The organism is Streptomyces sp. GbtcB6, assembly GCF_019091475.1.
GTDB classification, from domain to species: Bacteria; Actinomycetota; Actinomycetes; order Streptomycetales; family Streptomycetaceae; genus Streptomyces; species Streptomyces hyaluromycini.
In genome coordinates, this window is sequence record NZ_JAGXJL010000014.1 from 113,679 (window position 1) to 229,021 (window position 115,343).

Here is a 115,343-nt window from a genome sequence, read left to right on the forward strand (position 1 = left end):
CCACACCTGGCCCATGCCGCCCTGCCCGATGAGCGTGGACAGCTCGTAGCGGCCGGCGACGACACGTCCTGTCGCCACGGTCACCTTCCGCCCTCGTAGTCGCCCTCGTGGTGCCCGTCGTGCTTGCGCAGGTAGTCGCTGAGCTCGTCGAGTTCGGCGCGTACCTGCTCGATCCGGGCGGGCGCCGGGTGCTGGGGCGGCGCGGGTATCGGAGGCTGCGCGAGCGGCGGCCGGGACATCGGGGGCACGGTGTGCGGGGGCGGGGTGTGCGGGGGCGGGGTGTGCGGGGGCTGCATGCCCAGGGGCGTCGTCCCCGTGGCGTACGGCGAGGGGGCGGGCGGGTAGCCGTACGTCTGCGCCGCGTACGCCTCGCGCTGCCGCTGGAAGTGGCGCACGTCGGCCGCGAGGTAGTAGACGATGGTGGCCAGGAGCGTGCCGAACAGCAGGGTGATCCCCAGGTAGCCGCCGGTGGTGTGCACGTCGTCGCCCGGTTCGCTGCCCAGCAGCACGAGGCTGAGGACGTCGGCCGCCGCGGCCGCCACCAGCAGGCCGGAGTCGACCGACCTGCGGGTCACCACGGCCAGCCGCAGCAGCATCGCCCATGCCAGGAAGCCGGCGCTGAACACCCCGACCGCCACGAACACCACGCGCAACAGGACCAGTACCGCGTCGTGCGGCGGCCGCTGCACCGGCTGCGCATGGCCCTGGCCTTGCATGATCGCTCCTGTGTTGCCTGAAGTTCCCTGAAAAGGGCGTACTCGACCGTCCGGCGCCGTCCGCCCGCGGACAACATCGGTCGTGTGATGGTCGCTTCGAGCATATGGCCCGGCACGGACAACCGGTCCGGGTTGTACCGAACCGTTGTCGGACCGACTGCCGGGACGCACCGGGAAAGGATCGTTCAAGGGCCAATCAGGGATCAGTCGGGCGTGACGGTCCCGTCGGTGAGGCCGTCGTACATTCCGCGCACGAGGTGCTCCCCGAGCCGGTTCGCGTGGCGCAGCGCCCGCTCGAACTCGTCGAGTGCGCGGAAGCGCGCGCCGTAGCGCCGCTGTTCCTCCAAGGGGAGCCGGGGCAGCTGGAGCCGGCGCACGTCCAGCCGGGTCGCGGTGGAGGCATAGCTGCTGGCCTGCCGGTTGTTGGCGGTGCCGCGCAGGAAGCCGGCCAGGAACCAGGGGTCGATGGCCGTGTGATCGGGGCGCAGGAGCACGAGGTTGCGCCCCAGGGCGGCACCCGACGTCGCATCGTCGATCACGCGCGCCACCGAACCGCCGCCGAGGACCGGTACGACGACGTCGCCCGACTCGGTCAGCACGGCCTCCTCTTCGCTCTCGGGAAGCGTGCCCGAGGGGGCCACCGCGGCAAGGACGTCGTGGTCGGTGAGCACGGGCACGCGCGCGTGGCCGCCGTTCCCGCCGGTGCGCAGCACCAGCGCGCCCGCGCGCGCGAGTTCGCCGACCGTGGTGAGCGGCCACCGCGCGGGCGGCGCCTGGTCGGCCGGCGGCGGGGTGAGGTCGGCGGTCAGGCGCAGGGTCACACCGAACCGTTCGCGGACCGCGGTGAGCTGTTCCGCGCCGTCGGCCCCGGCCGCCGGGGGCAGATGGCGGGCGGGGGCGAGGTCCACGTCGTCGTCGAGGAGTTCGATGACCGGCACCGAACGGGCCAGCCCCGGCCGTTCCACCGGCCCCCCAGTGCGCTCGAAGGCACGCCAGGCGTCCAGGACGGCGTCCCGTACCGCCGCCCAGTCCGGGCCGCCCCGCCCTTCGCCTGCGAACCTCCCGGTGTCCACGAGCAGCACCTCGGGCGTGGCCGGCGTCCGGTCGGGCCGGCGCAACACCCACAGGTGCAGCGGGATGCTGTACGGCGGCGCCGCCCCGACCGGGAGCGCTACGAGCGCCCTGAGCGCACCCCGGCGCAGCAGGTCGGCACGGATCCGGCGCCCGGAACGGCGGGACGCGACGGCCGGCGGCATCAGCAGCACCGCGGTGCCGCCGTCGGCGAGCCGGGCCAGGGCGTGCTGCACCCAGGCCAGTTCCGACTCGGTGCGCGCGGGGAAGCCGTACTCCCAGCGTGCGTCGTACGCCAGCTCGTCGTGGCCCCAGTTGCGCTCGTTGAACGGCGGGTGGCAGAGCACCGCGTCGGCGCGCAGCTCCGGGTAGGCGTCGGCGCGCAGGGTGTCGCCGGCGGCGCCGTGCACCCCGGCCCGGGAGTGCAGCGCGAGCCGCAGCGCGGTGAGCGCGGCGAGATCGGGGGCGCTGTCCTGGGCGTACAGCTCCTGGCCGGGGCGGACGTCCACGGCCCGCAGCAGGGCACCGGTCCCGCAGGCCGGGTCCAGCACGGTACGGGCGGGGCCGGCCAGGTCGGCCATGAGACCGGCGAGGTCGGACGGGGTGAGCGTGTACTGGCGGGGGTTGGCGTCCAGGTGCCGGCCCAGCAGGAACTCGAAGGCCTGCCGGGCCCCGGCCTCGGCGGCCAGCTCGGCGGCGCCGCGCAGGAGCGGGGCGGACGGGAGGAGTTGGGGGCCGGTGGGGGTGCGGACGGCGGGGGTGATGGGGGCGACGGTCGCGCCGGGTGTCGTCGGCGGGGTGTTCACAGGGCGGGCGTCCACTGGTGTGTTCACACCCGCTGCACTGCCGGGACTGTTCACAGTCTCGGCGCCGCCCGCGGACCGGCCGCTGTGAACCGTGCGCTCCACTGCCCCGCCGAGGCGCGCGGTCAGCACCTGCTCCAGCGCGCCCGGCAGCATCGCGGCCAGGCGCTCGTCCGAGCCGGCGCTCACGTCGAGCCAGACGGTGGGGCGTTCGTGGATCAGCAGCAGCGCACAGCCGGCGTGCACCAGCGCCGTCAGCGCGCCCTCGGGGTGCCCGGCGAGCTGCTGCCAGACCCGCTCGCGCAGCGGGACCTCGGCGAGTTTTCCCTGCTCACGCAGCCAGGACTCGACCTCGGCGAGTGCGAAGGACGGACTGGTCTCGGTGCCGCCGACCGGCTTGGGGAAGTCGGCGTGCCGGCGGCGCCAGTTGCTGACGGCGGCGCGGCCCACTCCGGCGAGCCGTGCGATACCGGCCGCGGTCACCTCCGTGGCGTTGTCCTGCACGCGGCCTCTCTCCCCTCGTCCCAGGTACCCAGGTGCCCCTGTGTGCACCGAGCATACCGATGTACACAAGATCTACCCCTTCACGGGCGTGCACGTCACGCACTACGCACTCCATGTTGACTCGGTTCACAGCCTCTGCTCTTATTGACTCGCCACTCCAACCCACCCGAGAAGGACTCCTGATGCGCCTCCCGTCCCGTGCCGTGATGCTGATAGCCGTCGCGACCCTTCCGCTGGCCCTGACCGCCTGCTCCTCCGGATCCACCGGTACGACCGCCGACTCCGGTACCGGCACGAGCGCCGCACCGGCCAAGGCGAAGGACCCCGACTCCGGTCTGCTCACGGGTACCCGGCTGAAGAAGGCGCTGGCGCCCGCCTCGGCCTTCCCGTCCGGGCTCACCCTGGAGTCCGACGGTTCCGCGGACAGCGGTGGCCGGTTCCTCTCCCCGGCCGGCCGGAAGACGGGCAAGCCGGACTGCACCAGGCTGGAGACCACGTCCTGGATCCAGGCGTCCGGCTACAAGGGCGGGGTGTCGTTCGCACAGAACGGCTACGCGAACAAGACCGAGGAAGTGGACCAGGAGATCGACGCCTTCCAGGGCACCACGGCGACCGACGTGATGAAGGCGCTGCGGACCGTGGCCGCCGAGTGCGCCACGTACACGGACACCGACGCGCACGCCAAGGTGAAGCTCACCGGCAGCTCCACGACCGGACTCGGTGACGAGGCCTACACGATGACACTGACGAGCGGCTACTGGGAGAACGGCACCACGCTGATCGCGGCCCGTTCCGGCGCCTCCGTGGTCACCGTGCTGTCCACGGCGGGCGGCGACAACGGTGCCGCGTCCGCGAAGAAGGTGACGACGACGATCCTCTCGGCGCTGAAGAAGTAGCCGAAGAAGCAGGCGACGCGTGCGGCCGGGTCCGAGCCCGGCGTCGACGCCCCACCACCGTTCCGTTCCCGTGAAGGATGCCGATGCGCCTCACGTCCCGCCCCGCCGGCCGGGCGGCCGCCGGGGAAACCGCCGTACGCGAACGGGGCGTGCCCGGAACACCGCTGCGTGCCGCGCTCGTTCTCGGCCTGCTGCTCGGGTTCTACGTGCTGGCTCTGCTCGTCCTCGTCGCGCTGGCGGTCCTGGACGTCTTCCTGGCCCGGGACGGGAGCTTCACGGTCATGGCCGTCGAGGGCTGCCTCGGCTCGCTGGCGATCGCCTGGTGCGTGGTGCGGGTCGTCCTGCTCAGCCGCGGCCCCGGGGACGGGCAGGACGAGGTGCCCGGTGTGTCACCGACGCCGCAGGAGCAGCCGGAGCTGTGGCGGCGCGTGCGGGACCTGGCCGAGCGGGTGGGCACCCGGCCGCCCACGGAGATCCGGGTGATCCCGGGGGCCAATGCCATGGTGCGGGAGGACGCCCGATGGCTCGGGCTGGTCGCGGGCGAACGGCGGCTCTTCCTCGGCGTCGCCCTGCTGATCGGCCTGCCGGACGACGAGCTGGACGCCGTGCTCGCGCACGAACTGGGCCACTACACGCACGACGACACCCGGCTGGGCGGCCTGCTCTGGGCGCTGCACGGCAGACTGCTGCACACCGCGCACACGTTGCGGCAGCGGGCCGCGCGTGAGGAGGCCGAGGAGCAGGCGAGGGCCGCCGCGCGGGCCGCCCGGCGCCGGGCGGCCCGCAAGCCGCCGCCGGTGAAGCGGGAGCCGACGCGGGGCCCGGACCACTATCTGGCCCTCGTCTTCTCCGCGTACGCCCGGCTCTGTCTGCGCCTGACCGAGGCCGTCAGCCGCCGGCAGGAGTACGCGGCCGACCTGGTGGCCGCCCGGATCGCCGGACGGGACACCACGGCCGCCGCGCTGCGCCGCATCCCCGTGCTCGACGCCGCCGACGATCTCTACCTGCGCGAGTACGCCCTGATGGGCCGGGACGCCGGACTGCTGCCGCCGGAAGGGCAGTTCCACGGCGGGCTCGCCCTCCTGCTCGCGGACCCCGCCCGCCGGGCGGACCTGGAAGCGTGGGCCCGCGGGCCGCTCCCGGAGGTGGTTCCCGAGGAGAGGTCCCCGTACGACAGCCACCCGCCCACGGCCGACCGCATCGCGGTGCTGGAGGCACTCCCCGACGACGGACGCGCCGCCACGCTCCCCCGGCGCCCCGCCCTCGCGCTGCTCCGGGAGCCGGAGCGCCTCCTCGCCCGACTGGAACGAGCCGTACTGAGCCGGGAGACGCTGTCCTGGCGGCGGGTGCCCTGGGCGGAACTGCCCGCGCAGACCCGGCGCGAGAGGTGGGCGCGGGAAGCGGGGCCGCTGCTGGGGGCCATGGCCCAGGCGGCCGGCGCGAGGGGCGCCGCCGTATCCGGAGTGACGCACCTCGACCACCTCGGTCACCTCGACCACCTCGGTCACCTCGGCCGCCTTCTGGACCTGGTCGACCACGGCCTGCTGTACGACATCGCCGGCCGGCTGCCCAGGTCGGAGCAGGCCGGCCGGAGCAGTGGCCGCGCGGCACTCGAGTTCGCCCGGACGGCCTTCCGCTCGCCCCTGCGGCAACTGGCCCTGCTCACCGCGCTGGACACCGGGCTGTGCCGGTGGGAGCTGTGCTGGTCCGGGCCCCCGGTCCGGGCGGTGGCGCCCGTACAGTTCGCCGAGGCACTGGAGGCGGCCCTGGACCACGCGGTCGCCGATCCGCCCGGCACGGGCCCCCTGCGGGCCCTGCTGTCCGGCGGCGTCCGCGCTCCGACGGCTTCCTCGGCCGACCCTTGGATCGCCCCTTCGGCCGCCTCCCGGCCCGCTCGTCCGCCCGCCCAGCCACCCGCCTCTTCCGGCGGCCTCTACCCGAAAGACCCGGTATGAACGTCCTCATCGACATAGCCGGCGCCGGCGTCCTCGCCTACTCCGCCGTCACCGTCCCGCGCAACGCCCGCAAGGCGCGGGCGCTCCGGGCGGAGGCGAAGGCCAAGGCGCCGGTCAACATCGACCCCGCCAAGTACGGGCTGGTGCCCGCCGCTCAGCTCGACAGCCGTTTCGCGGGCCCCGATCCCGAGGCCGACGCGGTCGCGCAGGCCGCCCTCGCCGGCGACTGGCGGCGGGCCGCCGCCTACCTGGCCGGGGCTGGCCGGGACTGGGACCTGCGGTGGTACCGGCTCGGCATCCTCACCCACGCCGCCGCCGAGGACGACACCTGGCTCAAGGCGTGGCGGACCGAGTACCCCGGCGATCCGGCCGCCGCCCTGGTGCACGCCGACGCGCTCGTCGTACTCGCGGGCAAGGTCCGCGGCGCGAAGCTGGCGAAGCACACCACGGCGGAGCAGTTCGAGGGCTTCCACCGGCTGCTGGCCGAGGCGCTGCCCGCCTGCCAGGAGGCCGCCTGGATGGCACCCGAGGACCCCTGTCCCTGGATAGCGCAGCTCACCATCGCCCGGGGACTCAGCTGGTCGAACGACGACTTCCGGGCGCTGTGGGCCGAGGTCGGCGCACGCGATCCGCACCACTTCGGGGCGCACATGAGCGCTTTGCAGTACTGGTGCGCCAAGTGGAGCGGTTCGCACGAGCTGATGTACGCGTTCGCCGAGCAGGCCGCGGCCTCCGCGCCGCAGGGCAGCCTGCTGTCCGTACTGCGCCTCCACGCGCTGATGGAGCACGCGTCCCGGGAGCCCAAGGCGCCGGTGTACCGCCAGCCGTTCGTGCAGGCGGCCGTGGACGCCACCCTGGACGCCGTGGAGTGGGCACCGGCCGGGCATCACCGGCTGCCGACGGTGCGGCACCTGCTGGCGGAGGCCTTGTTCCAGACGGATCGGTACGCGGAGGCCGTCGAGCAGTTCCGGGCGGTCGGCGGATACGTCGGCAGCCCGCCGTGGTCGTACTCCGCCAACCCGGTCAAGGCGTTCGTCTTCGCCCGCACCAACACCTTCGTGGCCTGGGAGAAGGCGGGCTGCCCCGCCCCTCCGCCGCGCGGCCGCGCCCTGGGGTACTGACGCACGCGGCGGGGGCGGGCCGGTTCAGCGCGCCTTGAAGCGTGACGGCGCCTTGGTCGGGTTGCCGCCCGAGGGGAGTTTCTGGCCGGGACAGGTGGCGAGGACCTTCTTCATCGCGGCCTTCTCGGCAGCGGTGACCCACAGGCCGTACTTCTTCTTCACGGCCACCTGCGCGGCGACATAGGTGCAGCGGTAGACCTTGTTCGTCGGGATCCAGGTGGCCGCGTCACCGTCACCCTTGCCCCGGTTGGCACTCGCGTCGACGGCCAGGAGGTTCAGCGGGTCGTTGGCCAGGGCTATGCGCTTGCTGGCGTCCCAGTACTTGGCGCCCTTCTGCCAGGCGTCCGAGAGGGCGACGAGGTGGTCTATGTCGACCAGGCTGCGGCCGCGCTTGTAGGTGACCTCCTTGCCGGAGTAGGGGTCCGGCTCCAGGACTCCGTAGGAGACCTTGCAGTCGCCGTCGCTGAACTTCACCTCCTTCAGGTCCCGCTTGAGTATGTCGTCCCGGGTGTCGCAGGAGTTGGAGTCCGTGTCCGCCCAGGCGGAGCCGAACCTGGCCCGGGAATAACCGGACTTCGGCGCCCTGCCCTTGACGGCCAGCGAGTCGGCGGCGGTCAGCGCCGCTCCCCCGCCGCCCGCGCCCTGGGCTCCCGGACTCCCCTTGTCCTGCAGGTCGGTACAGCCGGCCACCGCGAACACCACGACGGCAGCGGTGACCGCCGCGCCCCTCAGACGCGCCACGTGCGCCCCCTCATGCTTGCCCAGATCCGCCTTCGCACGTGCGGATTCCTGCTGGTCCAACGGTAACTGCCGCGCGGTTCGGGCCAGATAGCACCTAAAAGTGCGTATGCCATCAACTGGCCCTTATCGGCATCCGACTGACGCCCGGAGGGAAGCCCGGACCGCACACCTTCGCGCCCGCTCACTCCCCGCTGCGACCGAATGCCCCCGATGGCACGCCTCACACCTTGCCGTGCCCGAATGCCTCCGGGCCTCCCGGGGCCTTTCGGGGCCTCCGGGGGCCTTTCGAGGGGGACTTGACCTTGACGCCGGTGTCAGGGTCCGACGATCCCGGCATGAGCGAGAACATCCGCCCCCAGACCCCCCGTACCGTCGTCGTCACCGGTGCCGGCACCGGTATCGGCCGCGCCACGGCGCGCGCGTTCGCCGCCGAGGGCGCGCACGTGGTCGCCGTCGGCCGCCGGCCGGGCCCCCTCTCCGAGACCGCCGACGGGCACCCCGGGATCACCGCGCTGCCCGCGGACATCACCGCCGAGGACGGGCCCGGCGCCGTCGTACGGACGGCCTTGGAGCGCTACGGCCGTCTCGACGTGCTCGTCCACAACGCGGCGGTCGTCACCGCCGGCTCCCTGCGCACCTACACCGGCGCGGCCGTGCGGCCGCTGCTGGAGACGAACCTGATCGCTCCCGTGCTGCTCACCCAGGCCGCGCTCCCGGCGCTGGAGGAGAGCCGGGGTGTCGTGGTGAACGTGACGACGGCCGTCGGCCAGCGTGGCTGGCCGACCGGCAACTCCCTGTACGCGGCGGGAAAGGCCGCCCTCGAAGTGCTCACCCGCAGCTGGGCCGTCGAACTGGCACCGCACGGGATCCGGGTGGTCGCGGTGGCCCCGGGCGCGATCGAGACACCGATCGCCGACCACTCCGGGTACACCCCGGAGCAGCGGGCCGCCCTGCGCAAGTGGCAGCTCGACCACACCCCGCTCGGCCGGATCGGCCGTCCCGAGGAGGTCGCCTGGGCCATCACCCGGCTCGCCTCGCCACAGGCCTCGTTCGTGACCGGCGTGGTGCTGCCGGTGGACGGCGGGGCGGTCGTCTCCTGAACCCGACGTCACGGCGTCACGACGTCACGGCGTCACGACGTCACGGCGTCACGACGTCACGGCGTCACGGCGTCACGGCGTCCGAGGGTGCCCGTCAGGCCGTCTCGCCCGCCTCGCGCAGCGCAGCCGCCAGTCGCTCCCGTACCTCCGTCTGTGCCGCTATCCGTGCGTCCAGGACCGCCAGCCGGTCCCGGGCGATCCGCAGGCCCCGCGCCGACGCGCGGCCGACGGTGACCTCGCCGTCCAGGCACGGCAGGAAGGCCCGTACGTCGTCCAGGGTGAGGCCCGCCGCCAGCAGCCGGCGGATGTTGCGGACGCGTACGGTCGTACGGGCGTCGTACGCGCGATAGCCGTTGGCGGCGCGTACGGAGGTGATCAGACCCGCCTGTTCGTAATGGCGCAGGGCGCGCGGCGTCGATCCGGTCGCCCGCGCCAGCTCACCGATCCGCACGTCCCGCGCCCCCGTCACCCGTCACCCGTCACCCGTCACGACCCGAGGATCGAGGCGAGGAACTCACCGACCCAGCCCAGCAGTTCCCGGCCGACCAGCGGCTTGCCGCCCACCTTCGCGGTCTTCGGGCGGGGCACCAGCAGCTGGTGGACGGCCGGCTTGATGACGGTCCCCGGGTACAGGCGCTTGACCCGCAGCTCCTGCGACTCGCGCAACTCCACCGGTGCGAAGCGGATGTTGGTGCCCTGCAGGACGATCTCGCCGACCCCGCACGCGCGGGCGAGCATCCGCAGCCCGGCGACCAGCAGCAGGTTCTCCACCGGCTCGGGCAACTTGCCGTAGCGGTCGGTGAGTTCCTCGCGGACCGCCCTGATGTCCTCCTCCGAGTTGGCGGAGGCGATGGAACGGTAGGCCTGGAGGCGCAGCCGTTCGCCCGGCGCGTAGTCGTGCGGGACGTGTGCGTCGACGGGCAGCTCGATCTTGACCTCGAGCGGCGGCTCCTCCTCGATCTCGCCGGTCTCCAGCTGCCGCCGGTAGTCCGCGACGGCCTCGCCGACCATACGCACGTACAGGTCGAAGCCGACGCCCGCGATGTGCCCGGACTGCTCGCCGCCGAGCAGGTTTCCGGCGCCGCGGATCTCCAGGTCCTTCATCGCCACGTACATGCCGGCGCCCATCTCGGTGTGCTGGGCGATGGTCGCGAGCCGTTCGTGCGCGGTCTCGGTCAGCGGCTTCTCCGGCGGGTACAGGAAGTACGCGTACCCGCGCTCGCGGCCCCGGCCGACACGGCCGCGCAGCTGGTGCAGCTGGGAGAGGCCGAAGGTGTCGCCGCGTTCGACGATGAGCGTGTTGGCGTTGGAGATGTCGATGCCGGACTCGACGATCGTGGTCGAGACGAGGACGTCGAACTTCTTCTCCCAGAAGTCGACGACGACCTGTTCGAGGGCCGACTCCGACATCTGGCCGTGGGCGGTCGCGATGCGCGCCTCGGGGACGATCTCACGGAGCCTCGCCGCCGCGCGGTCGATGGACTCCACCCGGTTGTGGATGTAGAAGACCTGGCCCTCGCGCAGCAGTTCACGGCGGATGGCGGCGCCGATCTGCTTCTCCTCGTACGGCCCGACGAAGGTGAGCACCGGGTGGCGCTCCTCCGGGGGCGTGGTGATCGTCGACATCTCGCGGATGCCGGTGACCGCCATCTCCAGGGTGCGCGGGATCGGGGTGGCGGACATGGTCAGCACGTCGACGTTGGCGCGCAGCTTCTTCAGCTGTTCCTTGTGCTCGACGCCGAAGCGCTGCTCCTCGTCGACGATGACCAGGCCGAGGTCCTTGAACTTGGTCTCCGAGGAGAAGAGGCGATGGGTGCCGATGACGACGTCGACGGCGCCCTCCTTGAGGCCCTCCAGGGTCGACTTCGCCTCGGTGTCGGTCTGGAACCGGGAGAGCGCCTTCACGCTCACCGGGAACTGCGAGTACCGATCGGAGAACGTCCCGAAGTGCTGCTGCACCAGCAGGGTGGTGGGGACGAGGACGGCAACCTGCTTGCCGTCCTGTACGGCCTTGAAGGCGGCCCGTACGGCGATCTCGGTCTTGCCGTAGCCCACGTCGCCGCAGACCAGGCGGTCCATGGGGACGGACTTCTCCATGTCCTCCTTGACCTCGGCGATGGTGGTGAGCTGGTCGGGGGTCTCCGCGTACGGGAAGGCGTCCTCCAGTTCGCGCTGCCAGGGCGAGTCGCCGGCGAAGGCGTGGCCGGGGGCGGCCATGCGCGCGCTGTAGAGCTTGATCAGGTCGGCGGCGATCTCCTTGACGGCCTTCTTGGCGCGCGCCTTGGTCTTCGTCCAGTCCGCGCCGCCCAGGCGGTGCAGGGTGGGGGCCTCGCCGCCGACGTACTTGGTGATCTGCTCCAGCTGGTCGGTGGGGATGTACAGCCGGTCGCCGGGCTGGCCGCGCTTGGCGGGGGCGTACTCCACGACCAGGTACTCGCGGGTGGCGCCCTGGACGGTGCGCTGCACCATCTCGATGTAGCGGCCGACGCCGTGCTGCTCGTGCACGATGTAGTCGCCCGGCTCCAGGGTGAGCGGGTCGATGGTCTTGCGGCGGCGGGCCGGCATCCGGGCGCCGTCCTTGCCGGCCGCCTTCTGGCCGGACAGGTCGGTCTCGGTGAGGACGGCGAGCCTGAGCGCCGGGTCGACGAAGCCGTAGTCGATCGAGCCGCACGACACGTGCACGACCGAGGGGCTCAGCTCTCCCAGGTCGACGTCGAGGCGGGCCGCGATGCCCTCGCCGCCGAGCACCTCGACCGTGCGGGAGGCGGGACCGTGACCCTCGGTGACGAACACCGTGCGCCAGCCGTCGGCCAGCCAGCCCTTGGTGTCGGCGAGGGCCTTCGCGGTGTCGCCGCGGTAGGTCTCGGGGGCGTGCATGCCCAGCTTGAGGGTGTCGGCCGCCAGCTCCTCGTCCGCCGCGAACGGCGACACCGACCACCACATCATGTCCAGCCCGCGCGCGCGGTCACGGACGTCCGCGATCGACCACAGGGAGGCCGCGCCGACGTCGATGGGGGCCTCGCCGCCGCCCGCGGTGGCCGCCCAGGACGCCTGCAGGAACTCCTGGCTCGTGGCCACCAGGTCGGCGGCGCGCGTGCGGACCCGCTCCGGGTCGCACACGACGGCCATCGCGCCCTTGGGCAGCACGTCGAGCAGCAGTTCCATGTCGTCGACCAGGACCGGGGCGAGGGACTCCATGCCCTCGACCGCGATCCCCTCGGCGATCTTGTTGAGGAGTTCGCCGAGCTCGGGGTGCTCCTCGGCGAGGGCACGCGCGCGTGCGCGGACGTCCTCGGTCAGCAGCAGCTCGCGGCAGGGCGGTGCCCACAGGCCGTGCTCGGCGACCTCCAGGGAGCGCTGGTCGGCGACCTTGAAGTAGCGGATCTCCTCGACGTCGTCGCCCCAGAACTCGACGCGCAGGGGGTGCTCCTCGGTGGGCGGGAACACGTCCAGGATGCCGCCGCGTACGGCGAACTCGCCGCGCCTCTCGACGAGCTCCACGCGCGCGTAGGCGGCCGCGGCGAGGGCTTCGACCACCTCGTTCAGATCGGCGCTCTGCCCGGTGCGCAGCGCCACCGGCTCCAGGTCGCCGAGGCCCTTGACCTGCGGCTGGAGCACGGATCGTACGGGTGCGACGACGACGGAGACCGGGCCGGTCTCGGGGTCGTCGGAGCTGGGGTGGGCGAGGCGGCGCAGGACGGCGAGGCGGCGGCCGACGGTGTCGCTGCGGGGGCTGAGGCGCTCGTGCGGGAGCGTCTCCCAGGAGGGGTACTCCGCGACGCCCTCGGAGGGCAGGAGCGTGCGCAGGGCCGCGGCCAGGTCCTCGGCCTCGCGGCCGGTGGCGGTGACCGCGAGCACGGGGCGGCCGGCCTCGCGGGCCAGGGCGGCGACCGCGAGGGGGCGGGCCGCGGGGGGGCCGACCAGGTCGACGTGCATGCGGTTGCCGTCCGCGGCCGCCTTGATCGCTTCCGCGAGGGCGGGGTCCTTGACGACGACGTCGAGCAGACCGTGCAGGCTCATTCAGGGCGGCTTTCGTCGGGGGGTGGGCAACGCGAAGTGCCCGGCGCGGGCTGCGACCGGGGGGTCTCCAGCGTACGACTACGCGGGCGCGGGTGCCGGGGCTGTGGATAACCTCCGTCGCCCTGTGAGGTGCCGCGCGTCCCGGCGGCCGTACCAGGGGGCTCCGCCCCCTGGACCCCCGAAGCCTATGCCCACCCACCACCCGACTCGGTCGATCAAGAGGCCGGGCTCGAAAGACAAAAACGTGCCCACCACCCGACTCGGTCGATCGAGAGGCCGGGCTCGAAAGACAAAGCGAAGGACAAAGCGAAGGACAAAGGCGTGACCGCCGCGCGACGCGGTCGGTCGGGAAGCCGGGCTCGGAAAGCAGAACAAGACGTGCCCGGCACCCGACCCGGGCTCGGAGAGCGAAGACGTACTCGGCTGGCGCGACGGCGTCCGGCGCCGATGGGTCCCTTCGGGCTCCCCCGGCGCCGTTCTTGTCCACAGGTCGGGTGATGTCCCGGTTCGATCGATAAGGTGCGTGGCACTGTCACACAGAATCCGGGGGGAAACGGTGCAGAGCACAGGAGAATCGCCGGCCGAGGAGCCGACGCCGAGCACTCCCGCCGGGGTATTCCGGTTCATGGAGGCCTCGTACGCGTCCGGAAGCAATCCGCGCAGCATCCACGAAGGCTTCTCCGTCCTCGACTTCGAGCTGAGGTTCCTGGCGCTGACGGCCGCCGCGACGGTACGGGCGGCTGGACTGCCGGCCGCGTTCGTCGGCCGTTCCCCCGGCCTCGGCGAGTGGACCGGCTACCTGCGGCGCGCCCGTCAGCAACTGGACAACTGCGCGACGGCGCCGGCCGGCCGCGTGGGCCAAGCCGTCGGCAAGGTCCTGGACCTCTACGACCAGGGTGTTCCGGGTGCCCCCAGGGAACTGCGCGATCTCAAGCGGCTGCGCGACCACATCAGCCACGGGGGGCCGCTGCCGGCCGGGGAAACCGAACTGGCCACGCTGGACGAGCTGGTCCACTCCATCGCGGACGCGGTCACGGAGTCCCTGATCCCTGCCGAACTGGTACTCCACGAGGGCGACTCAGGGGAACTGCGGCCGTCGTTCGTCTGGGATGGCGACGAAGTGTCGCTCTGGCCGTTCCTCCACATGAAGCCCAGTGGCGTGTGGCATCTCTTCTCCAAGTTCACCCGCGCGCACCCCACCTTCCTCTGTTTCGGGGGTGGATCGGTGAACAGCTCTCCCTCCGACGAAGCGGTCCACTCGGCGCTGCACCCCCTTCTCAAGCCGAAGAAGACGGAGAACGGCACCCTGGAATACTTCGTCAAGGATGTCGAGCAGGATCTCGGCGGCTTCGCCGACGACGACTCCGAGCCCGTCTACGCCGATCACGACCAGGGTTTCGAGTTCTACTGGGACAAGGCGACCGGTGAGGGCACGGGAACCCAGCCCCGCCGGGACTACTTCCGGCTGGGCCCGAACAACACCCGTCAATGGCGAGCGGAGTCGGGCTGGGTCCCGTACACCGAATATCTGCGCTCCCTGGCCAACTGGCCGGTGGTCGCGACTCGTCTGCGGCAGAAGCTGGAGCAGTTGGAGCGCCAGCTGGCAGAGGAGGAGCGGGACTCCCTGGGCTGGGTCTCCCGGGAACGCGTCACCACCCGGATGGCCAAGGTCGTCGTCTCCGACATGGACGGCAGCCATGAGGAGTCGCCCCAGACCTTCGACGCGCTCATCGACGGTGTCGACCAGGACCTCCAGGCCAACCGGGGCCAGACGCAAGTGGTCTTCATCAACGGCGAGGCGGGGATCGGCAAGACGCGGGCGATGCTCGACGCGGCGAAGACCCGCACGCTGGAGGTCGAGCGGGCACTGCACGCGGGCGAATCCTCCGACCGGGCCCTGTTCCTGTACGTCCGTTCCACCGGCCAGGTACTCGACAGCCTCCGCACCGTGGTGGACAGCGCCGTCGCATCGACCCGGAACCTCACCGACAAGGGCGTCAAGGCACTGTGCCGCAACGGGTTGATGACCCTCCTCATCGACGGGTTCGACGAGCTGCTGGGCGGAGTGGGATACAGCGACGCGATCGGGTCGCTACGGCCCTGGCTGGACGAGCTCGGCGGCCGGGGCGTCGTGGTGGTGTCGGCCAGGTCCTCCTACTACATGGGCCAGTACCGCTCCAGCGTCGAACGCGCCAACGAGCAGGGCATGCCCTTCGTACGCCACCGTGTGGCAACGGTGCAACGCTGGTCGCCCCAGGACGTCACGTCGTTCCTGGACGAGTACGGAGTCCCGCGCGAGAGCCTGGACCGGCTGTCCGAGCCCGACCGGCAGCTGCTGGGGCTGCCCTTCTTCGCGCACGCGTTCGCGGAGATGACGCTCAACCCCGACGAGAGAGCGATAAAGAGCAACGCGCTCGCCGAGCGACTGCTCGACAAGTACGTGGCGCGCGAGGAGCGCAAGCTGACCGGTCAGGGGGACGCCGCCCTCCTGACCAGCGCCGAACTACGGCGCATGTTCGAATACGTCGCGGAGTTCATGGCAACCCACGAAGAACGCGAGGCGGACATCGGCGAGCTGCAGGAGGCGGCCCAGTACGCCATCGAAGACGAACTGTCCTCCCGGCGCCACCTCAAGCAGCGGCTGCCCGTACTCTGCGGACTCACGGCGGCTTCGGACGACACGTCCGCCTCACGTTTCCGTTTCCAGCACGAGCTGTTCTTCGACCAGTTCCTGGCCGGCGCCGCGAGCACCTATCTCCTGGAGGGACACACCGCCCTGTTCCAGGGGATGCTCAAGGAGTCCCCTTGGCGGTCCGCCACCGTCACGGGGGTCGTCGCCGCGGCCGGGCAGGCGCGTGTCGCCCGCGCAGTCGCTGACTTCGCGCCCCGCATCCAGCGCACGGAACAGCAGATCGAGTCCACCGTCGCGGCCACCAACCTCGGCGCCCTGTGGGGAGCCGTGATCAAGGAGACGGGCCATATGCCGAGCGCGGACATACACAACGCCGTGTTCGCGGACGAACTCGACCTGTCCAAGGTCCAGGACGTGGACACACGCATCGTCGGATGCGAGCTCGCCGGGCTGGTCCTGCCCACGTCAGGCGGCTGGACCCTGCGGCTCGACAACACCAGCGTCAAGAAGATCAGGGTGAGCGGCTCGCCGTCGGACCTCGCCGGGTTGCGCGGGGTGCGCCACTCCGATCTGGTGGAGCTGCTGCTTCCCAACAAGTTCCTGTACCGCAGGGAGCACATCCTCGACGCCCTGCGACGCTACGGAGCAGAGGTCTCCGACACAGAGGACAGGGACGACAACCTTCCGCCCGTCGAGGTGCTGGCCGCACGCCACTATCTGACGACGATGGTCCGGCGTGTGGAGAAGTCCGTCATTCTCCGCAACGACTACCAGCCGGAGGACGCCCGGCTGAAGTGGACCCAGGAATACGGCCCGGACATCTGGAAGAGGTTCGTCAACGAGCTTCTGGACACGAAGCTGGCCCACGACGACACCTTCTCGGCCAGCGGGGAGCGCAAGTTCAGGCTCCGGCTGAAGTGCAGCGCGGCCGCGATCCTCGCCAACGACGGAACGCGCCCGGGCACGGAGGAGTTCTGGAACCGGCTCGAAGCGAGCTGACTTCCCCGGCAGCCGAAGAGCCCGGCGCCGTGGAGTCCCTCAGGACTCCCCGGCGCCGGGCGTTCCCCCGCAACCCCCGTATGCGGTGGTCTTCCGGGTTGGTTCAGTCCGTCGCGATCGCGTTCAGGACGTTCATGCGGCCCGCGCGGAACGCCGGGATCAGGGCGGCGAACAGGCCCACGAAGGCCGAGCCGACGAAGACCCCGATGATCGTCGGCCAGGGGATCTCCAGGACCTTCAGGCCCTGCAGGGCGAGCAGCTTCTGGGCCGTGGCGCCCCAGCCCATGCCCAGTCCGAGGCCCAGCAGGGCGCCGAAGAGGGCGATCACCACGGACTCCATGCGGATCATGCGGCGCAGCTGGCGGCGGGAGAGGCCGATCGCCCGCATCAGGCCGATCTCCCTCGTCCGCTCGACCACCGACAGGGCCAGGGTGTTCACGACACCGAGGACCGCGACGATGATCGCCAGGGCGAGCAGGCCGTAGATCAGGTTCAGCAGCTGGCCGATCTGGTCCTTGAGCGCCTGCTTGTAGTCGGTCTGGTCGCGCACGGTGTACTGCGGGTAGTCGTGCAGCGCGGACTTGAGCGACTTGTACGCGGCGTCCTGCCGCCCGTCCTCGGCGGTGGCGAAGACCAGGTCGTCGAGCGGCATCTTGGCGGCCGGCACGTACTTGGCGAGCGTGGTGATGTTCGTGTACTTGGATCCGGCGTCGATGAGGCCGTCGCTGCTGGTGATCGCCCGGACCGTGAGGTGGGCCGTGCGGCCGTCCTTGAACTTCACGGCGATCTTCGAGCCGAGGTGGATGCCGTGCGCCTTGGCGAACTTGTCGTACACGGACATCGAGTCGGGCAGGTAGGCGTCCTTGAGGTCACCGGCGACGGTCTTGGTGCGCAGGTCGGTCGCGTACGTCGGGTCGGCCGCCGTGATGTCGGTGTCCTTGAGGGTCTTGCCGTCGGGCGTGGTGTAGTCGGCGGTGGTCGTGCGGTACTCGGTGACCCGCGCGAGTCCCGGCACGTCCTTGACGGCCTTGACCGCCTGCGGGGTGATCCGCTGGCCGCTGTCGGACTGGATGATGAAGTCCGTGCCGACGGTCTTGTCGAGCTGGTCGCTCGCGGAGGCCACCATGGAGGAGCCGACCACCGAGAGGCAGGCGACCAGCGCGAGCCCGATCATCAGGGCGGCGCCCGTGGCGCCGGTGCGGCGCGGGTTGCGCAGCGCGTTGCGTTCGGCCATGCGTCCGACCGGGCCGAACATCCGCAGCAGGACGGCGCCCAGGACCCGTACGACACCGCCCGCGAGCAGCGGGCCGATGACGACGAACCCGATGAGGGAGAGGACGATGCCGAGGCCGAGCCAGGCCGAGCCCTCCTTGGCCTGCTCCGTGGCCGAGGCCAGGTAGAGGCTGTAGCCGCCCGCGCCGGTCAGCACCAGGCCGACCAGGGCGCGTATGCGGCCCGCCCTGGCGTCGGCGGGGGCGCCCGCGTCGCGCAGCGCGGCCATCGGGGAGACCTTGCCGGCGCGGCGCGCGGGCAGGTAGGCGGCGAGGACGGTGACGACGACGCCGAGGAGCAGGCCGAACACCGGGGTCGTCCAGGCGACCGTCAGATCGCTGGTCGACAGGTGCATACCCATGGACCCCATCAGCTTCATCAAGCCGACCGCGATGCCGACGCCCGCGCCGACGCCCAGGATCGAGCCGACCACACCGAGCAGCAGGGCCTCGACGAGCACGGATCGGTTGACCTGGCCGCGGCTGGAGCCGACGGCCCGCATCAGGCCGATCTCGCGGGTGCGCTGGGCGACCAGCATCGAGAAGGTGTTGATGATCAGGAAGATGCCGACCAGGAAGGCGATCCCGGCGAAGCCGAGCATCGCGTACTTCATGACGCTCAGGAAGCTCTCGACGTCCTTCTGGTTGGCGTCGGCGGTCTCCTTGGCGGTCTGCACCTTGTAGGCGGAGCCGAGTTCGCCGATCACGTTCTTCTTCAGCTGCGGGTCGGTCACCCCGGACGCGGCCGTCACGTTGACATTGGTGAAGACGCCGGTCTGCCCGACGAGCGCCTGCTGGGCGGTCCTGGTGTCCAGGTAGAAGATCGCGGCACCGGGGTTGGTGACGGTGAAGTCGGCGATGCCAAAGATCTTCGCGGTGTGCGTGCCGACCGCGCTGATGACGGCGAGTTCGTCGCCGAGCTTCAGGTGGTGCTTGTCGGCGGTGTCGGCGTCCACCATGATCTGGCCGGAGTTCTCCGGCGCCGCACCGGAGGTGATCTTCATGGTGCGGGCGTCGTTGGAGTTCCAGCTCCCGACGATGGTCGGCGCGCCGCTGGACGGCGACATGCTGTCCTTGTCCGCGTTCACGACGGTCACGGACGTCGAGAAGACCGTCCCCTCGGCCGCCTTGACGCCGGCCGCCGCGCGGACCTTGGTGACCACCGAGGCCGGCATGACCGGCGGCCTGCCGTTGTCGGAGGTCGTCTGCCCGGTGTCGGAGGCGCCCTTGGCGCTGACCGTGACGTCGGAGGAGGTCGCCGCGAACAGCTTGTCGAACGTCGTGTTCATGGTGTCGGTGAACACCAGCGTGCCGCACACGAACGCCACCGACAGCAGGACGGCGACCGCCGACAGGGCCATGCGCCCCTTGTGCGCGAAGAAGTTGCGCATCGAGGTCTTCATGACGGTCATGACGTACGCCCCCGCGCGTCGAAGTCCTTCATGCGGTCCAGGACGGTGTCCGCGGTCGGCTTGAACATCTCGTCGACGATCCGGCCGTCGGCGAGGTAGAGCACGCGGTCCGCGTAGGAGGCGGCGACCGGGTCGTGCGTGACCATCACGATCGTCTGGCCCAGCTCGTCCACGGAGCGGCGCAGGAAGCCGAGGACCTCCGCGCCCGCGCGGGAGTCGAGGTTTCCGGTCGGCTCGTCACCGAAGATGATCTCGGGGCGGGCGGCGAGGGCGCGCGCCACGGCCACGCGCTGCTGCTGACCGCCCGAGAGCTGCGTGGGACGGTGCTTGAGCCGGTCCGCGAGCCCCACGGTGTCGACGACGCGCCCCAGCCACTCCTTGTCGGGCTTGCGGCCGGCGATGTCCATGGGGAGCGTGATGTTCTCCAGCGCGTTCAGCGTCGGCAGCAGGTTGAACGCCTGGAAGATGAAGCCGATCCGGTCCCGGCGCAGCTTCGTGAGCTTCTTGTCCTTCAGGCCGGTGATCTCGGTGTCGTCCAGGTAGATCTGACCGCTCGTCACGGTGTCGAGCCCGGCGAGGCAGTGCATCAGGGTGGACTTTCCGGACCCCGAGGGGCCCATGATCGCGGTGAACTGCCCCCGCGCGATGTCCACGTCGACATGGTCCAGGGCGACGACACGGGTCTCTCCGGCGCCGTACGCCTTGACGACCTGCCGCGCCCGCGCGGCAACGGCCGTACGCCCTCCAGTACCCCCGTGCCTGGGAATGGTCACAGCCGATGTCACGGTATGTCTCCTAAGTCGGTCAGCCAATGAGCAGCACTGTGCTGCGCCTTGCTGCGAAGTGGTTGGTACGCCGATGAGTCTGTCCGTACGCGGCCCGTCCCGCGCTGGTGCGAAGCCCCGTCTTTCCGGGGGGAAAACCCCACCCCCGCCGGTTCGGTCAACCACCCCCGGCGGCGTAAAGCCAGGTTAAGGACGAGTGGGGTGCCGTCTCGTCCTCCGGCGGTACGAACCCTCCCCGAGCCGTAGTACGGAGAACCCCCTAGGGGACGTCCACCGCCGGGTGGAGCCTTTCTCAGGGTCGCGCTCCACCCACCGGCCCAGGCAGCGTCCACCCTCCCGTCGCGTGAGGGTCAAGTGGACGCCCGCTCCGGCCAGGTGGCCGCGGACTTCCACCAGGTGGACGCGTACTCCCGCCGCGCCGGAGCGGATGGGAAGCTGTCGTACGCGACATAGATACATGAGGAACACATCGGGAGGGGATCCGGCGTGGGGAACACCAAACCCGCGATACGCACGGCGGGACGCGAGGCCGCGACGGGCCGGCGGGGGGCCGTGGTGGCCGCCCTGATGCTCGCCATGGCGCTGGCGGCGCTCGACTCCACCGTCGTCTCCACCGCCGTACCCCAGATCGTCGGCGACCTCGGCGGCTTCTCGGTCTTCTCCTGGCTCTTCTCCGGCTACCTGCTGGCCGTCACCGTGACGCTGCCGGTGTACGGCAAGCTCTCCGACACCTTCGGCCGCAAGCCGGTGCTGGTCGCGGGCGCCGCGGTGTTCCTGCTGGGGTCGCTGCTGTGCGCGGTCGCCTGGAACATGGGCGCGCTGATCGCGTTCCGGATCGTGCAGGGCCTCGGCGGCGGGGCGCTGCAGGGCACCGTGCAGACCCTCGCGGCCGACCTGTACCCGCTCGAGGAGCGCCCGAAGATCCAGTCGAAGCTGTCCACGGTGTGGGCGGTGTCGGCGGTCGCCGGACCGGGGCTCGGCGGGGTGCTGGCCGCGTACGCGGACTGGCGGTGGATCTTCCTCGTCAACCTGCCGATCGGCGTGGCCGCGCTCTGGCTGATAGTGCGTCACCTCCACGAGCCGAAGCGCGCGCCGCGCACGCCCCCGCGGGTGGACTGGGCGGGTGCGCTGGCGGTCTTCGCGTGCGGGGGCGTGCTGCTGACGGCGCTCGTGCAGGGCGGAGTGGCGTGGGCGTGGTGGTCCGCGCCGTCGTGCGCGCTGTTCGCCACCGGGTTCGCGCTGGTGGGAGTCGTGATGTGGATCGAGCGCCGGGCGGCGGAGCCGATCATCCCGGGGTGGGTGTGGCGGCGCCGTACGATCGCGGCCGTCAACCTCGCGCTCGGCGCGCTGGGCCTGCTGATGGTGGCGCCGACGGTGTTCCTGCCGACGTATGCGCAGTCGGTCCTCGGGCTCGCGCCGGTGGCCGCCGGGTTCGTACTGTCGGTCTGGACGCTGAGCTGGCCGATCTCCGCGGCCCTCAGCCAGCACGTGTACCGGCGGATCGGCTTCCGCGACACCGCGCTGCTCGGCATCGGCGCGGCCGCGCTGATCCTGTTCGCGTTCCCCTTCCTGCCCTATCCGGGGTCGGCCTGGCAGCCGACGCTGCTGATGCTCCTGCTCGGCGGCGCGCTGGGCCTGTTCCAGCTGCCGCTGATCGTGGGCGTGCAGTCGACGGTGGGCTGGGAGGAGCGGGGCACGACGACCGCGTCGGTGCTGTTCTGCCGGCAGACCGGCCAGACGATCGGGGCGTCGGTGTTCGGCGCGGTCGCCAACGGGGTGCTGGCCGCGCGGCTGGGCGGCGCGGGCGACCTCGACTCCGTCACGCGCACGCTGGACGACGGAACGGCCACCGAGGCCACCCGCCACGCCATCGCGGACGCGGTCCACGCCGTCTACTTCGGGGCGGCGTGCGCGGCGGCACTGGCGTTCCTGGTGCTCCTGTCGGTGGCACCGCGACGCTTCCCGGTCCTCAAAGACTGACTCGCGTCCCGGCGTTAACGCGGGTAACACCCGAGGTCAGACACGTTCGCGTGAAGTAAGCGCGTACCGACCGGCCAGTTGCCGAAAACGGCCGCACACCCCGGATACCTGCGAGTAACGTGCGTCCCCCGCTCCCTCCTCTCCCTGCGGTCCGCCGCCACGGACCCGAGCCATGCAAGGAGCACCGGGATGTCCTACGACCCTTCCCCGACCGAGCCGTCCCACCTCACCTACCCCTGGCAGCCGCTGCCGCCCCAGCCGCCGAGACCCCGGCACGTGCCGCACCGGGAGCCGGTCGGGCACCACAGCGACCTGCGGGTGCTGCGCGGCGCCTACCGCCTCCAGCGGCGCACCGCGACCCTCACCGCGCTCGGCTACTTCACGCTCTTCCTGGTGCTGTCGGCGTTCGCCCCGCGCGTGATGACCAGCACGGTCGCCGACGGCGTACCCGCAGGACTGCTCCTCGCACTCCTCCAGCTCCCCGTCACCTGGCTGGCGATCGCCCTCTACGAGCACACCGCGCGCCGCCACGTCGACCCGCTGGCCGACCGCATCCGCAGGACCGCCGAACTGGACGCCAGGCGCGGGGCCGCACGGTGACCGGCTTCAGCGGCTCCGCCCAGTCCATGTCCCTGGTCGCCTTCACCGTCGTCGCCACGCTCACCCTCCTGCTGTGCGTGATGACCGGCCCGGACCGCGACGACCTCGACGAGTTCTACACCGGCTACGGCTCCCTCTCCCCGCTGCGCAACGGCCTGGCCATCGCCGGCGACTACATCTCCGGGGCCGGCGTCCTCGCCACCGGCGGCGTGATCGCCCTGTGCGGCTACGACGGCGTCGTCCTCGCCCTCAGTACGGCCCTGTCGCTGATGCTGCTGATGTTCCTGCTGGCCGAACCGCTGCGCAACGCGGGCCGGTTCACCATGGGCGACGCGCTGGCCCGCCGGATGCCCGGCCGGTCGGTACGGATCGCGGCCTGCGCGGTGACCATCGCCGCCCTGCTGCCGCTGATGCTGGTCCAGCTGGCCGGCGCCGGCCAGCTGATGGCCTTCGTCCTCGGCTTCTCCAACGAGACCGTGCAGACCGGCTGTGTCATCGGCCTCGGCGCCCTGATGATCAGCTACGCGGCCATCGGCGGCATGAAGGGCACCGCCCTCATCCAGATCCTGAAGATCGTGACCCTGCTCGGCTCCGGCACCGTCGTCGCCCTGCTGATCCTGCACCGCTTCGACTGGGACCCGGGCGCCCTGCTCACCGCGGCGGCCGGCGGCAGCGGCGCCGGCCGTGCCTTCCTGCACTCGGGCCTCCAGTTCAGGGGCGGCCCGGCACCCCGCCTGGACATGATCAGTTCGGAACTGACCATCGTCCTCGGCGGCGCCTGCCTGCCGCACATCACCATGCGCATGTACACCGCCTCCAGCGCCCGCCAGGTCCGCCGGTCGATGTCCTGGGCCGTGTCGTGCGTGGCCCTGTTCGTGCCGGTCGTCAGCGTCGTCGGCTTCGGCGCCACCGCCCTGGTCGGCCGCGCCGCCATCGCCGCCGCCGACCCGCAGGGCAACACCGCCTACCTGCTGGGCTCCCGCGCGGCCTTCGGATCCGACGTCTCGACGGCGGAGACCCTGCTCTTCACCACCGTCACCACGGCGATCTTCCTGACCCTGCTCGCCTCCGTCGCCGGCATGATCCTCGCCTGCGCCAACTCCCTCGCCCACGACGTCTTCGCGACCCGCGTCCAGGACATGCCGGCCCGCCGTGAGATGACCCTGGCCCGCGTCTCCGCGCTCGCCATAGGAGTCCCCACGATCCTGCTGGCGACCCTGGTGCAGCACCACAGCCTGCAGCCCCTGATCACCCTCTCCTTCTGCCTCGGTGCCTCCGCCCTCGCCCCGGCCCTGGTCTACGGCCTCTTCTGGCGCCGCTACACCCGCGCCGGCCTGATGTGCACCCTCGTCGGCGGCACCCTCACCGTGCTGCTCCTGATGCCCGGCACGAACCTGGTCTCGGGCTCGCCGGGCGCCGCCTTCCCGCACGCCGACTTCAACTGGTTCCCCTTCACCACCACCGGCCTCGTCTCCATCCCGGCCGGCTTCTTCCTGGGCTGGCTGGGGACGGTCGCCTCCGGCCGGCGCAGGGCCGCGGAACAGCGACGGCAGTACGAGGCCGTGGAGGGGTGGATCCTCGCGGGGGCGGTACGGAGAGGGAGCTGAGCGCTCCCCGGGAAGTACCGCGGGCGTTCCGCCCGAAAGTGCCGCGATGTGTTGTCGGTCGGCTGCGGCGCCGTCGTGGCTGGTCGCGCAGTTCCCCGCGCCCCTTTCGGGGCGCTTCCGCGAGCTGCGGCGCCGTTGTGGCTGGTCGCGCCCACGCGGCGGGAGCCGCATATCGATACAGCCCCGCGCCCCTTCGGGGCGCTGCCGAGCGGTTATTCCGCCGTCGCTCGCCCCGTCAGGGACATGAGGCTGTCCCGCATGTGGTCCATGTGCGCCTGGACGTCGTCCCAGGTCTCGCCGTGCTCGCGCAGCACCCGCTCGGTCTCCCGCGCGATGCGCTCCTCCCGGACCCGGGCCTCCGCGAGGAGCTCGGTGGCACGCGCGTGTGCCTCCTCCTGGGAGCGGCGGGCCGACTCCTCGGCCTCGACCAGGGCCCGCTCCGCCTCCGCCAGGGCGGCCTCGGCGCGGGCGATGCGTTCGGCGTTGTGCGCGTCGACCGCGGCGGCGCGCGCGGCCTCCTCGCGCTCCTCCTCGGCCCAGCGTTCGGCGTGCTCCTTGACCAGTTCGGCGAGCATCCCGGTGGTGCGCTGCCGCACCTCGCGCAACGCCGAAAGGGCCTCGCCCCGCCGCTCCTTGGCCTCCAGGCGGGCGCCGATGCGGATGTCGTCCGCTTCGGCGCGCGCCGCGAGGAGCCACTGGCGGGCCCGTTCCTCGGTGTCCGCGCGGAGCGCGTCGGCCTGCTCCTGCACCGCACAGCGCGCGCTGTCGGCACGCTCCGCGGCCTCCGCGACCCCGTCCGTCAGCGCCCGCCGGGCGCCCTCGTGCAGGGCCTTCGCCTCCTCCACCACGAGCCGGAACACCCGGTGCGCGCGGTCCCCGAGCGCCTCGTACGTCTGCGGAGGAAGTTGCTCGACCTCGGCGCGCAGCCGCCCGGCCTCCGCCTCCATGTCCTTGGCGAGCACGGTGAGCCGCGCGGCACGCTCCCACGCCGCGTCCCGGCCCTCGCAGAGCTCCGCCATGAACGTGTCGACCTGATCGGGGCGGTAGCCACGCCCCCGGACGGTCACGAAGTCGTACGGCGACATCGATGCGCTGCTCACCTGGAACCCCTCTCCGCCGGACCCGCACGAAATGATGATTTCGCGGACATCTTGATGGATCGGACGTAAGTGTTCATAACGCGACACTCCGCATGCCGCTCTCGAAACACCGCACGCCACGCCGGGGGACGGCAAGCACGTCAGGGGGCGTGCACGCTCAGCCGCGCGCCCTGCGGTAGCGGGTCAGCACCAAGGCGCCCGCTCGTTCCGCCGCCAGGCACTCCAGTTCGGCGGGCGGGCCGCCGGCCGGGAACAGCGGCCGGCCGGTGCCAAGGACGGTGGGGAAGGTCAGCAGCCAGTACTCGTCGACCAGGTCGGCGGCCGCCAGAGCGTGGACGACACCGAGGCTGCCCATGACGACCACGTCCCGCTGCTCGGTCTTGACGGCGTCCAGGAGATCGCCGTCGACGAGACGGGAGTTCGCCCACGCGGACACGTCGGTCAGGGTGCGGGAGGCGACCAGCTTCGGCGCGGCGTTCAGGCGCGCGGAGGACGGGTCGTCGCGGCCCGGCCACAGCTTCGAGAAGGCCTCCCAGGTGGACCGCCCCAGCAGTACGACCCCCTCGTCCAGGGTGCGGCCCAGGCCGAACCTGTCCCCGGAGATCTCCTCCGGGCCGAACCGGAAGAGCCAGCCGCCGTACGGCGTGCCCTCGGTGCCGTCCGGGTCGGACACGATCCCGTCCAGGGTGGTGAATTGGATGACGACAACGCTCATGACGGTTGTCCCTTCGCTCGATGGTCACCGGTACATACCGGCGGCACCGGGCGGGCTCATCGCCGTCCCGGGAACTTCTTTCCCGATCGTCTCAGCCGGCGGGAGCCACAGGCGGCTGAGCCGGCGCGCACGCCGTCAGCACGCGCGGGTCCGTGAACACCACGTTGCGCGCGACCCGGCCGCCGCCGGTGACCGTGAGGACCTGCACGGAGTGCAGCCGGTGCCCGCCGCCCGGCTCCGGGGCGTACGCGACGAGCGCGGGCTGTCCGCCCGCGGTGAGGGAGCGCGTGCGCCAGCCGGTGCCACGGAGCCGGAACACCCGCTCCATGAACAGGCCGTAGTCGCCGCGGCCCCGGTACCAAAGCGGCAGCGGCGGCATCTCCAGCACCGCGTCGTCGGTGAGCAGCCGCACCAGCGCGGGCACATCGGCCGCCTCGAACGCCTGTTGGTACCTCAGGACCGCCGCCCGCACCTCGGGATCGTCCGGCTCGCTCACCTCGTCCGCCCCGCCCGCCCCCGCGAGCGCGGCGCGCGCCCGCTGAAGTGCGCTGTTCACGGCCGGGACCGAGGTCTCCAACTGGTCGGCGACCTCCGCGGCACTGAACTCCAGCACCTCGCGCAGCACCAGCACCGCCCGCTGCCGCGCGGGCAGCAGCTGGAGCGCCGCCACCAGCGCGAGCCGCAGATCGGTGCGCGCCTCCACGTCGAAGCGCGCGTCCGGGAACGGCTCCAGCCACGGCACGTCCGGCGCGGGCGTGAGCGGCGCCTCCGGGTCCGCACCAGGTGCCCCGAGCCCCGACGGCAACGGCCGCCGCACGCGCCCCTGGAGCGCCGTCAGGCACACGTTCGTCGCGATCCGGTACAGCCAGGTCCGCACGGACGCCCGCGCGGGGTCGTAGCGCTCACGCGCCTTCCAGGCCCGCAGCATGGTCTCCTGCACCAGGTCCTCGGCCTCGTGGAACGAGCCCAGCATCCGATAGCAGTACGCCACCAACTCGCCCCGGTACGGCTCGAAGTCCATCCGCCCATCATGCCCGCGCGGTACGACAGTGGGGCACGCGCGCGTGGGGGGCCGGTCCGGTCTCCCGACCCGACCGGCCCCCGTACGGCCGTCCTACCCCCGCGCTAGAGCAGCCCGTCCCACATCTGCTCCAGCAGCACCGACCACCAGCTCTCCGGCGAGCCGAGCGCCGCCGGGTCCAGGGAGGCCAGCTGGGCCTGGAAGTCGACGGTCCAGCGGCCCGCCTGCTCCTGGTTCAGGCCGAACCTGAGCCGCCACATCCGGCCCAGCAGGGCCAGACAGCGGGCGAACTCCGGCAGCCCCGTGTTCACGAACTGCGGCGGCACGGACGCCCCGCCCGGCCCCGCCTCCACGGGCACGGCCACGATGTTCGCGGTGCCGTACTGCACACAGACCGCCTTGCCGAAGTCGGTCCCCATGACGAGGTACGACGCCGCGTCCGGCGCCGGCTGCAACCCGCGCTCCTGCGCCAGCTCCGCCAGCGTCGGCACCGGACGGCCCGGCTGCGCCTGCGCCCAGAAGAACGGCCCCATGTCCAGCGGCAGCCCCGCCGCCACCAGCGTGTGCGCCACGATCGGCGGCACACCCTGCCGCGACACCGCCGCCTGCTCGAACCGGAACACGCCAGGACCGAACGCCGCCGCCAGCTCCTGCGCGATCGCCTCCGGCGGGATCGGCGGCGCCGCCTGCACCTGCGGCAACGGCGCCCGCACCGGCGCGGGCCGCGCGGGACCCGCCGCCACCTGGTGCAACTCGCCCTGATGCGCCAGCAACTGCCGCATCCCCTGCTGCCGGCTCGCGTGGTCCGTCCCGTACGGTGCGATGCTCGCCAGCCGCGCCTGCGGCCACTGCTCCCGGATCATCCGCGCACAGTAGGCACCCGGCAGCTCGCACGACTCCAGCTCCGTGTGCAGCTCCAGCACCTGGTCCGGCGGCACGTTCATCGCCCGCAGCTCGTGGAAGATCTGCCACTCCGGGTGCGGTGTGCCCGGCGCCGAACGCCGGATCAGCTGCTGTTCCGAACCGTCCTGCGCCCGGTAGCGCAGCACCGCCTGATAACCCGGCCCGACCGTCGGCTGCCCCTGCTGCGGCGGGTAGCCGTACGCCGGCGGCTGCTGCCCGGGTACGGGCTGCCCCGGCAAGGGCTGACCCGGCAAGGGCTGACCCGGCATGGGCTGCCCGGGAGGCGGCGGCATCGCACCGGCCGGCATCGGGGGCGGCATCTGTGCGGCGCCCGGCGGCATACCGGGGGCACCCGGAGCGCCCACCGGAGGCGCGGCCAGCACGGTCTCCGCATGGTGTACCGGCGCTCCGCCCGGACCAGCGGCAGCGCCCTGCGCACCGCCGGGCGCGGGAGGCGTGCCAGGGGCGCCGCTCGGGGGCTGAGGTACGCCCGGCACGGGAGGCACGCCCGGGGCGCTCGGCACACCCTGCGCACCCGGAGCGCCAGGCATACGCGGGGCGCTCGGAGGCTGCTGCGCGCCCCCGCCCATCCCGCTCGGGTCGGCCAGCATCGTGGCCGCGCGATGGACGTCGCCCGGCGGCGTGCCACCCGGAGTACCCGGCGCACCGGGCGAGTTGGGGGCGCCCGGCGGAGTCTGCACGCCCGGCACCTGCGCCGGACCTTCAGGCCCCTTGGGCCCCAACGCCGACACCATCTGCGTCGGCGCGTACCCGCCCGCCGGCGCACCCGGCGCACCCGGCGCGGGCGGCTGAGGCGTGCCCCCGGGGTGAGCGCCCGGCGCTCCCGGGGCGCCCGGCGGCGGAGGCGGCGCGCCTGCCCCGCCACGCGCCCTGCGCGGCGGAGGTGCGGCCTTGCTCGTCGCGGCGTCCGCTATGTCACTGGCGTTGGGCGCGAGAGGCCGCCCCGGAGCGGCCGGGCCCGCCGGATTCGCCGGGGGCCGGGGCGCGCCCGGAGCACCGGCCGGTGCCTGCGGATAGCCGTAGCCCGGAGCGGCCGGCGCCTGCGGATAGCCGTAAGAAGGCGCGGGCGGGGTCGCGGGCGCACCCGGGGCCGCCGGTCCCTGTGGGTAGCCGTACGGCGGGGCGTCCCGCGGAGGCTGCGGAGGCGTGCCGCCCTGCGGCGCACCACCCTGCACGCCCGGCGCACCCTGCACGCCTTGCATGCCCTGCGCACCCGGCGCACCCGGCGCACCCGGCGCACCCGGATCGTCGAGCGTCGGAGACACCGCCGTGCGGGGCAGCTGGCTGCCCCCCGCCATCAGCGCCGTCTCGGCATCTCCCAGGACACCGTCATCCACATCGCTCAGCGGCGGCGCGAACACCGTCGCGGGCAACGGGACGGAACGGTCCTCACCGGCATCGGCGTTCGTGTCGGTACCGGCCCAAGGAGTCGCACCGGCCGGCACGTTGTGCACGCCCGGCGCACTCGACGGCCCCGGCGCCCCGCCGGCCGCCGGCCAGGAAGCACCACCGCCCCCCGCCGGACCGGCTCCGCCGGCCGCCGCCGGCACCCCGGCCTGCGTCTCGGCAAGCCCAGCGGAGCCCGCACCGGAGCCGAAGCCGGCACCGGCACCGGCCGACGCCCCGTCACTCCCCGGGCGCCGATCCTGAATACCCAGCTTGTCCGCCGCCTCCTGGAGCCACTCCGGAGGGCTCAACAGGAACGACGTCTGGTTCAGGTCCACCCGGGCCGCAGGCGCCGGCACCGCGTCGGCGATCTCCGCCTCACGGCCGTACTCCTCCTCGTACCGGCGGATCACCTCGCCCACCGGCAGCGCCGGCCACAGCGTGGCCTCACCGCTGTCACGGGCGATGACCAGCCGCTGCCCGCCCGCGTCCGACCGCGGACCCTCCGCACGGTCCTCGCCCCACACCACGAACCCGAGGCCGAACTCCCGCACCCGCACCTCACGATGCTGGTAGGCCGGCACATCGCCGTTGATCCACTCTTCCGCGCGCTCCTGCGCCTGCGCGAACGTCACCATGCCGGACCTCACTCCCCCGAGCCGACCGAAGCGGCACGCGCGAAACCACCGTCGACCATCAGGTTCGCCACCGTCTCCAACTCCGGCGGCGACCCCGCCAGCCGCGACAGGAACACGTCGAAGTCCTCACCGCAGGGCAGCAGCAGACGCTCCACCCGCTCCGCCGGCGACCACCCCGGATCCACGTCACGCGCGTCGTCGTACGCACAGAACCACACCGAACCCAGCCGGTCGCCCTTCACCTTCACCGCGAGCAGACCGCCCTGCACGAAGGTGACACCCAGGTAGTCCTTGGTCAGATGGTCGCGCAGGCACTTGTTGACGTACACGAGGTCGTTCACCGCCGCCTCGTCGCGGACCGTGAAGAACGGCTGGTCCACCAGCAGTCCGAGGCCCGCGTCCAGGGCCGTGCCCACCGGCGCGCAGCCGCCCGCCGCCTTCAGGAACGAACGGTACGCACCCGGCAGCCGGTACCCGAGATCCTCCTCGACCCCCTGCACCTGCGACTCCGACACCGCCACACCCGACTTCGGCAGCCCGAAGTGCGCCGGACGCGTCTCCTGCAACGGCCGCGTCCCCCGCTTGCCGTGGTCCACCCGCGTCGTCGCCACCCCACCGTGGTGCCGCAGCAAGGCCTTCACTTCGACCGGGACCAGCTCCAGCCGCCGCGACCCCACCACGTGATGCCAGGTCCAGCCGTGCGGCGTCGCCACCGCCGGCACCGTGTCCCACAGTTCATGCCCCGAAGCCGACAGCACCGCGTTCGCGGACACGAAGTCCGTCAGCCGCAGCTCGTCGACCCCGAAACCCTCCGGCGGATCGGCGATCTCGGCCGCCGCGCGCGCGTAGGGCGAGAAGTCGGGGTAGCCACGCTCGTCGATCCGTACCCCTCTCGGGTGACGTGCCGCCCGGACCGGATCCGGGAAATGCACGACCTGCCCGGCATAGGCCGCGTTCGGCGGCGCGGCTTGCTGCCCGAGCCGACCTGTCGTCATGACGGTTGCCCCCTGCGGCACTCTGTACGAACCGACACCACACCCCTGCGGCGCGCCACGGCCCGTATCCGGCTGTCTCTCCCACGTCCCAGACGCGTCGACCGCGCCCATCGCGGTGCCGACAGCCTATGCGGTACACGAACCCCGGTCACCGGCCCTCCGGTTCAGTGACCAGCCGTCACCCCGCCGTGACAGCCTGCCCAAACCCGGGCGTGTCGCACCGCCCCAGCTTCCGCACCCGCCACGGGATTTGGCAGTCTGTGACTTTCGGGGGGATCCCCGGGAGGGGAAGACGATCATGAACGCCACACAGACAGGACCACACACCGCCATGTCCGGCGCCGCCCACGGCGCCCTCAACGGCGACCCCCGCATCGGCTGGAGCAGCAGCGAAATACCTCCCGCGCCCACCCTCCAGCACCGCCGCGACGGCATCCTGCCCACCGTCGCCGCCGCCCTCTCGGTCCGCGGCGCCACCCTCACCGGCACCGCCGCCCGCGGCGACCAGCCGCCCCCGCTGCACCCGCTGGTCCAGGAGTTCCTCGACACACTCCCCAGCGGACAACGCGACCGCTTCACCGGCCGCTGCGCCGAAGCCATCCTCATCTCACGCCACATCGGCGTTGCCGACGCCGCCCGCAGCAAACGCGCCCTGCGCAAACCCATGACCAACGGCGAAGCCCGCAAGGCCCTCAAGCAGGCCAAACTCACCGCCCGCCGCATACGCGAGGACGGCGACCCGCTGCACGGCAGCTTCGCGGCCCCCTGCCGGGCCTGCGCCGCCCTCACCGCCCACTTCGGCGTCCGCGTCGTCGACCCCACCACCACCGACGCCTGACGCACCCCACACACAGACAGACGCAGACAGACACACAGAGCACCCGCACGCGCACCCGTACACGAACCAGGACGATCGAAGGGCAGATGCACGCCGACCGCACCTCATCCCCCAGTCTCGGCTTCGCGCGACCGGGAGGATCCCCATCGCGCTTCTCCGCGCCCGTCGACGCAGCCCTGCGCGCCGCCGGCTGGCAACCCGGGCGCTGGGACATAAAGCAGGCCGAGGTCTGGGCCGACGCCCTGCGCGACCACGCCTCACCCGCCGGACACCGGCACGCCGTCTTCCCCGCCGCGGTGGAGGCCTGGGCCGAGTTCGGCGGCCTGCAGGTCAACCCCACCGGCACCGGCCGCCAGATCGCCCCCGCCACCCTCCACCTCGACCCCCTGCACGGCCTCCACCTCGCCCGCACCCTCGGCGACCTCGGCCGCGCCCTCGACACCGAGGTCTGCCCCCTCGGCGCGGAGACCGACACCCACTCCCTCCTCGCCATCGACGCCGAGGGCCGTGTCTACACCCTCGACCACACCGGCGACTGGTACCTCGGCCCCGACATCGACCAGGCCCTGACCACCCTCATCGCGGGCGTCGAACCCCAACGCCTCACCACCCAGTCGTAACCGACGGGTCAGGCCGCCGGAATCACCGCCGACACCCGAAAACCCCCGGCATCGGTCGGCCCCGACACGAACACCCCGCCCAGCCCCAGCACCCGCTCACGCATCCCCACCAGACCGTTCCCACCCGACGGCAACCCCGCCGACGCCGCCGAGGCCGGCTCCGGCGGCGGCTCGTTCTCCACCTGCATCGCGATCTCCGCCACCCGGTGCGCCAGCCGCACATGCGTCTTCGCACCCGCCGCGTGCTTGTGGACGTTCGTCAGCGCCTCCTGCACCACCCGGAACGCCGTCTGCTCGATCAACGCCGTGTACGACCGCACAGCGCCCTCGACCGACAGATCCACCACCATCCCCGCCGCCGCCGACTGCCCGATCAGCACCTCCAGCTCCGACAGCCACGGCCCCTCCTCCTCCGCCACCCGCGAAGCCGCCGCCGCGGCCGCCACCCCCACGGCCGCCAACGGCACCGAGGCCGACGCGGAAGCCGGCGCCGTACGCCGCTGAGCGGCCTCCCCCGAACGCAGCACCCCCAGCATCTCCCGCAGCTCCGTCAACGCCTGGCGCCCCATGTCCCCCACCAGCGCCGCGTTCCGCACCGCCTTCTCGGGATCCTTCCGCGCCACCGCCTGCAAGGCCGCCGCATGCACCACCATCAACGACACCCGGTGCGCGACCACGTCATGCATCTCCCGCGCGATCCGCGTCCGTTCCTCGCCCCGCGCCCACTCCGCCCGCTCCTCCGCCCGCTCCGCGAGCAGCTGAAGCTCCCGCTCCAGACTGTCCGCCCGCTCCCGCAGGCTCTCCATCAGGCGCCGCCGCGCACCCACGTACAACCCCAGCAGCACCGGCGGAGCGGTCAGCCCCAGCGAGGTCGTCACCGCCGCGAAGGGCACGAACCAGTCGCCCAGCGTCAGATCCCCCCGCGCCATGTCCTGCTTCACCCGCACGAACGTCACGATCATCGTCCCGAGCAGCGACATCCCGGCCAGCGCCACGATGATCCGCCGCGGCAGCTCCGCCGCGGCGAGGGTGTAGAGGCCGACGATGCCCATCAGGAAACCCATCTGGGCCGGCGTGATAGCGATCGCGACCAGCACCACGGCGATCGGCCACTTACGCCGCAGCACCAGTACGGAACCGGCCAGCAAACCGAACACGATCCCCGCCGACAGCGGGATCCCCGCGTCCCGCGCGAACGGAATCCCCTCCGCGGCGCACTCCAGCGCCGACACCAGTGCGAGCCCCACGTCCAGAACCGCACTACGCCACCGCGACCACCACCACGGCCCGGTCAAGGCCGTCGCGTGGTCTGCCCCCGTCGTGGTCATGCCTCCAGCCTACGGGCGCAAGGGTGGGCTTTTCCGGTGAGTTTCGTCTACTCGCCTACACCACACTCCGTAACCGAACAACACCGAAACCCCTTGATATCCCTCGAACTACTGAACCACTCACGTTCGAGCACGGAATCAGCCATTCCACCCGGACGGTATGCGACCCGCGGACCAGGGCCCGGGAGTTGCGGCTGCAGGGCTGGACGTACGACCGCGTCCACAAGACAACCCCGAAAGAGCACAACCCCAAAACGGTCCGCAAGAACGTCGGCGGAGCCCAAGGGGGTTGTCCCGTGATCAGCGTCCCGCGGAGCGCGGATCTGTACCGTCGCATCGAGGGCACCTGGTACGGCATAGTAGGGAGCGCCACTCGGCGACCTGACTAAATATCCGGTTCGGTCGCGAATATTCCCCCGTGGTGTAATTGGCAGCACTGTGGCTTTTGGTGCCATCTGTCCGGGTTCGAGTCCTGGCGGGGGAGCCATACCCGGTTCGGGCCCTGACAGCTCCGTCAGGGCCCGCTCCCATGTCCCCCACGAAACGCCCCGGTATCCTGCGGATGTCACCCCCACCCATCCAAAAAGCCGAAGGGCAACTCCGTGAGCGCCATTCGCCCGGCAGCCGTCGTCGTTCTCGCAGCGGGTGAGGGCACCCGTATGAAGTCGGCCACACCGAAGGTCCTGCATGAGATCTGTGGCCGTTCCCTGGTGGGTCATGTGCTCGCCGCCTCCCGTGAGTTGAACCCCGAGAACCTGGTCGTCGTCGTCGGGCACGCGCGCGAGCAGGTCGCCGCGCATCTCGGAGAGGTCGACGCCGCCGTCCGTACCGCCGTGCAGGAGCGGCAGAACGGCACCGGGCACGCCGTGCGGATCGCGCTGGAGGAGCTGGGCGGGGCGGTCGACGGGACCGTTGTCGTGGTCTGCGGGGACACCCCGCTGCTGACCGGGGAGACGTTGAAGCGGCTCACCGGAACGCATCACGGCGACGGCAACGCGGTGACCGTGCTGACCGCCGAGGTGCCGGACGCGACCGGTTACGGCCGTATCGTGCGCGACGCCGCCTCCGGTGCGGTGACGGCCATCGTGGAGCACAAGGACGCCTCCGAGGCGCAGCGGGCGATCCGGGAGATCAACTCCGGGGTGTTCGCGTTCGACGGCCGGCTGCTGGCGGACGCGCTGGGGAAGGTGCGGACGGACAACAGCCAGGGCGAGGAGTACCTGACCGACGTGCTCGGGATCCTGCGGGAGGCCGGGCACCGGGTGGGGGCCTCGGTGGCCGGCGACCACCGGGAGATCGCCGGGATCAACAACCGGGTGCAGCTGGCGGAGGCGCGCCGCATCCTGAACGACCGGTTGCTGGAGCGGGCGATGCTCGACGGCGTGACCGTCGTGGACCCGGCGACGACGTGGGTGGACGTGACGGTGACCTTCGAGCAGGACGCCGTCGTCCACCCGGGGACGCAGTTGCTCGGTTCGACGCATCTGGCGCAGGGTGCCGAGGTCGGGCCGAACAGCCGGCTGAAGGACACCCGGGTGGGTGCGGGGGCGCGGGTGAACAACACGGTGTCCGATTCCGCCCATGTCGGCGCGGACGCGTCTGTGGGACCGTACGCCTATCTGCGGCCGGGGACCCGGCTGGGGGCGAAGGGCAAGATCGGCACGTACGTGGAGACGAAGAACGCGTCGATCGGGGAGGGGACGAAGATTCCGCATCTCTCCTACGTGGGTGACGCGACGATCGGCGAGTACTCGAACATCGGTGCGGCGAGCGTGTTCGTGAACTACGACGGGGAAAGCAAGCACCACACCACCGTCGGGTCGCACTGCAAGACGGGTTCGGACAACATGTTTGTGGCGCCTGTCACGATCGGGGACGGTGCGTACACCGCTGCCGGATCTGTGATCACGAAGGATGTGCCGCCCGGTTCGCTGGCCGTGGCCCGCGGTCAGCAGCGGAATATCGAGGGTTGGGTGGCGCGGAAGCGTCCGGGGAGCTCGGCCGCGAAGGCTGCCGAGGCGGCTTCCCGGCGGGGCGTGAGCGAGGACTGACCGGAAACAGGTGCGCCGAAGACGTCGTACCGTGATAAGTGCACACCCGCACCTAACCAGCTGTTTCGGCCTCCCGCGCCCGGCACTCAGGGCGCTGGAGATCCAGCTGTACGGCTGAGACACCTCTGAGGAGACAGTGCTGTGACCGGGTTCAAGACGACCGGCGAGAAGAAGATGATGTTCTTCTCCGGCCGCGCCCACCCCGAGCTTGCCGAGGAGGTCGCCCACCAGCTGGGTGTCGGGGTCGTCCCGACGAAGGCCTTCGACTTCGCGAACGGCGAGATCTACGTCCGCTACCAGGAGTCGGCGCGCGGCGCCGACTGTTTCGTGATCCAGAGCCACACGGCTCCGATCAACCAGTGGATCATGGAACAACTGATCATGATCGACGCGCTGAAGCGCGCGTCGGCACGCTCCGTCACGGTGATCGTGCCCTTCTACGGTTACGCGCGGCAGGACAAGAAGCACCGTGGTCGTGAACCGATCTCCGCGCGGCTGATCGCGGATCTGATGAAGACCGCGGGCGCGGACCGGATCCTGACCGTGGATCTGCACACGGACCAGATCCAGGGCTTCTTCGACGGCCCGGTGGACCACCTGTTCGCGCTTCCGCTGCTCGCGGACTACGTCGGCGCGAAGGTGGACAAGGACAAGCTGACGATCGTGTCTCCCGACGCCGGCCGGGTTCGGGTGGCCGACCGCTGGTGCGACCGGCTCGGTGCGCCCCTCGCCATCGTGCACAAGCGGCGCGACAAGGACGTGGCGAACCAGGTGACCGTCCACGAGGTCGTGGGTGAGGTCAAGGGGCGCGTGTGTGTCCTGGTCGACGACATGATCGACACGGGTGGCACGATCTGTGCGGCGGCGGACGCGCTGTTCGCGCACGGTGCGGAGGACGTCATCGTGACGGCGACGCACGGTGTGCTGTCGGGTCCGGCGGCGGACCGGCTGAAGAACTCGCGGGTGAGCGAGTTCGTGCTGACGAACACGCTGCCGACGCCGGGCGAGCTGAGCCGGGATCTGGACAAGATCACGGTGCTGTCGATCGCGCCGACGATCGCGAGTGCGGTGCGTGAGGTGTTCGAGGACGGTTCGGTGACGAGCCTCTTCGACGAGCAGTGAGGTTTCTGCACCGGCTGAGCTGACCTCCGTCGGCTGCCGCTGAAGATCCTTTTGGGTACGGCCTCCCCTCCGAGTAGACTGCTGCAGTTGCTCGGCGAGGGAGGCCGTACCTGTTTGCGCAGGTGTCGGCGGTCCGTTATCGACGCGCTCTTCGTAGCAGGCCGTTCGTGGCCGGGTGACCACGTCCGTTTCTACCTCTACGAGGAGTGATCACCATGTCCGAGGTGAAGATCGCCGCCGAGACGCGCAGCGAGTTCGGCAAGGGTGCCGCGCGCCGTATCCGCCGTGACAGCAAGGTCCCCGGTGTCCTGTACGGCCACGGTTCGGACCCGATCCACCTGACCCTCCCGGGCCACGAGCTGCTGCTCGCGCTGCGTACGCCGAACGTCCTGATCTCCCTGGACATCGACGGCAAGTCGAACGAGCTGGCGATCCCGAAGTCCGTGGTGCGCGACCCGATCAAGGGCTTCCTGGAGCACGTCGACCTGCTGCTGGTCAAGCGCGGCGAGAAGGTCACGGTCGAGATCCCGGTGCACACCGAGGGCGAGCTGGCCGCCGGCGGCAACCTGCTGGAGCACGTGCTCAACGCGCTGCCGGTCGAGGCCGAGGCCACCCACATCCCCGAGGCCGTCATCGTCTCGATCGAGGGCCTGGAGGCCGGCGCCTCCGTCCTCGCCAAGGACATCACCCTGCCGTCCGGCGCGACCCTGGCCGTCGACGAGGACGCGGTCGTCCTCCAGGTCCTGGCCGCGCAGGCGGAGGAGGCCGCGGCGGGCGAGGGCGAGGCCGAGGAAGCCGCCGAGGCCTGAGCCGTCGGTTCAGGTGCCGTCTGCTGACCAGGCCCCCGGCGCTGATGGCTGTGCCCACCCGTTCCGCCTTGCGGAACGATTGCCCACAGCAGTGAGCCGTAAGCGGTCCGCGCAAGCGGCAAGCGGTTAAGCAACGGTCAGCCGCCGTTCCCCCGGGAGCGGCGGCTGGCGCGTATCAAGGAGACATGGACGTGACCACCCCCGCCAACGCCCCGTGGCTGATCGTCGGGCTCGGTAATCCCGGGCCCGAGTACGCGATGAACCGGCACAACGTCGGGTTCATGGTCGTGGAGTTGCTCGCCGGGCGGATCGGGGGGAAGTTCAAGCGGGCCGGGAAGGCGCAGGCGCAGGTCGTGGAGGGGCGGCTCGGGGCGCCGGGGCCCGAGAACCGGCGGGTGATCCTGGCGAAGCCGATGTCGTTCATGAATCTTTCCGGCGGTCCCGTCAACGCGCTGCGCGACTTCTACAAGGTGCCGGTCGCCAACATCGTGGCGATCCACGACGAGCTGGACATCGACTACGGCGTCCTCCGCCTGAAGCTGGGCGGCGGCGACAACGGGCACAACGGGCTGAAGTCGATGACGAAGGCGATGGGGCCGGACTATCACCGGGTGCGGTTCGGGATCGGGCGTCCTCCGGGTCGTATGCAGGTCGCCGACTTCGTGCTGAAGGACTTCTCCTCGGCCGAGCGCAAGGAACTGGACTACTTCGTGGACCGGGCCGCCGACGCGGTGGAGGCGCTGGTCATCGAGGGTCTTGAGCGGGCGCAAAGCACGTACAACTCCTGACTTGTCCCCCACGGCAGTTGACCGGCCGTAGGGACATGGCCAATGATCCCGGCCATGCCTGCTGCCTCCGCCGCTTCCTCCCGTACGGCCTCGGTCAACGCGCTGCGTGTCCTGTCGATGGGCGCGGTCGCCGTGCTGATCCTGGTCGCCGGGGTGTGGGGGTCCTGGGGCACCGCGCAGGACGTGATGCTGACGAAGGGCAAGGAGCAGGGCACCGTCAAGGTGACGGCGTGCGGTGACGACACCTGCACGGGGCCGTTCACGCCCGTCTCGGCCGGTGCGTCGAAGCGCGCGAGTGTCGTCATCGGCAAGTCGGTCGCGGTGCGCAAGGGGCAGACGTACGACGTGATCGTGAAGCCCGGCACCGAGGACGTGGTCCGGTCCGGTCCCGCCGGGATCCTGTACGCCTGGGTGCCGCTCGGCGGTGCGCTGCTGCTGGCGTCTGTGGTGGTGGCCGGGGGGCTGCGGCTGACGCGCGTGGCGTGGCTGCTGGGGGGTGCGGGGATCGCGCTGCTGACGGCGGCGTTCGGGGCGCTGCAGTGAGACGAGGGCAGTGAGACGACGGGTGCCCCCGGGGTGTACGACCCCGGGGGCACCGCCGTGTCCGAGGGCCGTCAGCCGGTGTTGCGCAGGCCGGCCGCCACGCCGTTGACCGTGAGGAGCAGCGCGCGGGCGAGCAGCGGGTCGGCCTGTTCTCCGGCTGCCGCCGCGTCGCGCTGGCGCTTGAGGAGGGTGACCTGGAGGTAGGAGATCGGGTCCAGGTAGGCGTCGCGGATGGTGAAGGTCTGCTTGAGGGCCGGGGTGGCGTCCAGCAGTTCGGCCTCACCGGTGATCTTCAGGACCTCGGCGACCGTCAGTTCGTGCTCGGCCCTGATGGTGTCGAAGACGTGCTTGAGCTCGTCGGGGACGAGGGTGTCGACGTAGTGCTGGGCGATCCGCAGGTCCGTCTTGGCGAGGGTCATCTCGACGTTGGAGACGAAGTTGCGGAAGAAGTGCCACTGTCCGTGCATCTCGTCCAGGACGGTGTCCAGACCCGCCTCGCGCAGTGCCTTCAGACCGGAACCGACGCCGAACCAGCCGGGGACGATCTGCCGGGACTGGGTCCAGCCGAACACCCAGGGGATGGCGCGCAGGCCGTCGAGCGAGACGCCGGAGCCGGGGCGGCGGGAGGGCCGGGAGCCCAGGTGCAGGTCGGCGAGCTGGTCCACCGGCGTCGACGCGAGGAAGTACGTCGGCAGGTCCGGGTCCTCCACCAGGCGGCGGTAGGCCGCGTGGGCGGCGTCCGACACCGCGTCCATCGCGGCGTCCCAGCGGGCCAGGGCCTCCCCCGACTGGCGGGGGGCCGTGTGCAGGGCGGAGGCCTGCAGGGTCGCCGCGACCGTCAGTTCCAGGTTCTCCCTGGCCAGGGACGGGATCAGGTACTTGTCGGAGATGACCTCGCCCTGCTCGGTCACCTTGATCTCGCCCTCCAGGGTGCCCCAGGGCTGGGCGAGGATCGCGTCGTGGGAGGGGCCGCCGCCACGGCCGACGGTGCCGCCGCGGCCGTGGAAGAGACGCAGCCGGACGCCGTAGCGGTGGGCGACGTCGCGCAGCCGGCGCTGGGCGCGGTGGATCTCCCACTGGGAGGTGGTGATGCCGCCGAACTTGGAGGAGTCGGAGTAGCCGAGCATGACCTCCTGGACGTCCCCGCGCAGTGCCACCAGGCGGCGGTACGACGGGTCGGAGAGCATGTCCTCAAGGATGGTGTCGGCGGCCTTGAGCTCGTCGGTGGTCTCCAGGAGCGGCACGATGCCGACCTTCGCCCAGCCGGCGTGCAGGTCGACCAGGCCCGCCTCGCGGGCGAGGACCGCGGCGGCGAAGACGTCGTCGGCGCCCTGGCACATGGAGATGATGTACGACTCGACGACCTCGGGGCCGAAGATCTCCAGGGCCTTCTTCACGGTCTCGAAGACGCCCAGGGTCTTCGCGCCGGCCGCGTCCACGGGTGCCGGGGTCGGGGCCAGCGGCCTTCGCGACCTGAGCTCCTTGGCGAGGAGCTTGGCGCGGTACTCGCGGGGCATGTCGGCGTAGCGCCAGGACTCCTCGCCGAGCCGGTCGAAGAGCTGGCCGAGGGCGTGGTGGTGGGCGTCGGCGTGTTCGCGGACGTCCATGGTGGCGAGCTGGAGGCCGAACGCGGCGAGGGTGCGGATCGTCCGGGCCAGGCGGCCGTCGGCGAACAGGCCGCCGCGGTGCTCGCGCAGGGAGGCCTGGATCAGGCGCAGGTCGCCGAGGAGTTCGGCGGTGCCGAGGTAGTCGCGGCCGGGCTCGTGCGGGGTGCCGGTGGCCAGGCGCTGCTTGGTGTTGGTCAGCTTCTGCCGGATGCAGGTGGCCTTGAGGCGGTAGGGCTCCTCGGCGTTGAGGCGCTTGTAGCGGGGGCTGATCCCGGGCAGCAGCTCCAGGTCGGCCTTCAGGGACTCCAGGAGTTCCTCGGTGGCGCCGGTGTAGCGGATGGAGTTGGAGAGGAAGCCGCGGAGTTCGTCGATCATCTCCAGGGCGTCGTTGATGCCGTGCTCGTGCTGGAGGATGAGGACGTCCCAGGTGACCTGGGGGGTGACGTTGGGGTTGCCGTCGCGGTCGCCGCCGATCCAGGTGCCGAAGGTGAGCGGCCGGGTGTCGTCGGGCAGCTTCACCCCGACCCGCTCCAGCTCCGCCGTCAGGTCCTCCAGGACGTCTCCGACCGCGTCTGCGTGCAGTTCGTCCAGGTAGTAGATGGCGTTGCGGGCCTCGTCGGCGGGCTCCGGGCGTACGACGCGCAGCTCGTCCGTCTGCCACACCAGGTCGATGTTCTCGGCGAGGCGGATGTCGGTACGGCGGCGGTCGGACTCGATGACCGGGGTGTCCAGGAGCGCGGCGATGCGCCGGAGCTTGTTGAGGACCGAACGGCGTGCGGCCTCGGTGGGGTGTGCCGTGAACACCGGGCGGACGTTGAGGTTCTGCACGGTCTGGCGCAGGTGCTCGGGGTCGGCGTCCTTCAGCCGGTCGGCGGTGCGGGCGAGGAGGCCGCCCTCGGCGGCGCGGCGGGCGCGCAGCTCGCGGCCGCGGTGCACCTGCTCGGTGACGTTGGCAAGATGGAAGTAGGTGGAGAAGGCCCGGACCAGCTTGGCGGCGGTCTCCAGTTCGATGCCGCGCAGCAGGTCGGCGGCGGCCTCGCCGTCCTCGCGGGTGAGGCGGCGGACCTTCTCGACGAGTTCCAGCAGCTCGGGGCCCTCCTGGCGGACGAGGGTCTCGCCGAGGAGGTCACCCAGCCGGCGGATGTCGGCGCGCAGCTCACTGGTGGTCGTGGTGGTCTGGTCGTCGGCACTGCTCACAGGTGCGGCTCCTTGCAGTGTTGAAGCTCGTCTGGAGGGAACCCGTCAGTCGGCCGGACGGCAGGCGGGGCCTGGCCGCATAGGGGCCGGACATCAGGGAAGGAAACAGAGCGGACCGCGCTGTCCGACCGACTCCAAGGATAGGTGTCCATGAGGACGCGCAGGTTCTGGGGCTCTTGCCGCGAGACGCCTCACTGCCATACTTACGTCGCCGTAGGTTACGGAACCGTAGGGAAGTACCTCTATCGTCCCGCTCGGTCGCCGCGGATCGGCGTCTCTCTCAACCCTCGACCCCACAGGGGACGCGCATGACCTCGTCTAGTTCCAATGTGATCGAAGACCCCCGGAAGGCGGCCGACGCCGCGCTCCCGGCCGCCACCCTGGGGGGCGAGCGGAAGGGTTCGCTGGAGCAGATCACCCTGTTGCTGTTCATCGTGGTGCCGTTCCTCGCGCTGCTGGCGGCGGTGCCACTGGCGTGGGGATGGGGCGTGAGCTGGCTCGACCTGGGCCTGATGGTGTTCTTCTACTATCTGGGCTGTCACGGCGTGACGATCGGTTACCACCGTTACTTCACCCACGGTTCCTTCAAGGCGAAACGGCCGCTCAGGATCGCGCTGGCGATCGCGGGGTCGCTGGCGGTGGAGGGGCCCCTGGTGCGCTGGGTGGCCGACCACCGCAAGCACCACAAGTTCTCCGACGCGGAGGGCGACCCGCATTCGCCGTGGCGGTACGGCGAGACCGTGCCGGCGCTGATCAAGGGCCTGTGGTGGGCGCACATCGCCTGGATGTTCGACGAGGAGCGGACTCCGCAGGAGAAGTACGCACCGGATCTGATCAAGGACCCGGCGATCCGGGCGATCTCGCGGCAGTTCATCTACTGGACGGTGCTGTCGCTGGCGCTGCCGCCGCTGATCGGCGGTCTGGTGACGATGTCCTGGTGGGGCGCGTTCACCGCGTTCTTCTGGGGTTCACTCGTGCGGGTGGCCCTGCTCCATCATGTGACGTGGTCGATCAACTCGATCTGCCACGCGGTCGGCAAGCGGCCGTTCAAGTCGCGTGACCGTTCGGGCAACGTCTGGTGGCTGGCGGTGCTGTCCTGCGGCGAGTCCTGGCACAACCTGCACCACGCCGACCCGACCTCGGCGCGGCACGGGGTGGAGCGCGGGCAGCTGGACTCGTCGGCGCGGATCATCCGCTGGTGCGAGCAGCTGGGGTGGGCGTACGACGTGCGCTGGCCGTCACGCTCACGTATCGATTCGCGCCGTGACACCGGGGAAGGCGGCTCCCGACAGGGGGCGGAGGCCGCGAAGGCGGCATGATTGACGCCGTGGCGACCGACTCCAGCACCCCCAGTCCCGAAAAGCAGCGGCGGGCGCGTCGTACCCGTATGACCGGGGCGGAGCGTCGCCAGCAGCTGTTGGAGATCGGTCGCACCCTCTTCGCGGCGAAGGGTTTCGAAGGCACCTCGGTGGAGGAGATCGCGGCGAAGGCCGGGGTCTCCAAGCCGGTGGTGTACGAGCACTTCGGCGGCAAGGAGGGGCTGTACGCGGTGGTGGTCGACCGGGAGATGCGGCGGTTGCTGGACATGGTGACCAGTTCCCTCACCGCCGGTCATCCGCGGGAGCTGCTGGAGCAGGCCGCGTTCGCCCTCCTCGACTACATCGAGGAGTACACGGACGGCTTCCGGATCCTGGTCCGGGACTCCCCCATCCCCCAGTCGACGGGTTCCTTCGCGTCCCTCATCTCGGACATCGCCACCCAGGTGGAGGACATCCTGGGCCGCGAGTTCAAGTCCCGCGGCTTCGATCCCAAGCTGGCCCCGCTGTACGCGCAGGCGCTGGTGGGCATGGTCGCGCTGACCGGCCAGTGGTGGCTGGACGTGCGCCGTCCGAAGAAGGCGGAGGTCGCCGCCCACCTGGTGAACCTGTCCTGGCACGGCCTGGACGGCCTGGAGCAGAAGCCGCACCTGATAGGGCGCCGCAAGGCGTAGGACCGCCTCACGCGCCGTCTCACGCCGTGGCGGGCTCCAGGAACTCCAGCCGGTTGCCGACGGGGTCCGCGGAGTAGAAGCGACGGTGGCCGGGGAGGTCGTCGTCCCAGGTGACGGGGGCGCCGTGGGCGGTCAGCCGGGCGGCGTACGCGTCGATGTCCGTGACCCGCAGGCCCGGGTGGGCCTTCTTCGCCGGATGACAGTGACATTCTCCGCCTCCGGCGGGGGCGTTCTCGACGCCCAGGTGGAGCCGGACGGTGCCGGCCTCGAACCAGCAGCCGCCGCGCGCCGCGAGCACCGGCGGCTTGGCCACCTCGGTCATGCCGAGGGCGTCCCCGTAGTACGCCCGCAGCGCGTCCTCCGAGCCGGGCGGGGCGGCGAGCTGGACGTGGTCGACGGCGGCGAGCATCAGCCCTCCTTGCGGGCGACGGCGAACAGCCGGCGGAACGGCAGGACCGTGCCGTACGGGGCGCTCGGGTAGGCCTCGCGCAGCAGGTCGCGGTACTCGGCGACGAAGGCGTCCCGGGCCTCGGGGTCGTCGCCGAGGACGGTGAGGGCGGGGCGCAGCCCGGTGCCCTTGACCCAGTCCAGGACGGGGTCCTCGCCCTCCAGGACGTGCAGGTAGGTGGTCTCCCAGACGTCGGTGGCGCAGCCGAGGCGGGCGAGCCGGTCGAGGTAGGCGACGGGCGGGTGGACGGAGTCCTCGTGGCGCAGGACGTCGGCGAGCCGGGCCTTCCAGCGGGGCGTGGCGGCGAGCTCGCGCATCAGGGCGTGCAGGGGCGCGTCGATGTTGTTCGGCACCTGGAAGGCGAAGCTGCCGCCGGGAACGAGCGCGTCCAGCCAGCCGGCGAAGCGGTCGAGGTGGCCGGGGACCCAGTGGAGCGCCGCGTTCGACACGATCAGGTCGTACGACCGTTCGGGCGCCCAGGTGCGCAGGTCGGCGTGGGCGAAGTCGAGGCGGCCGCCGCCGGGGGTGGGTCCCGCGTGGTCGACCTGGGCCTTGTCGAGCATCGCGGTCGAGTTGTCGTAGCCGGTGATGTGCGCGCTGGGCCAGCGGTCGGCGAGGACAGCGGTCACGTTGCCGGGGCCGCAGCCGAGGTCCGCGACGGCCGGGGGTTCGCCGGGGAGGTCGGGGATGCGGGCCAGAAGGTCGGTGAAGGGGCGGGCGCGGTGGCCGGCGTGGCGGAGGTACTGGGTGGGGTCCCAGGAGGGCGTCGTCATGCCGACCACTTTCCCCGCGAAGATCTCTTGATGTCAAGAGACTCGACATCAAGAGACTTCATGTCGACACAACCACTACACTGATCGCCATGGAGGACGAGGTCGATCGGCTGGTCGCTGCGTGGCGCCGGGAGCGCCCGGACCTCGACGTGGAACCGCTCGAGGTGCTCAGCCGGGTGAGCCGGCTGGCGCGGCACCTGGACCGGGCACGTCGGCTGGCCTTCGCCGAGCACAGCCTGGAGCCCTGGGAGTTCGACGTGCTGACCGCGCTGAGGCGCGCGGGCACGCCGTACCAGCTCTCCCCCGGGCAGCTGCTGACGCAGACCCTGGTCACCTCGGGGACGATGACCAACCGGATCGACCGGCTGGCCAAGAAGAGCCTGGTGGAACGGCTGCCGGACCCCAGCGACCGGCGGGGCGTGCTGGTACGCCTGACCACCGAGGGCCAGGACCGCGCGGACCAGGCCCTGGCCGGCCTCCTCGACCAGGAGCGGGCTATCCTCGGCGAGCTCTCCCCCACCCAGCGATCCGAACTCGCCGGACTGCTACGCCAGTTGACCGCCCCGTTCGACAACATCCCCGGCTAGGCGCTCCGCTGGAAGTACCGCGGTAGGCCGTCGGTCGGCTGCGGCGCCGTTGTGGCTGGTCGCGCCCACGCGGCGGAGCCGCATATTGATACAGCCCCGCGCCCCTACGGGGCGCTGGTCAGGCGCTGCTGCTCTCCTCCGGCATGATCCGCCCGGCGGGCCCCAGGTCCACCGGCCCCACCCCGGCCCGGCGTGCGAGTGCGACCGCGGCCAGGGTGGAGTGGACGCCCAGTTTGCCGAGGACGTTCTGCATGTGGGTGCGGACGGTGTGCGGGGACAGGAAGAGGCGCTCGGCGACGGCCTTGCGCCCCAGGCCCGCCACCATGCACCGGAGCACTTCCCGCTCTCTCGGCGTGAGGGACTCCACGAGCCGCTCGCTCTCGGTGCGGTGCTTGCGCGCGGCCGTCAACTCCCGCAGCACCCCGGTCAGCAGGGCGGGCGGCAGATGCGTCTCGTCGCGCAGCACGCCCCGGATGACGTTCAGCAGCCGGGACAGCGAGCAGTCCTTGGCGACCCAGCCGGAGGCGCCGGCCTGCAGGGCCAGGGCCGCGCGCCGCGGGTCGTCCTTCTCGGCGAGGACGACGACCCGGACGGCGGGCTGGGCCGAGCGGACGCCGGCGACCAGCGATATGCCGTCGACCAGCCCCTCCTCGTTGGCCTCCTGCACCGGCACGGCCGCCCGGCCACCGGGCAGTTGACCGCCCAGGTCGGCGTCGACGAGCAGCACGTCGTAGCGGCGGCCCTCGGCGACCGCGCGCTCCAGGCAGCGCAGCGCGGCCGGACCGCTGCCGGCCGCGGACACGTCGACGTCGGGCTCGGCAGCCAGTGCGGCGGCCAGTGACTCGGCGAAGATGCGGTGGTCGTCGACGACCAGGACTCGGATACGAACCACGAAACCCCCTTCCCCAGTGCTCTTCACGAGCTGGGGATACCCCAAGGTCCGGAGAACGACAAACCATGCGGACACGACACCCGCGGAGGGACGGAACCGCACGGCCGCCGCCGTGCCTGAACTGCTACCCCCACCGCGGGCGTCGTATCCGACTTGTCTCGCCCCCTGATCAGTACCGGCCCCCACCGGTACTGCTCATCAGAGTACGGGCGGTCGCCGGGAGCGGAAGGCAATTTGCAGAACTGCCCGGCCGACGCGTTTATGGTGTGCCGCATGTTTCGTATTGAGGCGGAAGTCGACAAGGAACGACGCGATCTGCTCCGCGCCCGGCTGCTGGCCACCAACACGGCGGCCTCTCCCGTCCTGGCGGCCCTGCGCGGCACACCGGCCGAACGCGAGGTCCCGCTGCACCTGTGGGCGACGGACGAGGGTTCGGGCGACCTGGCCGGCGGTCTTGTCGGGCACAGCTGGGCGTCCTGGCTGCACGTCACCTACCTCTGGGTGGACGCCCGCCATCGCGGCACCGGCCTCGGCGGCGGCCTGCTCGCGGAGGCCGAGCGCATCGCCCGCGCGGACCGCGGCTGCACCGCCGCCCGCCTGGAGACCTGGGACTTCCAGGCCCCGGAGTTCTACAAGAAGCAGGGGTACGAGGTGGTGTGCGTGATCCCCGACTATCCGCCGGGGATCACGGAGTACACGCTGACGAAGCGGCTGGGCTGAGCCTCAGCCCTGCTCCCGCCGGGCGCCCGCCGACGGCACCGCCTCGAACACCCGCGGGGCCTTGAAACCGGCCGCCGCGAAGGCCTCCTCGACCGCCTTGGTGATCGTGTCGACGTCGGCCGCCTCGGCGAGGACGATCGCCGAGCCGCCGAAGCCGCCGCCGGTCATCCGGGCGCCCAGCGCACCGGCCGCGTTCGCCGCCTCCACGACCAGGTCCAGCTCGGGGCAGGAGACCTGGAAGTCGTCGCGGAGAGAGGCGTGGCCCTCGGTGAGGACCGGGCCGATGGCGCGGTTGTCGCCCGCTTCGAGGAGGGCGACGACGCGCTCGACGCGGTGGTCCTCGGTGACGACGTGCCGGACCAGGCGCCGTACCTCTTCCTCGTCACCGAGGCGTTCGAGCGCGGGCTCCAGGTCGGCGTAGGCGATGTCCCGCAGCGCGTCCACGCCGAGCAGGGCCGCACCCTTCTCGCAGCCCGCGCGGCGCTTGCCGTACTCGCCGCCGCTGTGCGCGTGCTTGACCTGGGTGTCGACGACCAGCAGGCGCATGCCCTCGGCCGCGAGGTCGAAGGGGATCTGCTTCTGCGAGAGGTCGCGGGTGTCCAGGAACAGGGCGTGGCCGGCCTCGCAGCAGGCGGACGCCGTCTGGTCCATGATGCCGGTCGGCGCCCCGACGTAGACGTTCTCCGCGCGCTGGCACAGGCGGGCCAGCTGCCAGCGCTGCAGGCCCAGTTCGTAGAGGTCGTTGAGCGCGAGGGCGATCACCACCTCCAGGGCCGCGGAGGAGGACAGGCCGGCGCCGGTCGGCACAGTGGAGGCGAGGTGGACATCGGCGCCGGTGACCGGGTGGCCGGCCTCGCGCAGCGCCCAGACCACACCCGCCGGGTACGCCGTCCACTCCTGGTCGGTGCCGGGTTCCAGGGCGTCGAGGGAGAGCTCGACGATCCCGCCCTCGACGTCCGAGGAGTGCAGCCGCAGCACGCCGTCGGTGCGGCGGGCGACGGCGGCCGTCGCCACGTGCGGCAGCGCGAACGGCATCACGAAGCCGTCGTTGTAGTCGGTGTGCTCGCCGATCAGGTTGACCCGGCCCGGTGCCGCCCAGACGCCGTCGGGAGCCGTCCCGTACAGCTCCTCGAAGGCGGCTCCGACCTGTGCTGCTGCCCCCACTACTGCTCCCTTGCGATGTGCTGTGCGAACTCCCAGGCGTCCGCGACGATCCCCGCGAGGTCCGCGCGGGTCGGGTTCCAGCCCAGCTTCTCGCGGGCGGTGGCCGCCGAGGCGACCAGGACCGCCGGGTCGCCGCCCCGGCGCGGGGCCACGACCTCGGGGATCGGGTGGCCGGTGACCTGCCGGACCGTCTCGATGACCTCGCGGACCGAGAAGCCCTCGCCGTTGCCGAGGTTGCAGATCAGGTGCTCGCCGGGGCGTGCGGCCGTCAGGGCCAGCAGGTGGGCGTCGGCCAGGTCGGCGACGTGGATGTAGTCGCGGATGCAGGTGCCGTCGGGCGTCGGGTAGTCGTCGCCGAAGACGGAGATGGCCTCGCGCCTGCCCTGGGCGACCTGGAGGACCAGCGGGATCAGGTGCGACTCGGGGTTGTGGCGCTCGCCCTGCGCGCCGTACGCCCCGGCCACGTTGAAGTAGCGCAGGGAGACCGCGCCCAGGCCGTGCGCGGCGGCCTCGCCGGTGATCATGTGGTCGACGGCGAGCTTGGTGGCGCCGTACGGGTTGGTCGGCTGGGTGGGGGCGGTCTCGACGATCGGGACCTGCTCCGGCTCGCCGTAGGTGGCCGCCGTGGAGGAGAAGACGAGCTTGCGGACGCCGGCCTCGCGCATCGCGGCGAGCAGCGCCATGGTGCCGCCGACGTTGTTGTCCCAGTACTTCTCGGGCTTCACGACCGACTCGCCGACCTGGGAGAACGCGGCGAAGTGCAGCACCGCCTCGTAGGAGGAGTCCAGCCACTTGGCGGCGTCGCGGATGTCGCCCTCGACGAAGGCGGCGCCCGCGGGGACGCCCTCGCGGAAGCCCGTGGAGAGGTTGTCGAGGACGGTGACCTCGTGGCCCGCCTCCAGCAGGTGCTGGGCGACCACGCTGCCGACGTAACCCGCCCCGCCCGTCACCAGGTACTTCATCAACTCGCTACCTCTCGCAGTCGCTCGGCCGCGCGCTCCGGCGGCACGTCGTTGATGAACACGCTCATGCCCGACTCGGAACCCGCGAGAAACTTCAGCTTGCCGGACGTTCGGCGGATGGTGAAAAGCTCCAGGTGCAGCGCGAAGTCGTCGCGCGTGACACCCTCGAACTCCTCCAGCGTCCCGAACGGCGCCTGGTGCCAGGCGGCGATGTAGGGCGTGGGAGGCTCACCCTCACCGAAGATACGGTCGAAGCGCCTCAAGAGTTCCAGATAAACCTGGGGGAACTCTGAGCGTGCCGCCTCGTCGAGCCCGAGCAGGTCGGGGACACGGCGCTTCGGGTACAGGTGGACCTCGTAGGGCCAGTGTGCCGCGTACGGCACGAAGGCGACCCAGTGTTCACTCTCAAGGACGACCCGCTCGTCGGCGAGTTCACGCGCCAGCACGGCGTCGAAGAGGTTCTCTCCGCCGGTGGCCTCCTTGTGGGCGGCGAGTGAGCGCAGCATCAGGGCGGTGCGCGGGGTGGTGAAGGGGTACGCGTAGATCTGGCCGTGCGGGTGACCGAGCGTCACGCCGATCTCCTCGCCGCGGTTCTCGAAGCAGAACACCTGCTCGACGGAGGGGAGATGCGACAGCTCCGACGTCCGGTCGGTCCACGCGTCCAGGACCAGGCCCGCCTGCTCCTCGGTGAGGCTCGCGAAGGACGCGTCGTGGTCCGAGGTGAAGCAGACCACCTCACAGCGCCCGGAGTCGCCGGCCAGCGAGGGGAAACGGTTCTCGAAGACCACGACGTCGTACGACGAGTCCGGGATCTCGCTCAGCCGGTCGCCCTTGGTCGGGCACAGCGGGCACTGGTCGGCCGGCGGGTGGTAGGTGCGGCCCTGCCGGTGCGAGGCGATGGCCACCTGGTCGCCGAGGAGCGGATCCCTCCGGATCTCGGAGGTGGTGTGCGTCCGCTCCAGCGGACGGCGGTCCACCGCGTCCCGCACGGTGTCGTCGCGCAGGTCGTAGTAGATGAGTTCGCGACCGTCGGCCAGCCGGGTCGAGGTCTTCTTCACTGCGGACTCCCATTGATCGAGCCAGCCAACCATCAAACAGAACCGAACACACCAAAACACAACTCACCACCCCAGTCAACATCGCAATCAATCAAGGTGAGACAACGAAAGTGTTGAATTACTGGGTGCAGAACCCCACAGATGCCCCCGTATCCCCCACACACCTCGCGGCGGACCTCACCACGGACCTCGCGGCGGGGCTGCGGCTCCCCACCAACGGCCTGGACTACACGATCCTCGCGATCTACTTCGTCGTCGTCCTGGGCATCGGCTTCGCGGCCCGCCGCTCGGTGAAGACCAGCCTCGACTTCTTCCTCTCCGGGCGGTCGCTGCCCGCCTGGATCACCGGTCTCGCGTTCATCTCGGCGAACCTGGCCGCCACCGAGATCCTCGGCATGGCCGCCAACAGCGCGCAGTACGGCGCGTACACCGTGCACTGGTACTGGATCGGCGCCATTCCGGCCATGGTCTTCCTGGGCCTGGTGATGATGCCCTTCTACTACGGCAGCAAGGTCCGCTCGGTCCCCGAGATGCTGCTGCTCCGCTTCGACAGAGCCGCGCACCTGCTGAGTTCGATCCTGTTCGCCTTCGCGGCCATTCTGATCGCCGGTGTGAACCTGTACGCCCTGGCGATCGTCGTGGAGGCGCTGCTCGGCTGGCCGCAGTGGGTGGCGATCGTGGTCGCCGGCGCGTTCGTGCTGGCGTACATCACCCTCGGTGGTCTCTCCTCCGCCATCTACAACGAGGTACTGCAGTTCTTCGTGATCCTCGCCGCCCTCATCCCGCTGTCCGTGCTCGGCCTGAAGAAGGTCGGCGGCTGGGACGGCCTGGTCGACAAGCTCACCGCCACCCACGGCCGCAACTTCACGACCGCCTGGGGCGGCACCGGCATCGGCTCCGTCAACCCGCTCGGCGCGAACTGGCTGACCATCGTCGTCGGCCTCGGCTTCGTGCTCTCCTTCGGCTACTGGACGACGAACTTCGCCGAGGTGCAGCGCGCCCTGTCGGCGAAGAACCTCTCCGCCGCGCAGCGCACGCCGCTGATCGCCGCCTACCCGAAGATCTTCATCGTCTTCCTGGTGATGATCCCGGGCCTGGTCGCCGCCGCGCTGGTGCCGGGCATCGGCAGGCCCGGCTCGGACCTCCAGTACAACGACGCGATCCCGTATCTGATGTCACAGCTGCTGCCCAACGGCGTGCTCGGCATCGCGGTCACCGGACTGCTGGCCGCCTTCATGGCCGGCATGGCGGCCAACGTCTCGTCCTTCAACACCGTCTTCACGACGGACATCTGGGCGAAGTACGTGGTCAGAGGCCGTGAGGACGGCTACTACGTGCGCTTCGGACGCCTCATCACGGCGATCGGCGTCTGCGCGTCCATCGGTACGGCGTTCCTGGCGTCGTCGTTCTCGAACATCATGAGCTACCTCCAGACGCTGTTCTCCTTCTTCAACGTGCCGATGTTCGTCGTCTTCATCGTCGGCATGTTCTGGAAGCGGGCCTCGGCGAAATCCGGCTTCTGGGGGCTGCTCGCGGGCACCGTGACCGCGATGGTCAACTACTTCGTCCTCTACAAGAAGGGCATCATCGGCATCCCCACCGACCAGGGCGCCAACTTCGTCTCCGCGATCGCCGGCTTCGTCGCCGGCGCGGTGGTGATGGTGATCGTGTCCCTGTTCACCGCGCCCAAGCCGGAGGCGGAGCTCGCGGGCCTCGTCTACGGCACGCGCTCCCCCGGCATGACGGAGGCGCCCGCGCCCGGCGACGAGGCCTGGTACCGGCGGCCGGCACTGCTGGGCTGGGGCGCGGTGATCCTGGCCGCCCTCTGCTATGTGCCGTTCTCGTTCTGATCGCCGTCGCTGCAGAATGGAGAGACCATGACCGACGACTCCGGGCACTCCGGGTTCCACTACTCCGAGCAGGACGTCCAGCGGGAAGTCACCGAGCTGGAGGGCAAATCGGCGACCGCCGCGCGCATCTTCGATCTGCGGCGGATCATCGGTGGGTTGTTCGTGCTGTACGGGATCATCGTCACGATCACCGGGATCACGGACTCGCAAGCCGAGATCGACAAGGCGCAGGGGATCAACATCAACCTGTGGACCGGGATCGGGATGCTGTTGCTGGGGGTGTTCTTTCTGGTGTGGCTGTGGGTGCGGCCCACTCCTCCGGTGGGAGAGGCCGACGACTGATTTCCGGTTGTGTTCCGGCTGCGGGTGCGTGGGGGCTGGTCGCGCCCGCGCGGCGGAGCCGCAAATTGATACAGCCCCGCGCCCCTGGGTGGGTGCGGTGGCCGTCGGCTAAATGTCCGGCCCTGCTGAATTGTTGAGCGGGCCTGCCCTGTCCAGGAGCCCCGTGCGCGCCGCGAGCGCAGCCGCCTCCAGCCTCGACCCCACCCCCAGCTTCATCAGCACCCTCTGTACATGCGTACGTGCCGTGCTCGGGGCGATGCCCATGCCCGCCGCGATCAGCCTCGTGTCCTCGCCGTCAGCCACCCGCACCAGGACCTCCACCTCCCTCGGGGTGAGCATCTGGAGGAGGCGCTGGCCCTCGTCGTCGGGCTGGGCGGCCGGGTTGAGGAGTTCGGCGAAGGCGCCCTGGAGGAGGGCGGGTGCCACGGCGGCCTCCCCGGCCCGCGCCTTCATGATCGCCCGCTCGACGCCCTCTATCCGCTCGTCGTGCCGTACATACCCGGAGGCGCCCGCGGCGAAGGCCGCCGCGATGCCCCGCGGGGACGGCACCGGGCCCAGCACCAGCACCGCGACCTGCGGCCGCTCCTTCTTGATCCGCACCACCGGGTCGAAGATCCCCGGCTCGGCCGGTGCCGCTGTACCGAGCAGGCACACCTCGGGTGCCCTTGTGATCACCAGTTCGGCCGCGCCCGCGGCCGGTGCCGCCGCCGCCAGCACCCGGTGGCCGCGCAGTTTCAGCGCCGAGGCCAGCGCCTCCGCGAGCAACCGGTGGTCGTCGACCACCATGAGCCGCACTCCCATAGAGCAACCCCCCAGTCCCCCCAATGGATGCCCCACTATGGATGCCCACTGGTCCGCATGGACAGAGGGCCCCCCGGCACCTCGTCCTTCATGCCCCCGGAAGCTACACGCTTGTTCGACGTTGCGCTGCCCCTACTGATGAGAAGTGCCCCGGATCGGAGGAATCTCTGGTTTTTCTCGTATGCGAGGGTGAAGAGCGCGTATCAGCCGCCCGCTCCGAAGGCGGTGACGAGATACTCCTTGGCCGACGACGACGAACCGGCGGTGTGGGCGTACCCGGCGGACAGGTAGAGGTGCCCCTGGGAGTAGAGGACCTCCCCGTACTCCGGTGACATGGCGGTCTCCACCGCCTTGACCGCCGTGGTCGCCGGGTTCTCCAGCAGCTTGGTCTCCTTGAAGGAGCCGCCGTCGATGCTGACGACCTGGGCACCCTTGTCGTACGGCGCATTCTTGTACGCGATCAGGTTGGGGCCGTCCATGCGCAGGGGCGTGATCGTGTAGTTGTCCCCGGCGTCGGCGCGCTGGCCGGTCTGCTTGCCGGTGGCCAGGTCGAAGGCGACGATCTCGTTGGTCTTCGTGTAGTCCCCGTCGCCGTCGTGCTCCTCGGTCGCCAGGTACAGCCTGTCGTTGCCGACCACCACTCCCGTGCACTTCTCCAGCTCGTAGATGCCGTCGCAGCGGGCCGCGTAGGAGCTGCCCGGCGTGGAGATACGGGTGCGCAGTGCGCCGGTCCTGCCGTCGATGGAAAAGACGTCCGAGAAGCCGCTGCCGTCGCCCGCGCTGTCGTTGACGTCGGCGGCCACCACGAGCGGGTCGGTCGACACGACGCTCGCGTAGTCGATGCCCGAGGTCATCTTGTACTCGGAGAGCACCTTGCCGGAGACCGGGTCGAGGGTCTGGATGTGCAGCTGCCCGGTGTCGCCGCTGCCGCACCTGCGGACCGCGACCAGCTTGGCGCCGCCGCCGTAGCCGGCGTCGTAGCAGCTGTCGGCCGGCTTCGGCTGCCAGCGGATCTTGCCGGAGGCGAGGTCCAAGGCGGCGCCGCCGCTGCTGCCGCCGACCGCGACCGTCTGCTGAGCGACCGTCACGTTGTCGAAGTTGACCGCGACATCACCGGACTTGATCGTCTTGGTCCACAGTTCCTTACCGGCGTTCAGGTCGATCGCGGCGATCCGAGTGCAGCCGGCCGTGGAGCCCTTCGCGGGCATCTTCGGCTGGAAGACGACCGCGGTCCGGCCGTCCGCGCTGGCGTGCTCGCTGGCGCGGCAGACCGGGCCGGACAGCGGGACCGTCCACAGTTCGGCGCCCGAGTCGGGGTCGTAGCCGGTGATCCGGGCGACGCCGCTCTTCGCGTAGACCTTGTCGGTGAGCCAGGAACCGGCGGTGACGGTCGTGTCCTTCGCCGTGGGCAGCGGGACCTGGAAGAGGACCTTGGAGGCGGGGTCCGCGGGCACCTTCTCGGTGCCCTTGCCGTTCTTGCCGCCGTCCCCGCCGCCGTTCGCGTCCTGGCCGCCGGTGCTGCCGCCGCTGGAGCTCGCGGTGTCGTCCTTCTTGCCGTCGCCGCCGGAGGACCTGGCGTACCAGATGCCGCCGCCGACGATCAGCGCGATGGCGGCGACCGCGGCGACGACGATGAGCAGCGTGGCGTTGTTCCGGCCGGGGCCGGGAGCGGGGCCGCCCGGTTGGCCGCCCTGGTAGCCGTAGCCGGGCTGGGGCGGCTGGTTCGGGTAGCCGTAGCCGGGCTGCTGGGCGTACGGGTTCGGGGACTGTTGCGGATAGCCGTAACCCGGCTGGGGTGCCGGGGGCTGCTGTGGGTAGCCGTAGCCCGGCTGGGGCTGCGGTGCGCCGAATCCGGGCTGCTGCGGGGGCTGGTTGGGCGGGGGCGGGGGCGGCTGGGTCATGACGGGGGTACCTCGGGAGACGGCGCGTGAGACGGCTGGGGACGGCGTGGACTGCTGGACGGCACGGGACGGGCCCCGCTCAGTTGCCGAAGGCCATCATCAGCTTCTCCTTCGCGTCGTCGCTGCCGGTCAGCCGCGTGGAGGAGAGGTAGAAGCGGCCGTCGGCCCAGTCGACGGCGCCGTCGTAGAAGCCGCCCTCGATGTCGGCGGTGTGCTGCGGGTTCTGCAGCAGCTTGGTGGCGGGGTGGGTGGAGCCCGTGGTCGGGATCGACACGACCTGGCCGCCCGCGTCGTACGACGGCCGTACGTACGCGACGAGTTTGCCGCCCTCGACCTCGACCGGGTACATCCCCTCGTCCGTCGGGGACTTCGTACGCCACTTCGCCGTACCGTCGGTGAGGCTGATCGCGACGATCTCGTTGCCGCCGCCGCTCGCGTCCGTCGGCAGGTAGAGGGTGTTCGCGTCGACGGCCACGCCCTGGCAGCCCTGGAGGTCACGGGCGAGGATCGCCAGGCCGCACTGGGGCGCGAACTTCTCGTCCACCTTCACCTCGGAACTGAACGTGCCCTTGCCGTCCAGTACCGAGATGTTCCAGGCCTTCTTCTCCTCGTTGGTCAGGTAGACCACGAGCGGGTCGACGGAGTAGGTCCGCTCGACCGTCCAGCCCTTCTTGATCGGCCGCGTCCACTCGACGCGGCCGGTGGCCGGGTCGAGCTGCGAGATCTCGTCGTGCTCGGCGCTGCCGCCGGCGGCGCAGGACGCCACCTCGATCAGCCTGTCCGTGCCGCCGGCGAACGCCGTCGGGAAGCAGGCCGCACCGTACTTCTTCTTGTCGTACAACTTGTCGCCGCTGTCGAGGTCGTACGCCGTGCCCGACTCGGAACGGCCGGCCATCAGGGTCTTTCCACTGATCGTCAGCTCGATGCTGAGGGCGCTGTCGAACAGCCCGCCGTCGGCGACGGTCGCGGTCCAGCCCTTCTTGCCCGTGTCGAGGTCGATCTCCTGCAGCTGGTTGCACTTGGCGCGGTCGCTGGTGCCGTTCATGTAGGCCACGACGACCTTGCCGTCCGCCGACTTCTGCGGGGTGACCGCGCAGATCTTCTGCGGGAACGTGATCGGGGCCCAGGCCGGGTCGCCGTTGCCCACCTTGTAGGCGAAGACCTGCTTGTACGCCGCCTTCACCGCCGTCTTCCCGGTGATCCACATGCCGGGCGCGTCGGCGCCGGAGGCGGGCGCGTCGGGTGCCGACTTGTACCAGAGCACCTTGGCCTCGCCGGACTTGCGGCCCGCGTTGAGGTTCTCCGGGTCCGCACCGCCGTCGCCGCTGCCGTCACCCGGGTTGACCGGGGTGCCGGTGCCGGAGGCCTTGGGGTCGTCGGACTGCTGGGCGACCGGCTTCTTGCCGTCGCCCTCGCCGGTCAGGGCGTACACCGTGCCGCCGACGACCAGCAGTCCCGCCACCGCCGCCGCGACGATCAGCGCGGGCTTCCCCTTGAACGGCCCGCCGCCCGAGCCACTGCCGCTGGAGGGCGGGGGCATCCCGGGTCCGCCGGGGTACTGCGGCTGCTGCTGGGGGTAGCCGTAACCGGGCTGCGGCCCGTACGGACCCGGTGTGCCGTAGGGGCCGGGGGCGGGCTGCTGCGGGTAGCCGTAACCCGGTTGTGGCTGGGGCGCGCCGAAGCCGCCCTGCGCGGGCGGCTGTTGCGGGGCGCCGAAGCCGCCGCCCGGTGGCGGCTGGTCCTGTGGCGCTCCGAATGCGCCGTGCGGCGGCTGGCCGGGCGGCTGTGTCATCAGCGTTCTTCCCCCTCGTTCACTGATTTCGAGCCATGCCTGGGGCTGGTGACGGACCCTCGGTCGCACTCAGGCAGTTCTCAGACTGACCTTTCTACCACCCGGCACTGACAGCCCACGGGCCCTCATGTGCCGCTGTTCCCAAGGGAGAACCGGCCCGTGATGCCGCCGTTACGCGCCTTCACGCCCCCTTCACCGGGCCCGCGCAAGGGGGGTGCGCGGGGACCGAAGAGGGCTGATTCACGCCGGTGGCGGCTACGCGTCCTCCGCCAGCTCCAGCCAGCGCATCTCCAGTTCCTCGCGCTCCGTGGCCAGGTCACGCAGCTGGGCGTCGAGTTCGGCGACCTTCGTGAAGTCCGTGGCGTTCACGGCGATCTGGTCGTGCAGCTTGGTCTCCTTCTCGGAGACGCGGTCCAGCTGACGCTCGATCCGCTGGAGTTCCTTCTTGGCGGCGCGCTGGTCGGCGGCGCTCCGCTCGGCCGTGGCGGCCTTGGGGGCCGCGGCGGTGGCGGTGGCGGCGACCGCCTCCTCCATGCGCTGCCGGCGCTCCAGGTACTCGTCGATGCCGCGCGGCAGCATCCGCAGCGTGGCGTCGCCGAGGAGGGCGAAGACGCGGTCGGTGGTGCGCTCCACGAAGAACCGGTCGTGGGAGATGACGATCATCGAGCCGGGCCAGCCGTCGAGGACGTCCTCCAGCTGGGTGAGGGTCTCGATGTCGAGGTCGTTGGTGGGCTCGTCGAGGAAGAGGACGTTCGGCTCGTCCATGAGCAGGCGCAGCAGCTGGAGGCGGCGGCGCTCACCGCCGGACAGGTCGCCGACCGGCGTCCACTGCTTCTCCTTGCTGAAGCCGAACGTCTCGCACAGCTGCCCGGCGGTCATCTCGCGCCCCTTGCCGAGGTCGACGCGCTCGCGCACCTGCTGGACCGCCTCCAGGACCCGGGTGGCCGGGTCCAGCTCGACGACCTCCTGGGAGAGGTAGGCGAGCTTGACGGTCCTGCCGACGACGACCCGCCCGGCGGCCGGCTGCGCCTCGCCCTCCGTGCGCGCGGCCTCGGCCATGGCGCGCAGCAGCGAGGTCTTGCCGGCGCCGTTGACGCCGACCAGGCCGATGCGGTCGCCGGGGCCGAGCTGCCAGGTGACGTGCTTGAGCAGCACCTTCGGTCCGGCCTGGACGGTCACGTCCTCCAGGTCGAAGACGGTCTTGCCGAGCCGCGACGAGGCGAACTTCATCAGCTCGGAGGTGTCACGCGGCGGCGGCACGTCCTTGATCAGCTCATTGGCGGCCTCGACCCGGAAGCGCGGCTTGGAGGTACGGGCGGGAGCGCCGCGGCGCAGCCAGGCCAGCTCCTTGCGGACCAGGTTCTGCCGCTTGGTCTCCTCGGTGGCCGCGATCCGCTCGCGCTCCGCGCGGGCGAAGACGTAGTCGGAGTAGCCGCCCTCGTACTCGTAGACGGCGCCGCGCTGCACGTCCCACATGCGGGTGCAGACCTGGTCGAGGAACCAGCGGTCGTGGGTCACGCACACCAGTGCCGACCGGCGCTCCCGCAGGTGCTTGGCCAGCCAGGAGATGCCCTCGACGTCGAGGTGGTTGGTGGGCTCGTCGAGGACGAGCAGGTCCTGCTCCTCGATGAGCAGCTTGGCGAGCGCGATGCGCCGCCGCTCGCCACCCGACAGCGGGCCGATGACGGTGTCCAGGCCCTTGGGGAAGCCGGGCAGGTCCAGGCCGCCGAAGAGGCCGGTGAGGACGTCCCGGACCTTGGCGTTGCCGGCCCACTCGTGATCGGCCATGTCGCCGATGACCTCGTGCCGGACGGTGGCGGCCGGGTCGAGGGAATCGTGCTGGGTGAGGACGCCGATGCGCAGCCCGCCGGAGTGGGTGACACGGCCGGTGTCGGCCTCCTCCAGCCTGGCGAGCATCCGGATGAGGGTGGTCTTGCCGTCGCCGTTGCGGCCCACCACGCCGATGCGGTCGCCCTCCGACACGCCGAGCGAGACGCCGTCCAGCAGGGCACGGGTGCCGTAGACCTTGCTGACGTTCTCGACATTGACCAGGTTGACGGCCATTTCACTCCTGCGCAGGGGGACGGTCAGCCTCCCAGCGTAATGCGCGCCGGGAGGCCGTCCCGCCGGGAGCTGTTTTCCGCCCGCCCGCGCGCGTACCTCGCCGAGGAGGTCGTACCTCGTCACGGGTGGCACTGCGGCCCTCGTGGACGTCGCGCGCCGCGGGAGAGGCCGCCACGGCGCGCGACGCGGTGCTCGCGAGGCCTCAGGCGCTCGCCCCGCCCAGTCGCCGGCCCTGGATCAGCGCGGCCGCCGGTGCCAGGCCGCGGCCGGTCCCGGCGGTCTGCTCGCCGACCGGCATGTCGTCGCGCATGAGGTTCTCGGGGATGAGGACCGCGGCCGTGACACCGCCGTTCGGCGAGGGGCGCAGCTCGACCCTGAGGCCCTGCCGCTCGCGCAGCCGGTTGACCACGAACAGCCCGATCTGCTTGGCGTCGAGGAGGTCGACCTTGGCGGACTGGATCTTGCCGTTGGCCTCGGCCATCGCCTGCTCGTTCATGCCGAAGCCGCTGTCCTCGATCTCGACGAGCAGGCCGTCACGCATCCGCGCGGCACGCAGTTGCACCTTGGTGCTGGGGGGCGAGAAGGCGGCCGCGTTCTCGACGAGTTCGGCGATCAGATGGATCACGTCGGCCACCGAGCCGCCGGCGAGCGACACGCGCGGCACGGCCCAGATCTGCACGCGCGCGGAGTTCTCGATCTCGGCGACGGCGGCGCGCACCACGTCCGCCAGCGGGATCGGGTCCCGCCAGCCGCGGCCCGGTGCGATCCCGGAGAGGATGAGCAGGCTCTCCGAGTGACGGCGCATCCGGGTGGCGAGGTAGTCGACGCGGTAGAGGTCGTACAGCTCGGTCTGGTCCTGCTGGCGGCTCTGCATCTGGTCGAGCAGGTCCAGCTGGCGGTGGAGCAGCACCTGGCTGCGGCGCGCGAGGCTGACGTACACGCCGGAGATGCCGCTGAGGAGCTCGGCGCGCTCGGAGGCGGCCTTCAGGGCGGCGCGCTGGACAGCCGTGAGCGCGGTGCCCACCTGGGCGAGTTCGTCACCCACGAGGCGGCGCATGGGTGCCTCGGCGTCGATGTCGACGCCCTGCCCGGCGTGCAGCTTGCGCATGGCCTGCGGGAGGCGGCGGCCGGCCACCTCCAGGGCGGAGTTCCGCAGGTCGAGGAGTTCGACGATCAGGCCGCGGCCGACGCCCACCGAGACCAGCAGCGACAGCAGGACGCCGACCAGGCCGAGGACGACGGCGACGCCGGACGCGCCGAGCGTGCTCCAGCCGAACGTGGCGGCCTTGGCCGTGGCTCCCGTACCGGCGCCCTCCTCGGCCGCCGTCAGCTGGTCGAGGACGCCGGTGGCGGAGCCGTCCCAGCCGGACAGCGTGGCCGCGGACACCGCGTCGGTGCCAGGACCCGCGGCCTCGACCCGCTCCTCCACGGCGGCCAGCCTCCGGTACCCCGCGCCGTCCAGGATCTCCTCGTACGCCCGCCTGTGCTCGGCCTTCAGATCGGCGACCGCGGGCTCCAGCAGTTCGCGGTGGGTGGCTGCCGCGCCGACGAACGCGGTGTACTGCCGCCGCGTCAGGTCGCCGGCCGCCTCGCCCGCCGCGAGCAGCGCCTGCTCGCGGGCGAACGCCTCACGCGCGCGTGCCAGTTCGAGCACCACGCGGGTCTGCGAGGCGGAGTCGGTGCCCTTCTCGCCGGTGAGCGCCCCGGTGACGGCGAAGGCGCGCTCCACGACGGCCGTGTACTTGGTGTACGCCGTCTGCGCCGCGCCCTTCTCGGCGGTCTCCGCGCGTACGGTGCCCACGGAGTCCGCGGCGCCGGAGAGCAGGTCGATCCGGGCGGGGAGCGCGGAGTTGAGCAGGGCCGCATCGGAGGTGGAGGCGTTGATGCCGTCGGTGAGCTTCGTCCTCGCCCTGTCGGTGGCCGCCCTGGCGGTCTTCAGCGCGGCGAGGGAACGGGTGTCGGGGGCGGCCGCGTAGCGGGTGGCGGCGGTCCGCTCGCCCTGGAGCGCGGTCACGAAGCCGGCCACGGGGGTGAGGAGCTGGGCGTTGACGTCCTTGGCCCGCTCGGTGTCGCCGATCGCGGCGACGGTCGTCACGGCGGCGTACGCCCACAGCGCCATCAGCGAGACGACGGGCAGCATGAGCAGGGCGACGATCTTCGCGCGGACGGATCTGGGGCGGAGCCGTTCGGTGGTACGGCGAACGCGCATGGGGACCTCGTTCGGGGAGGGGCGCGCCCGGGAACCGGCGGGCCGAGGGCGCGCGCGTTCCCGGACGGGGTGAGGGTGTCGAGGAGGTGCGGGGGGGGGTGGCAGCGGGGAACGGCGCTCAGGCCGTGGTCAGTTCGACCTCGCGCAGCAACTCCGCGGCGACGGCGGACTCGTGGCGCTTGCCGGTCGGGGAGAGCGCCACGTACGCGGAGGCCAGGAAGAGGAAGGAGCCGAGCAGCACCGCGAGCGGGAAGAGGAACTCGGTGGCCGTGGCACCGGGCAACTCGGCGCTGCTGGGTTTCAGGTTGACGGTGACGGCGAACATCGCCGTGTAGTGCATGCTGCTCACCGCGAGGCCCATGACGAGCGCGGACAGCGTCGCCAGGACGGGGCCGCGGACGACGAGGGAGAGCGTGAGCGCCGCTGTTGCCGCGACGACGGCGATCGCGACGGACGCGATGACCATCAGCGGGTCGAAGCCCACCGAGCCGTGCAGGTTGAGCGCGGCCATGCCGGTGTAGTGCATCGCGGCGACGCCGAGTCCGGTGCCGAGTCCGCCGAGCAGCACCGCCTGTACGCGCGAACGGCCGTATCCGGCGGTGAAGATGCCGGCGCTGACGACGGCGATCGCCATGACGAGGCTGAGCACGGTCAGCGGGATGTCGTAGCGGATGGGCGTGCCCTCCACGGAGAAGCCCATCATCGCGACGAAGTGCATGGTCCAGATGCCGGACCCGATGGCGAACGAGGCGAGCGTCAGCCAGTTCCGTTTCGAGGCGCCTTCCGCCTCCAGTGCCCTGACGGTGCAGCGCAGTCCCAGCGCCGAGCCGACGCAGGCCATCGCGTAGGACAGGACGGGCGTGACCCATCCGGCGCTGAAGTGGTCCATGTGCCCCATGGAAATGTCCTCTCTACGTGGCACGGACACGTAGTCGCCGCGCACACGAGGTACCGCCGGTAACAGAGGGCGGGGATGGCGATCATGCCAGCCGCCACTTTGAGCCAGACGGCGCGAAAGGGACCATGGGGTGCATTTGTGAAAATTAAATTACCGTGAAGTAGGTAACAGCACCGAATCTTCACATCTTCGCAGGTCAGACCTAGTTTCAGGTTACACGGACCCGGCCGTCCGGTCCGTCGTGAGCACCCTCGCGCCCGGCGCGGGTGCCGTCGCCGTGCGTACCGTGCGGCAGGTGCCGGAGGCGAGGAGCGCCTCGGAGACCTTCTGTGCCGATGCGGTGTCGCGGACCAGGAACGCCGTGGTGGGACCGGAACCGGAGACCAGCGCGGTGAGGGCGCCGGCCGCGCGGCCCGCGTCGAGCGTCTCCGCGAGCTCCGGGAAGAGGGCGAGCGCGGCGGGCTGGAGGTCGTTGGAGACGGCGGCGGCGAGCGCGTCGGCGTCGCCCTTGGCGAGGGCGTCGAGGAGGTCGCGGGAGGCGATGGGCTCCGGGATGTCGCGCCCCGCCGCGAGCCGGTCGAACTCACGGAAGACGGCCGGGGTGGACAGCCCCCGCCCGGCCATCGCGAACACCCAGTGGAAGGTGGAGCCGACTTCGAGGGCGGTGAGGCGCTCACCGCGCCCGGTGCCGAGGGCGGCGCCGCCGACCAGGCTGAAGGGCACATCGCTGCCCAGGTCGGCGCAGATGGCGAGGAGTTCGGCGCGGGAAGCGCCCGCCCGCCAGAGCTCGTTGCAGGCGAGCAGCGCGCCCGCCCCGTCCGCGCTCCCCCCGGCCATGCCGCCGGCGACCGGGATGTCCTTGGCGATGTGGATGTGCACGGCCGGCTCGATGCCCCGGCGCTCGGCGAGCGCGAGCGCGGCCCGCGCGGCGAGGTTGGTGCGGTCCAGGGGGACCTGATCGGCGCCGGGGCCCTCGCAGGTGACGGCCAGTTCGCCGGCGGGGGTGACGGTGACCTCGTCGTAGAGGCCGACGGCGAGGAAGACGTTGGCCAGGTCGTGGAAGCCGTCGGGGCGCGCGGCACCCACCGCGAGCTGGACGTTGACCTTGGCGGGGACGCGTACCGTGACGCTCACTTACCGGGCTCCTTGTGTTCGGCGATCCTCGCGAACTCCTCGACCGTCAGCGCCTCGCCGCGGGCCTGCGGCGAGACCCCGGCCGCGACCAGCGCCGTCTCGGCGGCCGCCGCGGACCCGGCCCAGCCGGCGAGCGCCGCCCGCAGGGTCTTGCGCCGCTGCGCGAACGCCGCGTCGACGACCGCGAAGACCTCGCGCCTGGACGCCGTCGTCTTCAGCGGTTCCGCGCGCCGGACGAGGGAGACGAGCCCGCTGTCGACGTTCGGGGCGGGCCAGAAGACGTTGCGCCCGATGGCACCGGCGCGCTTCACCTCGGCGTACCAGTTGGCCTTGACGGACGGCACGCCGTACACCTTGTTGCCGGGTCCGGCGGCGAGCCGGTCGGCGACCTCGGACTGCACCATCACCAGCGTCCGCTCGATGCTCGGGAAGGTCTCGAGCATGTGCAGGAGGACGGGGACGGCGACGTTGTAGGGGAGGTTCGCGACGAGTGCGGTCGGCGGGGGGCCTGGCAGCTCGGTGACGTGCATCGCGTCGGAGTGGACCAGCGCGAACCGGTCCGCGCGCGCCGGCATGCGCGCCGCGATCGTCGCGGGCAGTGCGCCGGCCAGCACGTCGTCGATCTCGACCGCGGTGACCCGGTCGGCGACCTCCAGGAGCGCGAGCGTGAGGGACCCGAGGCCCGGGCCGACCTCCACGACGACGTCGTCCGGGCGGACCTCGGCGGTGCGGACGATACGGCGGACCGTGTTGGCGTCGATCACGAAGTTCTGGCCGCGCTGCTTGGTGGGGCGTACACCGAGCGCTGCCGCGAGCTCACGGATGTCGGCGGGGCCGAGGAGGGCGTCAGGGGTCGGGCTGCTCACGGGACAAGGGTACGGGCCGCCGGGGACACCTTCCGCCGGTCACCTGTGCAGCCGCGCCCCGCAGTGCGGCCAGGGCGTGGAGCCGCGGCTCACGTAGAGCTTCTTGGCGCGGAACGTCTGCTCCTCGGCCGAGGCGTCCTGCGGGCGCCCGCTGCCGCCGAGGCTGTGCCAGGTGTGGGTGTCGAACTGGTACAGCCCGCCGTACGTCCCGGAGGGGTCCACCGCGTGCGGGCGGCCGCCGGACTCGCACGCGGCGAGACCGTGCCAGTTCAGGCCGTCGGTGCCCTTCGCGGAGTCCGGGTGCGGCTTGGTCCCCACCTGCACGAGCTGGGTGCGCGGTTCGCGCACCACCTCGGACGTCTCGCGGCGGGGCTTCTGCCGGACGCCGTTGACGGAGCGCAAGTAATATGTCACACGGCGCAACCCCGGCCGCCCGGCCCGCTCGACCACCTCGGTGCCCTTGAACAGCGTCGGGTCCGCCGTCCGCCGCACCTCGAACGGGATGGTCTCCTCGCGCACCTCCCTGCTGCCCGTCACGCGCAGCACGGTCACCGTCTGCCCGTCGCGCGGGAAGCCGGACTGGGGCACCGAGGTGGTGTCCTGGCCGTGCAGGGTGATCCCGGCCTCCTCGACGGCCTCGCGGACGGTCGCCGCGTTGGTGCGGATGGTCCGGGTCCGGCCGTCCGCCAGGACCGTGACCGTGCGCTCGGTGCGTACGTCGAGTGCGAGCCCGGCGCGTCCGATGCTCTGGGAGCGCGAGGCCGACAGGTACGCGCCCTCGGCACGCACCCCCAGCTGCCGGAGCGCCCCGTCCACCGTGCGCGCCGTCGTCCACACCTCGCGCCGTTCTCCGTCCAGTGTGAGCCGTACGGGGCGGCCGTAGCGCACCGCGACCTCGTCGCCGCTGGCCAGCGCCGTGCCGGGGGCGGGCGCCACCACGTCGTGCGCCCCGACCGGTACGCCCTCCTCGGTGAGCAGGCCGGTCACGTCGTCGGCGAACGTGTGCAGGGTGCGCGGCCTGCCGTCCACGGTCAGCTCGATCGCCTTGTCCTTGGCGAGGAAAGCGGTGGTGCCGCCCGCGAGGAACGCGACGACGAGCGCCTGCGGCAGCAGACGGCGCACCGCGGACTCCGGGCGCCTGGAGTTCCGCGCCTTCCGCCGGCGCGCGGCGCGTCGCCCCACCACGGCACGCGCGCCCGCTTCACCCCCCTCACCCTGCGAACCGCGCCCGCCCTGCCGCGGCAGCACCGGCTCACTCGCGTACGCCTGTGCCGCGACCTCGTACGCCGGGCGGTAGGTGTCACCCCCGTACGCCGTCCCGTACGCCGCGCCGTATGCCGGCGTCTCGGCGTCGTACACGCCGTACATCTCCTGCGCGCCGTGCACTCCGGGCGCGCCATAGGGGTCGTGCGTCCCAGACGTCTCGTACTGCGATGCGCTCACGCCGACACGCTCCAGAGGGCCAGAGGGGTCCGGATCGGGCCCCCAGAACCTAGCGGAGCGCCCGTCACTCTCCAAAGCGGCACGACTACGCACGGTCGCGGGCGGACCGAAGGCGCGACCCCGCGAACGTTATGCGCCAGTTATGATCGATATACCCTCAGTAGTCGAAGGCGCGGGCCGTGTTCGCGCCCAGGGCCGTCGCCAGCGCGTCCTCGTCGATACCGCGTACGGCGGCCATCGCGCGCACCGTGACCGGAATGAGATACGGGGCGTTGGGCCGTCCGCGGTACGGCGCCGGGGTCAGGAAGGGCGCGTCGGTCTCCACAAGGAGCAGTTCCAGGGGGGCGACCAGCACCGCGTCCCGCAGGTTCTGGGCGTTCTTGAAGGTGACGTTGCCGGCGAAGGACATGAAGTAGCCCTCGCGGGCGCACTCCTCGGCCATCCCGGCGTCCCCGGAGTAGCAGTGGAACACGGTCCGCTCGGGGGCGCCCTCCTCCTTGAGGACGCGCAGGACGTCGGCGTGGGCGTCGCGGTCGTGGATGACGAGGGCCTTGCCGTGCCGCTTGGCGATCTCGATGTGGGCGCGGAAGGAGCGCTCCTGGGCGGCCTTGCCCTCGGGCCCGGTGCGGAAGTAGTCGAGGCCGGTCTCGCCGACGCCCTTCACCTGGGGCAGCCCGGCCAGCCGGTCGATCTCGGCGAGCGCCTCGTCCAGCGCCGCGTCCCCGCCCCCGGCACGGGCCCCCTGCCGGGACCATCCTCCCCCAGCCCCAGGGGGCTGGGAGGTGCCCCCAGGGTCGCCGTGCACGATCCGCGGGGCCTCGTTGGGGTGCAGCGCGACGGTCGCGTGGACGTTCGCGTGCGCGGCGGCGGTGTCGGCCGCCCACCGCGAGCCCTTGATGTCGCAGCCGACCTGGACGACGGTCGTCACGCCCACCGAAGCGGCCTTCGCGAGGCCCTCCTCGACCGTGCCGGACTGCATGTCGAGGTGGGTGTGGGAGTCGGCGACGGGCACCCGGAGAGGTTCCGGGAGCGGCGGCGCCGCGTTCTTGTCGGCCGTAGGGGAGGCCGTACCGGAGGCGTTCGAAGGCATGCCCCGATCCTACGAAAGGGGCATGCCCGCCGGACCCGCGCCCGGGTCAGCTCGCCTTGCGCTGGAAGGGGTGCAGGAGATCCGACAGGTGCCAGTGGTGCACCGCCTTGACCTCCGCGGAGGTCTCCGCCGCCACGGCCGGCCCGGTCTCCGCACCGTCCTGCCCGACGGAACGGTCCTGCGCCGCCGGCTGATGCGACCGCTGCGCGGCGTTCCGCACCGACGAGACCTGCCCCGCGCGCATGATCCGCAGGACCTGGCCGTCGCAGTTCAGGCACGAGGGCCGGCTCAGCGGTGACGGGACGACCCGGCCGTTCGCCACGTACTTGACGAACTCGTGGTTGTCGGCGTCGGTGTGGTGCTCTATCTCGTACGACTGCTCCCAGCCGTGCCCGCATCGCATGCAGGCGAAGGAATACGACTCGTGGACGACGGCTGTGGCCGCACCGCTGAGGCCGGTCTGCCCTGCGATCTCACTCATGCCAGCTCCTCTTGTCCGCTCGGACAAGCACGCGCCCCCGGCGCGGGGATTCCCCCCGGAATCCCATGGGGGTGAGGGACGGGTGCGTCCCTGCTGACCAGTGGACGCCTTCACCGACGCGAATGCGACAGGCCTGCCGAGTGTTGGAGGCGATTTGGATTCTGCTTGCCAAATCGGCCTCGCCGCATAGGGCTGGGCTTTGCGTTTCCCGCCCCCGCTTTACCGTCCCGTGGGGCGCGCGCTCAGAGGAGACGCACCCCGCTCAGAGGACACATCACCGCAGGTCAGGGGCGCACGCTCAGGGGAGAAGCGGCTCGCTCGGAGATCAGGACGCGCCCTCTTTCAAACACCCTGCACGAGAGCGCCCCTTCAGGGGCATGGGGAACTGCGCGACCAGCCCCCACCACCCCGCACACGACTACACAAGAGCAACCACCACGGCGCCGCCGAAACCGGCCTCACCCATCCACACGCTTCGCGGCAACCACGGCGTCGAACACCACCCGCTTCGGAATCCCCGCCTCCACCGCCACCGCCGCGATCGCCTCCTTACGGCGCTCGCCGGCCTCCTCCCGCACCCGCACCCGCCGCACCAGCTCCTCCGCGTCGAGTTCCTCGGGCCCGCGCTCGGGGGCGCCCTCGACGACCACGGTGATCTCGCCGCGCACCCCGTCGGCGGCCCACACCGCCAGTTCGGCCAGCGGACCGCGCCGCACCTCCTCGTACGTCTTGGTCAGCTCACGGCAGACGGCGGCCCGCCGGTCGGCGCCGAAGACCTCGGCCATGGCGGCGAGGGTGTCGTCGAGGCGGTGCGGGGCCTCGAAGTAGACGAGCGTGCGGCGCTCCTCGGCGACCTCCGCCAGCCGCGAGCGGCGCTCGCCCGCCTTGCGCGGCAGGAACCCCTCGAAGCAGAACCGGTCGACGGGCAGCCCGGACAGCGCGAGCGCGGTGAGCACGGCGGACGGCCCCGGGACGGCCGTGACCCGGATCTCCTTCTCCACGGCGGCCGCGACCAGCCGGTAGCCGGGGTCGGAGACGGACGGCATCCCGGCGTCGGTCACGAGCAGCACGCGCGCGCCGCCGACGAGCTCCTCGACCAGTTCCGGTGTGCGGGCCGCCTCGTTGCCCTCGAAGTACGACACCACGCGCCCCTTGGGCGTCACGCCGAGCGCCTGGGTGAGCCAGCGCAGCCGACGCGTGTCCTCGGCCGCGATCACGTCGGCGCCGGTCAGCTCCGCGACGAGCCGGGGCGGCGCGTCCGCGACGTCGCCGATGGGGGTGCCTGCGAGGACAAGGGTTCCAGTCACGCCTCCATCCTCGCAGCCGCCACCGACAGCGCCGTCCCCACCGGACAGCGCCCCCCGGCACCTGGGGAGGTGAACGCAAAGGAACCCACCACGAAGCCCCATTGCACGGGACTCACACAGAACGGTTCCCTACGATGGCGCGGTGACCAGTACCGCGTCCTCCACGGACACCCGGCAGGGCCAGGCAGCGCTCGACGAGCGGCCGACGTGGCAGCAGCGGCTGCGCCGGTTCGGCTACACGGCCAGCCCGGCGCACACGGCGCACACCCCCGGTGACAGAGGCGCCTCGGGCTCCGGCGCGCACGCCGACATCGTCGACCGCCTGGTGCCGCCGTACGCCGAGCCCGGCTCCCGGCTGTGGCTCGCCCTGGGGGTGCCCCCGGTGCTCGCCGAGCGGATCACCCGCTGGTCGGGCTGGGGCGGTCCGCTCCTCGTGACGCTGATGGCGGGCCTGCTGCGGTTCTGGAACCTGGGCAGCCCCAAGGCGGTGATATTCGACGAGACGTACTACGCGAAGGACGCGTGGGCGCTCGTCCACCGCGGTTTCGAGGTCAACTGGGACAAGAACGCCAACGACCTGATCCTGCAGAAGGCCGGCCACGTCGGCATCCCGGTGGACGCGGCGTACGTCGTGCACCCGCCGGTCGGCAAGTACGTCATCGGGCTCGGGGAGCTGATCTTCGGCTTCAACCCGTTCGGCTGGCGGTTCATGACGGCGCTGCTCGGCACGCTGAGCGTGCTGCTGCTGTGCCGGATCGGGCGCCGGATGTTCCGGTCCACGTTCCTGGGCTGCCTGGCGGGCGGCCTGATGGCGGTGGACGGGCTGCACTTCGTGATGAGCCGCACCTCGCTGCTCGACGGCGTGCTGATGTTCTTCGTGCTGGCCGCGTTCGGCTGTCTGGTCATCGACCGGGACAGGTCGCGGGCGAAGCTGGCGGCCGCGCTGCCGCCCGACGCGGACGGCCGGATCCGCCCGGACGCGCGCGTGGCCGACGGTTTCCGCTTCGGGTGGCGTCCCTGGCGCTGGGCCGCCGGCCTGCTGCTGGGCCTCGCGCTCGGCACCAAGTGGAACGCCCTCTACATCCTGGCCGCGTTCTGCCTGATGGCGCTGTTGTGGGACGTCGGCGCCCGCAAGGTGGCCGGTGCCCGGCACCCGTACAAGGCGGTCCTGACGCACGACACGGGGATCACGTTCCTGGCGACGGTCCCGGTGGCGATCGCCGTCTACCTGGCCTCCTGGATCGGCTGGATCCTGTCCCCCACCGACGGAACCGGCGGCTACTTCCGCAGCTGGGCGGCCACCGACGGCAAGGGCGGCAACTGGACGTTCCTGCCGGACTGGCTGCGCAGCCTGTGGCACTACGAGCACGAGGTGTACCTGTTCCACGTCGGCCTCTCGTCGCCGCACACGTACATGTCGAACCCGTGGTCCTGGCTGGTGCTGGGCCGCCCGGTGTCGTACTACTACGAGTCGCCGTCCCCGGGTGTGGACGGCTGCCCGTCGGACGCCGGCGAGAAGTGCGCCCGTGAGGTGCTCGCGATCGGCACCCCGCTGCTGTGGTGGGCGGCCTGCTTCGCGATCGCCTACATCCTGTGGCGGTGGGCGTTCCGCCGCGACTGGCGGGCCGGGGCCATCGCCTGCGGCATCGCGGCCGGTTACCTGCCCTGGTTCATGTACCAGGAGCGCACGATCTTCCTCTTCTACGCCGTCGTCTTCGTGCCGTTCCTGTGTCTCGCGGTGGCGATGATGGTCGGCGCGATCATCGGCCCGCCGGGCTCCAGCGACACCCGACGGCTGGTCGGCGCGTCGAGTGCGGGTGTGCTGGTGCTGCTGATCGCCTGGAACTTCATCTACTTCTGGCCGCTGTACACGGGCACGGCGATTCCGATCGACTCCTGGCGTTCACGTATGTGGCTCGACACCTGGGTGTGAGCCACATCCCTGATCTCCGTTCGGCCAACAGTTCGGCCAATAATCGGCCAACACCTGTCACAGGGACCCCACAACGACCTACAGTGCGAGTCACTACCAGCTTTTGAACGCGTTCACAAAATGCGGAAAAGGCTCACGGGGAGGGATTTCGCACCATGCGCAAGGGGGTCAAGGGCGCCCTGATCGGCGGCGTCTGCGCAGCCGTGCTGGGCGGGGGCGGGTACGGCGCCTACAACGTGCTGTCGGCGCTCCGCGGCGACGACACACCGGCCGTGCGGACCGGGCCGCCCACGAAGGACGAGATCAAGGACACCACGCAGAAGTTCTTCACGGCCTGGGAGAAGGGCCAGTCGGTGACCGCGGCGTCCTTCACGAACGACTCCGCCGACGCCGAACCCGTGCTCACGTCCTTCAGCGACGTGGCGCACATCAAGGACGTGCACATCACGCCCGGCAAGGCGACCGGCGCCACCGTGCCGTACAGCGTGAAGGCGACCGTGTCCTACGGCGGGAAGTCGAAACCGCTCGCCTACAAGAGCCGTCTGACGATCGTGCGCGGCGCGACCACGCACCGCGCGCTCGTCGACTGGAATCCGACCGTGGTCCACCCGGACCTCCGGCGCGGCGACACCCTGTCCACCGGCGAGGCGGCGAGCCCGCCCATCGAGGCCGTGGACCGCAACGGCAAGGTCCTCACCAAGGAGAAGTACCCGTCCCTGGGTCCGATCCTGGACGAACTGCGCAGCCGCTACGGCGACAAGGCGGGCGGCACCCCCGGCGTGGAGCTGGTCATCCAGCACGCGTCCGAGGAGTCGGCCGACACCACGCTGCTGACCCTCGCGGAGGGGAAGGCCGGCAAGCTGCAGACGACGCTCGACGCGCGCGTGCAGGCCGCCGCCGAGACCGCCGTGACGAAGTACGCCGAGTCGTCGGTGGTGGCCGTCAAGCCCAGCACCGGCGAGGTGCTGGCGGTCGCCAACCACCGCGAGGACGGCTTCAACGCGGCCTTCCTCGGCGAGCTGGCGCCCGGTTCCACCATGAAGATCATCAGCGCGGCCACCCTGATCGACACAGGGCTGACGACGGCCACAGGTCCAGCCCCCTGCCCGCCGACCGCGACCTGGCAGAGCCAGACCTTCAGCAACCTCAAGGGACTTCAGCCGGACCTCAAGGCCACCCTCTCGGACAGCTTCGCGCGCTCCTGCAACACGGCGTTCGTGAAGTACGCGGACTCGGTCCAGGTCGACTCGCTCACCAAGGAGGCCGAGGACCGGTTCGGGCTCGGGAAGAACAACTGGAAGGTGGGCATCCCGAGTTTCGACGGCCGGGTCCCCGCCTCCGGCGGCCCGGACACCGCGGCCAACCTGATCGGCCAGGGCCAGGTGCAGATGAGCCCGCTGAACATGGCGTCGGTGGCGGCGACCGCGATGACGGGGACCTTCCGGCAGCCGGTGCTCGTCCCGCAGAAGCTGGACGGCCGTGAACTGGCCACCGCGAAGGGCCTGTCGCCCGCCACGACCGGCCAGCTGCGCGCCATGATGAACCGCACCGCGACCAGCGGCACCGCGGCCGGTGTGATGCGCGGGCTGACCGGCAGCATCGGCGCCAAGACGGGGTCGGCGGAGGTCGACGGCCAGTCCAAGTCGAACAGCTGGTTCGCCGGCTACCGCAACGACGTCGCGGCCGCGGCCATGACCCAGGACGGCGGCCACGGCATCGACGCGGCCGGACCGATTGTCGCGAGTGTGCTACGGATCGGTGGCTGACGTCACTCCCACAGGCCGGGACTCTAGGCTTGGTGCAGTCGTTGGGGAGCGTGAGGGCTACGGGGCGACGGGGACCCCGGGGGAAGTGCGCGGAGGAACTGGACTGTGGGCAAGAGAAGGCGCGTCGTCGAACGACGGAAGAAGAGACCCGCCGTCATCGGCGGGATGATCGCCGTCGTCGTCGGCGGGGCCGGTTTCGGCCTGTACGCGCTGTACGGCGGCGGGGCGGCCGACGCGGCGTCGACCACGGCCGAGCACAAGCCCGTGAAGACCGGCCCGCTGTCCGCCACCGAGGTGCAGACGACGGCGCGCACCTTCCTGGCGTCCTGGCAGCACGGCAAGGTCACACAGGCCGCCGCCGTCACGGACGACAGCAAGGCCTGCATCAGACTCCTCACCGGCTATGCCAAGGACGCCCACGTCAAGGGCGTCACCCTCACCGAGGGCACCCGCACCGGCGACAAGGTCCCGTTCTCCGTGAAGGCGACGGTGTCGTACAAGGGCGTCAGCAAGCCGCTGTCGTACGACTCCGCGTTCACCGTCGTCCGGCGGAAGAGCGACGGCAAGCCGGTGGTGAACTGGCACGCCGCGGTCGTCCACCCGGACCTCTCGGACGGCGACACCCTGGTCACCGGCGAGTCCGGCACCCCGCCCATCAAGGCCCTGGACCGCGACGGCGGGGAGATCACCACCGCCAAGTACCCGTCACTGGGCTCGGTCCTGGACGGGCTGCGGGAGAAGTTCGGCAAGAAGGCCGGCGGCAAGGCGGGCGTCGAACTGCGCGTGGTGCGCGGCAAGGCGGCCGAGAAGGCGAAGCTGTCCGACAAGACGCTCCTGGAGCTCAGCAAGGGCACGCCGGGCACCGTGAAGACCACGCTCAGCCCGACCCTGCAGGCGGCCGCCGAGAAACAGGTCACCACGCAGAAGAACGCCTCGGTCGTGGTGATGCGCCCGTCGACCGGCGAGGTCCTCGCCGTCGCCAACTCCAGCCACGGCTTCAACGTGGCCTTCCAGGGCTCCCTGGCGCCCGGCTCCACGATGAAGATCATCACGTCGACGATGCTGTTCGAGAAGGGGCTCATCACCCCGGACGCGTCGCACCCCTGCCCGAAGACGTACAAGCTCGCCGGGTGGACGTTCCACAACGACGACGACTCCGAGATCAAGCAGGGCACCTTCAAGCTGAGCTTCGGGGCCTCCTGCAACAACGCCTTCATCGACTTCGCGCCGAAGCTGTCCGACAGCGACCTGACGACGGAGGCCCAGCAGGTCTACGGCCTGGGCATGAACAACTGGGCCATCGGCGTCCCGACCTTCGACGGCTCGGTCCCGGTGCAGAGCGGCGCGCAGATGGGCGCCTCGCTGATCGGGCAGGGCGGGGTGCGCATGAACCCGCTGAACATGGCGTCGGTGTCGGCCACGGTGGACACCGGCACCTTCCACCAGCCGTACCTGGTCGCCCCCAGCGTCGACAACCGGACGATCGCGAAGGCCTCGCGCACGATGTCGTCGAAGACGCAGTCGGAGCTGAAGGAGGTCATGCAGTACACGGCGGGGTACGGCACGGCGGCCAAGGCGATGTCGGGCCTGAGTTCGAGCTGCGGCGCCAAGACGGGCTCGGCGGAGGTCGACGGCCAGAAGAAGCCGAACGGCTGGTTCACCGCGTACTGCGGCGACTTCGCCGCCGCGGGCGTGGTCCAGGCGGGCGGCCACGGCGGCGACACGGCCGGACCGATCGTGGCGGCCCTGCTGAAGCTGGGGTCCTCGCTGTAGCAGGGAGTGTCAGCCGGCCACAGGAGTGGCCATGTAGGTCCGCCGGAGGAAGCGCAGCAGGGCCTTCGACTCGAACTGCACCACCGACGTGCCGTGGTCGGAGTGGAACTCCACCACGGCCTGGACCCGCCCCAGCGGCCACACCCGTACGTCACCGCTCTCCGCGGGCGCCCTGAGGCCCTGCTCCAGCAGCGAGCGCGAGAACGTCCACTCGTCCGTGCCGGGGAGGCCGACCCGTACCGTCCTCGGGTCGGCATCGGAGTCGTAACGCAGGACGACGGGCACCGCGGGCGGCTCCTCCTGCGGGTCCTCGTCCGTGACGATGTGGGCTCGCGCATACTGCTCGACTACAGACATCGGACTGCCCTTTACGCTCCGTGATCTGTGCGAAAGCTGTGCATCCGCTTTCTTATCCAATGTCGCACATTTTCCAGAATGCGCTTGCGGGAGCCCCCGTACCCCGCATGCGATTCCGCATGTGACGACCTTCTCGCTCTTGCAAAAGCTTCGCAATAGGACCCTAAAATCGGACCGTGCATGTACCTGACGGATTCATCGACGCCCCCACCTCCGCGGTCACCGCCGTGGTCGCGGCCGGCGCCCTCGCGGTCGGCCTGCGCGGCGCCCGCCGTGAACTCGACGAGCGCACGGCGCCGCTGGCCGGTCTGGTGGCGGCGTTCATCTTCGCCGTACAGATGCTCAACTTCCCCGTCGCGGCCGGAACAAGCGGCCATCTGCTGGGCGGGGCGCTGGCCGCGATACTCGTCGGCCCCTACACGGGCGTGCTGTGCGTGTCCGTGGTGCTGCTGATGCAGGGCATCCTGTTCGCGGACGGCGGGCTGACCGCGCTCGGCGTCAACATCACCGACATGGCGATCGTGACGACCGTGGTCGCGTACGCCGTCTTCCGCGCCCTGCTGAAGGTCCTGCCCCGCGGCAGGCGCTCGGTGACCGCCGCCGCCTTCGTCGCCGCCCTGCTCTCGGTGCCCGCCGCCGCGGTCGCCTTCACGCTCCTCTACGCGGTCGGCGGCACCACCGACGTCGCCATCGGCAAGGTGGCCGGCGCGATGATCGGCGTGCACGTCCTCATCGGCGTCGGCGAGGCCGCGATCACCGCCCTCACGGTCGGCGCGGTCGTCGCCGTACGCCCCGACCTGGTGTACGGGGCGCGCGGCCTGCGCCAGGGGCTGAGGCTGCGCGTGAACGGCGTCCTGGTGGACGCGCCGGAGCCGGCCGCGCCGGTGGCGGCGCGCACCTCCCGTCGCGCGCTGTGGATCAGCGGTCTGGTGACCTCCCTGGTGCTCGCCGGGTTCGTCAGCTTCTACGCCTCCGCCAGCCCCGACGGCCTGGAGAAGGTCGCCCACGACCAGGGCATCGACACGAAGACCGAGGAGCACGCCGCGGCCGGCTCCCCGCTCGCCGACTACGGCGTCGAGGACGTCTCCGACGCCCGGCTCTCCGGCGGCCTGGCGGGCGTCATCGGGGTCGGCACGACCGTCGTCGCGGGCAGCGCGGTGTTCTGGGCGGTGCGCAGGCGCCGTACGAGCGCCCCGGCCGAGGCACGCTGACATGGGTGCAGGGCACGCACACCGGCTCTACCGGCACGCGCACTCCCCCGTGCACGCGCTTCCGCCGCACACCAAGCTCGCCGCCGCCTTCGCCTTCGTGGTCGTGGTGGTCTCGACCCCGCGCACGGCGATGTGGGCGTTCGCGCTGTACGCCGTGCTGCTCGCGTGCGTCGCGCACCACGCGCGCGTGCCCGCCGGCTTCCTGCTGAGGCGGCTGCTGATCGAGGTGCCGTTCGTGGCCTTCGCGGTGCTGATGCCGTTCGTCGCGGAGGGCGAGCGGGTCGGCGTGCTGGGCCTCTCGCTCAGCGTGAACGGCCTGTGGGGCGCCTGGAACGTTCTAGTCAAAGGCACTCTGGGCGTCGCCACCTCCGTCCTCCTCGCGGCCACCACGGAGCTGCGCGCGCTCCTCCTCGGCCTGGAGCGGCTGAAGCTGCCGCCGCTGCTCGTCCAGATCGCCTCCTTCATGATCCGCTACGGCGACGTGATCACCGACGAGATGCGCCGGATGCGGATCGCCCGGGAGTCGCGCGGCTTCGAGGCGCGTGGCGTGCGCCACTGGGGTGTGCTCGCGAAGTCCGCGGGCGCGCTGTTCATCCGCTCCTACGAGCGCGGCGAGCGCGTCCACCTGGCCATGGTGAGCCGGGGGTACGCCGGTTCGATGCCGGTCATCGACGAGGTGACCGCGTCCCGGGCGCAGTGGTCCCACGCCCTCGCGCTGCCCTTGTCCGCCCTTGCCGTCTGCGCGTTGGGATGGGCCCTGTGACCACCGCTCCCGCTTCCCTGGAGGTCTCCGGCCTCGCCTTCGCCTACCCGGACGGGCACCAGGCCCTGTTCGGCGTGGACTTCTCCGTGACACGCGGCGAACGGGTCGCGCTGCTCGGGCCGAACGGCGCCGGGAAGACCACCCTCGTGCTGCACCTCAACGGCATCCTGAGCGGCGGCACGGGCACCGTGACGGTGGCCGGACTGCCGGTCGGCAAGCGGCACATGGCGGAGATCCGGCGCCGGGTCGGCATCGTCTTCCAGGACCCGGACGACCAGCTGTTCATGCCGACGGTCCGCGAGGACGTGGCGTTCGGACCGGCGGCGGCCGGCCTGAAGGGCGCGGAACTGGAGGCACGCGTGCGTGCCGCCCTGGACCGGGTCGGCATGGCCGGCTTCGCCGAACGCCCGCCCCACCACCTGTCCTTCGGGCAGCGCCGCCGGGTGGCGGTGGCGACCGTCCTGGCCATGGAGCCGGAGATCCTCGTCCTGGACGAGCCCTCCTCCAACCTCGACCCGGCCTCCCGGCGCGAACTCGCCGACATCCTGCGCTCCCTGGACGTGACGGTCCTGATGGTCACCCACGATCTGCCGTACGCCCTGGAGCTGTGCCCGCGCGCCCTGATCCTGAGTGACGGCACGATCGCCGCCGACGGGCCCACCGCCGGACTCCTCTGCGACGACACCCTGATGCGTGCCCACCGGCTGGAACTGCCCTTCGGTTTCGACCCGCGCGCGGCGACGGCGGGGCGCGGGAGCGAATGACGCGTTTCCGTGACGGCCGTCCGGCCCGTCCGCGCATCCGTGACAATGGGCGCGTGACGCATCAAGAGGACGCCGGGCCGCTCGCCGGGCCGCTCACCGGGGCGCCGCGGCTGGACGACCAGCTGTGCTTCGCCCTGTATGCCGCGCAGCGCGCCGTGACCGCCGCCTACCGCCCGCTCCTCGACGAACTCGGGCTCACCTACCCGCAGTACCTCGTGCTGCTCGTCCTGTGGGAGCGGGGCGAGACCACGGTGAAGGAGCTGGCGGAGGCGCTCCGGCTGGACTACGGCACGGTGTCGCCGCTGCTGAAGCGGCTGGAGGGGGCGGGTCTGGTGCGCAGGGAGCGCTCGGAGCGGGACGAGCGCTCGGTGCTCGTCGCCTGCACCGAGCGCGCGGAGGAACTGAGGGAGCGCGCGGCGCGCATCCCCGGCGCCCTGCTCACGACGACCGGGCTGGACGGGGCCGACGTGGCGCGGCTGCGCGAGGAGTTGCGGGAGCTCGCGGAGCGGGCGGGCAGGGCGGCCGCACGCCCCTCGTAACAGCGCGCACGCGGGCACTTCGCGCTGCACTCCGCGGCGCACTCCGCTCCCCGGCTCCTGTTACCCACGGTTTCCACCCCCCTGCCCCTCCCAGGGCTTCCTACCGGTCGGTACCTTGTGCACGATGTGCTTGCACACTTCTGTGTTGCCCACCACTGTTTCTGTCCTGGGGGAGGTCCCGCCGTGATCGAAGGCGCCGCTGTCGACACCCGTCCGACGAAGATCATGTATGTCGCCGAGGCGACCGCGCACGGCGGCCGGGACGGATATGTCACCAGTCAGGACGGCCAGATCGAGCTCAAGGTGGCGATGCCTCCGGCGCTGGGCGGGGACGGCAACGGCACCAACCCCGAGCAGCTGTTCGCGGCGGGCTACAGCGCGTGTTTCCACAACGCGCTGATCCTCGTCGGCAACCGCTCGGGCTACGACCTGACCGGCTCCACGGTCGCCGCGAAGGTCGGTATCGGCCCCAACAAGCAGCGCGGCTACGGCCTCGCGGTCGCCCTCAGCGTCTCGCTGCCGGTGGTGGACGCGGACATCGCGACGAAGCTGGTGGACGCCGCCCACGAGGTGTGCCCGTACTCGAACGCGACGCGCGGGAACATCGAGGTCACGATCGTGCTCGGCTGACCCCGGGGCACGTGCTGCAGACCACGTCGTACCGAGGAATCCAAGGCCGCACGGCCATGTTTCACTCACTGTCGCGAGCAAGTGGGTGGAGGGATCCGGACGTGGGCGTGGACGTGCACGGCACTGTGGCCGAGGGCTTCGAGCCGGTCAGGGACGCGTTCGCAGGCAACTTCGGGCTGCTCGGGGACCGGGGCGCGGCGGTGGCCGTGTACCGGGACGGGCACCGGGTCGTCGACCTGTGGGGCGGCGCCCGGGACTTCGACGGGGACGCCGGCAAGGTGCCGTGGGAGCACGGCACCGCCCAGATCGTGCGCTCGGCGACCAAGGGCGTCGCCGCCGCCGTACTGCTGCTTCTGCGCCAGCGCGGGGAGCTGGACCTGGACGCGCCGGTGGGTGAGTACTGGCCGGAGTACAAGGCGGCCGGCAAGGAGCGGACGCTGGTGCGGCAGCTGCTCGCGCACCGCGCGGGCGTGCCGGTCCTTGACCGGCCGCTCACGCCCGCGGAGGCCGCCGACCCGGACCTAGGCGCGGCCGCGGTGGCGGCGCAGGCGCCGGTGTGGGAGCCGGGCACCGACCACGGCTACCACGCACAGACGTACAGCTGGCTGACCGGTGAGCTGGTGCGGCGGGTGACCGGGCGGACCGTCGGCGAGTGGATCGCGGACGAGATCGCCGGGCCGGCCGGCGCCGAGCTGTGGCTCGGGCTCCCCGCGGCGGAGCAGGGGCGCGTGGGGCGCGTCGGGCCGGTGGCGGCGCCGGAGACCGCGGGCACGCTCCGGACCCGGCCCAAGCGCGCCGTCTCCGAGGCGTACGCCGACCCCGCATCGCTGACCCGCCGGGCGTTCGGCGCGATCAGCCCGCTCCCGGACGAGAACGACCCCGGCTACCGTGCGGCCGCCCTCCCCGCCTCCAACGGCATCGCCACCGCCGACGGCCTGGCCCGCTTCTACGCCTCCCTGATCGGCGAGGTCGACGGCGGCAGGCGGCTGTTCACCCCGGAGACCGCGGAGCTGGCCCGCACCGAGCAGTCGGCCGGCCCTGACCGGGTGCTGGTCATCTCCACCCGCTTCGGGCTCGGCTACATGCTGCACGGCAGCGCGTCCCCGCTGCTCTCCCCCGCCTCCTTCGGGCACCCGGGCCGCGGCGGCGCGCTCGCCTTCGCGGACCCCGAGTCGGGCATCGCCTTCGGCTATGTCACCAACGGCTTCCGCAAGAGCGTGACGGCAGACCCACGGGCGCAGGCGCTGGTGCGCGCGGTGCGCACGGCGCTTTCGTAACCACCGAACACGCCACCGCACGCCCCGCACGCGCCCCCGTGCGCGCCTGCGCTGCCGCACACGCCTGCGCTGTCGTACGCGCCTGCGCTGCCGTGTGCTCCCGCGCTTCTCACACGTTGATCGGGTGCGAGTGCCGCCCCGACACCGCGTCGATCTCGCCGTGCGCCTTGGACAGCAACTGCATGGCCAGTTCGTTGAGGGCGCGGGCGCCGGCGATCTCCTCGCCGACTCTGGGCTGGTTGCTGTCGGACTCGTGCCGGCTCGCGTGGCCGTGCGCCCGTACCTCGGTGCCGTCGGGCAGACGGACCAGGGCCACCGCGCGCGTGTGCGTGTCGTCCTCCAGGAACTCCATCTCGACGTGCCATCCCACAGCGGTCTTCATCATGTTCATCATGGGGTCCACCTCCGGAATCGCTGCTTCCAGGGTGCTCCCTCGGGGCCCGGGCCGTCACGTCGGCGCAGGCCCTTTCGCCTCGCTACCTGCCGTCGAAGCTGGCGAAGTACGCGGCGGCCATGTCCTCGTCGGCGTGTCCCTGGGCGGCGGCGCGGGCGAAGCGTTCGGCGGCCGCCTCGGCGACGTCCAGGCGCACGCCGTGGCTCGCGCCGGCGGCGACGATCAGCCGGGCGTCCTTCCCGGCGGTGTCCACCGCGAACGACGGCGGGGTCAGCCCGCCGTCGAGGATCAGCCCGGCCTTGGCCCGCAGGTAGCCCATGTCGAGGGGGCCGCCCGCGATCAGGTCGAAGAAGCGCTGCGGGTCCACGCCGAGACCCTGCGCCAGCGCGACCACCTCGCCGGTCGCGGCGGTGGCCGCGAGGACCCAGCTGTTGGCGACCAGCTTGAGCCGGGTCGCGGCGGCCGAGGAACCGTCGTCCCCGGTCCACACCGTGCGGGCGCCGACCGCGTCGAAGACGGGCGTGACCGTCTCCCGGCCCTGCTCGGGCCCCGCGGCCAGGACGGTGAGCTGTCCGGCCTCGGCGGGCTGGCGGGTGCCGAGGACCGGGGCGTCGTAGAAGACCAGGCCGTGCTCGCGGGCGAAGGCGGCGAGTTCGGGGATCTGGTCGAGGCCCGCGGTGGTCGACTGCACCCAGACGGCCCCGGGGCGCAGCGCGCCGGCCGCCTCGCGCATCGTCTCCAGCGCGGTGGCGCCGTCGTACAGCATGGTCAGGACGACGTCGGCGCCCTCGACGGCCTCGGCCGGTGTGTCGGTGACCTGGGCGCCGTCGGCCGCGAGGGGTTCGGCCTTGGCTCGGGTGCGGTTCCACGCGCGGACGGTGTGCCCGGCCCTGAGGAGGTTGCGGGCCATCGCGGCGCCCATGATGCCGGTGCCCAGCATGCCCACGGTCGGCTTGTCGGTCATGACGTCTCCCTGTCCTCGTACGTTCCGCAGCAAGCTTGGCGTACCGCGGGCCGGCGGGCGCGCGGCAGCGCGGCGGAAAGCGCAGGGACCCCGGTCCGGTGGCCGGGGTCCCTTGACGTCGAGCGGGCTGTCGAGCGGGCTGGGTCAGCCGTCGTTCTCCGCGGACGGGAGGTAGGCGCCCGGCACGTCGTTCGGCGCGTAGACCTTCTTGTCGCCGGGGTAGGGCTTGGTCCAGTTGTGGGTCTGGTACCAGGTGTAACGGTTCATCTGGGTGGGGTTCGCGTAGTCCGGCACGGCGTTCTTGCCGGTCAGCCGCTGGTGCTTGGCCCAGGTCTGCCACTGGGCCGCGACCGACTTCTCGGCCGCCGGGACGGAGACCGACGTCGGCGCGGCCGCCGCCTGGGCGTCCTGGGCCGCCGGGGTGTCCGAGCCGCAGCTCGGCTGCGGGTTCACGCCGAGGGTCAGCGAGGTCCGGTTCGGGACCGCGGTGAACGGCGTGTCGTCCGGCTTCTTCGTGAACGCCCCGTACATCGGGGTGGCCGCGCTGTCGAGCTGGTTCATCGGGTGCACCCCGAGGATCTGCTCGATGGTGCGGACCATGGTGATCTGCGAGTAGTAGTGGTCGTCGACCGTGCCGTGCTGGGCGTACGGGCTGATGACCTGGACCGGGGCGCGGTGGCCGTCGACGTGGTCGAGGCCGGCCTGGGAGTCGTCCTCGACGACGAAGATCGCCGAGTCCTTCCAGTACTTGCTGTGCGTGATCTCGTCGACCATCCGGCCGACCGCCAGGTCGTTGTCGGCGACCTCGGCGGCCGCGTTCGCGGGGCCGCCGGTGTGGTCGTTGGAGAACCAGAACATGTTCAGGTTCGCCGGGCCGTTCTTCTCGAAGTCCTGCTTCCAGATCTGCTCTTTGTAGATGTCCGGGACGTCGAGGTCGAACAGCGGGAAGCCCTGCACCGACACGTCGTTCAGCGAGGGGATCGCCGAGCCCGTCTTGATGGGGTAGGCGGTCTGCGCCCCGGTCGCGGCCATGTTCTTGCTGTCGCAGTACAGGTTCTGCCAGTTCGCACCGGCCGGCTTGCTCTCGTACGACTGGAACTCGCCGAAGTCCTTGACGGTCTGGCCGGCCGCCTGCGCACCGGTCCACAGGAACCCGGTCTTCTGGTGGCCGAGGACGTCGTTCTCGGTGTCGTAGCTGCGGGTGTACTCGCCTGCCGACGACTCCGTGTACTCCGGGTTGTCCGACTGCATCAGCCAGTTGTGGCCCTCGGCGGAGTTGGTGCCGATGTCGTAGAAGTTGTCGTACAGGCCGAACTGCTGGGCCAGTGCGTGCTGGTTCGGCGTGACGTTCTCGCCGAACTGGGTGAGCGCGGAGTTTCCGTTGCCCTGCGGGAGGTCGCCGAAGACCTGGTCGTAGGTGCGGTTCTCCTTGACGAGCAGGAAGACGTGCTTGATCGTCGACGGGTCGCCGATCCGCTTCGGGACCGGGACGGCCTTCTTGTCGCTGTTGCCCTTGGCCGTCTTGACCGAGTTGGACGTCCAGCCGTTCTGCTTGAACACCTTGGCGGTCTCGGACCTGACGACCTGGTCGCTCGGCAGCGTGAACTGGGTGAGGCTCGACGTGGTGTCGTGCGTGTTGTGCCCGGCGGCGTCGGGACGGAGGGCGTCGATGCCGCGGGTGTTGGCGACGACGACCTTCTTGCCGAGGGCGGTGATCCCCGACGGGAAGTAGTCGGTGGGCAGCAGACCGACGTACCGCGCGGGCTGCTGCGCGGAGGTGTAGCGGTAGACGGCGACCGCGTTGGCGCGGCCGAGGGTCACCAGGAGCCGGCCGTCGTCGGTGAGCGTCACCGCGTTCGGCTCGTAGCCGACGGACGCCTCCGGCCACGGCTGTGTGGAGATGGTCTGGACGACCTTGTCCTTGCGGGTGTCGATGACCGACACGTTGTTGTCGGCGGTGTTGGTGACGAACACCGCGCCCTTGCTCGCGTACACGGCGGTCGGGTGCAGGCCGACGTCGATGGTGTCGACGGCGGCGGACGGGTCCGCGGTGTCGATGACGCTGACCGTGCCGGTGGTGGAGGCGCCGGTCTTCGGGTTCGCCACCACGTCGGTGCCGTAGGAGTTGATGGTGGTGTCGCCGGCCTTGGCCGGGCGCCCGCCCTCGTTGCTGACGTAGAGCTTGCCGCCGACCAGGGCGATACCGCGCGGGGCGTTGCCGACCGCCCAGGTCTGCTTGATCGTGCCGGTCGCCGCGTCTATGGCGACCACCTTGTTCTCACCGTTGACCGCGGAGTACACGGTGGAGCCGTCGGCCGAGAACACGGCCGCGCCCACCAGTGCCTGCTTGGAGCCGTCGGCCGCGATCGGTACGGCCGTGGGGCTCGCGAGGGTGCCGTCGGCGTTGACGGTGAACTTCGTGTAGCCGTTGGCCTGGCCCAGCCACAGCTGCTTGCCGTCGGGAGAGTAGGTCGGGCCTTCCTGGCCGACCGCGCCGCTGCTGATGCGCAGGTTGTCGGCCGCGTTGGTGCCGATCTTCTGCGTGACCTGACCGGTCGCCAGGTCCACGACGACCAGGGAGGCGTCGCCGTCGGCGACCGAGGCCGCGAGGTGGGTGCCGTCCGGGCTGACCGTCGACGACATGATCTTGCCGTCGTTGATGACCGTACGGCTGCCGTACGGGTTGATGTATTGATCGGCGGAGACGACCTGCCCGTTGGCGGTGGTCTGGCCGACCTGCTGGGTGCCGAACTGGTACGTCGAGGCGACCGCGGTGCCCGTGACGCCGAGGGCGACCGCGATACCCGACGTGACCAGCAGGGCGCGGCGGCCGACGCGTCTGCCGAAGAGGTTGAACTGTTTCTTCTCGCTGATCCGACGCTGGCGTGTTACCTGCACGGAACTGTTCCCTTCAGTGGGTGTCGAGCAGGTCGACGTTGCCGTCGAACTGCCACAGCGGATTCGGGGCGTCGCCGGTCGGGGTCCGCACCAGGAAGTAGCCGTTGACTTCCTTGGGACCGTCGCCGTCGGCCACGAACCGCCCGTCCGAGGTGATGTCGAGCTGGTAGATCGCCGTCCCCGTGACCGCCGTGACGCCGGGGAGGTGCCAGCTCACTACGCAACGCCAGTCGTTGCCCGCGCCCTCTTGGGCGGCCTGGCCGTCGCTCTTGGTGCAGGCCGCCGTGGCCTTCAACTGCGCCTCGGTGACGGCGGGCCGGTGCAGCTGCTCGGTCTGCAGGCGGTAGAGGTGGGCGAAGACCGTGGCGAGGGACTTCTGCACCTTGTCCTGCTCGATCCCGGAGCCCGTCGACGGGGTGGCCACGGCGACCGCCCCGACGGTGACGGCGGTCAGCGCGGCCAGCGGCAGCACGCCGAGGGTGATCGCGCGGCGCCCGGAGCCGTCGTAGGCCGGGTTGGTGAAGTCCCGCCGTACGAAGAGCAGATAGGCCAGGACGGTGGCCAGCACCGCCCACGTCAGGCTCACCGCGACGCCGGTCAGGAGCGGGGCGAGCTGGGCGGGGCTGGTGAACAGGCCGTTCCAGGAGATGAAGGCGTAGCCGGGCAGGGCCAGGCGCACGGCGACGGGCAGCGGCAGCATCTGGGCGACCGACATCGCGAGCGCGACGATCGGGGGCAGCAGCAGGCCCATCGGGGAGCGGCCGAGGGCGACCGAGCCGAGCAGTCCGATAGCGGCCAGGGAGAGGGTCGGGGCGAGGGCCGCGAGCCAGGCGAGCAGGACCCGGCCGGCCGCGTCGCCGGACGACAGCAGATGGCCGTCGAGGCCGACCAGCGGCTGATCGCCGACCGACGCCAGCCCGCCGAGCGTGCTGGACGCGGCCAGTCCGGCCACCAGCAGCAGGATGACGGTGAGGCTGGCCAGCGACTTCGCCACGAAGATCCGCGCGGGCGAGCGGACCGCCACCAGCAGGTGACGCCAGGTGCCGAGCCGGTCCTCGGCGGCGAACACGTCACCGGCGACCACCGACGTCAGCAGCGGCAGCGCCCAGGTGCCCGCGAAACCGAGCATCACCAGCGGCCCGGCCCAGCCGGTCGCGTGCATCCAGCGGCCGAAGAGCGTGTCGGCGGGGAGCGTGCTCTGCTGGCTCACCCCCGCGACGAACAGCCCCGGCGCGATCCAGCAGGCGAGCACCAGCAGCCGGATCCGCCACTGCGAGACCAGCTTCACCAGCTCGAAGCGGTAACCGCGCGACACCGGGACACGACGGGCGCGGGCGGGTTCGGTACCGGCGGGTTCGGTGCCGGCGGGAGCGGTGGCGGTGGTCATCGGCCGGCCTCCTGGTGCTCGGTGAGGGCGAGGAACGCGGCTTCGAGCGGGGATACGACGGGGGCGAGTTCGCGCACCGCGACACCCGACCGCACGACCTCCGCGACGAGTTCGTCGAGGGCGGGCACCAGGGCGCGTACGACGAGCACGTCGGGGTCGTGCCGCAGGCCGAGGCCGGTGTGGTCGGAGATCCGGATGCCGGCCGTGCCGGCGGCCAGCCGGCGCGCGGCCTCGGGATCGGAGGTGCGCAGCCGGTAGTCGAGTTCGCGGTTCTCGGCGGCCAGTTTGTTCAGCGGGCCGGAGAAGACGACGCGTCCGGTGGCGAGGATGGTGACCTCGGAGCACAGCGCCTCCAGGTCGTCCATCCGATGGCTGGAGAGCACCACGCCGGTGCCCTCGGCGGCGAGCCGGGTGAGGACGCCGTGCACATGTCTCTTGCCGGCCGGGTCGAGGCCGTTGGCGGGCTCGTCGAGCACGAGCAGCCGGGGCCGGGTGAGCAGGGCTGCGGCGAGCCCGAGCCGCTGGCGCATGCCGAGGGAGAAGCCGCGGGTCTTGTCGTCGGCGACATCGGTGAGCCCGACCTCGGCGAGCACGTCGTCGATCCCCGCGGTCCCCGCCGTCCCTGTGCCGAGACCGCGGAGCGCGGCCAGCGCGGCGAGGTTCTGCCGGGCGGTCAGCGAGGGGTAGAGACCGGGCGCGTCCACGAAGCCGGCGACGCCGTCGGGGGCGGCGAGCGCCCGCTCGACCGGGGTGCCCAGGATCTCCAGCCGGCCGCCGTCGGCGACGGCCAGCCCCAGCAGCAGCCCGAGCAGGGTCGTCTTGCCGGCGCCGTTCGGCCCGACCAGACCGTGGATCTGGCCTCGTGTCACGTCGAGGTCCACGGCGTCCAGCGCCACGACGTCACCGAAGCACTTGGTGATCCCACGGGCCCGGACTGCGTGAGGTGTGTCCATGAGTCCCATGCGTCCCTTCTTCCGCGATCCGCAGGGACTTTATGGAGAACACACAACCCAGGCACAGACGAATGGCTGAACGCCCGTCGAACGGTTCGTCAAGGCAACGGCAAGTCGGCCGAGAAGGAGGTGGATTCCGGCCGAACCCGGTCAACGCATGGACACTCCGGAGTCGTATGGGGTAGCGCGCGGTGGCACAACTGAGGGGGCGCCTTCCTTGGCCTGGCCTCTCGACCGGAGCCAGAGGACGGCCAGTTGTCCGCCTCGTACATGGAGTTCCGCGCTACGGAGGGAACCGCGAGGAGACATGAACGCGTCACCGCCGACGAGTGGCTGACGAGGCAGGACGCCGTAGGGCGTCTTCCGGATCCCTTCCGAGGACTGCGAGGGCGGCGTGAAGGAACTTCGGGGAAGCGGAGAAGAGGGACAGCTGCTCGGCGGGGTACCGGCGCCGGACACCGGGCCGGAGACCGGGCCGGACACCGGTGTGTCGGCCGGAGGGCCCTCGGGGACGTCGTCGGATGCCGCGGGGACCGGGCGTCCGCCACCGCCCGCTGCTCCGCGGTGCGGGGGTGCACGCGGGCAAGGGGTGCCGGGCCCGGCCACGTTCCGCCACCGGCTCCTTCCCGCCGTGGTGGCGTCGCTGGCCGCGATGACGCTGGCGGTGTCCTGCGCGGACTCGTCCGCCCCGCACCGTCGTTCACCCGCCGCGAAGCAGGCGCCTGCCGAGAGCGCCTCCGCGGGCACCCGAGCCGAGAGCGCCGAGACCGGCGAGAACTGCGATCGGCTGCGGTCGCTGAAGCCGCCGGACCACATGCCGGAGCCAGGCGGCCGGATGCCGAGCGGTACGGCGATGGAACGGATCGTCGCTCGCGGCCGGCTGATCGTGGGAGTGGACCAGAACAACTATCTCTTCGGCTACCGCGACTCCGACACCGGACAGCTGAGCGGGCTCGACATCGACCTCGTACGGGAGATCTCCCGCGCCCTGTTCGGGCGGCCGGACCGGGTGCAGTTCAAGACGGTGCCGTCCGCACGGCGCATCGAGATACTGGAACGCGGCGAGGTCGACCTGGTCGCCCACTCCATGACGATCACCTGCGAGCGCATGGAGCGGGTGCTGTTCAGCAGCGACTACCTCGATTCCGGCCAGCGTGTCCTCGTCCCCGACACCTCCCCGGTGAAGAACCTGGCGGATCTCGCCGGGCAGAAGGTGTGCACGGCCAAGGGCTCCACCTCGCTGGACGAGTTGCGCCGCGCCCGCCCGAAAGTGCGGCCGGTGGCCGTCGCCGACTGGACCGACTGCCTCGTGCTGCTCCAGCTGGGCGCCGTGGCCGCCGTGTCGACCACCGACAACGTCCTCGCCGGACTGAGCGCCCAGGACCCCACCACCCGCATCACCGGCCCGCGGTTCACCTACGAACCGCACGGCATCGCCGTCGCGAAGAAGTCGCCGGAACTCGTCCGCTTCGTCAACGGCGTACTCGCCCGCCTGCGCTCCACCGGCAGGCTCCGCGCCCTGCACGAACGGTGGTTGGGCACCTACGGGGACTTCTACCCGCCCGCACCACGCTACCGCGCCTGACAACGCCCGCGCCCCCAGGGCCTCCGCCAGCGATCGCACGAAGTCGTCGATGTCCAGGCCCGATGTCCAAGGCCCGATGTCCAGGCCAGATGTTCAAGGCCCGATGCGACGGTCGCCTCTGCGGGCTCCGAGCCCGCGGCCGGTCCTGATACGGATCCACCAGCCGGACCGGTCACGGGGCGGCTGCGGCACCCCGCCCGCACTCGGCCGACCCCCGTTCCCCCGCCGCTCAACCGGCGTGCAGCAGCAACCCGATCCCGACGACCACCAGACCGGCCGCCGCGATCCTGGGCGCCCCGAACCGCTCCTTGAAGAAGACCGCTCCGATGGCCGCCCCGACGATGATCGACGACTCGCGCAGCGCGGCGACCGGCGCGAGTTCAGCGCGGGTCTGTGCCCACAGGACCAGTCCGTAGGCGAAGACGGACAGCAGGGCGCCGAACAGCCCCAGGGCCGCGAACGGGCGGGCCGCGGTGAGCAGTTCGCCGCGTCTGCGGTACAGGGCGTATGCCGGGATCACGAGGCCTTGCAGGGCCATCAGCCAGGCGATGTAGCCCACGGAGGATCCCGAGGCCCGGACCCCGAGGCCGTCCAGGACGGTGTACGCGGCGATCGTCAGGCCGGTGGCGAGGGCGGCCCCGATCGCCGTCCAGTCGGGGCGGCGGCCGCGCAGCCCCCACAGGGCGACCCCGGTGAGCCCGGCGCAGGACACGGCGATGCCCGCGGCCGCCGGGGCGTCGGGCACCTCGTGCGCGAACACGGCGGCGAACAGCGTCACCAGCAGCGGGGCGGTGCCGCGCGCGATCGGGTACGCCTGCCCGAAGTCCCCGAGCCGGAAGGAGAGCATCAGCAGCGCGAAGTAGGCGACGTGGATGACCGCGGAGGCGATCAGATACGGCCATGCGCCGGCCGCCGGTGCGGCGCAGAACGGCATCAGCAGCAGCCCGATCAGCACGCCTCCGCCGGCGATCAGCGAGGAGCCGACGAGTTTGTCGGTGATCCGGTGGGCGATGGCGTTCCAGCTGGCGTGCGTGACCGCGGCGAGCAGGACGGCCGCTGTGACCAGTGGGGTCACGCGGTGGGCTCGCGCACGTCCACGACGGTGGCGCCGGCGTGCTCCACGAGGGCGGCGGGCGCGATCGGGAAGACGGCGTGGGGGTTGCCGGCCGCGGCCCACACCAGGTCGTGCCGCAGCAGTGCCCGGTCGGCGAGCACGCGCGTGCGTGTCCGGTGCCCGAAGGGCGGCACGCCACCGATGGCGTAGCCGGTCGCCTCGCGTACGACGTCCGCCTTGGCCCGGGTCACCTTCCCGGCGCCGAGTTCCTTGCGGACCAGTTCCACGTCGGCCCGGGAGGCGCCGTCCATCAGCACCAGCACCGGCACCCCGTCGGCCGCGAAGATCAGTGACTTGCAGATCTCGCTCAGTTCGCACCCGACCGCAGCGGCGGCCTCGGCCGCGGTACGGGTCGCGTCCGGGAACCGCCGGATCCGCGAGGTCAGCTCCCCGAGGCCCAGCTCCTCCAGGGCGGCGGCGAAACGAGGATGGGCACCGGAGCCCCCGGCATCGGCGTCAGTGGCGGCTGTCGTCGTCATGGGGGCACGCTAGCCAAGCCGGGGAAGTGACGGCGAGTGGTTAACGCGGGGCGCGGCGCCGAGGCGGTCACGGCACGAGGAGGCCGGTGAGGGCGCCCCGTCCCCACGGACCCTCACCGGCGGTCTGTCATGCGCCCTGCGTCAGGCGCGTACCAGCTCCCGGTCCTCGTCGTCCTTGCCGGCGTTCTTGTCGGACAGGGCGCGCAGGCCCTCGCCCTCGACGTCGACGTTGGGCAGCGCGCGGTCCAGCCACTTCGGCAGCCACCAGGCGCGCTTGCCGAGCAGCGCGAGCACCGCCGGGACGATCGCCATCCGGACGATGAACGCGTCGAAGAAGACGGCGATGGCGAGGCCGAAGCCGATCATCTTGATCATGGACTCGCTGGACGTGATGAAGCCGCTGAAGACGGACATCATGATGATCGCGGCGGCGGCCACGACCCGCGAGCTGTGCCGGAAGCCGGTCACCACGGCCTGGCCGGGCGTCTCGCCGTGGACGTACGCCTCCCGCATCCGGGTCACGAGGAACACCTCGTAGTCCATGGCGAGACCGAAGACCACGCCCACCATGAAGATCGGCATCATCGACATGATGGGGCCGGTCTGCTCGACGCCGAGCAGGCCGCCGAGCCAGCCCCACTGGAAGACCGCGACGACGGCGCCGAGCGCGGCGAGCACGCTGAGCAGGAAGCCGAGGGCCGCCTTCAGCGGGACCAGGACGGAGCGGAAGACCGCGATCAGGAGGAGGAAGGCGAGGCCGACCACCAGCGCCAGGTACGGGACCAGCGCGTCGTTGAGCTTCTGCGAGAAGTCGATGTTCATCGCGGTGGTGCCGGTGACCAGGACCTGCGCGCCGGTGTCGGCCTTGACGCCGGCGCCCTGGTCGCGGATGGCGTGCACCAGGTCCTCGGTCTGCACCGAGGACGGCTTGGAGTCCGGGATCACCGTGATCGTCGCGGTGTCGCCGGCCTTGTTGAACGCCGCCGGGGTCACCGTCACGACGTCCTTCAGACCCTTGATCTCGTCGGCCACCTTGGTGGCCGCGGCCTTGGGAGCGTCACTGTCCTTGGCGTCGACCACGATCATCAGGGGCCCGTTGAAGCCGGGGCCGAAGCCCTCCGACAGCAGGTCGTACGCCCGGCGCTGGGTGGTGGACGTGGGCTGCGAGCCGTCGTCGGGCAGGCCCAGTTCCAGCTGGGAGGCCGGGAGGGCGATCGCGCCCAGTCCGACCACGCCGAGCAGCAGCACGGCTGCCGGACGGCGGACCACGAAGCTCGCCCAGCGGGCGCCGAGGCCGGGCTTGTCCTGCCGGGTGGCATGGGCGTGCGGCCGGCGCTTCTCGCCCGCGGCCCTGACCCGCCGGCCCGCGTATCCGAGCATCGCCGGGATCATGGTCAGCGCGATGAGGACGGAGACCACGACCGTGCCCGCCGCCGCGAGGCCCATCTTCGTCAGCATCGGCACGCCGACGACCGAGAGGCCCGCCAGCGCGATCACGACCGTGAGGCCCGCGAAGACCACCGCCGAGCCGGCCGTGCCGGTGGCGCGGCCGACCGCTTCCTCGCGGTCGCGGCCCTCGGCCAGTTCGCCGCGGTAGCGGGAGACGATGAACAGCGCGTAGTCGATGCCGACCGCGAGACCGATCATCAGCGCCAGTGTGGAGGTGGTGTCACCGAGGTCGAGCGTCTTGGCGAGGGCGGTGATGGTGGAGACGCCGATGCCGACGCCGATGATCGCCGTCAGCAGCGGCAGTCCGGCCGCGACCAGTGAGCCCAGGGTGATGACGAGCACCACGGCGGCGATGGCTAGACCGATGGCCTCGCCGGCGCCTCCCGCCTCGGCCCCGGCCTGGAGCGCGTCACCGCCGACATCCACGGTCAGCCCGGCGTCGCGCGCCTGCTGGGCGGCGGCCTCCAGGGCGTCGCGGGAGGAGTCCTTCAGCTCTGTGCCGGAGACCTCGTACTTCACCGAGGAGTAGGCGACGGTCCCGTCCTTGCTGACGGCGTTCGCCTTGTACGGGTCGGCGACGGAGACCACCTCGGAGCCGTCGGCCAGTTCCTTCACGGTCTTCTTGACGGTCGCCTTGTTGAGCTTGTCCGTCATCTTCTCGCCGGCCGGCGCCTTGAAGACCATACGCGCGGTCGCGCCGTCGGAGCTGGAGCCGGGGAAGCGCTGGTCCAGCAGGTCGAAGGCCTTCTGGGCCTCGGTTCCGGGGATGGAGAAGGAGGTGTTGCCGGCGGCGGGGGCACTGGCCGCGCCGACGCCCGCCAGCGTCAGCAGCGCCACCCATATGAGGGCGACGAAGTGCCGGCGCCGAAAGGCGAGCCGGCCCAGTTTGTAGAGGAACGTGGCCACGAGGGCGTACTCCCGGTCAGGTCGTGGGGTTTTCAGGGCAGGGGTGATCGGCCTGGTGGGGAGCAGGCGTGATCGGCCCGACGACGTGAGCGAAGGCGTCAGGTGGGCTGGCTGTGGGGAGTCGTCAGCAGGTGACGGGTGCGCCGAGGGCGGGGAGCACCACGGCGTCGATGTAGGACAGCACGAAGGTCTGCGTCGGCGGCTGCTCGTCGATCAGGGTGCGAGCGGCGAATCCGCCGATCATCATGTGCATCAGGAATTCGATCGCCGGATTGTCCGCACGGATCTCGCCCCGGTCGACCGCCCGTTGCAGCACTTGGCGGAACTGAGCCATCTCGGGCTCGATCAGATGCTCCTTGAACGCCTTCAGGAGGTCCGGGTTGCCGTGGACCGCCATGGCGAGCGCGCGCATCAGCGCGGAGTTCTGCTCCATCTCGCAGTCGTCCGAGCGCATCGTGAGAGCGTGCAGGTCGCCACGGAGCGACCCGGTGTCGATCTCGTCGATCGCGGCACCCGGCTTCTGGTACCGCACCGCCTTGGCCACCAGCTCGGCCTTGCCACCCCACTGGCGGTAGAGGGTGGCCTTGCTGGACTTGGTGCGGGCGGCGACGGCGTCCATGGTGAGGGCGTCGTAGCCGACCTCACGGAGCAGGTCGAGCACGGCCTCGTACAGCTCGGCCTCGCGCTCGGGCGTGATCCGACTGCGACGCGCCGTTGCGACCTCAGTCATGCCACTCACCCTTCACTGCTCCATCGGCATCTTCGTGTGTACATCTCGAAGATACCCCGCGATCTACAGAAACGAAACCGTTTCGTACGTGTGCTGTCTCACGTGACGGGGAAATCCGTGAGTTCCCACGAGTTGCTGGCCCCCCTCCCCCGGAAAAGCATGGGGAGGTGAGCTATCTGCGCCTGCCGCACCTCCACGGTGATCTGTTGTGCTTCGTGGCCGAGGACGACCTCTGGCTGACCTCGCTCGGCACCCCGGGCCGCGCCTGGCGGCTCACCGTCGACCGCACCAAGGTCGGCCACCCTCGTTTCTCGCCGGACGGCCGTCGGATCGCGTACACGAGCTGGCGCAGCCTGGTGCCCGAGATCCACCTGGTCGACGTCGACGGCGGTCCCGGTCAACAGCTGACGTACTGGGGCAGCGCCGACACCCAGGTGTGCGGCTGGACTCCGCCCGACGCGGAAGGCAGAGCCGACATCCTGGCGGTCGCCTCGCACGGGCAGCCCTTCTCCTATTTCACCTGGGCCTACAAGGTCTCCCCCGACGGCGACCCGGGCCGCAAGCTGCCCTGGGGACCGGTCGCCGACATCCAGGTCGCCGACATCGCGGACGAACGCAGGACCCTGCTGCTCACCGGCACCCCACCGCACGAACCGGCCGGCTGGAAGCGCTACCGGGGCGGCGCCATGGGCCGGCTGTGGCTGCACGGGCAGCGGCTGCTCGAAGGCATCGGCGGCCATCTGTGCTCCCCGATGTTCGTCGGCGGCCGGATCGCCTTCCTCTCCGACCACGAGGGCGTCGGCAACCTCTACTCCTGCGCCCACGACGGCTCCGACCTGCGCCGGCACACCGACCACGACGCCTTCTACGCCCGGCACGCCGCCAGCGACGGAACCAGGGTCGTCTACCAGTGCGCGGGCGACCTGTGGCTGGTCGACGACCTCGGCCCGGACGCGGCACCGCGCAGGCTCGACGTACACCTCTCCGGGCCCCGGGCGGGGCGCCGCCCCTACCAGGTGCCGGCCGCCCAGCACGTCGACGGTGTCTCGGTCGACGAGACGGGCCGGGCCAGCGCCGTCGTCGTACGCGGCAGCCTGTACTGGCTCACCCATCGCGACGGCCCGGCCCGCACCATCGCCGACACGCCGGGGGTACGGGTGCGGCTCCCGGAGATGCTCGGCTCGACCGGGCAGATCGCGTACGTCACGGACGCCGGGGGCGAGGACGCCGTCGAGATCGCCCACCTGCCCCGGGCGACCGGCGCCCGCCCACCGCGCCGGCTGGCCTCCGGCCGACTGGGCCGGGTGCTCGAACTGGTCTCGGACCCACTGGGCGAACGGCTGGCCGTGGCGGCACACGACGGCCGGCTGCTGCTCATCGACGTGGCCGAGGAGGTTGAGGTCGTCGAGGGTTCTGCCGATTCCGTCGACTCCGTCGATTCTGTTGATTCTGTTGACGGCATTGACGGCATTGACCAGGTTGATGCCGCCGAGCCTTCCGACGTTGACTCTGTTGACGGCGTGGGCTCCGACGACGTGGTCACCGAGTTGATCCAGTCGATCAACGGACCCGTCCGTGATCTGGCTTTCTCGCCCGACGGATCATGGTTGACCTGGTCGCATCCAGGCATCGGCCGTTCGCTGCGGCAGATCAAGATGGCCCGCATCAGCGACCGGCTCGTCATCGACGTCACCAACGGCCGCTTCGAGGACGAGAACCCGGTCTTCACCCGCGACGGCCGCTACCTCGCGTTCCTCTCCTGGCGTGGCTTCGACCCGGTGTACGACGTCCACACCGGCGACCTGTCGTTCCCGCTCGGCTGCCGCCCCTACCTGGTCCCGCTCTCCTCGGCGACCCCCTCCCCCTTCGCCCTCAACCCGGACGGACGCCCGGCCGCCGGAGGCCTGGACCCCGTCGAGGACGAGGAAGAGCCCGGCGACGGCAGCGCGGTGACGGTCGAGGTGGAGGGCCTGGAGAGCAGGGTGACCCCGTTCCCGGTCACCGCCTCCAAGTACTCGGCGCTGTATCCGGTCGCGGGCGGCGGGCTGGTCTGGCTGCGCTGGCCGATCTCGGGCGCGCTGGGCGAGACCTTCGTCAACCCGGCCGACACCAGCGGCCGGCCGACCCTTGAGTACTTCAACATCAGCAAGGCGAAGAAGTCCGAACTCGTCGACCACCTCGACTGGTTCACACTCAGCGGCGACGGCAGCCGGCTGGTCGTGGTCGACGAGGGCGAGCTGCGGGCCGTTCCGTCGACCGAGTCCGGCGACGGCGACACGACCGTCTGGATCGACCTGCGCCGCATCCTGCACGAGGTCGACCCGCCCGCCGAGTGGCGCCAGGCGTACGCCGAGGCCGGCCGCCTCATCCGCGACTACTTCTGGGACCCGGGGATGTGCGGCATCGACTGGAACGGCGTGCTCGACCAGTACCGCCCGCTGGTCGAACGGGTCGCCTCCCCCGACGAGTTCGCCGACCTGCTGCGCGAGGTCCTCGGCGAACTGGGCACCTCGCACGCCTACGTCGCCCCGGCCCGCCGCAACGAGGGCCCGCCGCACTACCAGCGCCTCCAGGGCCTGCTCGGCGCCAACTTCGTACGCCGGGACGGCGGCTGGACGGTCAAGCGGATCCTGCCCGGCGACTCCTCCGACTCCAAGGCGCGGTCCCCGCTCGCGGGCACCGGCATCCGGGAGGGCGCGGTCCTCACCCACGTGGACGGCAGGCCGGTGGACCCGGTGACCGGGCCGTTCCCGCTGCTCGCGGGGGCGGGGGCCACGACGGTGGAGCTGACGTTCACCCCGGGCGAGGGCGAGTCGGGACCGCCGCGCCGGGTCGCCGTCCTCCCACTGATCGACGAACGGCCGCTGCGCTACCAGGACTGGGTGGCCAAACGCCGTGAGGTGGTACGGGAGATGAGCGGCGGCAAGTGCGGCTACCTGCACATCCCGGACATGGGCGGCTCGGGCTGGGCCCAGTTCAACCGCGATCTGCGGATGGAGGTCTCCCGGCCGGCGCTCATCGTCGACGTGCGCGGCAACGCGGGCGGCCACATCAGCGAACTCGTCGTGGAGAAGCTCACCCGGACCATCCTCGGCTGGGACCTGACGAGGAACGCCCAGCCGGTGTCGTACGCCTCCAACGCCCCGCGCGGCCCGATCGTCGCGCTCGCCGACGAGGCCACCTCCTCCGACGGCGACATGATCACCGCCGCGATCAAGCTGCTGAGGCTCGGCCCGGTCGTCGGGCAGCGCACCTGGGGCGGAGTTGTCGGCATGACCGGCCGTCACCGCCTGGGCGACGGCACGGTGATCACGGTGCCGATGAACGCGGCCTGGTTCGAGGACTACGGCTGGTCCGTCGAGAACCACGGCGTCGCCCCCGACCTGGAGGTCCTGCGCACCCCCCTGGACTGGGCGGAGGGCCGCCACGTCGAGATGGACGACGCGATCCAACTCGCCCTGGACCTCCTCACCGACCACCCGGCAGCGGTCCCCCCGGACCACAGCGAGGTCCCGAACCACTCCCGCCCAAAACTGCCGCCGAGGTCGGCGTCCCCTTGACACGGGTGCGCGAGGGCACCCCGGCCGACGCCGGCCGGGGTGCCCAGGAGCGGGTTCAGCAGCCGGAGGAGGAGGTGTAGGAGGCGTTCCGCCAGGCGCCGTTGAGGGAGATCTGGTAGATGCCGCCGACCCGGCGGAAGGTCACATCGTGTTCGGTGCCGTCGTACACGATGTCCCTGCTGTTGCCCTGATCGGTGAGCCACTGGTCGGCGGTGCCCATGGTCTTGGGGCCGGCGCTGCCGTCCTTCTCCAGGCTTCCCGTGTCCGAGTAAATGCCGAACTTTGCCTGCCAGCCCTTCGTGGCCGCGGTGGTGTTGGGCCCGTAGTCGCAGTCGACGCCGGAGGCGGGCAGGAGCCCGTCGGCCCACAGGATCTGCTGCCACAGGGCGGTCGCCAGGCTGGTGCGGTGCGAGGACGAGTCCAGGGGGCCTTCGTCCCCGAAGTCGTCCTGCACACTGCCACCCCAGCCGCCGCCGACCACGTACCCCTGGCTGACGGACGCGGTGGCCGCCGGAGCGACGGAGACCGCCCCTGCCGTCAGCGCCGCGGTCGCCATCGCCGCGGCCAGCACCTTCCGTGAAGAAAACGCGATCATGACTTTCCTTCCTGCCGGTGGTTGATTCCGATTCCCGATGAGGGATTCGCAACTTCTGCGTTGCTTCCTGGCTTTCACCGCGTATTGCCGTGCGGCGAAAGCCATGTGGTTATTCCAGTGGGGTCCAAGTTGATTGACATCCCCTTCCGGACCGCCGATCAACAGCCCCCCACGCGCGGCGAATTACCGGACCCCCGATCCGCTTTCGCCCCGATGCCGCCGGAGCCGGCGGTCCGCGGTCCGGCGGAAGCGCGCCGGAAGGGCCCGCACCACCTGGCCGTTCTCGGTTGATTCGGGGGCGGAAAGGGCCTGTCAATCAACTCTGGCGCTGCTGCAATCGAAGACGAGGAGGAGCCGCCGACAACGCGGCCGACCCGGGTCGCGGGCTTGTGGCCTCCCTGACCGGTTGTCCCGCGTTCCCCACGGGGGAGGGAACGCGGGACAACCGACGGGCAGGGATCCGGGAAATCGGCCGAGCGATGTCTGTTGCGGAGAGGCCGTGGCACCTCATCGTGGATCCGCGTAATCCGCGGGCCCATTTCCCTGAGAAGGAGCATCACTCACGTGGGTCGTCCTGAGAGTCCACTGGATCCCGAGGCCGGACCGGTCCAGCGCTTCGCCCATGAGCTGCGCACGTTGCGCCAGGAGGCCGGCGGGCCCACCTACCGCTCCATGGCCGAACGGTGCGGATACGCGCCCGCCACCCTCTCCGAGGCCGCCGCCGGGGAGCGGCTGCCCTCGCTGCCCGTGGTCCTGGCGTACGCGACCGCGTGCGGCGGGCGCGCCGCCGACTGGGAGCGGCGCTGGCACCAGGTCGCGCGGGAGGAGGAACAGGAGCAACTGGCGCCCGACGACGGGACACCGGGTCCGTATCTCGGGCTGTCGCGCTTCGAGCCCGGCGATCACGACAGGTTCTTCGGCCGGGACCGGCTGACGGCCGATCTGGTCCGGACGGCCGGGGCGCACCGCTTCACCGGGCTCATCGGCATGTCCGGCAGCGGGAAGTCCTCGCTGCTGCGAGCGGGCCTCATCCCCGCGCTGCGGCAGGCCCCGCCGACGGCCCGCCCGGCGGCCATCCGGATCCTGACGCCCGGCGCACGACCGGCCGACCGGCACGCTCCCGCTCTGACCCCTGCGGCCGGCGAGGGGGAAACCTGGGTGCTGGTCGACCAGTTCGAGGAGGTGTTCACCCTCTGCCACGACAGCGACGAGCGCGTCAGGTTCATCGAGCACCTGCTGACGGCACTCGACGAGGACAGCCGCCTGCGCGTGGTGATCGCGGTGCGGGCCGACTTCTACGGCCGCTGCGGCGAACACCACGGCCTCGCCCGCGCCCTCCAGAGCGCCAACCTGCTCGTCACACCGATGAGCAGGGAAGAACTGCGGGAAGCGATCGTCGGACCGGCCGCCGCCCACGGTCTGATGCTGGAGCGCGCGCTCAGCGCGAGGATCATCGACGAAGTGGCGGACGAACCCGGCAGCCTGCCGCTGATGTCCCACGCCCTGCTGGAGACCTGGCGCCGCCGCAGGGGCAAGACCCTCACCCTCAAGGCCTACGAGGCCGCCGGCGGCATCCACGGTGCCATCGCCGGTACCGCCGAGCAGGTCTACACCCGGCTGCGGCCCGAGCAGGCCGCCCTCGCCCGGAGCCTGCTGCTGCGCCTGATCACCCCCGGCGAGGGAGCCCAGGACACCCGCCGTCCCGCGCCGCACAGCGAACTCAACCCCACGAGCGGCGCCGACACCGACCAGATCCTCGAACTGCTGGCCCGCGCCCGGCTGGTCACCCTCGACGACGACACCGTGGACCTCGCCCACGAAGCCGTCATCACCGCCTGGCCCCGGCTGCGCGACTGGATCGACACCAGCCGCGACCTCCTGCGCGGACAGCGCCGCTTATCCGAAGCGGCAAAGTCCTGGGACGAACTCGGCCGCGACCCCGGTGCCCTCTACCGCGGCACCCGGCTCGCCACCGCCGAGGAGACCTTCACCGCGGAACAGCAGGACCACTTCACCCCGCTGGAGAAGGACTTCCTGGCGGCGAGCCTCCAGTCCCGCGACGACGAACGCAGACAGGCCGCCCGCAGGACGCGCCGACTGCGCGCCCTCGTCGCCGGTCTGGCGTTCCTGCTCGTCGCGGCGCTCACGGCTACCGGCACGGCGCTCGACCAGCGCCAGAGCGCGGTCACCGCACAGCGCCAGGCCCTGTCCCGCCAACTCGCCGCGCAGTCCACCGCCCTGCTGGGCAGCGACTCGGACCTGGCCTCCCTGCTGGCGATCCAGGCCTACCGCACCAGCCCCACCCGCGAAGCCACCACAAGCCTGTACGCCGCCGCGAGCGTGCCACTCGTACACCGCATCGCGGCCAACGCCGACACAGTGGAATCGGTTGTCTTCAGCCCGGACAGCAGGACGGTGGTGACGACTGGCAGCGACGACTATTCCGGCCCCGCCGACATCAAACTCTGGGACGCCGCAAGTGGCCGTCAGCGGTCCACTCTGCCCAGCACGGGCACAGCCGTGTGGTCCCCGGGCTTCGACCACAGCGGAGAGCGTCTCGTCGCCACGGGGGGCACGAGCGTCCGGGTATGGAACGTCGCGAAACGCCGCGTCGAAAGCCGTGCCGCGATATCCGACCAGCGTGTGGCAGCCGTTGCTTTCGTTCACGGCCGGGCGACGGCGGTGAACGACGCCGGACGCGTATGGGATGTGGCCACCGGCCGCGTGAAGACCACGCTCTCCGCTCCCTCCAGCCTCGAAATGACGGTGGCCTTCAGCCCGGACGGCCACACCGTGGCCACGGGCGGCCACAACCGGAAGATCTTCCTGTCGGACCTGGACACCGGCCGGATCCGGGCAACGCTCACCACCGACTCCCTGGACTCCTTGCAGGCAGTGGTCTTCAGCCCCGACGGCCACACCGTGGCGACGGGAAGCGCATCAGGAGTGGTACGACTGTGGGACGCGGCCACCGGACGCGCCGAGGCGAGCCTCACCGGTCACCGCGCCACCGTCCGCGCCCTGGCCTACAGCCCGGACGGTACGACCCTGGCCTCCGGCAGCGATGACGGCAGCGTACGGCTGTGGGACGTCTCCAGCCGCCGGCCCAGGATCACTCTCACCGGGCACACCGAGGCGGTGAACTCGGTCGCGTTCAGCCCGGACGGTGCCACCCTGGCCTCGGGAGACAGCAGCGGAACGCTACGCCTGTGGAATGCCGCCAGCCGTCAGCCCACCGCCACACTCCGTAAACCTGGGACCGACGCCACCACAGTGGCTTTCAGCCCACACGGCACCACCGTTGCCGTCGGGGCCGTGTCCAGGCGCTCGCCCGACAGCAGCGTACGACTGTGGAACACGGCAACCGGCGAGATCACACACTTGCCACCGAGCCGCGGGCGCAACTTCGCGATCGCTTTCAGCCCCGACGGCGGCACAGTGGCGAGCAGCGACTCGTCGGGGACAGTAACTCTGTGGGACACGGCGACCGGACAGCGGAAGAAGACACTTCGCGCAGCAGGAGCGGCAGTCGCGTTCAGCCCGGACGGCAGCACGCTCGCCACCAGCGACTACGACGGGACCGTCACACTCAGAGACGCCGCCACCGGCCGGACGAAGAAGGTCTTCCCGAACAAACCCGCTGCAGGGACGGAGCCGTCGCTGGTCTTCAACTCCGCGGGCACAACACTCGCCGCCATCGGCGCGCTTGGACGCGTACGGTTGCTGGACGTGGGCAGCGGCCACGTCATGCCCACCCTGTACATACCGCAAAAGGAGACCGCTGCCGGGACAACGAGTCCCACGAAAGACCTCGACATATCGGATAAAGCCGTCAAGTCGGCCTCTTTCAGCCCGGACGGCACCACCCTCGCCACCAGCAACCAAGACGGAACCGTACGGCTGTGGAATCCAGCCACCGCCGGCATCAAGGACACCTTCCCCAACGCGGGGACCGTCGTGGCCTTCAGCCCGGACGGCACCACCCTGGCCACCGGCCACAGTGACAGCGACGACGGCGGATCGGTGTCGCTACTGGACGTTGCCACCGGGTACTCACGTGCCGAATTCGTCGGCCACACCGGCGAAGTGCAGTCCCTGGCCTTCAGTCCCGACGGCCACACGCTGGCCAGCAGCGACAGCGACGGCACCGTACAACTGTGGAACGTCACCCTGCCCAGAACGACCCGGCTGATCCACAACCTCTGCGCCGCCATCCACCGCGACATCACGGACCGGGAACGGTCCCTGTACCTGCCCGGCTCCGCGCGCCAGTCGGTATGCGGATGAGGACGCAGCGCAGGGCGCCCTTCGAACGAAGGGCGCCCCACGCGCGTTCAGGCCGAGTCAGGCCGAGCCAGGCGCAACGCTACGCGTCGTAGTCCTGGTCGAACCGGTCCTGCATCTCCTGCTCGGTGTCGTCCAGGTTCTGGCGACCGCGCTCAGGAATCTGCCGGCCACGCTCCTGCGCCTGCTTGCCGCTCTGCTGACCCTGCTGGCGGGCCTGCTGGCCACGCTGCTGGGCCTGCTCGCCACGCTGCTGCGCCTGCTCACCACGCTGCTGCGCCTGCTGCTGGCCCTCTTGCATCTTCTGCTTGGCCTGTCCCTGCGTCTTGCCGGCCTTGTCCTTCATACCCATGTGGGTTCACTCCCGTGGAGGGTGAGGGGATCGGCCCTCAGTGGGGCCTCGACCAGACTCACACGGGCCGACTACGCTCGCATTTCGATCAATGACGGTGCGTAGCGCGCGCCTCCTCGTCGGCCGCCCCACCTGCGCCGACGAGCCCCGTGCGGATGCCCTGCAACCGGGGCGCGAACCGCTTCATCTCCCGCTGCCCGACCGCGCCGATGATCGCCGGCAGATACCCGCGCACGCCCTGCATCCCACGCAGCCACCCTTGCCCGTACACATGCGCCGAGCGCCGCTCGATCCCGGCCACGATCCGGTCCACGGCCGGACCCAGCGGGTACGTCTTGTTCGCCGGCCACGGCAGCCGCTGCCGCAACTCCCGCATCACGTCGTCCTGGTCGGCGCCGCGCACCATGTCGGTGTCCGTCCAGGACAGGTACCCGACCCCGACCCGCACGCCCTGGTGGCCGACCTCGGCGCGCAGGCTGTGCGCGTACGCCTCCACACCCGCCTTTGACGCGCAGTACGCCGTCATCATCGGCGCCGGCGTGATCGCGGCCAGCGACGCGATCTGCAGCAGATAGCCGCGGCTCTCCGCGAGGACCGGCAGGAACGCCCGCCCGGTCACCGCCGAGCCGATCAGGTTGACCTCGATCACCCGCCGCCAGGCATCGGGGTCGGAGTCGGCGAACGGACCGCCGTTCGCCACCCCGGCGTTGGCCACCACGATGTCAGCCTTCCCGAACCGCTCCTTGACCTCCCGCGCGACCCGGCTCATCGCCTCGTGGTCGGTGACGTCGGCGTACCAGTGCGCACTGTCGGTGTGCAGCCGCCCGGAGACCTCCTTGAGGGCCTCCTCCTCCAGCCCGACCAGCGCGATCCTCGCCCCGCGCGCGGAGAGCTTGCGGGCGAGCAACTCGCCGACTCCGCGCGCCGCTCCGGTGACGACGGCGACCTGTCCTTCGAGACCGACCCTGCTCATGAGCCCTCCTTGATCCGCTCGGGCCCGTCGGCGCCGGCTTCTTCAGGGGCGCCGGTCACGTACGTGGTGACCAGTTCCCGGATCTTTCCGTTGACCAGCTCCGGTGCCTCGACCGGGGTCATGTGGCCCATGCCCGGCAGTTCGGTGAGGCCGAGGGGGTGCGGCAGCGCGGCGACCAGCGCGCGGGCGTGCACCGGGGGCGTGAGCCGGTCGGCCGTGCCGGTGACGATCGCGGTGGGGACGCGCAACTCCCGTACGCCGTGGTCGAGGTCGAGCTGCGCGAGGACACGCGCCCAGGCGTGGCGCACGGCGCGCGGGCAGGCGTGCACGATCCGTGCGCACGCCTCCACCATGTGCGGGGCGGAACCGGGGCCCATGGTCACGTACTTGAGGATGCGGCGCGCGACGGGCGTGACCGGTCCGAGCGGGGCGCGCGAGGCCAGGACGCGCGCCGTGAGCCAGGTGCGCGGGCCGCCGGCGCGCATCGGCAGGACGCGGGCCTCCGCGACCAGCCGCGAACTGCCGGTGCTGCACAGCAGAACGGCGGCGGCGTGCTCACGGAAGCGGGGGCGCGCGGCGGCCGCCATGCCGGTCATGCCGCCCATGGAGTGGCCGACGATCACGGCACGCTCCCCGCGCTCAAGGGTCTGCGCGAGCACCGCTTCGAGGTCGTCCGCCAGCGCCCGGGTGCTGCACGCGGGGCTCTCGGGACTGCGCCCGTGCCCCCGCTGGTCGTACGCGATGACCCGGTGGTCGGCGGCCAGTTCCCGTATCTGCGCGGCCCAGAAGGCGGTCGAGCAGGTCCAGCCGTGGGCGAGGACGACGGGGGGCGCGTCCTCGGGACCGTGCACCTCGGCGTGCAGGCGGGCGCCGTCGGCGGAGACGACCGTGACTTCCCGCGCGGGGGCGGGCGGGGCGTACGGCCCGGTGGTCACATGGGTGAGCCGGCTCACGCGCCCACCTCCACGTCCGCGACCTTCTCGCCGCCGGTACCGCCGCCGCTGCCGGGCAGGAGCGCGCGGATCACGTCGTACTCCGCGAGGTCCACTCGCTGGGTCGCCCGCCGGAACTCCGTGGTCGTACCGGGCCAGATGGTGGTGTTGCGGCCGCTCGCGTCGAGGTACCAGCTGGTGCAGCCGCCGGTGTTCCAGACGGTGCGCTTCATGCGCTCCTGGACCCGGTGGTTCCAGGCGGCCACCGCACCGGGCCGCGCGTCCAGGGCCACCCGGCCGCCGAGTACGCCGAGCTGGCGCAGATAGTCGGCCATGTAGTTCAGCTGGGACTCGATCATGAGGATCATGGAGGAGTTCCCGAGGCCGGTGTTGGGCCCGATGATCGTCATCCAGTTGGGGAACCCGGCGGCCGAGGCACCGCGCAGCGCCTCCATACCGCCCTTCCATGCCTCCGCCAGGGTCCGCCCGTCGGCGCCGACGACCCGCTCGGCGATGGGCATGTCGGTGACGTGGAAGCCGGTGCCGAAGATGATCGTGTCGACCTCGGCTGAGGCGCCGTCGGCGGCCACCACCGTCGATCCTCGGACCTCGGCGAGCCCGCTCGCCACCACGTCCACGTTGGGCTGCGCGATCGCCGGATAGTAGGCGCTGGAGAGCAGGATCCGCTTGCAGCCGATGCGGTAGTCCGGGGTGAGTTTGGCGCGCAGCGCCGGGTCCTTGATCGCGCGGGCCATGTTGCGCTTGGCGAGACTCTCGACCAGACCGAGTTCGTCGGGCCGCTTGGTGAACGCCTGGACCTGGAGCTCCCGGATGCCCCACAGGAGCCCGCGCCGGGCCTGGGTGGTGAAGGGCAGCGCGCGGTGCAGCCGGCGCTCGGCGGCGCTGATGGCCCGGTCCACCCGAGGCATCACCCACGGGGGCGTGCGCTGGAAGAGGGTGAGGTGAGCGACCTCGGGCTGGACGGCGGGCACGATCTGGATCGCGGAGGCACCGGTGCCGACCATGGCGACCCGCTTGCCGCGCAGGTCGTGGTCGTGGTCCCAGCGGGCCGAGTGGAAGACCTTGCCGGGAAACGAGTCCAGCCCGGGGATCTCCGGGATCTTCGGGTCGGACAGCGGCCCGGTGGCGGAGACGACGACGTCGGCGGAGAAGGAGCCGGCGGCGGTCTCGATGTCCCAGCGCAGCGCCTCCGGGTCCCAGGTCATCCGCGTCACCTCGGCGTCGAAGCGGAGGTGGGGACGGAGCCCGAAGACGTCGGTGACGTGCTCCAGATAGGCGCGGATGTGCTCCTGCCCGGAGAAGGTGCGCGGCCAGTCCGGGTTGGGCGCGAAGGAGAAGGAGTACAGATGGGACGGCACGTCGCAGGCGCACCCCGGATAGCTGTTGTCCCGCCAGGTACCGCCGACGCTGCCGGCCCGTTCCAGGACGACGAAGTCGGTGATCCCCTCCCTGCGCAACCGCACGGCCGCGCCCAGCCCGCCGAACCCGGACCCGATCACCGCCACCCGTACCTGCTCGTGCTGGGCCATCCCGGAGCCTCCACACCTCACCCGCGATTACGCCAGTGAACACTGGCACGGTTGGACTGTAGAGCAGCTGTGTACCGATGGGTAGGGGTCGGACGGGCGAAAGTTACCCGCGGTACAACATAGGCTGCGCACGTGGCAGACCACGGCGCGCGAAAGACCTCCACAGCCCCCGACCAGCGGCTCGACCAGGGCGGCGGGCGCGAGTACCGCATGGAGGAACTGGCCGGACTGGCCGGCATCACCGTGCGCACCCTGCGCTTCTACCGCGAGCGCAAGCTGATCCCGCCACCCCGCCGCGAGGGCCGTATCGCCTGGTACGACGACCACCACCTGGCCCGGCTGCGCACGATCTCGGCGCTCCTGGAACGCGGCCACACCCTGAACGGCATCGCGGAGCTCGCGGAAGCCCTCGACCAGGGCCGCGACGTCGCCGACCTGCTCGGCGTCGGCGCCCCCACCGAGGAGGAACCGGTCCGACTCACCCCCGAGGAGCTCGCCGCCCGCTTCGAGGGCGAGGTCACCCCGGAGAACCTCGCCGCCGCCATGGACCTCGGCTACCTCGGCACCGACGGCGACGACATCGTCCACATCAGCCGCCGCCTGCTGGACGCCTCCTCGGCCCTGGTCCGCGAGGGCTTCCCGCTCGCGGAGGTCCTGGCAGCCGGCCGCAGCGTCCGCGAACACGCCGACGCCCTCGCCGAACTCTTCGCCGAACTCGTCCTGCGCCACGGCCCCGAAGAGGACATGGAACGCCTGCGCCCCCTGGCCCGCAGCGTGGTGGAGGCAGAGGTGTCCCTGGCACTGGACCGACGGCTGCGCAAGCGGGACTAGGTCACCGATCGCACATATCACTCCTTCGAGGTACTTTCCGACGAATCTTCCTCGTGCCGATGTTCGCGCTCCGAGAGTGAGATCGAAAAGGCCCCGGCGGCTGTGCGACCAGCCCCGGGGTACGGCCGACTCTGCCTAGGAGCGTCGACGTGCCCAAGCGTAGCCCTCAAGCAACACCGCCCACCCCATCCCATCCTCACCGCGCCGGGCGGCCAAGAGCCCTTGCCGCCGTGCGTCTCAGCTGTCTCACCAACGCGACGACCTCGCCGGCCCGGCAGCGCGCAGTCATCCGACACAGCGCCGAGCAGCTCGGCTTCGACCTGGTGGCCGAGGCGTCTGATCTCGGCGTCTCAGCTCGCCGGATGTCGCCGTTCGCAAGGCCCTCTCTCTCGTCCTGGCTGCTGCTTCCTCAGGCGTTCGACGCGATCATGTGGTCTCACGTGGATCGTGCCGTACGTTCCGTGGCTCACATGGTCGAACTGATCACACGGGCGGAAACACGGGCGGACACTCGTCTTCGGTATGCCGGAAGCCGAGTGGCCTCTCGTAGTGACACCGCAGGCGGACAGCTCGACCATCCGGCGGTGCATGGACCTCGCCCAAGACGCCGAGAGGGAGGCCCGCACCATCTCCGCGCACCTCAGCAGCAGTCACGAAGCGCTGCGGGCAGCGGGTCGCTACGGCGGCGGCCTGATCCCTTTCGGATACCGGAAGGCACCGCACCCCTCGGGTAGCGGGTGGTGTCTGACCCCTGACCCCGAGTCGGCCGCCCTCGTCCGCACAATCATCGCCGACGTACACAAGGGACGTTCCCTGGTCGCCATCGCGCGCGAACTGAACGAGTCGGGAGTACTCGTGCCACGTGACCGCCACGCCCAGCTCCAAGGGCGCTCGACGGGCGGGCGCCGGCACGGACGGGACTTCGACCGATTCCGGTGGACGTCAGGCACCTTGTCCAAGGTGCTGCGCGGTCCCTCGCTGATGGGACACCGGACGCATGGCGGGCAGACGGTTCGCGACGCATACGGCGACCCGGTGCTCGTCGGTGAACCGCTGCTGACCGACAAGGAATTCCAGGCCTTGCAAGAAATCCTGGCGACCCGCGCCAACGGCACCCGCCGGCCGAGATCCCGGACGACCGCTCTCCTCACCGGCGTCGCGCATTGCGCAGGTTGCGAGGGGCGCATGTACCTCGCTGTACGCAAAGGGTATCCGTACGGCGACTACACGTGCCGTGCAACAGCGCGCGGCGAGGCCTGTCCCGCCCCGGCCGCAATGCGCTCCGACTGGCTCGAGGAATACACCATCGACCACTTTCACAAGGCCACGTCGATGGATGGGCCGGTCTCCCGCGAACTCCTGCTCGAAAGCATCGTCCGCGTCACCGTCGGCAAGGGGCACTGCGGTGGCGGCCCGGCACGGCTCCTCGGACCGGACATCTCACGTCTGACCTTCACACTCGGCGAGGACACCGGTCCGCGTCACATCTCGAAGACCACCGTCACCGGAGCGTGATCCGACCACCGCTCCTCATGACTGGCCGCTCGCTCCACCACTGCCTTGACGGCGCGGGCGGCCAGCCCAGGGGTCGCCACGGCGAGGTCGATGCGCCATCCTGAATCGTTGTCAAAGGCCCGCCCCCGGTACGACCACCAGGAGTACGGCCCCTCGACGTCCGGATGCAGGGCGCGCACGACGTCGACGTAGCCGCCGTCGGCCGGGTCCAGGACGTTGCCGAGCCACTCCCGCTCCTCCGGGAGGAAGCCGGAGTTCTTGGTGTTGCCGCGCCAGTTCTTCAGGTCGGCCTGCTGGTGGGCGATGTTCCAGTCGCCGCAGACGACGACCTCGCGCCCGTCGGCGGCGGCCCGCTCGCGCAGCTCCTTCAGATGGGCCAGGAACTCGCCCATGAACCGGTACTTCTCGTCCTGCCGCTCGGTGCCCACCTCCCCGGAGGGGAGGTAGAGGGAGGCGACGGTCACACCGGGCAGGTCGGCCTCGACATAGCGCCCGCTCGCGTCGAACTCGTCCGACCCGAAGCCGATGCGCACACGGTCCGGCTCACGCCGGGTGTACAGGGAGACGCCCGCGCGCCCCTTGGCAGCCGCGGGCGCGTGCACCACGTGCCACCCGCCGGGCGCGCGCACCTCCTCCGGGAGCTGCTGCGGCTCCGCGCGCACCTCCTGCAGACAGAGCACGTCCGCGGAGGTCTGCGCGAGCCACTCCACGAAGCCCTTCTTCGCGGCGGCCCGAAGCCCGTTCACATTCACCGAGGTCACAGTCAGCACGCGGGAACGATACCGGCACACTGGACGGAGTCCGGATGTGCACCACACTCACCACCTACATGAATATACGATGCATCACATGAATATTCGCCCAGTCGCCTTCGACCACCCCGACGCCGTCAAGCTGAACGACGAGGTCCAGGCCGAGTACCAGCTGCGCTACGGCGACGGCGGCGACGCCACCGTCCTCGACACGGCCGACTTCCAGCCGCCGAACGGCGTCTACCTGATCGCGTACGACGAGTCCGACCGCCCCGTGGCCACCGGCGGCTGGCGCAGCCAGGACGAGAACGGCGAGGGCAACGAGGACGGCGACGCCGAACTCAAGCGCATGTTCGTCGTCGAGGGGATGCGCGGCCGGGGCCTGGCCCGCAGCATGCTCACGGCCCTGGAGGACGACGCCCGCGCGGCCGGCCGCCTCCGCATGGTCCTGGAGACCGGCACCAAGCAGCCGGAGGCCATCGCCCTGTACACCTCCAGCGGCTACGAACCGTGCACCAAGTTCGGCTACTACCGGCACTACGAGTCGAGCCGCTGCTTCGCCAAGACCCTGCGGGCGGACGCATCGGCGGATCTGTAGGCCGCAACGGCCGCAACGGCCTCAACTGTCGCAACTGCCGCAGCGGACCTGCCGGGTGGCGGCCCAGCCGTCACCCACCGGGTCGGCGTGGAGCGGGAACGACGAAGACCCCGCACGATCTTCACGATCGTGCGGGGTCTCACCGTGCAGTGGACCTGAGGGGATTTGAACCCCTGGCCCCCTCGATGCGAACGAGGTGCGCTACCGGACTGCGCCACAGGCCCTTGCAACGAGTGAAACTCTAGCATCCCCGTCGGGGTGCTTGGAAATCCGTTCCCTGACTGGTCAGGAGCGGGGTGCCGAGGTGCCCCGCGCCCTCTCCGCCAGGTCATTCGTTGGCCGCGCGCGGGCGGTCGCCGTCCTCGTACTGGTCGAAGAGGGGGGTGCGGCCGCGCTCGCGTGCCCGGCGGGCGGAGGCCGCGCGGCGGGCGTCGGTCCGGCCGTCGGCCGTCTTGTCGTCGTCGGCGGCGGGCGCCGGCTCCTCCGCCTCGGCCTCCGGCGCCGCCGGCTTGGTCTCCTGCTCCGGCGTGACGGCACTGGACCGCGCCGAACTCCACGCGTCCGGCGCCCCCAGGTCCACGTCGGAGGTGGCGCGCGGCGCGACCGGCGCGGTCACGTACGTCGGCAGGGGCACCGGCACGGGGTCCCAGCTGTCCCCGTGCCCGGGCCGCCGCTGCCGCTCGCGCTGCTGGTCGACCCATTCGGCGTGGTCGGTCTGCTCGACAAGGGCGCGCCGGTCGGCGGCGAGCGCGGACAGGCCGGGGTCGGTCCCGGTCTCTGGTCCTTCCTCCGGTTCGTCCGCGGCCGCCTCGGGGTCGAGGGGCGGGCGGCGGCGCGGCTGGCGCTCCCGCAACCGCTGCGCGGCGACTTCGGCCTGACGCCGGTCCATCTGGTAGGCGAAGCGCCGGCGCTCCTGTGCGCGCAGGTACGCGATGTAGGCGCTGAGCATGACGGCGGGCACGCCGGGTGCCCACAGGAACGCGAGCCCTCCGACGGCGGCGACGATCGCGCCCAGCGTGAACGCGGCGAAGAGCATGACGGTGGTGCGCCGACGGCGCGCGAGCGCCTTCGAGCGCCGGGCGCGTTCCGCGGCCGCCTGCGCGGAGGGCGCGCGCCGTGCGGCCGGAACCTGTTTGCGCGCGGGCGCGGAGCCCGACTTGGGCGCGGGCGCGGAGGTGGACACGGGGACGGATGCCGAGGCCGGCGCGGCGCCTGTCTGACGGGGCGGCGTGGACGGGGACTTGGCCGCCGGCGCGACCGTCTGGTCGCGCGCCGGTTCCTGACGCCCGGGCGCCTCCGGCTGCACGTCCGCCCGGACCTGACGGCGGGTCGGAGGCATGGCGAAGGCCCGGACGTCCACCGAGTCGGTGGCGGCGTCCGGATCGCCGGCGTCCTGCTCCCCCTCCGAGGCGGAGCGCGCCCGCAGGTCCCTGGCGTACCGGCGCTCCATCCCCGCCCGTCCGGACAGCAGCCGGATGGCGGTGCTGAAGCGTTCCGTCGGACGGGCCTCGTTCAGCTCGTCCTGCCTACGGAGCCACATCGGCACCAAGTAGGCGGCCCAGGCCCCGACAATGACTGCGTAGATGAGGCCGCTGCTGCTCACGCCTCACACGGTAGAGGGGTTTGCGTGGGGCCATCTGCCAATTGCGCCGGTGTGTCGCACGATCCGGCTGATATTTCGAGCTTTTTTTGTGACCGATGCGATCAGCAGGCCGCCGAAGCCGTGAATTCAATGCCCCGAGACAGTCAACAACCGATCACTTTCGAACATGCATTCAATTTTTCGGCTAGCCGGGATTCCCTGGGGTGTTCTGCGGATTCCAGGGCCCGTTCGGGGTGCCCGTCGAACCCGGTGCCTTCGCGGACGCGCTCTGGGAGCGTGCCCGCTGCCAGCGGCCGAGCAACCCCTCGGGCACCTCTTCCGCGGTGAGCGCGAAGACGAGATGGTCGCGCCAGGCGCCGTCGATGTGGAGATAACGTGGCCGCAGCCCCTCCTCACGGAATCCGAGTTTCTCCACGACCCGGCGGCTGGGCCGGTTCTCCGGGCGAATGCAGACCTCGATGCGGTGCAGACCAACGGTGCGGAAACAGTGGTCCACCACGAGCGCGACGGCCGTCGGCATCACCCCGCGGCCGGCCACCGACTGGTCCACCCAGTAGCCGACGTGCCCCGAGCACATCGAACCCCAGGTGATCCCGGCGACCGTCAACTGCCCGACCAGTTGCCCCTGGTACTCGATGACGAACGGCAGCATCCGGCCCGCGTTCGCCTCGGAGCGCAGATGCCGGACCATCTGCCGGTAGGTCGGCCGGTGCGCGATCGGACCGCTGGGCGTGGGCGGCGGGATGGTCGCCTCCCACGGGCGCAGCCAGTCGCGGTTGCGCCGGTTGACCTCGCGCCAGGCCCGTTGGTCGCGCACCCTTATGGGCCGGAGGACGACGTCGCCGTCCACCAGCACGACGGGCCAGGACAGGCTGTTCAGCTCGCACCCCCACTGCTGGGTCTGGGGTGGTCGCCGCCGCGGATCTGATCGACGGCATGCGCCAGCAGCGGTTCCAGGACGGCCAGGCCGTCCCGCACCCCGCCGGTGGACCCCGGAAGATTGACGATCAGCGTCCGGCCCGCCACTCCGGCCAGGCCCCGGGAGAGCGCGGCGGTGGGCACCTTCTCCCGTCCGAACGCCCGGACGGCCTCGGCGATGCCCGGTACCTCGTAGTCAAGCACCGCGCGGGTCGCCTCGGGCGTGCGGTCGGTGGGCGAGACGCCGGTGCCGCCGGTGGTGACGACGACGTCGTACCCGGCCTCGACCCCCGCGCGCAGCGCGGCCGCCACGGGTTCCCCGTCGGGCACCACCCGCGGCCCGTCCACGCTGAACCCGAAGCCCGCCAGGCCGGCCGCGACCAGCGGGCCGCCCTTGTCCTCGTAGACACCGGCGGCGGCACGGTTGGACGCGGTCACGACCAGCGCACGGTACGGCGCGCGCGGCGCACCGCCGGCGGTACCGTCCGTGGCCGGCCCGGCGCTCATGCCCGGCTCCAGTCGCCCGACTTTCCGCCCGTCTTCTCCTCCACGCGTACGTCCGTGATGACCGCTCCCTTGTCGACCGCCTTGACCATGTCGATCACGGTGAGCGCCGCGACGGAGACCGCCGTGAGCGCCTCCATCTCGACACCCGTGCGGTCCGTCGTCCGCACCGTGGCCAGGATCTCCACCGCGTCGTCCGCGACCGACAGATCCAGTTTCACACCGGACAGGGCCAAGGGGTGACACAGCGGGATCAGGTCCGGGGTGCGTTTGGCGCCCATGATCCCGGCGATACGGGCGGTGGCGAGGGCGTCGCCCTTCGGAACACCCTCGCCGCGCAGCAGCTCGACCACGCGGGGCGATACGAGGACGCGTCCGCTCGCGCGGGCGGTGCGCGCGGTCACGTCCTTGCCGGACACGTCGACCATGCGGGCGGCGCCCGCGTCGTCGATGTGCGTCAGTCGGTCTGGCACGGAGGGTCCGGGGGTGTCTCCCCGGAAGGGCTCAGTCATGCTGTGTGGCGCTCCCGGTCCTGGCCCGTCGCGGTGCGGCGCTCGGGCCTGCTGTGCGCGACACGGTACCGCCAAGGCGGCACGCACCAGCGGGCAGGACCCGCCCGGCGGACGGGTACGCGCGCGTGGCGGACGTCCGGCGGACACCCCCCGGCGTCCGGCGGACACCCCCTGGCCGACCAGGACGGCCGTCCAAGCGGGTCCGGCGAAGTCCGCTGCGGTTCGGCAGCGCCCCCGAAGGGGCGCTGGGGGTACCCCCGACCGAAGGCTGGGGGAGGAACTGCGCGACCAGCCACGACGGCGCCGCAGTCGGCAGACGGCACATCGCGGCACTTCCAGCGGAGCGCTCAGCCGAGCAGGACGACCTCGACGTCCGTGCCGGGCTCGACGGACTCGACGTCCTCGGGTACGACGATCAGCGCGTCGGCGTGCGCCAGGGCCGCGACCAGGTGCGAACCGGCGCCGCCCACGGCGGTCACCTCGCCGTCGGCATACGTCCCGCGCAGGAACTGCCTGCGCCCCTTGGGCGAGCTCAGCGCCTTGTCCGCTCTGAGGGTCGCCGTGGCGCTGGGCCGGTGCACGTCCTTGAGGCCCATCAGGGTGCGGATGACGGGGCGGACGAACAGTTCGAAGGAGACGTACGAGGACACGGGGTTGCCGGGAAGGGCCAGCAGGGGCGTGTGGTCGGGGCCGATCGCGCCGAAGCCCTGGGGCTTGCCGGGCTGCATGGCGAGCTTGCGGAAGTCGATGCCGCTGCCCGGCTCGTCCTCGTCGCCGACGTGCGCCAGCGCCTCCTTGACGACGTCGTACGCCCCCACGCTGACCCCGCCGGTGGTGACCAGCAGGTCGGCGCGGACGAGTTGGTCCTCGATGGTGGCGCGGAGCGTGTCGGCGTCGTCGACGACGGCGCCCACCCGGTAGGCGATGGCGCCCGCGTCCCGGGCGGCGGCGGTGAGGGCGAAGCTGTTGGAGTCGTAGATCTGGCCGCTGCCGAGTTCCTCGCCGGGCTGGACGAGTTCGCTGCCGGTGGACACGACGACCACGCGCGGGCGCGGGCGTACGCGTGCCGTGCCGCGGCCGATCGCGGCGAGCAGTGCGATCTGCGGCGGGCCGAGGACGGTGCCGGCCTCCAGGGCGAGGTCGCCGGCCTTCACATCGCTGCCCCTCGCGCGGACGTGCGCGCGTGCCTCGGCCGGCCGGTGCACGCGCACGTGCCCCTCGGCGCCCTCGGGCGCGAGACTGCGGGCCCGCATCCCGGCGACCGGTCCCTCGCCGAGTCCGCCGTCGGTCCACTCCACGGGGACGACGGCCTCGGCGCCGGGCGGCAGCGGGGCGCCGGTCATGATGCGGGCCGCCTGGCCGGGACCCACGGGGGTCAGCTCGGCCGCGCCGGCCGCGACGTCCCCGACGACCTCGAGCACGGCCGGGAACTCCTCGCTCGCGCCCGCCACATCCGCGACCCGTACCGCGTACCCGTCCATGGAGCTGTTGTCGAACGGCGGCAGCGAGAGAGGCACCGTGACGTCGTCGACCAGGACGCAGCCCTGTGCGTCGAGCAGTTGCAGCTCGATGGGTTCCAGGGGACGGACGGTGGTGAGGATGTCCTCCAGGTGCTCGTCCACCGACCACAGGTGGTCCGGGCCGGCGGGGCGGGTCGCGGCGTTGCTCAACTCTGCTGCATCTCCTCGGCTACGTAACTGCGAAGCCAGGTCCGGAAGTCCGGGCCCAGGTCTTCACGTTCGCACGCGAGGCGGACAATGGCACGCAGATAGTCGCCGCGGTCGCCGGTGTCATAGCGGCGGCCCTTGAAGACGACGCCGTGCACGGGGCCGCCGACCTTCTCGTCCTGGGCGAGCTGCTGGAGGGCGTCGGTGAGCTGGATCTCGCCGCCGCGGCCGGGCTCGGTGCGCCGCAGTATGTCGAAGACGTGCGGGTCGAGGACATAGCGGCCGATGACCGCGTAGCTGGACGGGGCGTCCGCTGCGTCCGGCTTCTCGACCAGGCCGGTCACCTTGACGACGTCGGCGTCGGCGGTGGTCTCCACGGCGGCGGAGCCGTAGAGGTGGATCTGCTCGGGGTCGACCTCCATGAGCGCGATCACGCTGCCGCCGTGCCGCTCCTGGACCTCGATCATGCGCTGGAGCAGCGGGTCGCGCGGGTCGATCAGGTCGTCGCCGAGCAGGACGGCGAAGGGCTCGTGGCCCACGTGCGGGGCCGCGCACAGCACGGCGTGGCCGAGGCCCCTGGGGTCGCCCTGGCGCACGTAGTGCATCGTGGCCAGGTCGCTGGACTCCTGCACCTTGGCGAGCCGGCCGGCGTCGCCCTTCTTCTGGAGCGCCGATTCCAGCTCGTAGTTGCGGTCGAAGTGATCTTCCAGGGGGCGCTTGTTGCGTCCGGTGATCATGAGGACGTCGTCGAGCCCCGCCGACACGGCCTCCTCGACCACGTACTGGATCGCCGGCTTGTCGACGACCGGCAGCATCTCCTTGGGAGTGGCCTTGGTGGCCGGCAGGAACCGGGTGCCGAGGCCGGCCGCGGGAATGACAGCCTTGCTGATCCTGGGGTGCGACTGAGTCATGTCCGCAACCTTATCCGGTGCCTTTGCGGAGAATCTGAGGCTCCGGTTAATTGGCACTCATATGAGCGGATTGGGAAGGGTGCGGGAACGACCTGTGGAGCACAGTGGGCCTGAGGCCGAGGGTGACAAGCGAACGTTGCGCCGAGAATTCCTCGGGGTGAGGAACAGGTTGACGACGGATGTCGTCAGGGAGGCGGCCGACGCGCTGGCCGAACACGCGCTGGAGCTGCCCGAGCTGGTGCGTGCGCGCACGGTGGCGGCGTACGTCTCCGTCGAGAACGAGCCCGGCACGCTCACGCTGCTGGACGCGCTGCTCGCGCGGGGGGTACGCGTCCTGCTCCCCGCGCTCCTGCCCGACCACGACCTGGACTGGGGCGCGTACGGCGGGGAGGGCTCCCTCGCCCGCGTCCAACACGGCGGGAAGATGGCGCTGTTCGAACCCTCCGGTGAACGCCTCGGGCCGGACGCCGTGCTCGGCGCGGACGTCGTGCTGCTGCCGGGGCTCGCGGTGGACGCGCGCGGGATCCGCCTGGGGCGCGGCGGAGGGTCGTACGACCGGGTGCTGGCGCGCCTGGAGCACGCGGGCGCGCACCCGGCGCTCGTGGTGCTGCTGTACGACACGGAGGTCGTCGGGCGGGTGCCCGCGGAGGGGCACGACCGGCCGGTGCAGGCGGTGGTGACACCGTCGGGCACGCGCCGGTTCACGAGCCCGGACGCCCCGTGACCCTCATGTGAAACGGCCCTCCA

92 protein-coding genes, 2 tRNA genes and 1 pseudogene (1 of these 95 only partly in view) are annotated in these 115,343 nt (G+C 71.4%); 39 read left to right on the plus strand and 56 right to left on the minus strand.

Annotation, left to right across the window (positions count from 1 at the left end; genetic code table 11):
• The 3 genes from KVT45_RS24285 to KVT45_RS24295 form a co-directional block, all read right to left on the minus strand.
• Nucleotides 1–42, minus strand: the 5' portion of a protein-coding gene (locus KVT45_RS24285; RefSeq protein ID WP_275539771.1) for a serine/threonine-protein kinase. It extends 1,446 nt beyond the left edge of the window; only the first 42 of its 1,488 coding nucleotides appear in the window; it begins with the start codon at nt 40–42; the stop codon falls past the left edge of the window.
• Nucleotides 43–80: 38 nt separating this feature from the next.
• Nucleotides 81–716: a hypothetical protein gene (locus KVT45_RS24290; RefSeq protein ID WP_217550793.1), complete on the minus strand. Its 636-nt coding sequence runs from the start codon at nt 714–716 to the stop codon at nt 81–83.
• A 203-nt stretch (nt 717–919) separates the two neighbouring features.
• Nucleotides 920–3,094: an N-6 DNA methylase gene (locus tag KVT45_RS24295; protein WP_217550795.1), complete on the minus strand. Its 2,175-nt coding sequence runs from the start codon at nt 3,092–3,094 to the stop codon at nt 920–922.
• Nucleotides 3,095–3,276: 182 nt separating this feature from the next.
• Between KVT45_RS24295 and KVT45_RS24300 the strand changes: the two genes are divergently transcribed.
• From KVT45_RS24300 to KVT45_RS24310, 3 genes are all read left to right on the plus strand, one after another.
• Nucleotides 3,277–3,990, plus strand: coding sequence for a hypothetical protein (locus KVT45_RS24300; protein ID WP_217550797.1), 714 nt, complete (start codon nt 3,277–3,279; stop codon nt 3,988–3,990).
• A gap of 83 nt (nt 3,991–4,073) precedes the next feature.
• Nucleotides 4,074–5,945, plus strand: coding sequence for a M48 family metallopeptidase (locus tag KVT45_RS24305; RefSeq protein ID WP_217550799.1), 1,872 nt, complete (start codon nt 4,074–4,076; stop codon nt 5,943–5,945).
• Entirely contained in the window at nt 5,942–7,066 is a 1,125-nt protein-coding gene (locus KVT45_RS24310; protein WP_217550801.1) for a hypothetical protein, read from the plus strand. The genes KVT45_RS24305 and KVT45_RS24310 overlap by 4 nt, the downstream gene beginning before the upstream one ends.
• A gap of 24 nt (nt 7,067–7,090) precedes the next feature.
• Here the strand turns inward: KVT45_RS24310 and KVT45_RS24315 are convergent, their stop codons facing one another.
• Nucleotides 7,091–7,807 carry an HNH endonuclease family protein gene (locus KVT45_RS24315; RefSeq protein ID WP_217550803.1) on the minus strand — a complete coding sequence of 239 codons (717 nt, stop codon included), beginning with the start codon at nt 7,805–7,807 and terminating at the stop codon, nt 7,091–7,093.
• A gap of 335 nt (nt 7,808–8,142) precedes the next feature.
• On the opposite strand from KVT45_RS24315, the gene KVT45_RS24320 reads away from it, so the two are divergent.
• Complete coding sequence (locus KVT45_RS24320) at nt 8,143–8,907, plus strand: SDR family NAD(P)-dependent oxidoreductase (RefSeq protein ID WP_217550805.1); 765 nt, start codon at nt 8,143–8,145, stop codon at nt 8,905–8,907.
• A gap of 94 nt (nt 8,908–9,001) precedes the next feature.
• On the opposite strand, the gene KVT45_RS24325 is transcribed toward KVT45_RS24320, so the two are convergent.
• Entirely contained in the window at nt 9,002–9,358 is a 357-nt protein-coding gene (locus KVT45_RS24325) for a MerR family transcriptional regulator (protein ID WP_217551005.1), read from the minus strand.
• A 35-nt stretch (nt 9,359–9,393) separates the two neighbouring features.
• Entirely contained in the window at nt 9,394–12,927 is a 3,534-nt protein-coding gene (gene mfd, locus KVT45_RS24330; protein ID WP_217550807.1) for a transcription-repair coupling factor, read from the minus strand.
• 556 nt (nt 12,928–13,483) lie between these two features.
• Between mfd and KVT45_RS24335 the strand changes: the two genes are divergently transcribed.
• Complete coding sequence (locus KVT45_RS24335) at nt 13,484–16,558, plus strand: NACHT domain-containing NTPase (protein WP_217550809.1); 3,075 nt, start codon at nt 13,484–13,486, stop codon at nt 16,556–16,558.
• A 103-nt stretch (nt 16,559–16,661) separates the two neighbouring features.
• Here the strand turns inward: KVT45_RS24335 and KVT45_RS24340 are convergent, their stop codons facing one another.
• Together KVT45_RS24340 and KVT45_RS24345 are read right to left on the minus strand one after the other, a co-directional pair.
• A complete protein-coding gene (locus KVT45_RS24340) occupies nt 16,662–19,241 on the minus strand; it encodes an ABC transporter permease (protein WP_217550811.1) in 2,580 nt (859 codons plus the stop codon).
• The gene (locus KVT45_RS24345) at nt 19,238–20,026 is read right to left on the minus strand and encodes an ABC transporter ATP-binding protein (RefSeq protein ID WP_217550813.1); all 789 of its coding nucleotides are present in this window, start codon (nt 20,024–20,026) and stop codon (nt 19,238–19,240) included. Before KVT45_RS24345 ends, KVT45_RS24340 begins: the two co-directional genes overlap by 4 nt.
• A gap of 486 nt (nt 20,027–20,512) precedes the next feature.
• Between KVT45_RS24345 and KVT45_RS24350 the strand changes: the two genes are divergently transcribed.
• The 3 genes from KVT45_RS24350 to KVT45_RS24360 all read left to right on the plus strand — a co-directional run bounded on the left by KVT45_RS24350 (nt 20,513) and on the right by KVT45_RS24360 (nt 24,213).
• Nucleotides 20,513–22,006, plus strand: coding sequence for an MFS transporter (locus KVT45_RS24350; RefSeq protein ID WP_217550815.1), 1,494 nt, complete (start codon nt 20,513–20,515; stop codon nt 22,004–22,006).
• Between the two features lie 189 nt (nt 22,007–22,195).
• Nucleotides 22,196–22,606, plus strand: coding sequence for a DUF485 domain-containing protein (locus tag KVT45_RS24355; RefSeq protein ID WP_217550817.1), 411 nt, complete (start codon nt 22,196–22,198; stop codon nt 22,604–22,606).
• The gene (locus KVT45_RS24360) at nt 22,603–24,213 is read left to right on the plus strand and encodes a cation acetate symporter (RefSeq protein WP_308310848.1); all 1,611 of its coding nucleotides are present in this window, start codon (nt 22,603–22,605) and stop codon (nt 24,211–24,213) included. The genes KVT45_RS24355 and KVT45_RS24360 overlap by 4 nt, the downstream gene beginning before the upstream one ends.
• A gap of 212 nt (nt 24,214–24,425) precedes the next feature.
• On the opposite strand, the gene KVT45_RS24365 is transcribed toward KVT45_RS24360, so the two are convergent.
• The 5 genes from KVT45_RS24365 to KVT45_RS24385 form a co-directional block, all read right to left on the minus strand.
• Nucleotides 24,426–25,298 carry a cellulose-binding protein gene (locus tag KVT45_RS24365; RefSeq protein WP_217551008.1) on the minus strand — a complete coding sequence of 291 codons (873 nt, stop codon included), beginning with the start codon at nt 25,296–25,298 and terminating at the stop codon, nt 24,426–24,428.
• 172 nt (nt 25,299–25,470) lie between these two features.
• On the minus strand, nt 25,471–26,028 hold the full coding sequence (locus KVT45_RS24370; RefSeq protein WP_217550819.1) for a dihydrofolate reductase family protein: 558 nt from the start codon (nt 26,026–26,028) through the stop codon (nt 25,471–25,473).
• Nucleotides 26,029–26,119: 91 nt separating this feature from the next.
• Nucleotides 26,120–27,049: an RNA polymerase subunit sigma-70 gene (locus KVT45_RS24375; protein ID WP_217550821.1), complete on the minus strand. Its 930-nt coding sequence runs from the start codon at nt 27,047–27,049 to the stop codon at nt 26,120–26,122.
• A 104-nt stretch (nt 27,050–27,153) separates the two neighbouring features.
• Nucleotides 27,154–29,997 (minus strand): SUKH-4 family immunity protein, encoded by a 2,844-nt coding sequence (locus KVT45_RS24380; protein WP_217550823.1) that lies wholly within the window; start codon nt 29,995–29,997, stop codon nt 27,154–27,156.
• Nucleotides 29,998–30,005: 8 nt separating this feature from the next.
• Nucleotides 30,006–30,992 (minus strand): SMI1/KNR4 family protein, encoded by a 987-nt coding sequence (locus KVT45_RS24385; protein WP_217550825.1) that lies wholly within the window; start codon nt 30,990–30,992, stop codon nt 30,006–30,008.
• Nucleotides 30,993–31,290: 298 nt separating this feature from the next.
• Between KVT45_RS24385 and KVT45_RS24390 the strand changes: the two genes are divergently transcribed.
• Both KVT45_RS24390 and KVT45_RS24395 read left to right on the plus strand, forming a co-directional pair.
• Nucleotides 31,291–31,830: a YwqJ-related putative deaminase gene (locus tag KVT45_RS24390; protein WP_217550827.1), complete on the plus strand. Its 540-nt coding sequence runs from the start codon at nt 31,291–31,293 to the stop codon at nt 31,828–31,830.
• Nucleotides 31,831–31,916: 86 nt separating this feature from the next.
• On the plus strand, nt 31,917–32,450 hold the full coding sequence (locus KVT45_RS24395) for an SUKH-3 domain-containing protein (RefSeq protein WP_217550829.1): 534 nt from the start codon (nt 31,917–31,919) through the stop codon (nt 32,448–32,450).
• A gap of 8 nt (nt 32,451–32,458) precedes the next feature.
• On the opposite strand, the gene KVT45_RS24400 is transcribed toward KVT45_RS24395, so the two are convergent.
• Nucleotides 32,459–33,778: a sensor histidine kinase gene (locus tag KVT45_RS24400; RefSeq protein WP_217550830.1), complete on the minus strand. Its 1,320-nt coding sequence runs from the start codon at nt 33,776–33,778 to the stop codon at nt 32,459–32,461.
• 412 nt (nt 33,779–34,190) lie between these two features.
• On the opposite strand from KVT45_RS24400, the gene KVT45_RS24405 reads away from it, so the two are divergent.
• The 6 genes from KVT45_RS24405 to KVT45_RS24430 all read left to right on the plus strand — a co-directional run bounded on the left by KVT45_RS24405 (nt 34,191) and on the right by KVT45_RS24430 (nt 39,091).
• Nucleotides 34,191–34,265 (plus strand) — tRNA-Gln (locus tag KVT45_RS24405).
• A 115-nt stretch (nt 34,266–34,380) separates the two neighbouring features.
• Complete coding sequence (gene glmU / locus KVT45_RS24410; RefSeq protein ID WP_217550832.1) at nt 34,381–35,829, plus strand: bifunctional UDP-N-acetylglucosamine diphosphorylase/glucosamine-1-phosphate N-acetyltransferase GlmU; 1,449 nt, start codon at nt 34,381–34,383, stop codon at nt 35,827–35,829.
• Nucleotides 35,830–35,970: 141 nt separating this feature from the next.
• Nucleotides 35,971–36,951, plus strand: coding sequence for a ribose-phosphate diphosphokinase (locus tag KVT45_RS24415; RefSeq protein ID WP_089102234.1), 981 nt, complete (start codon nt 35,971–35,973; stop codon nt 36,949–36,951).
• Nucleotides 36,952–37,166: 215 nt separating this feature from the next.
• Nucleotides 37,167–37,760: a 50S ribosomal protein L25/general stress protein Ctc gene (locus tag KVT45_RS24420; RefSeq protein ID WP_217550834.1), complete on the plus strand. Its 594-nt coding sequence runs from the start codon at nt 37,167–37,169 to the stop codon at nt 37,758–37,760.
• 185 nt (nt 37,761–37,945) lie between these two features.
• A complete protein-coding gene (gene pth, locus KVT45_RS24425; RefSeq protein ID WP_217550836.1) occupies nt 37,946–38,548 on the plus strand; it encodes an aminoacyl-tRNA hydrolase in 603 nt (200 codons plus the stop codon).
• Nucleotides 38,549–38,590: 42 nt separating this feature from the next.
• Complete coding sequence (locus KVT45_RS24430) at nt 38,591–39,091, plus strand: hypothetical protein (RefSeq protein ID WP_217550838.1); 501 nt, start codon at nt 38,591–38,593, stop codon at nt 39,089–39,091.
• A 71-nt stretch (nt 39,092–39,162) separates the two neighbouring features.
• Here KVT45_RS24430 and ppc read toward each other — a convergent pair whose 3' ends face one another.
• The gene (gene ppc, locus KVT45_RS24435; RefSeq protein ID WP_217550840.1) at nt 39,163–41,895 is read right to left on the minus strand and encodes a phosphoenolpyruvate carboxylase; all 2,733 of its coding nucleotides are present in this window, start codon (nt 41,893–41,895) and stop codon (nt 39,163–39,165) included.
• Between the two features lie 308 nt (nt 41,896–42,203).
• Here ppc and KVT45_RS24440 point away from each other — a divergent pair, with 308 nt between their 5' ends.
• A complete protein-coding gene (locus KVT45_RS24440) occupies nt 42,204–43,214 on the plus strand; it encodes a fatty acid desaturase (RefSeq protein WP_217550842.1) in 1,011 nt (336 codons plus the stop codon).
• A complete protein-coding gene (locus KVT45_RS24445) occupies nt 43,211–43,885 on the plus strand; it encodes a TetR/AcrR family transcriptional regulator (RefSeq protein ID WP_089102228.1) in 675 nt (224 codons plus the stop codon). The genes KVT45_RS24440 and KVT45_RS24445 overlap by 4 nt, the downstream gene beginning before the upstream one ends.
• 19 nt (nt 43,886–43,904) lie before the next feature.
• Here KVT45_RS24445 and KVT45_RS24450 read toward each other — a convergent pair whose 3' ends face one another.
• Together KVT45_RS24450 and KVT45_RS24455 are read right to left on the minus strand one after the other, a co-directional pair.
• Nucleotides 43,905–44,294, minus strand: a complete 390-nt coding sequence (locus KVT45_RS24450) for a VOC family protein (RefSeq protein WP_217550844.1) — start codon at nt 44,292–44,294, stop codon at nt 43,905–43,907.
• Nucleotides 44,294–45,106 (minus strand): trans-aconitate 2-methyltransferase, encoded by an 813-nt coding sequence (locus KVT45_RS24455; protein WP_217550846.1) that lies wholly within the window; start codon nt 45,104–45,106, stop codon nt 44,294–44,296. Before KVT45_RS24455 ends, KVT45_RS24450 begins: the two co-directional genes overlap by 1 nt.
• Nucleotides 45,107–45,195: 89 nt before the next feature.
• Here KVT45_RS24455 and KVT45_RS24460 point away from each other — a divergent pair, with 89 nt between their 5' ends.
• The gene (locus KVT45_RS24460) at nt 45,196–45,693 is read left to right on the plus strand and encodes a MarR family winged helix-turn-helix transcriptional regulator (protein ID WP_217550848.1); all 498 of its coding nucleotides are present in this window, start codon (nt 45,196–45,198) and stop codon (nt 45,691–45,693) included.
• Nucleotides 45,694–45,811: 118 nt separating this feature from the next.
• On the opposite strand, the gene KVT45_RS24465 is transcribed toward KVT45_RS24460, so the two are convergent.
• Nucleotides 45,812–46,585: a response regulator transcription factor gene (locus KVT45_RS24465; protein ID WP_217550850.1), complete on the minus strand. Its 774-nt coding sequence runs from the start codon at nt 46,583–46,585 to the stop codon at nt 45,812–45,814.
• A 261-nt stretch (nt 46,586–46,846) separates the two neighbouring features.
• Here KVT45_RS24465 and KVT45_RS24470 point away from each other — a divergent pair, with 261 nt between their 5' ends.
• Nucleotides 46,847–47,305, plus strand: coding sequence for a GNAT family N-acetyltransferase (locus KVT45_RS24470; RefSeq protein ID WP_217551010.1), 459 nt, complete (start codon nt 46,847–46,849; stop codon nt 47,303–47,305).
• 3 nt (nt 47,306–47,308) lie between these two features.
• Here the strand turns inward: KVT45_RS24470 and galK are convergent, their stop codons facing one another.
• Genes galK through galT form a run of 3 tightly spaced genes read right to left on the minus strand, consistent with a single transcriptional unit; the run spans nt 47,309 to nt 50,489 of the window.
• Nucleotides 47,309–48,469 carry a galactokinase gene (galK, locus tag KVT45_RS24475; RefSeq protein WP_217550852.1) on the minus strand — a complete coding sequence of 387 codons (1,161 nt, stop codon included), beginning with the start codon at nt 48,467–48,469 and terminating at the stop codon, nt 47,309–47,311.
• On the minus strand, nt 48,469–49,431 hold the full coding sequence (gene galE, locus KVT45_RS24480) for a UDP-glucose 4-epimerase GalE (RefSeq protein ID WP_217550854.1): 963 nt from the start codon (nt 49,429–49,431) through the stop codon (nt 48,469–48,471). Before galE ends, galK begins: the two co-directional genes overlap by 1 nt.
• Nucleotides 49,431–50,489, minus strand: a complete 1,059-nt coding sequence (gene galT, locus KVT45_RS24485) for a galactose-1-phosphate uridylyltransferase (RefSeq protein WP_217550856.1) — start codon at nt 50,487–50,489, stop codon at nt 49,431–49,433. The genes galE and galT overlap by 1 nt, the downstream gene beginning before the upstream one ends.
• A gap of 200 nt (nt 50,490–50,689) precedes the next feature.
• Between galT and KVT45_RS24490 the strand changes: the two genes are divergently transcribed.
• Nucleotides 50,690–52,339, plus strand: a complete 1,650-nt coding sequence (locus tag KVT45_RS24490) for a sodium:solute symporter family protein (RefSeq protein ID WP_217551012.1) — start codon at nt 50,690–50,692, stop codon at nt 52,337–52,339.
• A gap of 27 nt (nt 52,340–52,366) precedes the next feature.
• The gene (locus tag KVT45_RS24495; protein ID WP_217550858.1) at nt 52,367–52,681 is read left to right on the plus strand and encodes a hypothetical protein; all 315 of its coding nucleotides are present in this window, start codon (nt 52,367–52,369) and stop codon (nt 52,679–52,681) included.
• A gap of 108 nt (nt 52,682–52,789) precedes the next feature.
• Here KVT45_RS24495 and KVT45_RS24500 read toward each other — a convergent pair whose 3' ends face one another.
• From KVT45_RS24500 to rsmI, 12 genes are all read right to left on the minus strand, one after another.
• Nucleotides 52,790–53,482: a LuxR C-terminal-related transcriptional regulator gene (locus KVT45_RS24500; RefSeq protein WP_217550860.1), complete on the minus strand. Its 693-nt coding sequence runs from the start codon at nt 53,480–53,482 to the stop codon at nt 52,790–52,792.
• A gap of 203 nt (nt 53,483–53,685) precedes the next feature.
• A complete protein-coding gene (locus tag KVT45_RS24505) occupies nt 53,686–55,383 on the minus strand; it encodes a PQQ-binding-like beta-propeller repeat protein (RefSeq protein WP_217550862.1) in 1,698 nt (565 codons plus the stop codon).
• A 79-nt stretch (nt 55,384–55,462) separates the two neighbouring features.
• Nucleotides 55,463–57,175, minus strand: a complete 1,713-nt coding sequence (locus KVT45_RS24510) for a PQQ-binding-like beta-propeller repeat protein (RefSeq protein WP_217550864.1) — start codon at nt 57,173–57,175, stop codon at nt 55,463–55,465.
• A 255-nt stretch (nt 57,176–57,430) separates the two neighbouring features.
• Nucleotides 57,431–59,239, minus strand: a complete 1,809-nt coding sequence (locus tag KVT45_RS24515) for an ABC-F family ATP-binding cassette domain-containing protein (RefSeq protein ID WP_217550865.1) — start codon at nt 59,237–59,239, stop codon at nt 57,431–57,433.
• 202 nt (nt 59,240–59,441) lie between these two features.
• Nucleotides 59,442–61,448, minus strand: coding sequence for an ATP-binding protein (locus tag KVT45_RS24520; protein WP_217550867.1), 2,007 nt, complete (start codon nt 61,446–61,448; stop codon nt 59,442–59,444).
• Nucleotides 61,449–61,566: 118 nt separating this feature from the next.
• The gene (locus KVT45_RS24525; protein WP_217550869.1) at nt 61,567–62,346 is read right to left on the minus strand and encodes an MHYT domain-containing protein; all 780 of its coding nucleotides are present in this window, start codon (nt 62,344–62,346) and stop codon (nt 61,567–61,569) included.
• A 213-nt stretch (nt 62,347–62,559) separates the two neighbouring features.
• Nucleotides 62,560–63,480 (minus strand): 4-(cytidine 5'-diphospho)-2-C-methyl-D-erythritol kinase, encoded by a 921-nt coding sequence (locus KVT45_RS24530; protein ID WP_217550871.1) that lies wholly within the window; start codon nt 63,478–63,480, stop codon nt 62,560–62,562.
• The gene (gene rsmA / locus KVT45_RS24535) at nt 63,477–64,346 is read right to left on the minus strand and encodes a 16S rRNA (adenine(1518)-N(6)/adenine(1519)-N(6))-dimethyltransferase RsmA (protein WP_217550873.1); all 870 of its coding nucleotides are present in this window, start codon (nt 64,344–64,346) and stop codon (nt 63,477–63,479) included. The genes KVT45_RS24530 and rsmA overlap by 4 nt, the downstream gene beginning before the upstream one ends.
• 39 nt (nt 64,347–64,385) lie before the next feature.
• The gene (locus tag KVT45_RS24540) at nt 64,386–65,789 is read right to left on the minus strand and encodes a resuscitation-promoting factor (RefSeq protein ID WP_217550875.1); all 1,404 of its coding nucleotides are present in this window, start codon (nt 65,787–65,789) and stop codon (nt 64,386–64,388) included.
• 157 nt (nt 65,790–65,946) lie between these two features.
• Nucleotides 65,947–66,879: a TatD family hydrolase gene (locus KVT45_RS24545; RefSeq protein WP_217550877.1), complete on the minus strand. Its 933-nt coding sequence runs from the start codon at nt 66,877–66,879 to the stop codon at nt 65,947–65,949.
• A gap of 46 nt (nt 66,880–66,925) precedes the next feature.
• Nucleotides 66,926–67,360 carry a hypothetical protein gene (locus tag KVT45_RS24550; RefSeq protein ID WP_217550879.1) on the minus strand — a complete coding sequence of 145 codons (435 nt, stop codon included), beginning with the start codon at nt 67,358–67,360 and terminating at the stop codon, nt 66,926–66,928.
• Nucleotides 67,361–67,818: 458 nt separating this feature from the next.
• Nucleotides 67,819–68,667, minus strand: a complete 849-nt coding sequence (gene rsmI / locus KVT45_RS24555) for a 16S rRNA (cytidine(1402)-2'-O)-methyltransferase (protein ID WP_217550881.1) — start codon at nt 68,665–68,667, stop codon at nt 67,819–67,821.
• A 142-nt stretch (nt 68,668–68,809) separates the two neighbouring features.
• On the opposite strand from rsmI, the gene KVT45_RS24560 reads away from it, so the two are divergent.
• The 3 genes from KVT45_RS24560 to KVT45_RS24570 all read left to right on the plus strand — a co-directional run bounded on the left by KVT45_RS24560 (nt 68,810) and on the right by KVT45_RS24570 (nt 74,139).
• A complete protein-coding gene (locus KVT45_RS24560; RefSeq protein WP_217550883.1) occupies nt 68,810–70,600 on the plus strand; it encodes a dolichyl-phosphate-mannose--protein mannosyltransferase in 1,791 nt (596 codons plus the stop codon).
• A gap of 155 nt (nt 70,601–70,755) precedes the next feature.
• The gene (locus tag KVT45_RS24565) at nt 70,756–72,366 is read left to right on the plus strand and encodes a penicillin-binding transpeptidase domain-containing protein (RefSeq protein ID WP_217550885.1); all 1,611 of its coding nucleotides are present in this window, start codon (nt 70,756–70,758) and stop codon (nt 72,364–72,366) included.
• 105 nt (nt 72,367–72,471) lie between these two features.
• Nucleotides 72,472–74,139, plus strand: coding sequence for a penicillin-binding transpeptidase domain-containing protein (locus tag KVT45_RS24570; RefSeq protein WP_217550887.1), 1,668 nt, complete (start codon nt 72,472–72,474; stop codon nt 74,137–74,139).
• A 9-nt stretch (nt 74,140–74,148) separates the two neighbouring features.
• Here KVT45_RS24570 and KVT45_RS24575 read toward each other — a convergent pair whose 3' ends face one another.
• The gene (locus KVT45_RS24575; protein ID WP_217550889.1) at nt 74,149–74,496 is read right to left on the minus strand and encodes an SsgA family sporulation/cell division regulator; all 348 of its coding nucleotides are present in this window, start codon (nt 74,494–74,496) and stop codon (nt 74,149–74,151) included.
• Between the two features lie 176 nt (nt 74,497–74,672).
• On the opposite strand from KVT45_RS24575, the gene KVT45_RS24580 reads away from it, so the two are divergent.
• The 6 genes from KVT45_RS24580 to KVT45_RS24605 all read left to right on the plus strand — a co-directional run bounded on the left by KVT45_RS24580 (nt 74,673) and on the right by KVT45_RS24605 (nt 79,680).
• Nucleotides 74,673–75,707, plus strand: coding sequence for an energy-coupling factor ABC transporter permease (locus KVT45_RS24580; protein WP_217550891.1), 1,035 nt, complete (start codon nt 74,673–74,675; stop codon nt 75,705–75,707).
• 1 nt (nt 75,708) lies between these two features.
• Complete coding sequence (cbiQ, locus tag KVT45_RS24585) at nt 75,709–76,470, plus strand: cobalt ECF transporter T component CbiQ (RefSeq protein WP_217550893.1); 762 nt, start codon at nt 75,709–75,711, stop codon at nt 76,468–76,470.
• A complete protein-coding gene (locus KVT45_RS24590; protein WP_217550895.1) occupies nt 76,458–77,234 on the plus strand; it encodes an energy-coupling factor ABC transporter ATP-binding protein in 777 nt (258 codons plus the stop codon). Before cbiQ ends, KVT45_RS24590 begins: the two co-directional genes overlap by 13 nt.
• A gap of 53 nt (nt 77,235–77,287) precedes the next feature.
• Nucleotides 77,288–77,773, plus strand: a complete 486-nt coding sequence (locus KVT45_RS24595) for a MarR family transcriptional regulator (RefSeq protein ID WP_308310849.1) — start codon at nt 77,288–77,290, stop codon at nt 77,771–77,773.
• A 183-nt stretch (nt 77,774–77,956) separates the two neighbouring features.
• Nucleotides 77,957–78,403, plus strand: coding sequence for an organic hydroperoxide resistance protein (locus tag KVT45_RS24600; RefSeq protein WP_308310850.1), 447 nt, complete (start codon nt 77,957–77,959; stop codon nt 78,401–78,403).
• 107 nt (nt 78,404–78,510) lie between these two features.
• The gene (locus KVT45_RS24605) at nt 78,511–79,680 is read left to right on the plus strand and encodes a serine hydrolase domain-containing protein (RefSeq protein ID WP_217551016.1); all 1,170 of its coding nucleotides are present in this window, start codon (nt 78,511–78,513) and stop codon (nt 79,678–79,680) included.
• 109 nt (nt 79,681–79,789) lie between these two features.
• Here KVT45_RS24605 and KVT45_RS24610 read toward each other — a convergent pair whose 3' ends face one another.
• The 5 genes from KVT45_RS24610 to KVT45_RS24630 form a co-directional block, all read right to left on the minus strand.
• A complete protein-coding gene (locus KVT45_RS24610; protein WP_217551018.1) occupies nt 79,790–80,065 on the minus strand; it encodes a DUF1876 domain-containing protein in 276 nt (91 codons plus the stop codon).
• A 91-nt stretch (nt 80,066–80,156) separates the two neighbouring features.
• Nucleotides 80,157–81,038 (minus strand): NAD(P)-dependent oxidoreductase, encoded by an 882-nt coding sequence (locus tag KVT45_RS24615; protein WP_217550899.1) that lies wholly within the window; start codon nt 81,036–81,038, stop codon nt 80,157–80,159.
• Nucleotides 81,039–81,182: 144 nt separating this feature from the next.
• The gene (locus KVT45_RS24620) at nt 81,183–83,936 is read right to left on the minus strand and encodes an alkaline phosphatase family protein (RefSeq protein ID WP_217550901.1); all 2,754 of its coding nucleotides are present in this window, start codon (nt 83,934–83,936) and stop codon (nt 81,183–81,185) included.
• Between the two features lie 13 nt (nt 83,937–83,949).
• Entirely contained in the window at nt 83,950–85,323 is a 1,374-nt protein-coding gene (locus KVT45_RS24625) for an ABC transporter permease (RefSeq protein WP_217550903.1), read from the minus strand.
• Nucleotides 85,320–86,276 carry an ABC transporter ATP-binding protein gene (locus KVT45_RS24630; protein ID WP_217551020.1) on the minus strand — a complete coding sequence of 319 codons (957 nt, stop codon included), beginning with the start codon at nt 86,274–86,276 and terminating at the stop codon, nt 85,320–85,322. The genes KVT45_RS24625 and KVT45_RS24630 overlap by 4 nt, the downstream gene beginning before the upstream one ends.
• 589 nt (nt 86,277–86,865) lie before the next feature.
• Here KVT45_RS24630 and KVT45_RS24635 point away from each other — a divergent pair.
• A complete protein-coding gene (locus KVT45_RS24635) occupies nt 86,866–87,861 on the plus strand; it encodes a glutamate ABC transporter substrate-binding protein (RefSeq protein ID WP_308310851.1) in 996 nt (331 codons plus the stop codon).
• Nucleotides 87,862–88,090: 229 nt separating this feature from the next.
• Here the strand turns inward: KVT45_RS24635 and KVT45_RS24640 are convergent, their stop codons facing one another.
• The 4 genes from KVT45_RS24640 to KVT45_RS24655 form a co-directional block, all read right to left on the minus strand.
• A complete protein-coding gene (locus KVT45_RS24640) occupies nt 88,091–88,936 on the minus strand; it encodes a DMT family transporter (protein WP_217550905.1) in 846 nt (281 codons plus the stop codon).
• Nucleotides 88,933–89,454 carry a YbaK/EbsC family protein gene (locus KVT45_RS24645; protein ID WP_217550907.1) on the minus strand — a complete coding sequence of 174 codons (522 nt, stop codon included), beginning with the start codon at nt 89,452–89,454 and terminating at the stop codon, nt 88,933–88,935. The genes KVT45_RS24640 and KVT45_RS24645 overlap by 4 nt, the downstream gene beginning before the upstream one ends.
• Before the next feature lie 141 nt (nt 89,455–89,595).
• The gene (locus KVT45_RS24650; RefSeq protein WP_217550908.1) at nt 89,596–91,809 is read right to left on the minus strand and encodes an MMPL family transporter; all 2,214 of its coding nucleotides are present in this window, start codon (nt 91,807–91,809) and stop codon (nt 89,596–89,598) included.
• A 124-nt stretch (nt 91,810–91,933) separates the two neighbouring features.
• The gene (locus tag KVT45_RS24655) at nt 91,934–92,539 is read right to left on the minus strand and encodes a TetR/AcrR family transcriptional regulator (protein WP_217550910.1); all 606 of its coding nucleotides are present in this window, start codon (nt 92,537–92,539) and stop codon (nt 91,934–91,936) included.
• 167 nt (nt 92,540–92,706) lie between these two features.
• Between KVT45_RS24655 and KVT45_RS24660 the strand changes: the two genes are divergently transcribed.
• Nucleotides 92,707–96,099, plus strand: coding sequence for a S41 family peptidase (locus KVT45_RS24660; RefSeq protein ID WP_217550912.1), 3,393 nt, complete (start codon nt 92,707–92,709; stop codon nt 96,097–96,099).
• Between the two features lie 55 nt (nt 96,100–96,154).
• Here the strand turns inward: KVT45_RS24660 and KVT45_RS24665 are convergent, their stop codons facing one another.
• Complete coding sequence (locus KVT45_RS24665; protein WP_217550914.1) at nt 96,155–96,694, minus strand: peptidoglycan-binding protein; 540 nt, start codon at nt 96,692–96,694, stop codon at nt 96,155–96,157.
• 564 nt (nt 96,695–97,258) lie between these two features.
• On the opposite strand from KVT45_RS24665, the gene KVT45_RS24670 reads away from it, so the two are divergent.
• Nucleotides 97,259–100,981, plus strand: coding sequence for a hypothetical protein (locus tag KVT45_RS24670; protein ID WP_308310852.1), 3,723 nt, complete (start codon nt 97,259–97,261; stop codon nt 100,979–100,981).
• 79 nt (nt 100,982–101,060) lie between these two features.
• Here KVT45_RS24670 and KVT45_RS24675 read toward each other — a convergent pair whose 3' ends face one another.
• The 4 genes from KVT45_RS24675 to KVT45_RS24690 form a co-directional block, all read right to left on the minus strand.
• The gene (locus KVT45_RS24675) at nt 101,061–101,324 is read right to left on the minus strand and encodes a hypothetical protein (RefSeq protein WP_254647281.1); all 264 of its coding nucleotides are present in this window, start codon (nt 101,322–101,324) and stop codon (nt 101,061–101,063) included.
• A gap of 94 nt (nt 101,325–101,418) precedes the next feature.
• Nucleotides 101,419–102,303: an SDR family oxidoreductase gene (locus KVT45_RS24680; protein ID WP_217550918.1), complete on the minus strand. Its 885-nt coding sequence runs from the start codon at nt 102,301–102,303 to the stop codon at nt 101,419–101,421.
• The gene (locus tag KVT45_RS24685; protein ID WP_217550920.1) at nt 102,300–103,256 is read right to left on the minus strand and encodes an alpha/beta fold hydrolase; all 957 of its coding nucleotides are present in this window, start codon (nt 103,254–103,256) and stop codon (nt 102,300–102,302) included. Before KVT45_RS24685 ends, KVT45_RS24680 begins: the two co-directional genes overlap by 4 nt.
• Nucleotides 103,253–104,785: an NAD(P)/FAD-dependent oxidoreductase gene (locus KVT45_RS24690; RefSeq protein WP_217550922.1), complete on the minus strand. Its 1,533-nt coding sequence runs from the start codon at nt 104,783–104,785 to the stop codon at nt 103,253–103,255. The genes KVT45_RS24685 and KVT45_RS24690 overlap by 4 nt, the downstream gene beginning before the upstream one ends.
• A gap of 210 nt (nt 104,786–104,995) precedes the next feature.
• On the opposite strand from KVT45_RS24690, the gene KVT45_RS24695 reads away from it, so the two are divergent.
• The 3 genes and pseudogenes from KVT45_RS24695 to KVT45_RS24700 all read left to right on the plus strand — a co-directional run bounded on the left by KVT45_RS24695 (nt 104,996) and on the right by KVT45_RS24700 (nt 107,131).
• The gene (locus KVT45_RS24695; RefSeq protein ID WP_217551026.1) at nt 104,996–105,616 is read left to right on the plus strand and encodes a MerR family transcriptional regulator; all 621 of its coding nucleotides are present in this window, start codon (nt 104,996–104,998) and stop codon (nt 105,614–105,616) included.
• A 230-nt stretch (nt 105,617–105,846) separates the two neighbouring features.
• Nucleotides 105,847–106,083: pseudogene (locus KVT45_RS58460) on the plus strand (recombinase family protein); the annotation flags it as partial.
• A gap of 121 nt (nt 106,084–106,204) precedes the next feature.
• Entirely contained in the window at nt 106,205–107,131 is a 927-nt protein-coding gene (locus KVT45_RS24700; protein ID WP_217550924.1) for a recombinase family protein, read from the plus strand.
• Here KVT45_RS24700 and KVT45_RS24705 read toward each other — a convergent pair.
• Complete coding sequence (locus KVT45_RS24705) at nt 107,098–107,901, minus strand: exodeoxyribonuclease III (RefSeq protein ID WP_217550926.1); 804 nt, start codon at nt 107,899–107,901, stop codon at nt 107,098–107,100. The genes KVT45_RS24700 and KVT45_RS24705 overlap by 34 nt on opposite strands.
• Nucleotides 107,902–107,980: 79 nt before the next feature.
• On the opposite strand from KVT45_RS24705, the gene KVT45_RS24710 reads away from it, so the two are divergent.
• The gene (locus tag KVT45_RS24710) at nt 107,981–108,481 is read left to right on the plus strand and encodes a GNAT family N-acetyltransferase (RefSeq protein ID WP_217550928.1); all 501 of its coding nucleotides are present in this window, start codon (nt 107,981–107,983) and stop codon (nt 108,479–108,481) included.
• 150 nt (nt 108,482–108,631) lie between these two features.
• On the opposite strand, the gene KVT45_RS24715 is transcribed toward KVT45_RS24710, so the two are convergent.
• From KVT45_RS24715 to galU, 7 genes are all read right to left on the minus strand, one after another.
• A tRNA-Ala gene (locus KVT45_RS24715) sits at nt 108,632–108,705 on the minus strand.
• A 104-nt stretch (nt 108,706–108,809) separates the two neighbouring features.
• On the minus strand, nt 108,810–110,084 hold the full coding sequence (glpR, locus tag KVT45_RS24720) for a gephyrin-like molybdotransferase receptor GlpR (RefSeq protein WP_217550929.1): 1,275 nt from the start codon (nt 110,082–110,084) through the stop codon (nt 108,810–108,812).
• Nucleotides 110,085–110,268: 184 nt separating this feature from the next.
• On the minus strand, nt 110,269–110,940 hold the full coding sequence (locus KVT45_RS24725) for a GNAT family N-acetyltransferase (protein WP_217550931.1): 672 nt from the start codon (nt 110,938–110,940) through the stop codon (nt 110,269–110,271).
• A gap of 20 nt (nt 110,941–110,960) precedes the next feature.
• Entirely contained in the window at nt 110,961–111,509 is a 549-nt protein-coding gene (locus KVT45_RS24730) for a molybdenum cofactor biosynthesis protein B (RefSeq protein ID WP_217550933.1), read from the minus strand.
• A complete protein-coding gene (moaC, locus tag KVT45_RS24735) occupies nt 111,506–112,018 on the minus strand; it encodes a cyclic pyranopterin monophosphate synthase MoaC (protein WP_217550935.1) in 513 nt (170 codons plus the stop codon). The genes KVT45_RS24730 and moaC overlap by 4 nt, the downstream gene beginning before the upstream one ends.
• A 347-nt stretch (nt 112,019–112,365) precedes the next feature.
• A complete protein-coding gene (gene glp / locus KVT45_RS24740) occupies nt 112,366–113,688 on the minus strand; it encodes a gephyrin-like molybdotransferase Glp (protein ID WP_217550937.1) in 1,323 nt (440 codons plus the stop codon).
• The gene (gene galU, locus KVT45_RS24745) at nt 113,685–114,596 is read right to left on the minus strand and encodes a UTP--glucose-1-phosphate uridylyltransferase GalU (protein WP_089102179.1); all 912 of its coding nucleotides are present in this window, start codon (nt 114,594–114,596) and stop codon (nt 113,685–113,687) included. Before galU ends, glp begins: the two co-directional genes overlap by 4 nt.
• 61 nt (nt 114,597–114,657) lie before the next feature.
• Here galU and KVT45_RS24750 point away from each other — a divergent pair, with 61 nt between their 5' ends.
• The gene (locus KVT45_RS24750; RefSeq protein WP_217550939.1) at nt 114,658–115,320 is read left to right on the plus strand and encodes a 5-formyltetrahydrofolate cyclo-ligase; all 663 of its coding nucleotides are present in this window, start codon (nt 114,658–114,660) and stop codon (nt 115,318–115,320) included.
• Nucleotides 115,321–115,343: the final 23 nt, after the last annotated feature.

Bases quoted from the DNA above. Each gene is read 5' to 3' on its own strand.
- KVT45_RS24625 (WP_217550903.1), bottom strand. From the start codon at position 85,323: ATGACCACCGCCACCGCTCCCGCCGGCACCGAACCCGCCGGTACCGAA.
- mfd (WP_217550807.1), bottom strand. From the start codon at position 12,927: ATGAGCCTGCACGGTCTGCTCGACGTCGTCGTCAAGGACCCCGCCCTC.
- KVT45_RS24525 (WP_217550869.1), bottom strand. From the start codon at position 62,346: ATGGGGCACATGGACCACTTCAGCGCCGGATGGGTCACGCCCGTCCTG.
- KVT45_RS24385 (WP_217550825.1), bottom strand. From the start codon at position 30,992: ATGACGACAGGTCGGCTCGGGCAGCAAGCCGCGCCGCCGAACGCGGCC.
- KVT45_RS24575 (WP_217550889.1), bottom strand. From the start codon at position 74,496: ATGTCTGTAGTCGAGCAGTATGCGCGAGCCCACATCGTCACGGACGAG.
- KVT45_RS24615 (WP_217550899.1), bottom strand. From the start codon at position 81,038: ATGACCGACAAGCCGACCGTGGGCATGCTGGGCACCGGCATCATGGGC.
- KVT45_RS24675 (WP_254647281.1), bottom strand. From the start codon at position 101,324: ATGAAGGACAAGGCCGGCAAGACGCAGGGACAGGCCAAGCAGAAGATG.
- KVT45_RS24365 (WP_217551008.1), bottom strand. From the start codon at position 25,298: ATGTCGCCGTACGACTTCGTGACCGTCCGGGGGCGTGGCTACCGCCCC.
- KVT45_RS24700 (WP_217550924.1), top strand. From the start codon at position 106,205: ATGGACCTCGCCCAAGACGCCGAGAGGGAGGCCCGCACCATCTCCGCG.
- KVT45_RS24520 (WP_217550867.1), bottom strand. From the start codon at position 61,448: ATGCGCGTTCGCCGTACCACCGAACGGCTCCGCCCCAGATCCGTCCGC.
- KVT45_RS24550 (WP_217550879.1), bottom strand. From the start codon at position 67,360: ATGAGTGAGATCGCAGGGCAGACCGGCCTCAGCGGTGCGGCCACAGCC.
- KVT45_RS24400 (WP_217550830.1), bottom strand. From the start codon at position 33,778: ATGACCACGACGGGGGCAGACCACGCGACGGCCTTGACCGGGCCGTGG.
- cbiQ (WP_217550893.1), top strand. From the start codon at position 75,709: ATGGGTGCAGGGCACGCACACCGGCTCTACCGGCACGCGCACTCCCCC.
- KVT45_RS24610 (WP_217551018.1), bottom strand. From the start codon at position 80,065: ATGATGAAGACCGCTGTGGGATGGCACGTCGAGATGGAGTTCCTGGAG.
- KVT45_RS24590 (WP_217550895.1), top strand. From the start codon at position 76,458: ATGGGCCCTGTGACCACCGCTCCCGCTTCCCTGGAGGTCTCCGGCCTC.
- KVT45_RS24390 (WP_217550827.1), top strand. From the start codon at position 31,291: ATGAACGCCACACAGACAGGACCACACACCGCCATGTCCGGCGCCGCC.
- KVT45_RS24310 (WP_217550801.1), top strand. From the start codon at position 5,942: ATGAACGTCCTCATCGACATAGCCGGCGCCGGCGTCCTCGCCTACTCC.
- KVT45_RS24450 (WP_217550844.1), bottom strand. From the start codon at position 44,294: ATGCTCGCCGCCGTCGACCACGTCCAGCTCGCCGCCCCGCCCGGCTCG.
- KVT45_RS24630 (WP_217551020.1), bottom strand. From the start codon at position 86,276: ATGGACACACCTCACGCAGTCCGGGCCCGTGGGATCACCAAGTGCTTC.
- KVT45_RS24340 (WP_217550811.1), bottom strand. From the start codon at position 19,241: ATGACCGTCATGAAGACCTCGATGCGCAACTTCTTCGCGCACAAGGGG.
- KVT45_RS24545 (WP_217550877.1), bottom strand. From the start codon at position 66,879: ATGCCTTCGAACGCCTCCGGTACGGCCTCCCCTACGGCCGACAAGAAC.
- KVT45_RS24460 (WP_217550848.1), top strand. From the start codon at position 45,196: ATGGAGGACGAGGTCGATCGGCTGGTCGCTGCGTGGCGCCGGGAGCGC.
- KVT45_RS24420 (WP_217550834.1), top strand. From the start codon at position 37,167: ATGTCCGAGGTGAAGATCGCCGCCGAGACGCGCAGCGAGTTCGGCAAG.
- KVT45_RS24445 (WP_089102228.1), top strand. From the start codon at position 43,211: ATGATTGACGCCGTGGCGACCGACTCCAGCACCCCCAGTCCCGAAAAG.
- pth (WP_217550836.1), top strand. From the start codon at position 37,946: ATGGACGTGACCACCCCCGCCAACGCCCCGTGGCTGATCGTCGGGCTC.
- KVT45_RS24680 (WP_217550918.1), bottom strand. From the start codon at position 102,303: ATGAGCAGGGTCGGTCTCGAAGGACAGGTCGCCGTCGTCACCGGAGCG.
- KVT45_RS24565 (WP_217550885.1), top strand. From the start codon at position 70,756: ATGCGCAAGGGGGTCAAGGGCGCCCTGATCGGCGGCGTCTGCGCAGCC.
- KVT45_RS24655 (WP_217550910.1), bottom strand. From the start codon at position 92,539: ATGACTGAGGTCGCAACGGCGCGTCGCAGTCGGATCACGCCCGAGCGC.
- KVT45_RS24505 (WP_217550862.1), bottom strand. From the start codon at position 55,383: ATGACCCAGCCGCCCCCGCCCCCGCCCAACCAGCCCCCGCAGCAGCCC.
- galE (WP_217550854.1), bottom strand. From the start codon at position 49,431: ATGAAGTACCTGGTGACGGGCGGGGCGGGTTACGTCGGCAGCGTGGTC.
- KVT45_RS24695 (WP_217551026.1), top strand. From the start codon at position 104,996: ATGGAGGAACTGGCCGGACTGGCCGGCATCACCGTGCGCACCCTGCGC.
- KVT45_RS24380 (WP_217550823.1), bottom strand. From the start codon at position 29,997: ATGGTGACGTTCGCGCAGGCGCAGGAGCGCGCGGAAGAGTGGATCAAC.
- KVT45_RS24645 (WP_217550907.1), bottom strand. From the start codon at position 89,454: ATGACGACGACAGCCGCCACTGACGCCGATGCCGGGGGCTCCGGTGCC.
- KVT45_RS24690 (WP_217550922.1), bottom strand. From the start codon at position 104,785: ATGGCCCAGCACGAGCAGGTACGGGTGGCGGTGATCGGGTCCGGGTTC.
- KVT45_RS24305 (WP_217550799.1), top strand. From the start codon at position 4,074: ATGCGCCTCACGTCCCGCCCCGCCGGCCGGGCGGCCGCCGGGGAAACC.
- KVT45_RS24455 (WP_217550846.1), bottom strand. From the start codon at position 45,106: ATGACGACGCCCTCCTGGGACCCCACCCAGTACCTCCGCCACGCCGGC.
- KVT45_RS24375 (WP_217550821.1), bottom strand. From the start codon at position 27,049: ATGGACTTCGAGCCGTACCGGGGCGAGTTGGTGGCGTACTGCTATCGG.
- KVT45_RS24395 (WP_217550829.1), top strand. From the start codon at position 31,917: ATGCACGCCGACCGCACCTCATCCCCCAGTCTCGGCTTCGCGCGACCG.
- KVT45_RS24430 (WP_217550838.1), top strand. From the start codon at position 38,591: ATGATCCCGGCCATGCCTGCTGCCTCCGCCGCTTCCTCCCGTACGGCC.
- KVT45_RS24515 (WP_217550865.1), bottom strand. From the start codon at position 59,239: ATGGCCGTCAACCTGGTCAATGTCGAGAACGTCAGCAAGGTCTACGGC.
- KVT45_RS24730 (WP_217550933.1), bottom strand. From the start codon at position 111,509: ATGAGCGCCGGGCCGGCCACGGACGGTACCGCCGGCGGTGCGCCGCGC.
- KVT45_RS24470 (WP_217551010.1), top strand. From the start codon at position 46,847: ATGGTGTGCCGCATGTTTCGTATTGAGGCGGAAGTCGACAAGGAACGA.
- KVT45_RS24300 (WP_217550797.1), top strand. From the start codon at position 3,277: ATGCGCCTCCCGTCCCGTGCCGTGATGCTGATAGCCGTCGCGACCCTT.
- galU (WP_089102179.1), bottom strand. From the start codon at position 114,596: ATGACTCAGTCGCACCCCAGGATCAGCAAGGCTGTCATTCCCGCGGCC.
- KVT45_RS24355 (WP_217550817.1), top strand. From the start codon at position 22,196: ATGTCCTACGACCCTTCCCCGACCGAGCCGTCCCACCTCACCTACCCC.
- moaC (WP_217550935.1), bottom strand. From the start codon at position 112,018: ATGACTGAGCCCTTCCGGGGAGACACCCCCGGACCCTCCGTGCCAGAC.
- KVT45_RS24290 (WP_217550793.1), bottom strand. From the start codon at position 716: ATGCAAGGCCAGGGCCATGCGCAGCCGGTGCAGCGGCCGCCGCACGAC.
- KVT45_RS24500 (WP_217550860.1), bottom strand. From the start codon at position 53,482: ATGGGAGTGCGGCTCATGGTGGTCGACGACCACCGGTTGCTCGCGGAG.
- KVT45_RS24440 (WP_217550842.1), top strand. From the start codon at position 42,204: ATGACCTCGTCTAGTTCCAATGTGATCGAAGACCCCCGGAAGGCGGCC.
- KVT45_RS24750 (WP_217550939.1), top strand. From the start codon at position 114,658: ATGAGCGGATTGGGAAGGGTGCGGGAACGACCTGTGGAGCACAGTGGG.
- KVT45_RS24710 (WP_217550928.1), top strand. From the start codon at position 107,981: ATGAATATTCGCCCAGTCGCCTTCGACCACCCCGACGCCGTCAAGCTG.
- KVT45_RS24495 (WP_217550858.1), top strand. From the start codon at position 52,367: ATGACCGACGACTCCGGGCACTCCGGGTTCCACTACTCCGAGCAGGAC.
- KVT45_RS24320 (WP_217550805.1), top strand. From the start codon at position 8,143: ATGAGCGAGAACATCCGCCCCCAGACCCCCCGTACCGTCGTCGTCACC.
- KVT45_RS24370 (WP_217550819.1), bottom strand. From the start codon at position 26,028: ATGAGCGTTGTCGTCATCCAATTCACCACCCTGGACGGGATCGTGTCC.
- KVT45_RS24510 (WP_217550864.1), bottom strand. From the start codon at position 57,175: ATGACACAGCCGCCCGGCCAGCCGCCGCACGGCGCATTCGGAGCGCCA.
- KVT45_RS24665 (WP_217550914.1), bottom strand. From the start codon at position 96,694: ATGATCGCGTTTTCTTCACGGAAGGTGCTGGCCGCGGCGATGGCGACC.